Consider the following 115,343-nt stretch of genomic DNA (forward strand, 5'->3'; position numbering starts at 1 on the left):
GGGAGGATCTCGACGGTGGTGTCGGTGCGGTCGGCGGCGATGAGCCGGATGCGTCCGGCGGGGATGTCCAGGACGGCGGTGATCGGGGTGGGGGTGTCGAACTTCTGCATGGTGTGCTCCTCGGTCCGTTGTTTCTGACATCGCAAACGCTACGTTGCGTTCGAGGATTCATCAAGGCACTTGTTGCGCTAAACCGTTGTCATTGCAGCTCAAGGCCGCATAATCGTTGCAATGGAAACGCATCTAATGCAACGTCAGCCACTCGCTCGTTGCAATGGATGAAAAGTGAACGCTATGCCGGACAGCACGGCCGGACAGCACGGCCTGGCAGCACGGCCGAGCGGCGCGGCGGGGCAGCAGGGCAGCGCGGCCCGGCCGGAGACCGCGCGGCCACGCGGTGCCGTGCGCGTCCGCGCCGTTGACGTCGGAGGGCTCCCGCGCAGGCCGCAGGGGTGACGGCGTTCCTGTCGCGGGATCGTCAACTCCATCTCCGGGGGCCGTCCGAGGTGGGGTAGCCTCGCCAACGGCTCACTCCGGGTGCACGTGCGGAGCTGGGTCCGGACAGGCGGGTGCCGACGACGGTGCCCGGACGGGGTCGGCGACGGCGTCGACGAAGTGGATGTGGGTCGGTTATGGCGGACATCTCCGTGGGCGGATCGTTGCCGAACGCGCGTCGCGGTCGATCGGTGGCCGGCGGGGCGGCCGGCGGGGCGGTCGGGGAGCCGGAACTCCGGCAGTTGCTCGCCGGCCTGACGGCGGTGCGGGACGGCGATTTCGGCACCCGGCTCCCGGACGACGCCGACGGTCTGCTGGGCGAGATCGCCACCGTCTTCAACGGCATGGTCGACCAGCTGTCGCTGTTCACCTCCGAGGTCACCCGGGTGGCGCGCGAGGTGGGCACGGACGGGCGGCTGGGCGGTCAGGCCGAGGTGCCCGGGGTGTCGGGCACGTGGAAGGACCTCACCGACTCCGTCAACGCGATGGCGGGGAACCTCACCAGCCAGGTGCGCGACATCGCGCAGGTCGCGACGGCCGTCGCGAAGGGCGACCTGTCGCAGAAGATCGACGTGGCTGCCCGCGGCGAGATCCTGGAGCTGAAGAACACCGTCAACACGATGGTCGACCAGCTCTCCTCCTTCGCCGCGGAGGTGACCCGGGTGGCGCGCGAGGTCGGCAGCGAGGGCCGCCTCGGCGGCCAGGCGCAGGTGCCCGGAGTCGCCGGCACCTGGCGCGACCTGACCGACTCGGTCAACTTCATGGCGGGCAACCTGACCGACCAGGTGCGCAACATCGCGCAGGTCACCACGGCCGTCGCGAAGGGCGACCTGTCGCAGAAGATCACCGTGGACGCGCGCGGCGAGATCCTGGAGCTGAAGAACACCGTCAACACGATGGTCGACCAGCTGTCGGCGTTCGCGGGCGAGGTGACGCGGGTGGCGCGCGAGGTCGGTACGGAGGGGCGTCTCGGGGGTCAGGCCGACGTCAAGGGCGTCTCCGGCACGTGGCGGGACCTGACGGACTCGGTCAACTTCATGGCGGGGAACCTGACGGCGCAGGTGCGGTCGATCGCGCAGGTGGCGACCGCCGTTGCCGAGGGCGACCTGTCGCAGAAGATCACGGTCACGGCCCGTGGCGAGATCCTGGAACTGAAGGAGACCATCAACACGATGGTCGACCAGCTCTCCTCCTTCGCGGGCGAGGTGACGCGGGTGGCGCGCGAGGTCGGCACGGAGGGGCGCCTCGGCGGTCAGGCCGACGTCCGTGACGTGTCGGGCACCTGGCGCGACCTCACGGAGTCCGTGAACGTGATGGCGGACAACCTGACGGCGCAGGTGCGGTCGATCGCGCAGGTGACCACGGCGGTCGCGAAGGGCGACCTGTCGCAGAAGATCCGGGTGGATGCGCGCGGGGAGATCCTGGAGCTGAAGGAGACCATCAACACGATGGTCGACCAGCTGTCGGCGTTCGCCGACGAGGTGACGCGGGTGGCGCGCGAGGTCGGTACCGAGGGCAACCTCGGCGGCCAGGCCACGGTGCGCGGGGTGTCGGGGACGTGGAAGGACCTGACGGACAACGTCAACGTGATGGCGTCCAACCTGACCGGGCAGGTGCGGTCGATCGCGCAGGTGGCGACGGCGGTGGCGCGCGGCGACCTGTCGCAGAAGATCACCGTGGAGGCGAAGGGCGAGGTCGCGGCGCTCGCCGGGGTGATCAACACGATGGTCGACACCCTGTCGGCGTTCGCGGACGAGGTGACGCGGGTGGCGCGTGAGGTCGGCACGGAGGGCACCCTCGGGGGTCAGGCCCGGGTGCCGAACGTCGCGGGCACGTGGAAGGACCTCACGGACAACGTCAACTTCATGGCGCACAACCTGACGAGTCAGGTGCGCAACATCGCGCAGGTCACGACGGCGGTCGCGCAGGGCGACCTGACCCGCAAGATCGACGTCGACGCGCGCGGGGAGATCCTGGAGCTGAAGACCACCATCAACACGATGGTCGACCAGCTCTCCTCCTTCGCCGCGGAGGTGACCCGGGTGGCGCGCGAGGTCGGCAGCGAGGGCCGGCTCGGCGGGCAGGCGGAGGTCGAGGGTGTCTCCGGCACGTGGAAGCGTCTGACCGAGAACGTCAACGAGCTTGCGGGGAACCTCACCCGGCAGGTCCGGGCGATCGCGGAGGTGACCGGTGCCGTCGCGGAGGGCGACCTGACCCGCTCGATCACCGTGGACGCCTCCGGCGAGGTCGCCGACCTCAAGGACAACATCAACTTCATGGTGGAGTCGCTGCGCGAGACCACCCGGGCCAACGAGGACCAGGACTGGCTGAAGTCCAACCTCGCGCGGATCTCCAGCCTCATGCAGGGCCGCCGCGACCTCGGCGTCGTCGCCGAACTCGTCATGGACGAACTGACCCCGCTGGTGTCGGCCCAGTACGGCGCCTTCTACCTCGCCGAGGACACCCCCGGCGGCACCGAACTCCAGCTCATCGGCTCCTACGCCTACCCCGCCGGTGACGGGCTGCCCACCCGCTTCGCGCTCGGCAGCTCCATCGTCGGCCAGGCCGCCCGCTCCAAGCGCATGATCCTCGTCGAGGACCTGCCCGCGGGCTACGTCACCGTCTCGTCCGGGCTCGGCTCCACCGCCCCCGTCCACCTCGTCGTCCTGCCGATCGTGGTCGAGGAACAGGTGCTCGGCGTCATCGAGCTGGCCACCGTGCACCGGTTCACCGACGTCCACCGGGCCTTCCTGGAACAGCTGATGGAGACCATCGGTGTCAACGTCAACTCCATCGTCGCCAACGCCCGCACCGACGAGCTCCTCGGGGAGTCGCAGCGACTCGCCGCCGAACTGCGCGTCAGGTCCGAGGAGTTGCAGGCACGGCAGGAGGAACTGCAGTCCTCCAACGCCGAACTGGAGGAGAAGGCCGCCCTGCTGGCCGCGCAGAACCGCGACATCGAGACCAAGAACCTGGAGATCGAGCAGGCCCGCCAGGAGCTGGAGGACCGCGCCCACCAGCTCGCGCTGGCCTCGAAGTACAAGTCGGAGTTCCTGGCCAACATGAGCCACGAACTGCGTACGCCCCTCAACAGCCTGCTGATCCTGGCCCAGTTGCTCGCGCAGAACCCCACCCGCAACCTCACCGCCAAGCAGGTCGAGTACGCCGGGATCATCCACTCCGCAGGCTCCGACCTGCTCCAGCTGATCAACGACATCCTCGACCTGTCCAAGGTCGAGGCCGGCAAGATGGACGTGACGCCGGAACGGATCCCGCTGCGCCAGCTGCTGGACTACGTCGAGGCCACCTTCCGGCCGCTGACCGGCCAGAAGAGCCTCGACTTCGACGTCACCACCGCCGCGGGCGTACCGGTCGACGTGCTGACCGACGACTACCGGCTGCGGCAGGTGCTGCGCAACCTGCTCTCCAACGCGGTCAAGTTCACCGAACGCGGCCGGGTCGCGCTGCGGATCGAGCCCGCCGACGAGTCACGGATCCCCGAGGTCGCGCGCCGCGGCGGCCCTGTCGTGGCGTTCCACGTCGTCGACACCGGCATCGGCATCGCCCCGCAGCACCTGGAGAGCGTCTTCGGCGCCTTCCAGCAGGCCGACGGCACCACCAGCCGCAAGTACGGCGGCACCGGCCTCGGACTCTCCATCAGCCGCGAGATCGCCTACCTGCTCGGCGGCGCCATCACCGCCGAGAGCGAGCCCGGCCGGGGCAGCACCTTCACGCTCTACCTGCCCGCCACCCACCCCGACGTGGAGTCCGCGGCCCTCGCCGCCGACCGGCCCGTCCGGGAGATCGGCCCGGCCGGCGGCGCCGAACCGCAGGAGGCGGCCCGCATCCCCGCGGCGGCCGCCCCGGCCCCCGTGCCCCGCCGCAAGCACCTCCTCGTCGTCGAGGAACGCCCCCGGGGCCTGCTGTCCCTCGTCGCCGAGAGCGCCGTCGCCGACCTCGCCGACCACGCGGACTCCCTCCCGGTGGAACTCGTCACCGCCGTGGGCGCGCAGGAGGCCGCCGCCGCCCTCGCGGGGCGGGCCTTCCACTGCGTCGTCCTGGAGCTCGACCTCGCGGACGGCGCCGCGCTGCGCTTCCTCGACCAGATGGAACGCGACCCGGCGCTGCACGGCGTGCCCGTGCTCGCACACAACAACCGCCGGCTCGGCAGCGCCCAGGAACGTGCCCTCCAGGGGCGCTCCGCCGTACCGCCGCTCGAACTCCTCTCCAGTCTGGACGAGTTGCGCGAGCGTATCGCCCTGCACCTGAGTGCGGAGCAGCCCGGCGACGTGCTCCCGCTGGTCCGCGCCGACGAGCCCGCCCGCCATGTCGCCCACGACGTGGACGGCTCCCTCGCGGGCCGCACCGTGCTGGTCGTGGACGACGACGACCGCAACCTGTACGCCATCACCGGGATCCTCGAACTCCACGGAATCCGCGTCCTGCAGGCCGAGCACGGGCGGGCCGGGATCGACGTCCTCACCTCGCACCCGGGGATCGACCTCATCCTGATGGACGTGATGATGCCGGAGATGGACGGTTACACCGCCACCGCCGCGATCCGGGCGATGCCCGGCCACGCGGACCTGCCGATCATCGCGGTCACCGCCAAGGCGATGCCCGGTGACCGGGAGAAGAGCCTCGGTTCGGGGGCCAGCGACTACGTCACCAAGCCGGTGGACGCCCGCGACCTGATCGCCTGCATCCAGCGGTGGCTGCATCCCTAGCGCCGACGCAGTGCCGACGGCGGCCCCGCCCGGTCCGCCCACCCCGCACCCGCCCATCGAGGAGCAGTCGGTGACCACACCCCCCGCACCGCACGGAGGCGCCGTCGGCCTGCCGCCGGTCGTGGCCGTCCCGCAGCAGCACACCCGCCCCACCGGCGGGACCGGCGACGGCACCGCCGTCGACGCCTCCGGAGCAGCGGGCACCGTGAGGCCCCCCGGGGGCGGCGGGGTCGTGGGCAGGCTCGCGTCGACCGTCGAACGGCTGCGCGCGGAGGTCGCCGACGCGCACGCCGCCGCCGACGGTCGCGCCCTCGTCGAGCTCGCCACCGGGATCCTGGTCGAACGGCTCGGCTGCGGGCCCGCCCTCGCCGGGCGCCAGCTCGCGGACCTCGCCCGGAAGGCCGGGGTGCCGCCCCTCGAACTCGCGGCGGACCTCATCGACCAGGCCTCCCGCGACCGCTTCACGGAGGTGGCCCGCGAATTCGTCGCCACAGCCACAGCCACAGCCACAGCCACGGCCACAGCCACCGCCACCGCCACGACCGCCGCCGCCGCGCCGCCCGAGAGCCTCTCGGTACGGCTCCGCGCCGCCGGGACGAGCCTGCGGACCGGCGACGTCCAGGCCGTGGCGGACTCCCTCATGGCCCACGCGCTGGCACCGCTCGGCGCCACCGCAGTGGCCGTCTGGGCGGCGCAGGCCGACGGCTCGCTCGCCCTGGCCGGGAGCGCGGGGTTCTCCCCGGAGGAGGCCCGCCGCTGGCACCACGTGCCGCCCGGTGTCCACACCCCCGCCACCCGGGCCCTCGCCGACCGGGGCCCGGCCGTGCACGGAACCCTCGCCCTGCCGTCCGTCGGCCAGTACCAGTTCTCCGGCGGGCGCATCGCCGTCCCCGCGGGCGTCAACGGGCGCATCTCCGGCGTCCTGGAGCTCTGCTGGGCCGAGGCGATCGAGCCGCCCGCACCCCGCATCCTGCGCCAGATCGAGGCGCTCGCCGAACTCTGCGCGCACGCCATGGAGGACCGGCCCGCCGCCGCCGACCGCCGCTACGGTCCCGGGGCCGACGCCCAGCTCTGGGAGCTCCGCGAGCTCACCGACGGCCTGCAGGACGCGGCGCTGATCCTGCGGCCGGTCCTCGACGGCGACGGGCAGCCGTCCGACTTCGCGGTCGAGCACGTCAACCCGAACTTCCTCGACTTCGCCGGCCGCCCCCGCAGCGCCGTCGCCGGCGCCACCCTGCTGGAGGCCTACCCGATGGCCGCCGAACCCGGCGGCCTCTTCGAGAAGGTCGAGAGCGTCCACGCCACCGGCGAGCCGTTCCGGGAGGCGAGGATGCAGCTCGCCGCCCTGGTGGACGACGTGCCGCTGCGGTCGACCGCCGCCGTGGCCATCAGCCGGCACGCCGACCGTGTCATCGTGGTGTGGCGTCCGGAGGACGACGCCCGACGTGTCGCCAGCCTCCTCCAGCACGCTCAACGCCTGGGCCGGATCGGCGGGTTCGAGGAGGACCTGCGGACCGGGGAGATCACCTGGAACGACACCCTCTTCGACCTGTACGGGCTGCCCGCCACCGCGGTGCCCGTCGCGCTCGAACAGCTCGCGGCGAGCGCCCACACCGATGACGCGCACGCCATCGGCAGGTTCCTGCGGTCCGTGCTCCACCACCGGCAGCCCGCCTCCACGGCCTTCCGCCTGCAGCGCGCCGACGGGGTCAACCGCCACATCCGGGTGGTGGCCGAGCCCGTCCTGGACGCCGTGGGCCGGCTCGTGGCCGTGCGCGGCGCCTACCAGGACGTCTCCGCCCAGCACTGGACGGAGGTCGCCCTCGCCGCGACCCGTGACCGGCTGGCGGACACCGAGGCGCGGTCCGCGGAGCGCGACCGGCTCGCGCTTCAGCTGCAGCACGCCATCATGCCGCCCAACCGGGGACCGCTCCGGCTGGGCGGCCTCAACGTGGCCGTGCGCTACCGTCCCGCGGAGGAGGAGCACGCGGTGGGCGGCGACTGGTACGACGCCGTCACCCTGCCCACCGGTCAGGTGATGCTCTGCGTCGGTGACGTCGCCGGCCACGGCATCGACGCCGCCACCGGCATGGTCGCGCTGCGCAACGCGCTCCGGGGGCTCGCCGCCACCGGCGCCGGACCGGCCCAACTGCTCTCCTGGCTCAACGTGGTGGCGTTCCACCTCACCGAGAGCGCCACCGCGACCGCGGTCTGCGCGCTGTTCGACCCGCGGACCAGGTCGATGCGGTGGGCCCGTGCCGGTCACCTTCCCCCGGTGCTCCTGCGGCGCGACGGCGCCGACACCCTGCCGAGGCTCGGCGGCATCCTGCTGGGGGCGATCGGCGACGCGGAGTACGAGGAGGGGCACGTCCAACTGGAGCCCGGCGACACCCTGCTGATGTACACGGACGGTCTGGTCGAACGCAAGGACCGTTCGCTGGAGGAGTCGCTCGGCCAGCTCCTGGAGACCGCCCTCCGCCTCCGGCAGACGGAGGACCGGTCGCTGCTGGAGAGCAGGCTCGACCACCTGCTCACCTACAGCAGTGCGGACACCGACGACGACACCTGCATCATCGGGATCGAGGTCGGGTGAACTCCCGCACGCGCCCGGACGGCAAGGACATCCACGCCACGCTGCCCCGGTAGGCGGAGCGGGACGGCGCCGTACGGTCCGCCTCAGGTGGTGGGCGGGGCGAACTCCGGCTGGTCGAGCAGGCGCAGCCAGCTCCCGTCGGGCTGGCGCCGGACGACCTGGGCCCGGGCGCCGCTCCCGTCCTTCGGCGGGGTCGAGGTGAGGGCGATGTCGCCGCTGACCAGTGTCGGCAACGGCTCCTCCGGGGCGAAGCGGGGACGGCCGGCCAGCACCTTCTCCCACAGCGCGCGGATCGCCTCCCGGCCCACGGTCAGCCGGCCGGGCGGGTAGGCCATCACCGCGTCCTCCTCGTAGAGGGCGGCGACCCCGGCCGCGTCACCGGCGTTGGACCGCTCGACGAACAGGCGGGTGATGTCCTCGGGCCGCAGGGCCTTCTCGTACTCCGGCTCGTACTCCGGCATGGGTTCCTCCTGGTGTGCGGTTCCGTCGGTTCCCAGCCTGGTCGGCCGCCTGCCGGAAGTCCAACAGATGGATCTGCTGGAAGCTAGAATCCACAGTCATGGAACTGCGCCAGCTGGAGTACTTCGTCGCCGTCGCCGAGGAGCGGAACTTCACCCGCGCGGCCGAGCGGGTGCACATCAGCCAGTCCGGGGTCAGCGCCCAGATCCGCCGGCTGGAACGCGAGCTCGGCGCCGAGCTGTTCGACCGGTCGGCCCGCACCGCCACCCTGACCGTCGCCGGGAAGGCCGCGCTCGAACCCGCCCGCGCCGCGCTCGCCGCGGCCCGGGCCGTCGGCCAGGCCGTGGGGGAGGTGACCGACCTGATCCGGGGCAGGCTCACGGTCGGGATGGTCACGGGCTGCACCGTCACCCCGCTGTTCGACGCCCTCGCCGCGTTCCACCGGGCGCACCCCGGGGTCGAGATCGCGCTGCTGGAGGACACCTCGGACCGGCTCGTCGAGGGGGTCCGCGCCGGTGCTCCCGACCTCGCTCTCGTCGGCACCGCGGCCGCCGCCCCCGACGGGCTGGAGGCGCTGACCATCGTCAGCGAGCGGCTCGTCGCCGCAGTGCCGGCCGGGCACCCCCTGGCGGACCGGCCGCGGGTCACGCTGGGCGACCTCGCCGCCCACCCGATCGTCTGCATGCCGCCCGGCACCGGTCTGCGCACGGTGTTCGACCGGGCCTGCGCCGCGCAGGGCCTGCGGCCCGTGATCGCGCTGCAGGCCGGTGCCGCGGACGCCGTCGTCGACCTCGCCGCCCGCGGGCTCGGCGTCGCCGTCCTCAGCGCCTCGATGGCCGCGGACCACCGGGACCGGCTGACCGCCCGCACCATCGACGACGTCGACACGCCGGCGGTGCTCGCCCTGGTCTGGAGGAGCACCCACAACCCCGCGGTGCGTGAGCTGCTGGTGCACGGCAGGAAGGCGTTCGCCGTCCCCGAGCCGGTGTGACGGGCCGCCCGCCCGTGCGGTGGTGCGCCGGGCCGGCGAACGGGTCGCCGAACGGGGCGCCGGGAACCCGGCGGAGCACGGACGCGACTGTCTGACGAGCGGCCAGGGCGGGCGCCGGCGCGGGAAGGCGGTTGCGGGGATGACGGTGCGTGGTGGCGGGGAGCCCCGGTCGGGACCGGGAGTGACGGCGCTGCTGACGTGCGCCATGGCCTTCTCGATGATGCAGCTGTTCCTGCTGGGCGCACTCGGACCGCGCCTGGTGGGCGGGTCGGTCCTGTCGCGGACGGAGCTCGGCCTCACCACCACCGTCGGGTTCGGCACGGCCGCGCTCCTCTCGCCGGTCGCGGGGCGGCTGGTCGACAGGGCCGGGCCGCGCCGGTGCGTGGTGGCGCTGCTGCTGCTGGCGGCCGTCTCGCTCGGGCTGATCGCCGCGGCACCGGGGGCCGGCCTGCTGCTGGGCGCGGTGGCGCTCGGCGGACTTCCGCAGGCGCTGGCCAACCCGGCGACGAACAAGGTGATCCTCGCCGCGTTCGCACCGCGGCGGCGCGGGGCGGTGACGGGGTGGAAGCAGTCGGGGGTGCAGGCGGGTGCGTTCGCGGCGGGCCTCCCGCTGTCGCTGCTGGCCGCCGGCGTCGGCTGGCGCGGCGCCGTGTGGACGGCGGCCGGTGCGGCGGCCCTCGCCGCCCGATGGGCGGCACGCGCCCTGCCCGCGGACCCCGAACCGGCCCCGGGCGCCGTGCCGTCCGGTACGGCGGGCGCCGTGGCGGGCCGGCTGGCGGTGTTCTCGCTGCTGCTCGGCTGCGGCGTGGCGTCGGTCAACACGTACCTGGCGCTGTTCGGCACCCAGCGGCTCGGCCTCCCGGCGACGGTGGCGGCCCTGCCGGTGGCGGTGCTGGGCCTGGCCGGGATGGCCGGACGGGTCGGCTGGTCGCGGATGGCGGACCGGGAGGGCCGGGCGGCGGCGCTGCCGTCGGTGCTCTCGCTGGGCGCGGTCGGTGCGGCCCTGCTGCTGGCCGCCGCGGTGCTGCTGCCGGCGCTGGTGTGGCCGGGCGCGGCGGCGGTGGGGGTGTTCGCGGTGTCGGCGAACGCGGTGTCGATGGTGCTGGTGATGCGGAGCTCGGCGCCGGGGCGCGCCGGGCAGGACTCGGCGATCGTGTCGGCGGGCTTCTTCGCCGGGTTCGCGATCGGCCCGCCGGTGTTCGCCCGGGCCGTGTCGGCGGCCGGGTACGGGCCGGGCTGGCTGCTGGTCGCCGCCGAGTTCGCGGCCGCCGCGGCCGTCACCGCCCCGCTCGCCGTGCGCAGGCCCCGCCCGGTGACGGCGTGAACCGCGCCGGGCCGCACTGGGCGCAGCCGGCGCTGGCCGCCGTGCTCGGCCGGGTCGCGGCGACCGCCGCGGAGGTCGGGCCGCGCTTCCCGCTGTACGCCGACCCGCACACCGGGCGGTGGACGACGACCGGCCGCGGGTCATGGACCGGCGGGTTCTGGGCGGGGCTGCTCCGGCTGCGCGCCCTGGCCTCCGGCGACCGTGCCGATGCGGAGGCCGCCCGGGCCTGCACCGGGCGCCTGGCGGACTGGGCGGGGGAGGACACGGCGACACGGGGAATGATCCTCTGGTACGGCACCGCGGCGGCCGGCGGCACGGCGGACGGGCTGCGTGAGCGGGCCGCGCACGCCTGCCTGGCCGCGTTCGACCGCGAGCTGGGCGTCGTGCCGTGGGGGAGCGCCTTCGGCGGGCCCCGGCTGCTGGCCCGCGCCGACGGCGTACCGGGCACCGTGCCGCTGCTGGCCCGGGCCGGGGCCGCCGGCGCGGAGGCCGCCCGCTCGCACCTGATGCGGCATCTGGAGCTGTGCCTCGGCGAGGATCCGCCGCGCCCGGCCTGGGCGGCGCTGCCCGGCGGCTGGCAGGGATGCGCGGAACCGGCGCCGGGCTGGAGCCGGACGGCGGCGTGGCTGCTGCTCGGGGCGGCCGACGGGGCGGCCGTGCCCGGCGCCGGCACCGGCGGAGGGCTGCGGGAGGCCGTGGACCGCCTGGTCGCGCTGCGGCTCGTGGCCGGGGCGCCGCCGGTGCCCCGGGCCGGCGCGGGCGGCGGACCGCCCGACACGTCGGCGGCGGCCGTCGAGGCGGTCGCCGCCCTGAAGCTGGCCGCGCTGGCCCGGGCGGCCTCGGACGGGCGCACCGCGGACCTGCTGGCAGCCCGCGCCGAGCTGGTCCTGCACCGGCTCTGCACCCGCCACCTGTCGCCCGCCGGAGCGCTGCTCGACGGGTGCTACGACGCGGAGCGCGGCCTGGCCGTCCGCCACGAACTGGTGTGGGGCGACTTCTTCCTGGCCCTGGGGCTGGCGGTGCTCACCGGACTGGTCGGGCCCTTCGCGTTCTGATCCGGGCCGGGCCGGTCGGGTTCTTCGCGATCCGGTCCCGCCGGGCCGGACGGGACGACGGCGGCGTCAGCGCAGCACCCGGCGGGCGACGGCCGCGATGTGCAGCTCGTCGGGGCCGTCCAGCAGCCTGGCCGCGCGGCCGGCCCGGAAGAGGGCCGGCAGCGGGGTGTCCGGGCCGAGGCCGGCCGCGCCGTGGACCTGGACGGCGGCGTCGGTGACCTGCTGGAGCATGCGGGCCGCGGCGACCTTGGCGAGTCCGGTCTCGATCCGCGCGTCCTGCCCGGCGTCCAGGCGGGCCACCGCCTCGTGGACGAGCGGGCGGGTGGTGCGGATGGCGAGCAGGGAGTCGAAGACGAGCTGCTGGACGAGCTGGCGGTCGGCGAGCGGGCCCGCCGCCTGGGTGCGGGAGCGGGCCCGCCCGCACATCAGCTCGTAGGCCCGGGCCGCCTGGCCGAGCCAGCGCAGGCAGCGCAGGAGGCGGCCCAGGCACAGCCGTTCGCCGGCGATCCGCAGGGCCTGGCCGGGTGCGCCGACCAGGTGGTCGGCGGGCACCGTGACCCCGTCGAGCTCGATCTCCCACTGCCCGCCCGCGCCGAGGACCGGCAGCTCGCGGACCACCCGGAAGCCGGGCGCCGACGTGGGCACGAGCAGCAGCGACAGGCCGTCGGCGTCCGGTGCGCGGCCGCTCGTGCGGGCCATGACGGTGACCAGGTCGGCGTCGCCGGCCCCGGTCGTGAACCACTTGCGGCCGTGCAGGGTCCACCGGCCGTCCTCGCCCCGGACGGCACGGGTCGAGGTCGTCACCGGGTCGGTGCCGGGGGAGTCGGGGTCGGTCATCGCGTAGCACGTCCGCAGCTCGCCTGCGGTGATGCGCCGGAGGTGGCGTTCGCGCACGGCCGGTGAGGCGTGGCGCCGCAGCATCAGCACGTCGAGCAGCGGGGCCGAGCCGAGGGCGGCCGGGCCGTGGTCGCTGGCGCCCTCGGCCTCGGCGAGGTGCGCGTGGACGGACAACGGCACGCCCTGGCCGCCGAGTTCGCGGGGCAGCGGCAGCGCCCAGAGCCCCGCCGCCCGGGCCTCGTCCTGGAGCCGGGCCAGTGCCGTACGGGCGGCGGGGCCGCCGGCGTCGAGGACGGTCTCGCACGGCATCACCCGCGCCCGGACGAACTCCGCGACCCTGCCGCGCAGTTCGACCGCCGCGTCCGGACAGGCGGGAAGGCCGTACCCGGATTCCGCTGCTTCGTGATCTTTCATGACGATTCCTCCGGATCCATTGGGAACCCGATGACACGACCGTCCGACGTTCTGGTCGTGGAACTGGTCGGCCCCGGACGCCGCCGAGTTCCCGCACCGCCCCGCACACCTGCCGGCGGGCACCAGGAGCCCGCACCCGAGACCCGTGCAGCCGGACCGCGGCCGCCCGGACAAGGAGAGCCATGGTCCACCTCGCCCCCGCCCCGCCGGCCCGGCCGCTCGACGCACTGGGCCTGCGCGTCTCCGGGCCGCCCGCGCTGACGGCCCCGGCCGTCGCCCACCTGCGGGCCCTCGGGGCGACGGTCGCCGAGGAACGCCGCGCCGACGGCCCGGCCCGGTTCGAGGCGCCGGACGGCCCGAGCGCCGAACTCGCCTGGGCCGACCTGTGGCGGCCCGAGGACGCCGCGGACGAGGCGACCGTCCAGGCCGTCACCGGCATCATGCACGTCCACGGCAGACGCGACGGCGCACCGCGGGGCCTCGCCCGGGACTACGCCGCGACCTGCGCCTCCGTCCTCACCGTGCAGGGCCTGCTCGCCACCCTCCTCGGCCGGGCCCGCTCCGGTGCCGCCGCCGCACACGTCGCCACCGGCGCCGACCGCGCCGCACTGCTGACGGTCTCCCAGTACCTCGCCGCCGCGGGCGCCGACGAGGACGAGGCGGTGCCGATCGGCCCCGGCGGGCCGCCGTTCACCGCCGCCGACGGCACCCGCTTCGAACTGGAGGCGCTGGAACCGGACGTCTGGGCGGCGTTCTGGCACCGCCTCGGCGCACCCCCGGCCGCGATCCGGGCCGGCTGGCAACCCTTCCAGTTCCGCTACGCCACCGCCTGCGCCCCCCTGCCCGCCGCCCTGCACCGCACGGCCCGGGCCGCCTCCTGGACACGGATCCGGCAGGCCGCGGCCGGCTCCCGCGCCGACGTGTGCCGCCTGCACTCCCTCGCGGACCGGGCCGCCGACCCGGCCCCCGGCGCCCCGTGGTCCTTCCACCCCGGCCGCCCCGCCGGCACCCCGGCCCCGGCCCGCCCCGCCGCGACCGATCCGGCGCTGCCGCTCGCCGGACTGACGGTGCTGGAGGCCGGACGGCGTGTCCAGGCACCGCTCGCCGCCCACCTGCTGGGCCTGCTCGGCGCCGACGTGGTGCGCATCGAACCGCCGGGCGGCGACCCGCTGCGCGGCATGCCGCCCTGCTGCGACGGCGTGTCGGCACGCTGGCTCGCCCTCAACCGGGGCAAGCAGGTCACGGAGATCGACATCAAAGCCCCGGCCGGACGGGCCGAACTGCGCGAACTCACCGCGACCGCCGACGTGTTCCTCCACAACTGGGCACCGGGCAGGGCCGAGCGGCTCGGCCTGGACGCCGACACCCTCTCCCTCGCCAACCCCGGCCTGGTGTACGCCTACACCGGCGACTGGGCCGGGCGGCTGCCCGGAGCCCCGACCGGCACGGACTTCATGGTGCAGGCCCGCACCGGCGTCGCCGAGGCCGTCCGCACGGCGGACGAGCCGCCCGGGCCGTCCCTCATGACGCTCATCGACGTCCTCGGCGGCCTGCACGGCGCCGAGGCCGTCCTCGCCGCCCTGCTGCTGCGCGAACGCACCGGCCGCGGCGTACGCGCCGAGTCCTCGCTGCTCGGCGCGGCCGAGACGCTCACCGCCCGGTCGGCCGGGCTCGCCCCGACCGGCTTCCGCCGACCACTGGCCACCGCCGACGGCTGGATCGCCCCGGCCGACCGGTCCGCCGCACAGGCCCTCCGCCGCGCCGCCGCGCTGAGGACGCTCCCCACCACCGACGCCCTGACCGCCCTGCGCGCCCGCGGCCTCGCCGCGACCGCCGTCACCACCGACCTGCGCACCCTGCCCGCCGACCCGCGCCTGCCCGCCGCCCTCACCCGCGACGCTCACGGCGCCCTCGCCGTCCCCACGCCCTGGAGGTTCTCGTGACACCCGCGATACCCGACCTCGTCCCCTCCGCCCTCCGCCGGAGCTGGGCCGCCGACGGCCACTACCCCGATCTCGACCTGTACGCGCTCTTCCGCGCCCGCCGCATCGCCGACCCGCACCGCACCGCCGTCGTCGACCCCCGCGGACCGCTCAGCTACACCGCACTCGACCGCCAGGCCCGCTCGCTGGGCGCAGGACTCCGGGCCGCCGGGGTCTCCACGGGCGACGTGGTGGGCGTCCAACTCCCCAACGGCCGCGACGCGGTGATCGCCGACCTCGCGATCGCCGCCCTCGGCGCGGTCGCCCTGCCCTTCCCGGCCGGGCGCGGCGCCCGCGAGGCCGCCGCGCTCCTCCGCCGCTCCGGCGCCCGCGCGGTGATCGCCCCCACCGCCCACCGCGACACCCGGCCCGCCCGCGACATCGCCGGCCTGCGCGGCGAACTCCCCGCCCTCGGACCGGTGGTGGCCGCGGGACAGGGACCGGCTCCGGACGGCTGCCTGTCGTTCGCCGCACTGCTGCGCACCGACGCCACCGCCTTCACCCCCGCCCGTCCCGACCCGGACGCCGCCGCCCGCATCCTCGTCTCCTCGGGCACCGAGGCGGAGCCGAAGATGGTCGCGTACTCCCACAACGCGCTCGCCGGAGGACGCGGCAACTTCCTGGCGGCGCTGCGCCCTTCGGGCAGTGAGCTGCGCTGTCTCTTCCTGGTGCCGCTGGCGTCGGCGTTCGGCAGCAGCGGCACGGCCGTCACGCTCGCCCGGCACGGCGGCACCCTGGTGCTGATGGACCGCTTCACCCCGGCCGACGCCCTGGAGGCGATCCGCCGTCACCGGCCCACCCACGTGCTGGGCGTGCCGACCATGGTGCGGATGATGCTCGACCGACCGGCCGACGGGGCGCTGCCGCCGCCCGCGGCCCTGATCCTGGGCGGGTCACCGCTCGACGACGCGACCCGCACGGAGGCCGAACTCGCCTTCGGCTGCCCGGTGGTGAACCTCTACGGCTCGGCGGACGGGGTCAACTGCCACAGCGGGCTCGACGGCAGGCCCACCCGGGAGGACGGCCCGGGCGTCGCGGTCGGCCGCCCCGACCCCGCGGTGACCGACATCCGCATCACCGCCTCCGACGGGGCGTCGCGCGGCACCCCGGGGGAGATCGGCGAGATCGTGGCGCGGGGCCCGATGACACCGCTGTGCTACGTCGGCGCGCCCGAGCTGAACGACCGCTACCGCACCTCCGACGGCTGGGTGCGCACCGGCGACCTGGGCGTGTTCGACGCCGACGGCATGCTGCGGGTCGTCGGCCGGCTGAAGGACATCGTGATCCGCGGCGGGGTGAACATCAGCCCGGCCGAGGTCGAGCGCGCGCTCTCGGCGCACCCCGACGTGCGGGACGTCGTGTGCACCGGCGTCCCGTGCCCGCTCATGGGCGAGCGGCTGGCGGCCTGCGTCGTGCCGAGGGCCGGCCGTACGGTCACCCTCGACGACCTGCGCGCCCACCTGGGGGCCCGCGGCCTCGACCGGTGCAAACACCCGGAACGGCTGCTGCTGCTGGACACCCTGCCGCTGACCCCGGCCGGCAAGCCGGACCGGACGGCCCTGCGCAGGGCGGCCGCCGAGGCGCGGTGAGACCGACGCACGAGGGGGCCGCCCGGCACACCGGGCGGCCCCCCGTACGCGACTGCCTCCGCGGATCAGGGCGGGGAGACGGCCCCGGACGGGGTCAGACCCGTCCGACCAGCGTGAAGCCGGCCCCGTCCACGGCACTGCGGACCACCGTGTCGTCGAGCGCCCGCTCGGAGACGACGGTGACCCGGCCGGCCTTCGCCCGGGCCGCCACCTCGGTGACGCCGTCGATGGCCGCCAGCTCGGTGCTGACGGTCTTCTCGCAGTGGCCGCAGCTCATGCCTTCGACGGTGAAGACGGCGGTGACGGACATGGGATACCTCCGGGGACGGGACTGGACTGGACTGGACTGGACCGGATGCGACAGGACGGCACGGCACGGCGTGCGCGGACCGCTGCCGACAACGACAACGACAACGACAGCGCACCGCCCCGACGCGGCCGCGCGGACACGCCGTCCTGTGCCCCCATCGGGTGGACCGGGGAACCGATCAGGCCGCGCAGCCGACCAGCGGCACCACCGGTACTGCCACCACCGGCACCACGACGGGCTGCGCCGCTGCCGGTGCCGCTGCCGGTGCCGGGTGCCGTTCGGCGTCCGCGAGCAGCCGGACCAGCGTGGTGCGGGCCCGCGACACCCGTGAGCGCACCGTGCCGATCGGGCACCCGGCAGCCTCCGCGGCCTGCTCGTACGGCAGGCCGAGGACGGCCGTCAGCACGAACGCGTCACGCCGCTCGGCGGGCAGCGCCGCCAGCAGCTCGGCCAGTGCCACACCCTCCTCGAAACCGGGTGCCCCGCAGTACTGCGCCCGCTCCGCGGCCGCCTGCCAGTCGTCGGTGTCCAGCAGCCGCGGCCGGGCCGCCGCGAACCGGAAGCGGTCGGCGACCGTGCGGCGCGCGATCGACAGCAGCCAGGTCCGGGCGGAGGAACGGCCCTCGAAGCGCGGCAGGCTGCGCAGGGCTCGCAGGTAGGTGTCCTGGGTGAGGTCGTCGGCGGCCTGCGGGTCGCCGCTCAGGTAGGCCACGTACCGCCGCACGTCGGGGCGGGTGGCACGGACGAACCGCTCGACCGCGGCCTGGTCGCCGGTGCGGGCGGCCAGCGCCCACTCGGTGACGGCCGCGTCCTCGTGCGGGGAGCGACATCGCGGGGCGCGCGGGTGCGGCAGGGCAGGAGTCATCGCCATGGGTCCTTCTCGGAGAGCGGGGAGGCGGCCTACGGGCCGCAGGACAGGGCCGGGGCACGCGCCGGTGCCGCCGCACCCTGCGCGGGCACGGCGTCGACACGGCGCGGACCTGTGGGTGGCACGCCGTCCTCAGACGGCGGCGGCCCCGGCCGGTGGACCCCGGGAGGTGATGGCGTGGACGAGCAGCAGCCGCCGCGGCGACCGGGCGCGGACGGCACGGGCGGGCCGCGGCGGCGGTCGGTGCGGCGGGCGGACGAGCCCCACGAGGAGCAGCAGCGGGGCGAACAGCAGGGCGGCCGCGGTGCGGCCGAGCCGGAACACCGCCCGCTCACCGGCCGCCAGCCACAGGCCGACCAGCAGCGCGGCCAGCAGGTGCGCGGCGAGCATGCCGGCGGTCCCGCCGGGGAGGTGCGCGGGCATGGCGGCCGCGGCGGCCGCCTGGTGCGCGGCGTGGGCGCCCATGTCCATCCCCGGCATGTCGGCGGCCGTGCCCGTCACGCCTGCCATGCCTGCCATGCCCGCCATGTCCGGCAGGTCGACCGCCACGACGGACAGGCCGTCGCCGGAGGACCCGCCCCCGAGCCCTGCCGCCTCGGTGAGCCGGGCCGCCTCCGCCGGGGTCACCTCGCCGGGCCCGCAGAGCAGCGCCGCCCACTGTGCCGCGGTGCCGCCGTCCGCGGGCCGTGCGGCGGCCTGGCCGAGGCTGAACACGAGGTGCAGCACGGCCTGGACGCCCACGGTGAGGCCGGTCACCAGCACGGGGCCGCGCTCGCGGTCCGCCGGTACCCAGCCGGTGCCCCAGGCGGCGGCGAAGGCGGCCGCCAGGGCCCACCAGGGCACGTGCGTACCGGACATCAGGACGTGCCCGAGGGATGCGAGCAGCACGCAGACGGCCGCGAACACCGCGGCCCGTCCCGTACGCACTCCCCGTCCTACTCGCATGGCGGCCCCATCGTCGCACCTGCTGACGGTCCGCCACAGACCGAGGCCCGCGCCGATCACGGGCATCGACAGGTCCGATCATCAGGTGGCGCACGCCGGCGGTGGGGCGCGGGCCGGGCGGTCCGCGGGATCCGGGCGGGGGCCGGCGCCCGGCGAGCGGGCCCTGAGCGATCCCTGAGCGGGCTCCGAGCGCTCTCCGAGCCTCTTCTGAGCGTCTTCTGAGCGGTCGGTGGTCCTCTGGGGTCCTGCCGGAGAAAGCGTCTCCCCGGCGGGCGCGGCCCGGCCCCGTCGGGCCGGCGCCTGTCGCCGGGCTCCGCGCGCACCCCCTCGACCGCACGTCATCGGAGAGACCGTTGAAGCTCAGGAAAGCAGTGGTCGCCGTCGCCCTCGGCGCCGCCGTCCTCACCGCCGTCCCCGCCCTGACCGTTCCGGCGGTCGCGTTCGCCGCCGACTGCTACACGAACTGCGACCCGTGGGACGACAACGACGACGACACCTTCGACATGGGGGACAGCGAGATCGGCGACGTGCCGTGGGACGACATGACCATCGTCGTCACCGGTGTCCAGCAGGCGGTCCCCGGGCCGCCGCCCGCCCCGACCGTGTTCCCGACCGGAGGCGGTGGCGGCGGGGGCAACGGCTCCTACGAGTACCACCGGGACAAAGGAGTTCGAGAAGCGCGAGACCTGCATCAAGAACACCGGTTCCCTGCCGCTGCAGTTTCACCGGGAAGCCACCTACACGGTGACGTACTCGATCAACGCCGGCGCCTCCGCCGGGGCGTCGGACGCGCTGGAGGTCAAGCTCGGCGTCGAGTTCGGCACCACCATCACCCGCACCACAGGGATCGACGCCAGCATCAACCCCGGCCAGCAGCTGGGCATCTGGGTGCAGTACCAGACCGTCTACTACACGGTCGTCTGGACGGACTGGATGGGGCTCGGCCACAACGACGACGTGGCCGTCACCCAGCCGACCGGTGTGCTCACCGTGCACGACTGCTGATGGCCGGACCGACCGGTGCGGCGGTGCGACGGGTCCTCCCCGTCGTGCCGCCGCTCGGCGCCGAGGCGGTGCCGGCCGCGCGGCGCCGGGAGGCGCTCGACGCGCTGGCCGAGCTGCGGGCGGCCGCCGCGTACCTCGGCGACCCCGACCTCTTCCACCGCCCCCGGGTCCGTACGAGGGTGCACCGCAACGCGGCCGGCGCCACCGACCCGCGGCGCCTCGCGGAACAGGCGTTCGCCGCCGCCGGGCACCGGGCGGCAGCCGGTCTGGCGGCGGTCGGGTCCGTCCGTGCCGAGCTGCTCGAACGGCCCGGCCGCCGTCCGTGCTTCACCCCCGCCGCGCTGGCCGAACTGCACGGCCTGCTCGTCACCGGAGACCCCGGTGTGCCCGGCGGGGGCGGCTACCGGCGTGCCCCCGCCACCGTCACGTGGCCCGACGGCAGCCGTTTCGGCATCGACGTCGCACCGGGCCGGGCCCTGAACGGGCACGTCGACCGCTGGTACCGGTGGGCGATCCGGACGACCTCGCCCGCGCTGGACGCCGCGGCGCTCGGCATGGTGCGGCTGCTGACGATCCATCCGTTCCCGGACGCCAACGGCAGGCTCGCCCGGCTCGTCGCCCAGTGCGACCTCGTCGGTGCCGGCCTGCTGCCCGGCCTGCTCCTCGACCTCGACGGCTGGTTCGAGGCCCACCGCGAGGCGTACGACCGGGCCGTGGTGGCCGCCGCGGACGGCGACCTGCCGTGCTGGGGCGGGCTGTTCGCCCGGGCGGTCACCGGGGCGGCCCGGCACCGCACCGGCACCCTCGGCGCCTACCGGCAGCTGGTCGAGGCCGCCACCGTGCAGGTCGACGGCGAGCCGGTCGCCGCGGCGGTGCTGGCGCAGCTCCGGTCGAGTCCGGCGGTCTCCGTGAGCCGGCTCCGCGGACGGGTGCCGGGAGACCCGCGGCCGGCGCTGCGGCGGCTGGAGGACGCGGGGATCCTCGTCGCCCACCCGCGGCTGCCCGGGGCGCTGGTCCACCCGGGGCTGCTCGCCCTCCTCGACGCGCCGTTCGGGAGTACGGAGGCCGGGCCCGGTGCGCCGCCGCCCGGCAGCCCGCCCGGGGCCGGCGGCCCGGCGCGCGGTGGTCCCCGATGACCCCGGTGCCTGCGCGGCGCCCTCAGCGCGGGCCGGCCGCGGCCGTGGCCGCGTGCAGTGCCCGGCCGTCGCCGGCGAGGATCTGCGCGGTGAGCCGGGCGAGTTCGGGGCCCGGGCCGACCCCGAGCTCCTCGCGCAGCACCCGCCGCGCCGCGCCCAGCACGGCCACCGCCTCCGCCGACCGCCCGGCGCGGTGCAGCGCCAGCGCGCGGAGCGCCCAGGCGGACTCGCGCAGCGGGTTGTCGGCGGTCAGCTCCTCGCCCGCAGCCGCGGTGAGGTGGTGCTCGCCCCGCGCGAGCCGGGCGGCGAGGACGATCTCGCGTGCCGTCGTGCGCAGTTCGGTGAGCCGCCCGACCTCGCTCTGCACGAATCGGGCGGTCCCGACGTCGGCGAACGCCGGTCCGCACCACAGCGCCAGCGCCCGCTCGGCGCACTCCAGCGCCTCGTCCGGGCACCCACGGGCCGCGGCCGTCCCGGCGGTGCGGACCAGCGAGGCGAGCCGGCCGCTGTCCACGGCGTCCGGGGCGAGATCGAGGCGGTATCCGGCAGCGACCCGGCGCAGCACGGCCGGCGGCTGCCCGGCGCCGCGCCGGGGTTCCAGCACCGCGCGCAGGCCGGAGACGTACGTGTGCAGCGCCTGCCGGGGTTTGGCGGGCGGTCGCTCCTCCCACACCGCGTCGATGAGTTGCTCGCGATGCTGGAGCGCCGCCACGGCTTCGCCCGGGCCGACGCCTGCCTGCGGCAGCTCCTGGAGGTGGCCACCCGGAACGGCCTGCCCACCTGGGAGATCGGGGCGCTGGCCCGGCTGGGTGTGAACGAGTACATGCGCAGCGGCTCGTCCGAGCTGCTCGAACGCGCCCGGCAGGCCGCCCTGGGCCTCGGCGCGGTCGGGCTGATGCACACGGCGGAGGCGACGATGGCGATGCAGTGCGTGCAGCGCGCCGAGTTCGCCACCGCACGGGAGCTGACGGACCGCTGCGTGGACGCCACCGCGCGGCTCGGCAACCTCGACACGCACCAGCTGGTGCTGCTCACCCGCGCCAGCGCCGCCGCCCACCAGGGCCGCCGTGCCGTCATGGAGCACGAACTCGCCGAGTTCCACCGCTGGGACGGCGAGGCCTCCCTGCAGCGCCCGCTGGCGTACGCGGCCCGCGCGATGTGCGCCCTGCTGGAGGAGGACCGGCCGCAGGCGCTCGACGAACTCGACGCCGCGCGCGCATGGGAGGAGCGCAACCCCAGCGTCTTCTACCTCAACGGCCGGTACGGGCTGCGCCCGCTGCTGCGGGCCCTGGCCGGCCGGGCCGACCTGGCCGAGCACGCGCTCGTGGCCGCCGACCACGGGGCGGGGCTGCGCTGGAACCACCAGTTCGAGCGTCTCGCGTACGCCGTCCTGGCGGGCCGGGCGGGCCTGCACGCGGAGGCCGTCGCGGCGGTCGGCGAGGCCGTGGAGGCGTCGGAGCCGTTCCCGACCGCCCGTCATCTCGGGCTGCGCCTGGTCGCGGAGGCGGCCCTCGCGGACGGCTGGGGGCAGCCGGTCGAGTGGCTCCGCTCGGCGGAGGACCACTTCCACGCGGCGGGTGTGCCGACCGTCGCCAACGCCTGCCGCCACCTGCTGCGCCGGGCGGGCGCGTCCGTGCCGCAGCGCCGTTCGGGCGTGGAGCGGGTGCCGGCCTCCCTGCGCCGGGCGGGTCTCACCGTCCGCGAGTACGAGGTCTTCGTGCTGCTCGCGGCGCGTCCGGGGAATCAGGCGATAGGCGCCCGGCTGCACATCTCGCCGCGCACGGTGGAGAAGCACGTCGCGAGTCTGCTCGCGAAGACCCGCAGTCCGAACCGTACGGCACTGGCCGACCTGGCGGCCGGGCATGCGGCGGGTCCGGCGGTCGACCGCGCGCGCCCGGCCTGACCGCCTCGCCCGCCCGGCCTGACCCGCCCGCCGGGCTGACCCGCCCGCCGGGCTGACCGCCTCGCCCGCCCGCCCGGCCGCCGCCGTCGGTCAGTGCTCGGTCGGGCCGACCCACACGGTGGTGATGCCGCTGATGCAGCGGGCGCCGCAGCGGTCGGCGGGCACCACGAGCTGCGGGCCGGGGGCGTCGAGCGGTGTGCCGTCGATGCTGGTCGCGAGGAGGATCTGCTGGCCGCCGAAGTCCGGGTCGATCTCGGCCCAGGACAGCACCGCCCGGTGGCCGTCGGCCGCGGCGACGGTCACCAGGAAGCGCAGGCGCTGCTTGCGGCCGCGGAGGTCGACCCGCGGGCGGGCGGCGAGCAGCACGTCCCACAGTTTCGGGCCCTCGAAGGTGTGGTGCTGCACGCCCTCGGTCAGGCAGTCGAAGCTCACCTCGACCCGGTGGGCCGGCAGGGTGCGCAGCCGGGCGACGGTCAGCTCGACGGGCTCGTCGAGGCTGCCGTGCAGCCGGACGACGGCGGGCGCGGCGGTCCTGCTCACGATGCTCCTTCCGGGCCGGGTTCGGCGGCCCCGCGGAGTGATACCCCGGGGCGTCGCAGATACCTGCAAAAAGTCGATATACAGCAGCAGATGAGAGGAAGATGTCGATCTGGTGCTCGCAGATGCCAGACCGTCGCCCGCCCGGGCCGAGGGGCCCACCGGCCGCCGCCCGGCGGCCGGATGCGTGAGCCGGGGGCCGCGCGCAGCATGGGGGGATGAGCGAGTTCGCACCCGTGCCGCCGTCGGTGGCGACGGCCGACGTGGTGGCCACCCGGATCGGCGTGCTGAGGTTCGCCGACGGCGTCCCGGACGCGGACACCGCCGAGAAGGTGTACGACCACCTGGATCTGGTGCACGGGGTGAACGCCTACCTGGCCGGGCTGCCGGGCGTGTCGGCCCGGTCGATCCGCCGGGGCCTCCAGCAGGCCGGGGTCGCGGACGACCAGGTGCTGCTGTTCTCGGGGCTGATGGACAGCGCGTCGCTGTTCCTCACCGGCAGCGCCGACACCGTGGACTTCCTGAGCGTCCTCGACCTGACCGCGGGGCCCGTCGCGCTGCAGGTCCCGCCGGGGTGCCTGGGCACGGTCGACGACATGTGGTTCCGGTGGATCACCGACTTCGGCCTGCCCGGCCCCGACCGCGGCCTCGGCGGCACGTACGTGTTCCTGCCGCCCGGCCACGACGGCCCGGAGCCGGAGGGCGGCCTGTTCGTGCACCGCTGCCGCACCTGGCAGGCGGTCGTGCTGGGCCGGGCGTTCCCGGAGGACGGCGACCCCGCTCCGGCGGCCGCCCGCATCGAGGAGTCGCTGCGCATCCACCCGTGGACGCCGGGCGGTCACGGCAGCGGCACCGGCGCCTTCCTGCCGGGCCGGGAGCCGCCCGCCCCATCGGACCCGCCGGTCTTCACCGAGGGCACCGGGCTGGCGGTGAACACCCTGCCCCCGAACGACCGCTCCTTCTACGAGCTGCTCGACACCCTGGTGCAGGAGCAGCCGGCCGGGTCCGGCGATCCGGAGGCCGGCGGGGCCCTGCGCGCCATCGGCATCGCCAAGGGGCGGGAGTTCAGGCCCGGTTCACGGCTGCGGGCGGTCCTGGACGAAGCCGTCGCGCTGGGCGACGCGACTGCCCGCACGCTGGGTCTGCGCGCCCGCGGCCAGGACGGCTTCGCCTGCTACGGCAGCGGTTCGGCCTGGTCCGACCCGCTGTCCGTCGGCGGCCACGACTGGACGGTGCCCCCGCGCGGACCCACCGCCGGGGGCGGCCCCGAACCGCACCCGCCGGCCTCCGGCCGTGCGCTGAACTCCCGGACGGCCTTCCACTACGTCGCCACCGGCGGTTCGCCGGCGATGTGCACGCGCGTGACCGGTGCCGGGCACCGGTACCTCATGGTCGCCGCCGACGAGAACGGCCGGCCGTTCGACGGCGCGCGCCCCTACACGCTGACCCTGCCCGCGGGCATCCCGGCCGCCCGCTCCTGGTCCGTCACCGTGTACGACAGCCAGACCCGGTCCATGCTCCGGACCCCGCAGCGTTATCCCCGGGCGGGCAGCCAGGCCTGTCCCGGTCCGGCCGCCACGCCCGGCCCCGACGGTGCCGTCACGCTCCACCTCGCGCCCGAACGCCCCGGCGCCGCCGCCGAGGGCACCTGGATCCGGACCGTGCCGGGCAAGGGCTGGTTCGCGGTGCTGCGCCTGTACGACCCGCTGCAGCCGTTCTTCGACCGGGCCTGGCGGCCCGGGGAGGTCCGGCCCGCCGGCTGAGCCCGCCCGCTGAGCCCGCCCGTCCTCCTGTCCCTTCCGGCCCCCGCCGCCCCGGCCTCCCGCCTCGGGGACGCCGGGAGACGAGGGCCGGGGGCCGGGGGCCGGAGCGGCGTCAGTACACGTACAGGTGCGTGGTGAGGTTGGCGAAGGAGACGGCGGAGCCGCTCTTCCACGCCTTGTAGCCGGTGCCCTTGGTGAGGTCGGCCTCGAAGGTCGGGCCGCTCTCGTAGCTGATGCCGTACTGGGTCGTGCTGCGGCCGGCGCTGACGAGTTCGGTGGCCATTGTGACCATCTGGTAGGCGTGGTCGGTGGGGGAGTCGGGGGAGGAGAAGACGTCGCTCCAGCGGCTGCCGACGGTGCCGCCGGACGGGGCGTACGCGGGCTTGGTGCTGGAGGCGGTCCAGGTGCCGGGGTTGTAGCTGTCGCCGCTGGTCAGGTACGTCCACTTGACGTTGTCGGCCGACCAGTAGCCGCTGTGCGTGCCGACGGTGGCCGACCGCAGGTCGAAGACCGAGACGCCGTGGGTGCCGACCACGGTGTCGGTCTCGTCGGCCGAGCCGGGGCGGGTGACGACGAGGGCGGTGTCCTCGTCGATGCCGAAGGCCCGGGTGTGTGCGGTGTCGGCGGCGAGGCGGGTGATGCGGCCCTCGCGGCCGCGGGCGGCGAAGTGGGTGTCGAGCAGGCCCGAGGTGAAGAAGTTGAAGCCGCCTGCGGGGCGGTAGCTGAGGTCGTCCGGGTAGGTGCTGCTGATCGAGGTGTGCGAGCCGTAGCGCAGGCCGTCCCAGCTCTCGCCGCCGGTGACCATGTCGCGGCCGTTGGCGATGGCGGTGCCCGCGCTGGTGCCCATGACGACGGCGCCCGCGGTGAACTTCGCCCGGATCGCGGCGAGTGCGGGGGAGTCGCTGTTGTCGCTCCTGAGGAGGGTGGTGACCAGGCGGCTCTGGTCGCCGCCGCCGAAGAAGAAGCCGTTCATCGAGTTGATCCGGTCGACGACGGCCTGGCTGGAGTTGTTGGCGATGTGGTCGAGGTCGATCGGGATCCACTCCGCTGCGGCCGCGTGGTGGGTCGTCTTCAGCAGGTCGACGTAGTAGGCGCCGTTGCAGACGGAGTTGCTGCAGAGCGCGGGGTCGTTCGCGTCGGGGTCGTTGGCCGGCACGTCGGAGGCGGCCGTGATCACGCCGATCCTCGCGTTGGCGGCGCCGCCGGCCTTGTCGAGGAAGGCGCCGTAGACCGCGGAGTTGGTGGCGGCGACGGCTCCGCCGGCCAGGACGAGGCTGCCGCTGACCGGGGTGGCGGCCCGTGCGGTGCCGGCGGGGGTGACGAGCGCCAGGCAGAGAGCGCCGGCGAGGGCCGTCGCCGCGGTGGCGGTGCGGCGGCGTGCGGTTGCGGTCATGCGTGCTCCTGTGGGGGAGGCCGGGCGGCCCGCGGGGCCGCTGCCGGGAGGGTGTGCCGGCCCGGCGCAGGGGTGCGGGGGCACGGCGGGGCCGCCGTGCGGGGGCCGGCGGTGCACCGTTCGGTGCATGGAAACGGAAGATACAGATCTATCGCACTCGGCGGTAGATGTAAGGAAGGCTCCGGCGGTCGACCGCCCTTGGCTTGGGGCGCAGGGCTGCAGGTGCGGGCCTGGTCCGGCGTTACCTAGCTGTATCCCTCGTTACATCTAGAGATTGATTGCCTTTTTCTGTAACATCTTCCTCGCGGCGCAGCCCTCCGACGCCGCCCATGTCCTCGAAAGGTGCGACGTGTCCCCCTCGCTCTCCCGCAGACCCGCCCTGCTCGCCGCCCTCGCCCTGTGCGGCTCGCTCTCGCTGACCGCGTGCGGCAGCAGCGGCGGTGACGGCCCGGCCGCCACCGCCACGGCGACCCCCGTGACCGTCGCCGGCGTGACCGTCACCCGCGACGCCGCCCTGTACGCCGCCCTCCCGGCCGCGATCAGGAAGGCCGGCCGGGTCCGGGTCGCCACCGACGTCCCGTACCCCCCGTTCGAGATGTACACCGCCGAGGGCAGCACCACGATGACCGGGCTCGACCACGACCTCGGGCAGGCGCTCGGCGCCAGGCTCGGCGTGACGTTCGTGTTCCAGGCGCAGAAGTTCGACGGCATCGTGCCCGCCCTGCAGGCCGGCAAGTACGACGCGGCGATCTCCGCCATCACCGACAACAAGGAGCGTGAGCAGGTCGTCGACTTCGTCGACTACTCCGTCTCCGGCAGCGGCATCCTGGTCGCCGAGGGCAACCCGCAGAAGATCACCACCCTGGACGACCTGTGCGGGCACTCCGTCGGCGTCCAGACCGCCACCAACCAGCAGAAGCTCCTGGAGAAGCACCAGGACGCCTGCCGCACCGCAGGCCGTGAACCGATCCACCTGCAGGCCTTCCCGAAGGACTCCGACGCGCAGCTCGCCCTGCGCTCCGGCAAGGTCGTCGCCGACGTCCTCACCAAGCCCGCCGCGGGCTGGACCGCGAAGACCGCCGACGGCGGCGCCGCGTTCGACCTCGTCGACGACCCCGCCGCCCTGGGCGGCTACAACGCCTCCCCCAACGGCATCGCGATCCCCAAGAACCTGCCGGAGCTGACCGGGGCCGTCCAGAAGGCCCTCCAGTCGCTCATCGACGACGGCACGGTGGCGAAGATCTACGGCACGTACGGCGTCGCCTCGATCGCCGTGAAGTCGGCCACCAGGAACGGTGCGGTGGACTGACATGGCAGCCACACCCCACCCTGTGGCCGGCACCACCACCGCGGACGCCCGGACCGCTCCGCCGGTTCGGGCGGACGAACTCACCGTCGTTCCCGTCCGGCACTGGGGCCGCTGGGTCGCCGCCGCAGCCGCCCTGACCTCCCTGGTCGGGCTGGTCGGCTCGCTCGCGAAGAACCCCAACCTGCACTGGGACGTGGTCGGCCACTACCTCGCCGCCGACCTCATCTTCGACGGCCTGACCACCACCCTGTGGCTGACCGTCGCCGCCATGGCGATCGGCCTCGCACTCGGCACCCTCGTAGCCGTCCTGCGGCTGTCGTCCAACCCCGTGCTGTACGGGCTGTCGACGCTGTTCGTCTGGCTGTTCCGCGGCACCCCGCTGCTCGTGCAGATCATCTTCTGGGGCTACGCCGCCGCGCTGTACAAGCACCTGATGATCGGCATCCCGTTCACGACGGTCACCTTCGTCGAGTTCGACACCAACCAGCTCATCAGCCCCCTGACCGCGGCCGTCCTCGCGCTCGGCCTCAACGAGGCCGCCTACGCCTCCGAGATCGTCCGCGCGGGCATCCAGTCCGTCGACCCCGGCCAGACCGAGGCCGCCCACTCCCTCGGCATGAAGCCCGCCCTGACGATGCGCCGCATCGTCCTCCCGCAGGCCATGCGGGTCATCATCCCGCCCATGGGCAACGAGACGATCAACATGCTCAAGACCACCGCCTACGTCTCGGTGATCGCCGCGCACGACCTGATGTCCAACATCCAGGACGTCTACGCCCAGAACTACCAGGTCATCCCGATGCTCGTGGTCGCCGCCCTCTGGTACCTCGCCCTGACCACCGTGCTGTCCGTCCCGCAGGCCCGGCTGGAGCGCCGCTACGGCCGCGGCACCACGCAGGCCGCCCAGGCCTCCCCGCTGCGCCGGATGTTCGTCGGAGTCGGCGGCCTGCTCACCTCCACCCGCGACCGGAAGGGCTGAACCGATGGCCCCGCCCATGGTGCACGCCGAGGGCGTGCGCAAGCACTACGGCAGACTCGACGTCCTCAAGGGCGTCGACATCACCGTCGAACGCGGCCAGGTCTGCTGCCTGCTCGGCCCGTCCGGCTCCGGCAAGTCGACCTTCCTGCGCTGCATCAACCACCTGGAGCGGGTGGACGGCGGCCGGCTCCGCGTGGACGGAGAACCGGTCGGCCACCGCCGGTCCGGCAACCGCCTGCACGAGCTGCGGGAGGCCGAGGTCGCCGACCGCCGCCGCGAGATCGGCATGGTCTTCCAGCGCTTCAACCTCTTCCCGCACATGACCGCGCTGGAGAACATCGCCGAGGCACCGATCCGGGTGTCCGGCGTCAACCGGACCGACGCCCGCGCCGACGCACGGCGGCTCCTCGACCGGGTCGGCCTCGGCGACCGCGCCGGCCACTACCCGGCGCAGCTCTCCGGCGGTCAGCAGCAGCGCGTCGCCATCGCCCGCGCACTGGCGATGAAACCCAAGCTGATGCTCTTCGACGAGCCCACCTCGGCCCTCGACCCCGAGCTCGTGGGCGACGTCCTCGACGTCATGCGCGACCTCGCCGCGGACGGCATGACCATGGTGGTCGTCACCCACGAGATCGGCTTCGCCCGCGAGGTCGGCGACACCGCGGTCTTCATGGACGAGGGCGTCGTCGTCGAGGCCGGCGACCCCCGGCAGGTCCTGGTGGACCCGGAGCAGGAACGTACCAAGGCGTTCCTGTCCAAGGTCCTGTGAGCGCCGCCGACCGGGCCCACTCCGCGACCCGTCCGGCAGGGACCGCGGACGACCTGCTGGCCGCCGCCGTCGCCGCGCTGCCGCGCTACCTCGACGACCTGGCCGAGCTGGTCGCCCTCGACTCCGGCTCCTACAACGCCGAGGGCGTGAACCGGGTCGCCGACCGGGTGCAGCGGCGCCTGGACGGAATCGGCTTCACCACCGAACGCATCCCCGTCGGCCCGCTCGACGGCCGGGCCTGCGGCGACGTCCTCGTGGGCCGGCTCGCCGGCACCCTCCCGGCCGAGGAGGGCGGCGCCCGGATCGTCCTCGTCGGACACATGGACACCGTCTTCGAGGACGGCACCGCCGCGGCCCGCCCGTTCCGCACCGACGGCCCCCTCGCGCACGGCCCCGGCGTGAGCGACGACAAGGGCGGCCTGCTGGCCGGTGTCACCGCCGCCGGCCTGCTGGCCGCCCACGGCCGCACCTCCTTCGCCGAACTCGTGCTGCTCGCCACCCCGGACGAGGAGATCGGCTCACCGGCCAGCCGGCCGGTCACCGAACGGATCGCCGCCGGTGCGGACTTCGCCCTCGGGCTGGAGTGCGCCCGGGAGAACGGCGACCTGGTCGTCGAACGCAAGGGCGTCGCCGACCTGCTGGTCACCGTCACCGGCCGGGCCGCACACGCCGGCATCGAACCCGAGCGCGGGGCCAACGCCGCCCTCGCCGCTGCCCACCTCGTGGTCGCCCTGCAGGCGCTGAACGGCCGCTGGCCCGGGGTCACCCTCAACGTGGGCGTCGTCCGCGCCGGCACCCGTACCAACATCGTCTGCCCGGAAGCGGAGCTGCAGGTGGAGGTCCGCGCGGCGACCACCGCCGCGCTGCGCACCGCCATCGCGGCGGTCCACGGGACCGCCGCCCACCTCGTGGTGCCGGGCACCACCGCCCGGGTCGCCGAGCTCGACCTGTGCCCGCCGATGGAGCACACCCGCTCGGCGCAGGCCGTCCTGGCGGTCGCCCGCGAGGCGGCCGCCGACCTCGGCCTGACGGTCCACGGAGCCTCCACCGGCGGCGTCGGCGACGCCAACCTCACCTCCGGCCTCGGCATCCCCACCCTCGACGGGCTGGGCCCCGTCGGCGGCGCCGACCACACGCCGCAGGAGTGGCTGGACACGGCCGGCGTGCCCGTCCGGGTCGCCCTGCTGGCCACGCTGATCGAACGCCTGCGGGCCGGCTGACGCGCACCGCCCCCCCGGCTCGTACCCCGGCTCGGCCCGTACTCCCGGGCCGTGTTCCCGCCCGGGGCGCGCCGTCGGCGGACGGCGCGCCCCGGGTGCGCAACGCTCCACCCCCTCACCCCTCCGATGGGAGCCACGGATGAACCGACCCCGTACCGCCCGTACCGCCCGTCCCGCCCGTACTGCCCGTACCGCCCGTCCCGCCCGTACTGCCCGTACTTCCCGTACTTCCCGCACCGGCCGCGCGGTGCTCGCCGCGGCCGCGGCCCTCGCCGTGGTGGCCGCGGCAGCCCCGGCGGAGGCAGCGGCGCCGGCGCACCGGCACGGCGGCACACTGATCCTCGTCGGCGGCGGCCTCCGGGACGACAACGCCGAGATCTACGGCGAGATCGTCAGGAAGGCCGGCGGCGCCGGGCGCGCCCGGATCGGCGTGCTGACCGCCGCGTCCGTCCCGGAGAGCCAGGACCCCGACGCGGCCGACCCGGAGCGGTGCTCCAACTCGGCCTGCAACGGCGCCTACTACGCCGCACTGTTCGCGCGGCACGGCGCGGCGGACGCGCAGTGGATACCCGTCGACGTCGAGCACGTGGCGGCCGCCGACTCGGACGCGGTCGTGGCCCGGGTCGAGTCGATGACCGGCTTCTTCTTCGGCGGCGGTGACCAGTACCGGTACATCACCAGCCTGCTGCACGGGGACGCGCACACCGACTCGCGGGTGCTGGCCGCGATCCGGGCGAAGCTGGCGGCCGGTGCGGTGGTCGCCGGGTCCAGCGCGGGCGCGCAGATCGCCTCGGGGCCGCACATGGTCAGCGGGGGCGACAGCTACCAGGCGCTGCGCGACGGCAGCGCCCCCGGCTACTTCGACGACCCCGCCAGGCTCGGCCAGATCCCCGAGGGCGGCTTCGGCTTCTTCGGTCCCGGACTGCTCGACACCCACACCGGCACCTACGGCCGCGAGGGCCGCGCGATCCGCCTGGCCTCCGACACCGGCCACGACCGGGTGTTCGCCCTCGACGAGGACACCGCCGTCGAGGTCGAGGACGTCGGCAGCCGCCGTGAGTCGCTGCGCGTGCTCGGCACGCACGGCGTCTCGGTGTTCGACCTGCGGCACGCCCGCAGCCGTACCGTGGGAGGGCGGTGGAGCATCGCCGGGGTGGGCTACAGCTACCTGACCGACGGCGACGCCTACGACACCCGGACCTGGCGGACCCGGCCGGGCGGCGGCAGGACACGGCTGGTGCCCGCCTCCTCCTCCGCCGTCCCCGCCAACCACGACGTCTTCTTCTCGGTCGACAACCCCGACGGCGTCCCGTACTCCTTCTCCGGGACGGCCCGGGCGCTCGTCGCGACCACCTCCCGGCGCACCGCGACGGCCACCACCTACGAGACCGGCCCGGCCTTCGCGGTGCGGTTCGAGAAGACCGGCGACACCCGCGCCTGGACGGCCGACGGCACGACCGCGGCCTCGTTCGCCGACCTGCAGGTCCGCATCGGCCCGGCCGGGAACCGACCGGCGCCGCGCCGCCGCAGCACCGCCTGAACCACCGCGGGACGGTCTCCGCAGCCCGGCCCTTCGCTAGGCTGCGGAGATCACGTCCTCGTACCAACGGGCCCGTTCCGTCCGTCCCGACCGCCCACCGCCGGGACGCGCGCCGGGGCCCGAGCCGCAGACCGGGAAAGGAACCCCGCCATGCCCCCCGTCACGCTCGCCGAGGACATCCGGCAGAGGCTCGGCGAGTGCAGCCCCGCCGAGCGCAAGGTCGGCCGGGTCCTGCTCGCCGGCTGGCCGGCGGCCGGCTTCGAGACCATCGCCACCCTCGCCGAGCGTGCCGACGTCAGCGCCCCGACCGTCATCCGGTTCGTCAACCGGCTGGGCTACCGCGGCTTTCCCGACTTCCAGACCGCCCTCCGTGCCGAGCTGGACGAGCGTCAGGCCTCACCGCTGACCCTCTACGCCGCCGGCAACTACCGTGCCCCGGCCGGGGACGGGTCCGAGGAGCCGCCCGGTCCGGCCGGGCTGCTCGCGCACGGGCGGGAGGTCTTCACCGCGGCGGTGGACCGCACGCTGGCCGAGGTCACCCCGCACGACCTCGGGCGGGCCGTGCAGCTGCTGGCCGACCCCAAACGCCGCATCACACTCGTCGGCGGCCGCTTCAGCCAGCTGTTCGCCCAGTACCTCGGGCTGCACCTGATGCAGATGCGCGACGACGTCCGGCTGCTCCCCGACCGGCCGGTCGAACGCACCGCCCACCTCGCCTCGCTGGGCAGGCGCGACGTGCTGGTGGTCTTCGACTACCGCCGCTACGAGGACGACAAGACCACCATGGCCGAACTCGTGCGCGAGGCCGGCGGACGCGTCGTCCTGTTCACCGACACCTGGCTGTCCCCGGTCAGCACCCAGGCCGAGGTCGTGCTCTCCAGCCAGGTCGGCGCACCGTCCCCGTACGACAGCCTGGTGCCGACGCTCGCGGTCGTGGAGACGCTGGTGGCGGGGATCATCGGCGAGCTCGGCGACCGCGCCCACCAGCACATGCAGCACGGTGAGGAGACCGCCCGCCGCGCCGGGTTGACCTGACACCCGGCCGGGCGCCGTGCGAGGGCTGCCCGGCCGGGTGCCGCCCCGGCTACAGGTAGGGGCGGGTGATGAGCTCGATCGCGTGCCCCGAGGGGTCCTTGAAGTACACCCCCCGGCCGCCGTGCTCGGTGTTGGTCTCGCCGGGCCGCCGCATCTGCGGGTCCGCCCAGTGCTCGATCCCGCGCTCGCGCAGGCGGCCGTACGCCCGGTCGAAGAGCTCGTCGTCGACCAGGAACGCGTAGTGCTGCATCTGGATGTCGACCGGCGGCTCGGCGAACTGGAGCAGGACGCCGTCGGCGAGCCGGATGTTGGTGAACGGGCCCCAGGACGGTGCTTCCCGGACCTCCAGCAGCTCCCGGAAGAACCGCGCGGACGCGTCGCGGTCCGTGGAGGCGATGATGGTGTGGTTGAACGTGGCTGTCATGCGGTGACCTCGGTGTTCGGCAGGGGACGGGGACGCGCGGTGCAGGTGCACCAGGAGGTCCGCGTGCCGAATCGAGGGGGTGCCGTCCGCGCACCCGTGGCGCGGTCAGCCGTCTACCGGATTGCCGATCCGTGTGTGGCGTGGTGCCGGTCCGGTGTTCACGTCGGGTGACGCTACCCCCTCGTGCCGGTGGCGACAATGCCCGGGCCCGGCCCGCGGCCCGGCTGCGGCAGATCCGTCGTTCATGTCCATGAACATCAATCAAGTACAAGTCTATTGACGCGTTCACGGTACGCCTCTAGGGTCCGACGGAAGCGCTTTTCCGCCCGGATGTGTCGTCCGGCTGCGCGGCCTGTTCATGTACTCGAACGCTTCCCACCCCCCACCCCGGGCCGCGACTCCCGGCGTCAGCCCCCCGCTGCGCCCCGTGCCCCGCTCCCCGCCGCCCCGTGCGGAACCCTCCCGCGGACGGCGGGGGCGGACCGGACACCCCGCCGCGCAGTTCCTCCATCGCTCGTTCCACCCCACCCCTGGTCAGGCGAACCAACCCCACCTGGAGACGAACGTGCACCTGAGAGCAGCCATCGCATCCGCCGGCCTCCTCGCCGGCGCCCTGGTCGCGGTGTCCGGCACGGCGCAGGCCGCGACCACCACCCGCTACGAGGCCGAGAGCTCCCCGGCCTCCTGCACCGGCACCATCGACTCCGACTGGGCCGGTTACTCCGGAAGCGGCTTCTGCAACGGCACCAACGCGACCGGCGGCGTCCTGCAGTTCACCGTCAACGCCCCCGCCGCGGGCACCGCGACGCTGACGGTCCGCTTCGCCAACGGCACCACCACCGCCCGGCCCGCGAGCCTCGCGGTGAACGGCGCGGCAGCCTCGACGGTGTCGTTCGAGAGCACCGCCGCATGGGGCACCTGGGTCACCAAGACCCTCACGGTGCCGGTGGTCCAGGGCAGCAACACCGTCCGGTTCACCCCGACCACGTCCGCCGGCCTGCCCAACGTCGACTACCTCGACGCCGCGGTGCCGGACGCCACCACCACCCCGCCGTCCGGCACCGCGCTGTACGTGGCGCCCAACGGCAGCGACGGCGCGGCCGGCACGCAGGCCGCCCCGACGACGCTCACCTCGGCGATCGGCCGCATCGCGTCCGGCGGCACGATCTACCTGCGCGGCGGCACCTACAACTACGCCCAGACGGTCACCATCCCGGTCGGCAGCAACGGCACGGCGAGTGCCCGCACGAAGCTCTCCGCGTACCCGGGCGAGACCCCGGTGCTCAACTTCTCCGCCATGGCGGAGGACCCGGCCAACCGCGGGCTCGCCCTGAACGGCTCGTACTGGCACGTCAACGGCATCGTCGTCGAACGCGCCGGTGACAACGGGATCTTCGTCGGCGGCAGCAACAACATCATCGAACGCACCGTGACCCGCTTCAACCGCGACTCCGGGCTGCAGATCTCGCGGATCGCCTCCACCACGCCCACCGGCCAGTGGCCGTCCAACAACCTCGTCCTGAGCTCGGAGTCGCACGACAACGCCGACTCCGACGGGGAGGACGCCGACGGCTTCGCGGCGAAGCTCACCGTCGGCACCGGCAACGTCTTCCGCTACACCGTCTCTCACCACAACATCGACGACGGCTGGGACCTCTACACCAAGACCGACACCGGGCCCATCGGCCCGGTGACCATCGAGGACTCCCTGTCGTACAGCAACGGCACGCTCAGCAACGGCACCGTGAACGCCAACGGCGACCGCAACGGCTACAAGCTCGGCGGCGACGACATCGCGGTCGACCACGTCGTCCGGCGCAGCATCGCCTACCGCAACGGCCACCACGGGTTCACCTACAACAGCAACCCGGGCACGATCGCGATGTCGAACAACGTCGGCATCGACAACGCCGAGCGCAACTTCTCGTTCGACAAGGGCACGTCGGTGTACCGCAGCAACACCTCGTGCCGCAGCGGCAGCGGGTCGAACGACAAGACCATCGGTGACGCCGACGGCTCGAACCAGTTCTGGACCGGCACCAACGGTTCGCGCTGCTCCGCCTACACCGGCGCCATGGCGTGGTCGTTCGCCTCGGACGGCCGCCTCGTCGTGACCTTCGGCGGCAGCCCGGTCACGCCGTAACGGGTTCCGTCCACCAGCAGGTCGCCCCGGGAGCCTTCCTGGGGCGCCAGGCCTCCGGGCCCGGCGCGACCGCTGTCCTCGCCGGTCCGACGGGATCGGGCGGCGAGGCCGGCGGCGCCGGGCCCGGAGTGCTGTCCGGCCGCCGCCGAGGAGGCCCCCGGTGGGCCCCGCAGGCTTCAGGCGATGCCGAGGCCGCGCAGCACGGCCTCCGCACCGGCGAGGAACTCGCCGCCGGGATCGGCCTGTTGCTGCTCGGCGAGCGAGGACGTCAGCAACGGGAAGGCGTCGGGCGCGGCGAGGGCGGCGTGACTGGCGGCCCCGCCGGGCGCGAGGCCCTGGTGTTCGAGTTCCAGCGCGCCGATCACGTAGGAGGTCAGCGCCTGGAGCGCGCGGCGGCGGCCGGGGCCGTCGAGGCCCGCCCGGCCGAGGGCCTCCAGCACGTGCTCGGCCCAGCGGAGGGCCGGCAGACAGCCCGTGTGGTGCCGGACGGCCAGTGGAAGGACCCCGGGATGGGCGCCCACGGCCTCGCGCATCAGCTCCATGAGCGCGATCAGCCGCTCGCGCGGCGCGGTGGGGACGGGTGCCGTGCGGGGGCGGTCGAGGACGGTGCCGAGCGCGAGTTCCACCACGAGGCATTCGAGTTCCTCGCGGTCCTCCACGTAGCGGTAGAGCGCCATGGTGCGGCGGTCGAGTTCGGCGGCGACGGTGCGCATGGAGAGGGCCGCCAGGCCGTCACGGTCGATCACCGTGATCGCGGCGGTGGCGATCTGCTGGGCCGTCAGGGAGCGGGGTCGTGGCACGACTTGACAGCGTACGGGATACGCCTACAGTTTTAAGCGTACGGTCTACACCTAAGGAGTCCCGTGCCCCGCCTTCAGATCGGCACCACCGCCCCCGCCCTCACGCTGACCGACGTGACCGGCGCGCCCGTACCGGGTCCGCACGCCGACGGGCTCGTCCACCTGCAGTTCCGCAGGTTCGCCGGCTGCCCCGTCTGCAACCTCCACCTCCGCGGCTTCGCGCTGCGCCACGACGAGCTGCGCGCAGCCGGGGTGCTGGAGGCGGCCGTCTTCCACTCGCCCGCCGCCGAGCTGAGCCCGTACGCGGGCGGCCTGCCGTTCCCGCTGGTCGCCGACCCCGGCAAGGACCTCTACCGCGCCTACGGCGTCGAACACGGCGTCCGGGCCCTCCTCGACCCGCGGGTCTGGCCCACGATCGTCCGGAGCCTGGTCAGGAGCTCCGGCCTCGTCCTCCGCGGACGCGAGCGGCTCCCGGCGGCCCGCCCCCTCGGCGGCCGGTTCGGCCTCCCCGCCGACTTCCTCGTCGGACCCGGCGGCCGGATCCTGGCCGCCCACTACGGCGCACACGCCTCCGACCACTGGACCGTCGACCAGGTCCTCGCACTGGCCGCGGCGCACCGCACCGCGCCCGTCGCCCGCCCGGCCTGAGCGCGCCGCTCCCGCGGGGACCGGAACCCCGGGGCCGACCCGCCGCACCGGGGTCCTGCGCGCTGCCTCCACGGAGGCCCGAACGGCGCCCCCGGGCCCGGCCCGCCCGCACCGGGGGCGTCCGGGTCCGGGGGCGCCGTCCCCGCCGTCCAGGCCCCCTGCCGCAGGCCACGGCTCCGACGGGCGCGCCCGTGCGGCCTGTCGGATAGTGGACGGCGTCGGAACCCTCGTGGGATTGGACGCTCATGGACCGCTATCCCCCCATCGCCGACCACGGCCTGGTGGGCGACCTGCAGACCGCCGCCCTGGTGTCCTCCCAGGGCGTGGTGAACTGGTTCTGCTCGCCGAGGTTCGACTCGCCGAGCGTGTTCGCCTCGCTGCTCGACCACGACCGGGGCGGGTACTTCAGGCTGGCGCCGGAGCACTCGGACGTGTCGTGCAAGCAGCTCTACTACCCGGACACCGGCGTGCTGGTGACCCGGTTCATGTCGCCGGACGGGGTCGGCGAGGTCGTCGACTGGATGCCCGCGAACACGAGCCGCACCCCGACAGACCGCCACAGCCTGATGCGGGTGATCCGGGCGGTGCGCGGCACCGTGCGATTCGTGCTGGAGTGCAGGCCCCGCTTCGACTACGGGCGGGCCGGCCACGACCTGGAACTGCACCCCCAGGGCGCCGTCTTCCGCGCTCCCGGCATCACCGGGCACCTGCAGGCCAGTTTCCCGCTGGAGCGCGACGGGGACGACGTCCGCGGCGCGGTCACCCTCAACATCGGGGAGTCCGCCGCCGCCGTCTTCACCACGTGTGCCGCCGACGGAGGAGCACCGCCTCCGCTCACCGTCGAGGGCATCACCGACGGGCTGTGGGCGGAGGTCGACTTCTGGCAGAAGTGGCTGCACACCTCCCGCTACCGGGGCCGCTGGGGCGAGATGGTGAACCGCTCGGCCATCACGCTCAAGCTGCTGACCTACCACCCCTCCGGCGCCCCGGTCGCCGCCGCCACCATGGGTCTGCCCGAGCAGGTCGGCGGCGAACGCAACTGGGACTACCGGTACTCGTGGGTCCGGGACGGCTCGCTCTCGGTGCGCGCCCTGCTCGACCTCGGGTTCGTCGAGGAGGCGACCTCGTTCACGAAGTGGCTGGGCGACCGGATGCACGACCGGGCCGACCTGCCCGGCGAGCGGCTGCAGATCATGTACCGGGTCGACGGCGACCCGCACCTCACCGAGGAGATCCTGGAGCACTGGGAGGGCTACCGGGGGTCGCGCCCGGTGCGGGCCGGCAACGCCGCCGCCGACCAGTTGCAGCTCGACATCTACGGCGAGGCCCTGTACGCGATGGCCGAGGGCCTGGAGGTCGGCACGGAGCTGGGCTACCACGGCTGGAAGGGCCTCGCGCGGACCCTGGACTGGCTGTCCGACAACTGGGACCGCCCGGACGAGGGAATCTGGGAGACGCGCGGCGGGCGCAACGACTTCACCTACAGCCGGGTGATGTGCTGGGTGGCGTTCGACCGGGGCATGCGCCTGGCGACCGAGCTCAGCCGGCCCGCCGACATCCCGCGCTGGCGCAACGCCCGGGACGCCATCCTCGAACAGGTGATGGACAAGGGCTGGAGCAAGTCCGAGCAGGCCCTGGTGCAGCACTACGGCGGTGACGTCCTGGACGCCTCCCTGCTGGTTATCCCGCGCGTGGGGTTCCTCGCCGCGAGGAGCCCGGGCTGGCTCTCCACGCTGGACGCGATGGAGCGCAAGCTCGTCTCGGACAGCCTCGTCTACCGCTACGACCCGGCCGCGTCGCCGGACGGCCTGCGCGGCTCGGAGGGCACGTTCAGCCTCTGCACGTACCTCTACGTCGACGCGCTGGCCCGGGCCGGGCGGGTCCGTCCGGCGCGCTACACCTTCGAGAAGATGCACACCTACGCCAACCACGTCGGTCTCTTCGCCGAGGAGATCGGCCCCAGCGGCGAGCAACTCGGCAACTTCCCTCAGGCGTTCACCCACATGTCGCTCATCATGGCGGCATCGACCCTGGACGAGGCCCTTGACCGGCAGCGGCAGCGCGACTGAGCCGGGACCGCACGCGCCGCGCCCCGGTGGCCACCCCCAGAGCCGGGCCGCGTTCGACGAACTGTACGCGCGCCTCAGGGCGTCGGCGGTCGGTGCACAGCCCGGCGGACGCGGAGCACTGGCCGCCGTCACGCCCGCGACGGTCCGCGCCGCGGCGGCGGAGGTCCGCTCCGGCCGGACCGTCACCCTCGCCGCACCGGTCGAGACCCGCGCGGCCCCCGACAACCCGCACCCGGCCGGCCACCGGCTCACGAGTCCCCCGGAGGCCGGGGCGCCGTCCACCGGACTCCACTTCGCCACCGACCACTTCTCGATGCACGTCCACGGCGACGCGGACAGCCATCTCGACGCCCTCTGCCACGTCGTCTACGACGGCACCCTGCACGGCGGCGTCCCGGCGGACACCGTGACCGCGGAGGGCGCCACCGCCCTGTCCGTCGAGCTCGTGCGGAACGGCATCGTCGGCCGCGGCGTCCTGCTCGACATCCCGCGGCTGCGCGGTGTGCCGTGGCTGGAGCCGGGCGACCACGTGACCGCCGACGACCTCCGGGCCGCCGAGGCCGCGCAGCACGTGCGGGTCGGAGCGGGGGACATCCTCCTCGTCCGGGTCGGCCACCGCCGCAGGCGCATCGAGGCGGGGCCCTGGGACGCCGCGCACAGCCGGGCCGGCCTGCACCCCGCCGCGGCGGAGTTCCTGGCCGAGCGCCGGGTCTCCGTGCTGGGCAGCGACGGCAACAACGACACCGCCCCCAGCCCCACCGAGGGCGTGGACTTCCCCGTGCACGTCCTGGGCATCCACGCCCTCGGGCTCCACTTCATGGACTACCTGCAGTTCGAGGACCTGGTGCCGCTCTGCGAGGAGGAGGACCGCTGGTCGTTCCTCTGCGTGGTCGCGCCCCTGCGGCTGCCCGCGGCCACCGGTTCCCCCGTCAACCCCATCGCCGTCCTCTGACCGGCGGGCCGCCCGCCGGCCGCACCCCGCCGCCCACCGCACCGACCCACGATCCGAGGCGAACCCATGGCAGGCACCGAGCACTACGACGTCATCGTCATCGGCACCGGAGCAGGCGGCGGCACCCTCGCCCACCGCCTCGCCCCCACCGGCAAGCGCGTCCTCATCCTGGAACGCGGCGGCTACCTGCCCCGCGAGCGGGACAACTGGGAGTCGACCGCGGTCTTCGTCAAGGGCAAGTACCGTGCCCCCGAGTTCTGGTACGACAAGCACGGCGAGCAGTTCCCGCCCGAGGTCAACTACTACGTCGGCGGCAACACGAAGTTCTACGGCGCCGCGCTGTTCCGCCTGCGCCCCGAGGACTTCGGCGAGTTGCACCACCACGGCGGCATCTCCCCGGCCTGGCCCATCCGTTACGAGGACCTGGAGCCCTACTACACCCAGGCCGAGCACCTGTACCTGGTGCACGGCCACCACGGGGAGGACCCGGGGGAGGGCCCGGTGAGCGCCCAGTACGCCCACCCGCCGGTGCAGCACGAACCACGCATCCAGCAGCTCAGCGACGACCTGGAGAAGCAGGGCCTGCACCCCTTCCACCTGCCGATCGGCGTGAACCTCACCCAGGACGCCGACGGCCGGGCGACCCACACCAGCGTCTGCATCCGCTGCAACCGGGTCGACGGATTCCCGTGCCTGGTGCAGGGCAAGGCCGACGCCCAGGTCATCTGTGTCGACCCGGCCCTGGAGCACGACAACGTCACGATGGTCACCGGGGCGAACGTCCGCAGGCTCGAAACCGGGCCGACCGGCCGCAGCGTTGACAAGGTGGTCGCCGAACTCGCCGACGGGACGGTCGCGAAGTACTCCGCCGACATCGTGGTGGTGGCCTGCGGAGCCGTCAACTCCGCAGCGCTACTGCTGCGTTCGGCGAACGACCGGCACCCGGACGGGCTGGCCAACAGCTCCGGCGTGGTCGGCCGCCACTACATGCGGCACAACAACCTCGCCCTGATGGCGGTCTCCAAGGAGCCCAACGACACGCAGTTCCAGAAGACCCTCGCGCTCAACGACTGGTACCTGGGCGCGGACGACTGGGACTACCCCCTCGGCGGCATCCAGATGCTCGGCAAGTCCGACTCCGACCAGATCCGCGGCGAGGCGCCCCGGTGGGCGGGCATGGCCTCCCCCGACATGCCCTTCGAGGTGCTGGCCCACCACGCCGTGGACTTCTGGCTGTGCGGCGAGGACCTCCCGCAGCCCGACAACCGCGTCACCCTCGACGGCGACGGCGCCATCCACCTCACCCTGGACGAGAAGAACAACACCGAAGGGCTGAAGCGCCTCCAGCACAAGCTCCAGAAGATGCTGGGCCACCTGGGCATGCACCCGCACCACCTGCTGCCGCACAGCCTCTACCTGCACAAGGGCATGCCGATCGGCGCCACCGCCCACCAGGCCGGCACCGTGCGCTTCGGCACCGACCCTCGGACCTCGGCCCTCGACACCGACTGCAGGGCCCATGACCTGGACAACCTCTACGTCGTCGACACCAGCTTCTTCCCGAGCATCGGTGCGGTGAACCCGTCGCTGACGGCCATCGCCAACGCCCTGCGGGTCGGCGACCGCATCGCGGAGCGCCTCGGCTGAGCCCGGGCCGGGCCGGGTGGGTCGGTGCCGTGCCACCGCCGTGCCACCGACAACGACCCGGCGGCACGGCGGTGGCGTCACCGCGTGACGTCCTCGTCCGTCAGCGGCTCCAGCACGCCGCGCGTGTCGAGCCGGTAGAGCAGCACCACGGCAGGGCCGATCAGGACGAGCGCGACCACCGCCACGACGAGCATCCACTGCAGGGTGGCGCTCGCCCCCGCGGCCTCGCGGACGGTCAGCGAGGTGGGCACCAGGTAGGGCCGCTGGGCGACGCCCCAGGCGGCGACCGCCAGGGCGACGGCGGCCACCGCGCTGTACCGGGCCCATCCGAGCGCGGACCCGCCGACCAGGACGGCGGTGACCGCCCCGGCCGCCACCGACAGCAGGACGAGCAGCAGCCCCCAGCCGTGGGTGAGCCCGTGGTGCACGTACGAGGCGTCGTCGGCGGTCACGGCGAGGCCGACCGCGCCGACGGCCACCAGCGCCGCGACGGAGATCCGGGCGCGCAGCCGGAAGTAGCCGACGAGCCCGGTCTCGCCGAAACGGCGGGCGTCCGCGGTGAGGAAGACCGCGCCGAGGACGGCGGTCGCGCAGACGGCGAGCAGCCCGGCGATCACCGAGGTCGTGTTGGCCCAGGCCTCGGTGGAGGCGGTTGCGCCGGGGACGACCCGGCCGGAGGCGACGCTGCCGATCACCGCTCCGAAGAAGAACGGGGTGAGCAGGGAGGAGACGGCGAAAGCCGCGCCGTAGACCCGGCGGGCGGCCAGGCGGCGGGTGGGCTTGCGCAGCGCGAAGCCGGCGCCGCGCAGGACCATGCCGACGGCGGCGAGCGCGAGGGGCAGCCACAGGGCGGTGAAGACGGTCTGGAAGAACGCGGGGAAGCCCGTCCACATGAGGACCAGGACGAAGATCAGCCAGACGTTGTTCACCTCCCAGACGGGGGCCATGGCGTGGTCGATCAGCCACCTCGGGCGCCTGCCGCGTTCGGTGCCGCCGGCCAGGAGATCCCAGAATCCGGCGCCGTAGTCGACGCCGCCGCCGCAGGCGTACGCGGCGATCGCCAGCAGCAGGACCCAGGACAGGATGTCGGCGGTCACTCGGGGCCTCCCGGTGCCCGGCCCGGGCCGTCGGCGGGCGGTGGCGGCTGCGCGGCGGTGGCGGCGAGTTCGGGGCGCGGGCCGTACGGGGTGTCGGTCTCCGGGCTCTCCGCGGCGGCCGCGCCGTCCTCGGCCAGGCGCCAGCGGGTGCGCATCTTGAGCAGCACGGTGAGGAACGCCCCGAAGATGAGGACGTAGACCACCGCCACGACGCCGAACATCGTCCACAGGGAGGCGGCGCGGGTCGGCGTTACCGCGTCCGAGACGCGCATGTTCTGGTAGACGATCCAGGGCTGGCGGCCGACCTCGGTGGTGATCCAGCCGCACTCGACGGTGATCACGCTGGCGACACCTGCGACGGCCGCGCAGCGGAAGAACCACTTCGACCGGGGCAGGTCGCGGTGGCGCCACCAGCACCAGGCGTACCAGAGGGCGAGCAGGATGAGCACGCTGCCGATGGTCGCCATGATGTCGAAGGCCCAGTGCACGATGGTCGCCTGGAGCGCGGTCGGCCGGTCGGAGGCGGGCACCGAGCTGAGGCCGGTGACCTGGGTGTCCGGTGTGAACCCGGCCAGGATGGAGTCGAGTTGGGGGATCTTGATGCCGCCCTTGACGGTGCCGTCCTCCTGCAGGCGGCCGAAGAGGTACTCGGGGACGTGGGTGTCGGTGTCCCAGACGAGTTCGGCGGTGGCGAACTTGATCGGCTGCTTGTGGAAGATCTGCCGCGCGATGTTGTCACCGAGGAAGAACTGGATCGGGGTGAGGATCGCGGCGACGGTGAACGGCACGGTGAAGCCGAGGCGGTGGTAGTGGTCGCGGCGGCCGCGCAGCCAGCCGACCGCGTAGACCCCGGCGACGACGTAGCCCGCGGTGAGGAACATCGCGACGACGAAGTGCCAGTACTCCGGCCCGAACATCGGGGTGAAGATCGCCTGGCGGACGTCGACGTCGACGGGGTTGCCGTCCGGGTCGAGCTGGAAGCCCTGCGGGGTGTTCATCCACGAGTTCGCGGCGATGATGCCGAACGCGCCCATGAGGGCGGCGAGGGGCAGCGGCACGGCGAGCCAGAAGTGCGTCCACGGCTTCAGTCGGCGCCAGCCGTAGAGGTAGATCGCGACGAGGACGGCCTCCAGGAAGAACGCCCAGGCCTCGACGCCGAATCCGAGGCCGAAGACGTCGCCCCAGCGGCCCATCATGCCGGGCCACAGCAGGCCGAACTCGAAGGACAGCACGGTGCCGGTGACGATGCCGACGGCGAACTGCACGGCCATCACGGCGGACCACCGCCGGGCCAGCAGCATCGCGGTGGCGTCCTTCCGGCGCAGTCCGCGGTGGTGCATCACCAGGGTGATGAACGGCAGGGCCACACCGAACGGCACCAGCATGATGTGGGTGGCCAGGGTGAAGGCCATCATCTCGCGGGCGGGCAGGAGTTGCGACGGTGTGCCGGCGAGGAGCTGTGTCGCGGTGTCCACCTGCGGGTCAGCCTCCGGTCGCGAAGCCGGGGAAGAGCGTCATGCCGCCGTCGACGTAGATCGTGGTGCCGACCACGTAGTCCATCAGGTCGGAGGCGAGGAGGGTCACCGCGTGGGCGATGTCCTCCGGGTCGCCGACCCGGCGGTACGGGATCAGTTCGAGCAGGGCGGTCTCGGCCTCGGGGGTCTCCCAGGCGCTGCGGTTGATGGGGGTGCGGATGGCACCGGGTGCGACCGCGTTGACCCGGATGCCCTTCGGGGCGAACTCCTGCGCCAGGGTCTGCATCATCATCAGGATGCCGCCCTTGGAGGCCGCGTAGTTGACGTGGCCCGACCAGGGGATGATCTGGTGGACGGAGCTCATGCAGACGATCTTCCCGGCCGCGCGGGACACCTCGGGGACGACGCCCCGGCGCACGAACTCCTTCGCGGCCTCGCGCGCGCACAGGAACTGCCCGGTGAGGTTGACGCCGATGACCTTGTTCCACTGGTCGAGCGTCATCTCGGTGCTGGCGGCGTCGCGTTGCAGGCCGGCGTTGGCGACCAGGACGTCGACCGTGCCGAACTCCTCGACCGTGCGCGCGAACATCGCGACGACCTGGCCCTCGTCGGAGACGTCCGCCTCGTGCGCGAACGCCTGCACGCCGAAGGACCTGATCTCCTCGACGACCTCGTCCGCCGCCTCGCGGCCGGAGACGTAGTTCACGACGACGTCGGCGCCGGCCCGGCCCAGGGCGATCGCGGTGGCCTTGCCGATGCCCGAGTTCGCACCGGTGACCAGCGCCTTCTGCCCGCGCAGCAGGGGTGGCAGGGCAAGCCGTCCGTCCGCAGCCGTGGCCATGGTCGTCTCCCGTCGTAGGTTCCTGTTCGCTACCGCAGGTACCCTGCCCGCACGCGCCGTGTGCCCCGGTGAGGCACGCGGTGCGCTCGGCCATCGGGCGCAGCGATGTCCCCCGGACGGGGTGCAGCGGTGCGGTCGGCGTCGGCCGTGCGGCCGTCCGGGTACACCGTGCCGGGTGCGGCGGTGGCGGTCGGGCCGGTCGGGCAGCCCGTGCGGGAAGCTCTCCCGAAGGGATCCGTTCCGGGATCGACGCGAGGAGCAGCATGGGGAGACCGGCAACGGCGCCGACGGTCGTCGTGGTGATGGGCGTCTCCGGTTCTGGCAAGACGACCCTGGGCCGGCTGCTCGCCCGTCGGCGCGGGGTGCCGTTCGTGGAGGGCGACGACCTCCACCCGGCGGAGAACATCGCGCGGATGTCGGCCGGCGAGCCGCTCGACGACGAGGCCCGCAGGCCCTGGCTTCACACCCTCGCCGACCGGATCCGCACGGCCACGGTGAGCGGGGAGGGTGCCGTGATCTCGTGTTCCGCGCTCAAGTACGAGTACCGGCAGGCCTTCCGCGCGGCCGGGCCCGGCGTGTGGTTCCTCCACCTGGACCTGGACCCCGAGGTCGCGCGGGCCCGGATCACGCACCGGTTCGGGCACTTCATGCCGGCCGCCCTCCTCGACTCCCAGTACGACACGCTGGAACCGCTGCGGCCCGGCGAGGCGGGGCTCACCGTGGACGGCGCCTGGGGTCGTGAGGCGGTCCTGGAGGCGGCCGAGGCAGCCCTCGCGGACTTCGAGGGCGGGGCGCCGCGCTGAGCGGCGCCCCGGCTGGTCCGGGGCCCGGGGCTCAGCCGGGTGAGCCCCGGTCAGGGGCGGGGCCCGGTCCGCGGCGGCCGGTGGTGGTGGCGCATGTGAGACCTGGCTCTTTTGTGCCAGGTCAGGACGTTCCGGAGCTCCGGCGCGCACCTGTAAGACCGTCACATGACTCCCCCCATACCCCGCTACCGCCCCGGTCGGAGGATCCTGACCGCAGCGGTGGCCTGCACCTCGGCGGTCGTCCTCGTGGCCGGGCCGGTCGGCAGTGCGACGGCGCGCGGCGCGCTTCCGACGGCGTCCCCGGCCCGGCCGGGCAGCGTCACCCACAGCGTGACCCTCATCACCGGTGACGTGGTCCGCGTCATGGACCTCGGACAGGGCCGGCAGGCCGTCGACGTGAGCCGGCCGGCCGGTGCCCCCGGCGGTGTGCGGACCGAGAGTGTCGGCAAGGACCTGTACGTCCTTCCCGACGAGGTCATGCCCTACCTCGCCGCGGGCGCGCTGGACCGGCGGCTGTTCGACGTCACGTCACTGATCGCCCAGGGGTACGACGACGCGCACAGCGACGGCATCCCGCTGATCGTCGGCTACGACGTGGCGGCCCCCGGCACGGACGCCGCTCCCGGTGCCGCCCCCGCCGCTGGCCGGGCGCCGAAGGGCTCGGCCACGGTGCGGACGCTGCCCAGCATCGACGGCGCCGCCCTCAGGGTCGCCAAGAAGCACACCCGGGACACCTGGAACACGGTGGCCGCGCCCGCCCCCACGGCCGTGACGGCCTCGGCGGAGCCGGCTACCGCCCGGCTGTCGGGCGGTGTGAACCGGATCTGGCTGGACGGGAAGGTGCACGCCTCGCTGGCGACGAGCACCGCCCGCATCGGCGCCCCGGGCGCCTGGGCCGCGGGCCTCGACGGCAAGGGCGTCAAGGTCGCCGTGCTCGACACCGGTGTCGACCGCAACCACCCGGACCTGAACGGCCGGGTCTCGCAGGCCAAGAGCTTCGTGCCGGGGGAGAGCGCCGACGACGGCCACGGCCACGGCACCCACACCGCGTCCACCGTGGGCGGCAGCGGCGCCGCCTCCGGGGGGCGGGAGAAGGGCGTCGCGCCCGGTGCCGACCTGCTGATCGGCAAGGTGCTCGCCGACGACGGCTCGGGCGACGACTCGTGGGTCATTGCGGGCATGGAGTGGGCCGTCGCCCAGCACGCCAGGGTGGTCAGCATGAGCCTCGGCGGCTCCGACCCCAGCGACGGCACCGACCCGATGAGCCAGGCGGTCGACCGGCTCAGCGCGGAGAGCGGCGCCCTGTTCGTGATCGCCGCCGGCAATGCCGGGCAGGAGGCCGTGATGGGCGCGCCGGGCGTCGCCGACGCGGCCCTGACCGTGGCCGCCGTCGACGACGAGGACCGGCTCGCCTCCTTCTCCACCACGGGCCCGCGCTACGGCGACTACGCCCTCAAGCCGGACATCGCAGCCCCCGGCGTCGACGTGCTGGCGGCGAAGGCCGGCGGCACCGCGGAGAGCGGCTACTACCAGGCGATGAGCGGCACGTCGATGGCGACCCCGCACGTCGCCGGCGCGGCGGCGATCCTGGCGCAGGAGCACCCGGACTGGACCGGTACCCGCCTCAAGGACGCGTTGACGAGCACGTCCGCCCCGCTGGCCGGGACGACCGCGTACCAGGTCGGTGCGGGCCGGGTCGACCTCACCTCCTCGGTCGCGGCCACGGTGACCGGCACCGGTTCGGTCTGGTTCGGCTTCGACGCGTGGCCGCACACCGGTGAGCCGCCCGTCGCCCGCACCGTCGTCTACCGGAACGACGGCGACACGGACCTCGTGCTGCGGCTCGCCGAGAGAGTCGAGGTGGCCGGCGGCGCGTACGACGTCGACCCGGGCGCCGACGCCGGCGCTGCCGCGCCCGCCGGGATGTTCACACTCTCCGCCGACACGGTCACCGTGCCCGCGCACGGCAGTGCGGGCGTCACCGCGACCGCCGAGCCGCGCATGGGCGCGAACGGCCGCCGCTACCTCGGACAGGTCACCGCCACCGACACCACCGGTGCCGTGCGGGTCCGGACGCAACTGGGCCTGTACAAGGAGGACCAGCGGTACACCCTGCACATCGCGCTCAAGGACCGCGCCGGCAAGCCCGCCGCCGGCACCGTCGAGCTGCAGACGTTCGGCGTTCCCGACCCGTCGTTCATCCCGGTCGACGCCACAGGCCGTGCCGACGTGCGGCTGCCCGCGGGCACCTACAGCGCGGTGAGCTACCTCCAGGTGGCCGGAAGCCACGGCCCCGACTCGGTCGGCCTGGCACTGCTGGGCGACCCGGAGATCATCCTCGACCGGGACCGCAGCATCGACCTGGACGCCTCCCGGGCGGTCGAGGCGACCGCGCAGGTGCCGCAGGAGAGCGAGGACCGCATGGTCTACGCCGACTGGTACCGCTCCGACGGCGCCGACAGCACCATCGCCGGGCAGTACATCCTCTCCCCGACCGACGACAGCCTGTTCGTGCTCCCCACCCGCCCGGTGACCCGCGGCGCGTTCGAGTACGAGACCCGCTGGCGCAAGGCCGTGCCGCAGCTGACCGTCGGCCGGGACGGCCGGCCCGTCACGGTCCAGAGCCAGGCCGGGTCGTCGGTGTACGACGGCACGGCCCGCCTGAAGGCCGTCCACGCCGGCACGGGTACGCCCGCCGACTACGCGCGCCATCACGTCAAGGGCAGGATCGCGGTCGTCACGGCCTCCGACGCGCTGACCGGCAGTCAGCGGGCCCAGGCCGCCGCGGACGCGGACGCCGCCCTGCTGATCGTGGTCAACGACGGCCCCGGCAAGCTCTACGAGTGGGTGGGCACGGACGCCGGCACCGAGAGCGGCGTGCCCGTCGTCTCCGTCACCGCGCGGGAGGGTGCGACGCTGCTGGCCGCCGCCGACCGCGGTGCCGAGCTGGCGCTCAGAGGCGTGCGCAACTCGCCGTACGTCTACGATCTGGTGGACCCGAAGCCCGACCGGATCCCGGAGGACCTGGCGTACCGGCCGAAGGCGGCGGACCTCGCGACCGTCCGGATGCGCTTCCACGGCGACACCACCTACGCCGGCGGCGAGTACCGCTGGGACTACCGCCCCTACCGCGCCTACTCGGTGGGCTTCCACCAGCGGGTCGACATGCCCGGAACCCGCACCGACTTCGTCTCCGCCCAGCCTGGTACCACATGGGCGGAGGACACCCTCACCGGGCCCGGCATGGCCGTCGAGTCCCGGTCGGGCATGGTGACCTACCGGCCGCACACCGAGGCGACCCGGGACTGGTACGCGCCGGTCGCGCACCCCCGCAACGGCAGCGGCTTCTGGTGGTCGAGCCGCCAGCTGGGCTATGCGGAGGTCAACATCCAGGCCTGGACGGACAGCGGCACCGACCACGGCGGCTACATGCTCGACGACCACAACACGGTCGAGCTGAAGGCCTACGAGGACGGCCGGCTCGTGAAGACCTCGGCCTGGCCCTCTCTCTACCTCGACTCGGTGCCGGACCGGCCGGTGACCTACACCTTCGACATGAAGGCCGAGCGCGACCCGGCACTCTACCGGCTCACGCCCCGCACCCACTCGGTGTGGACGGTCAGGTCGGCCCCGGTAACCGATCCCTACGCGGTCGACCTGATGGCGCTCCTGCAGCTGGACTACCAGGTCTCCACCGACCTCGCGGGCAACCGGCCGGGCGGCCGGCAGACGGTCGGCCTGTCCGCGAGCCACCTGCCCGGCGCCGCGGGCACCGGCAAGGTCACCGACGGCACCCTCGCGGTCTCCTACGACGACGGCGCCACCTGGCGCCCCGTCGGCCTGGAGCGCACCGCCGCCGGGAGCTGGACGGCCCGGTTCGACGCACCCTCCCACGGCTTCGTCTCCCTCCGGGCGACGGCCCGGGACAGTGCCGGCAACCGCGTCACCCAGGACGTGATCAGAGCGTACGGGTTGTCCGGCCCGCCCCGCCACGGCCACGCCGAGCCATAACCCTCCGCCGTCGGGACGGCCCCGGGCGTTCCGCCCGGGGCCGTCCCGCGTATCCTCACTCGCCAACACCGGGAAGTGAGGACCGCTCATGTTCGCCGCGCTCGGGCTCGACCCCGCCCAGGAGGAGGTCTACCGGCTCCTGGCGACCCGGGTCGACCGGAGTGTCGCCGGACTCGCCGCCGACACCGGACGGACGACGGACGACATCCGCAGCCTGCTCGCCGCACTCACCGCCCGTGGACTGGCCACGGGCACCCCGGGCACCGGCGGCCCGGACGCCGACACCGTCTACACCGCCGCGCCCCCCGACATCGCCCTCGGCGCGGTGCTCCGCCAGCGGCGCGACGACCTGCACGCCGCCGAGGCCGCCCTCGCCGACCTCGCGGAACAGCACCACCGGGCGGCCCGCGACCGTGCCTCGGGCGTCGTCGAGGTCATCACCGACGTCGCCGCGGTACGCCACCGCTTCGCCCAGATCCAGCAGTCCGCCCACCACCACGTGCGGTCGATGATGGTGCCGAACCTCACCGTCGTCCCCCACGCGCAGAACGAGGCCGGGCAGGCCGGTGTGCGTCGCGGCGTGCTCTACCGCGCGATCCTCCAGCGCTCGGCGCTCACCGAACCGGGCATGGTAGCGGGCGTCCTCGCGAGCCTCGCCGAGGGCCAGCAGCTCCACGTCGCCGACCACGTACCGGTCAAGCTGGTGATCGCCGACAGCAGGGTCGCCATGGTGCCGCTCCGCTCGGCCCAGAACACGGCCGCCGCGTCCGTCCTCGTGCACGCGGGCGGCCTGCTCGACGCGCTGATCGCGTACTTCGAGACGTCCTGGCAGGCGTCCTTCCCCATCTCGGTGAACACCGTCGGCGACGGCCTGACGGAGACCCGGCCCGGCGAGATCGACGAACTCGACTCCCGCATCCTCGCCCTGGTCCTGGCCGGGCTGACCGACCAGGCGGCCGCCGGCCAGCTCGGCATCTCCCGCCGCACCGTCCAGCGCCGGCTCACCGACCTCATGGCGCGGGCCGGCGTCGAGACCCGCATCCAGCTCGGCTGGCAAGCGGCCCGCCGCGGCTGGGCGTGACCCGCCCTTCCGCCTGCCGGGCGGTCAGGGGACCGCTGTGCCGCCCCCGTCCGGGTGCCGTCCGCCACCGATGCCCTGCGGGTCCGCCGTCCGCGCCGCGGTGTGGCGCGGAGCATCGGCGAACTCCCGCCCGACCGCGTCGGCGAGCAGGGCGAGCTCCGCGAGGAGGGCCGGCCGGCATGCGGCGGGCAGGGACTCCAGGAGCCCCTCCAGCATCGCCCGGAGCCGCCGGCAGACCTGGACGGAGCCCGCGCCGTAGTCGCGGATCTCCGTGACGGCGAGCTGGAGGTAGTCCTCCCAGGCCCGGCCCGGCACCACGAGCCGGGGCCGGCCGCCGCCGTCGCCGAGCACGTAACGACCGCGGAGCCCGACCCGGCCGACGGCGTGCAGGAACGCCTCGACGTGGTTGAGCACCTGCACCGCGGTGGTGGGGTCGTTGACCGCGGGGGAGAGCGCCCGGATCGCGATGTCGACGAGGATGCGCAGCGCGAAGGCCGGGTCCTGCTCGATGGTCCGCTCCGCACCGAGGGCCAGGAGCCCGGCCACCTCCCGCCGGTCGGGCACCGAGGCGCCGCCGCGGACCTCGACGACGGTGCCGCCGGGCGACACGAAGTCACCCACCACGCAGGCCATGGCGAGGACGCAGTCGTGCCGGGCTGCCAGCCGCACCATCCCGGCCGCGTCGAACGCCTGGACCACCCCGCCGCGCTCGGCACGGACACGGGTCACCGGCCCGGCCGACAGGGCGGGGCCGGCCTCGCGTACGGCCGCGTCCCGGACCTGCGCCGCGGTGCTGTGCAGCACCTTCTCGCCCATGCGGGCCACCAGGTCGGCGATCGCCACCGGCCGCAGGTTGTGGGTGAAGCGGTTGAGGTAGATCAGCAGGAGCAGCAGGCTCACGGAGACGGCGATGCCGGCCAGCGTGACCCCGAGGTTCGGGACGGAGTCCGACTCGATGCTCCGCAGCAGGGTGTAGGCGAACGAGAACGTGCCGGTGAACGTGGCCAGCACGGCCTTCTGCAGCCGGTCGCGGTACCAGAGCCGCATGTAGCGCGGCGACAGCGTGCCGGTGGCCTGCTGGATCACGAGGACGCCGATCGTCACGACGAATCCGAGCAGCGCGATCATCGAGCCGACCACGGAGCTGAGGACACTGCTCGCGGTCGACGCGGAGTAGTCCCAGGTCTTCGGCAGCCAGGAGGCCCCGTCCACGGCTGCCGCGCACTCGGCCATGACGACCCCGAGCAGGAGCCCGAACAGCGGCACGATCCACAGACTGGCCTTCGCGTACTGCCGCAGCCGGAACCGGGCTGCCCACGACATCATCGGGCCCGCCCGAGCGGGGAATGTCCTCGACGGGCCGGTGGGGGAGAGGACCTCACAGGGCACCTTCCGGATTCGGCTTCGGGATGTGGTCGCGGTGCTCGCCGCCGTCCGGTCACCCCGCGCCCGCTGCGGGGCCGAGCAGCACGGCGGTGCCGCCCTCCTGCGGCGCGGCGGGCCGTGACGCGGTGACCGGGTCGAGCTTGCCGTCGGGGCGGAGGGTGAACAGGGTGTCGTGGCCCGGCGGGACCGGTACGCCGCCGGACTGCACCAGGAAGCGCGCGCCCTGCCGGTAGCGTTCCGCCAGGACGTGCCGGACGAGCGCGTGGCCGAAGAGGATGTCGCCCCCGGTGTACGGGGCGACCACCCCGTGGCTGCCCCGCGGGGGCCCCACCCGGTACACGGGCCCCTCCACGTTGTCTTTGACGACGACCGAGGCGAGCGCGTTGAAGTCGTCGTCGTCGGTGAGCAGGAACACCGCCGTGACGCCCTCCAGGCGCGCCCGCGGGTTGGTCGCGGTCGCCAGCATCTCGCCGTGCGCGAGTTCGATGCCGGCCGCCCTGATCCGCTCGCGCTCCTCGTCGAGCCCCGCCCACATCAGCACGTCGAGCCCCGCCGACTCCAGAGCCCTGCCCAGGCCGATCACCCACGGGTCGCCGCCGACGAGCAGCGGCCGGGTCCGGCTCGGCCGCACGACGCCGAGGCGCCGGGCCACGGGGGCGGCGGTCAGCGCGTAGAGCAGGACCGTCCCCACGATCACGAGGAAGGTGATCGGCAGGATCTTGGCGGCACCCGGCAGCCCCTTCTCCACGAGGGTGGCGGCGAAGGCGGACGCGGTGGACGCGGCGACGATGCCGCGCGGCGCCATCCACCCGATGAAGCCCCACTCCCCCCGGGTGAGTCCCGAGCCGCGGGCCGCCGCGTACGCGATGAGCGGACGCAGCACGAGCACCAGGACCGCGATCAGTACCAGCGACGGAACGAGCACGGGCGTCACGGACGCGGGGGTGACGGCGGAGGAGATGGAGATGAACAACAGGCCGATGATCAGCTGGACGAGCGTTTCGAGGAAGGGCCTGCGGGCCGGCATGTCCAGGCCCGGCAGGTTGGTGACGGCGAGTCCGGTGACGATCGCCGCGATGAGGCCGGTGTCGTCGCGGACGATGTCGCAGCCCGCGGACACGAGGATCACCGTCGCCAGCTGTGCCAGCGTGCCGAGCGTCTCGCCGAGCCGCAGTTTGCGCAGCGCCAGCCAGAGGAGGACGGTGCCCACGGCGCCGCCCGTCAGGCCGACGCCCATGCTGATGAGGAACTGGCCGATCTGGTAGCCCCGGCCGATGTCGATCTGGCCGGTCGTCGCGACGGCGTGGAAGACGATGGCTCCGAGGATGCCGCCGATCGGGTCGGTCAGCGTGCCCTCCCAGATCAGGATGCGCCGTACCTTGTCCGTCGGCCGGACGTACTCCAGCAGCGGCCCGACGACGGTCGGGCCCGACACGACGAGGATCACGCCGATCATCGCCGCCACCCGCAACGGGATGCCGAACAGTGCTGGGCCGATACCCGACACGGCGAAGAAGGTGACCAGGACGCCGATGAGCAGGAGCCGCCCGACGATCCCGCGGGTACGGCCGGTGAGGTTGCGCAGGTTCAGCCCGAGGCCGGCGTCGTAGAGGATCACGGCGACGGACAGCGAGACCAGTGCGGGGAAGTCCGGTCCGACGAGCCGCGCGGGATGGATGATGTCGGTCAGCGCGCCCGCCGTGAAGCCGACCGGCAACAGCACGATCAGGGCGGGGACGCGCAGCTTGTTCGCCAGGACCTGCGAACCCGTGGCGAGGGCGACGGTGAGGGCGATACCCAGGAGGATCTCTTCGTCGGTCACAGCCGCCTTCCTTGTCGAGCGCCCGGGGCATTGTGGGATTGAATCGCACTCCCCGCGGCGCCGGGTGCCGCCCGCACCAGAACATGGCACGCGCCACCCGATCGGCCCCGCGGTCCCCGGGCGGCCCGTGCCGGCGGCCCGGACGCGCGCCGGAACGCCCTCACCGGGCGGAGGCTCGCGGCCGGCCGCACCCGTCCCGTCAGGCGCCCGCCGGGCTCAGACCACGGCTTCGTCGACGTAGCACCAGCGCCAGTCCTCGCCCGGCTCGAACGAGCGGACGACCGGGTGGTCCTCGGACGCCGCGTGGGCGCTCGCATGGCGCATCGGGGAGGAGTCGCAGCAGCCGACGTGGCCGCAGGTCAGGCAGAGGCGCAGGTGTACCCAGGAGGACCCGAGGCGCAGGCAGTCCTCGCAGCCCTGCGGGGTGCGCGGCGTGACGTCGCGGACCATGGCCAGGTGCGGGTCGGGCAGGGTCGTCATCGCAGCCTCCGGTCGGTCGTGCGCAGGGGCCGGGCGCCGTCGGCCGGGGCGCGGGGTCCGGGGCGCGCGGCCCGCACGGCCGGCGCATCGCCCGCCGTCCTACGGCGCGTCGGTGCCGAGCTCCTCCGCCGGGACGATGTGCATGGCGGCCTCCTCGGCGCAGGCCGCCCCGCCGTCGATCCCGACGTCGGAGGCGAGCATCTCCCGGTCGACGGTCCCGTGGGCGCCCTCGTCGGGGGCCACCAGCCGTCCCGCCCGGTCGTCGCCGACCTCGCGGTCCACCGGTTCTCCGTCGCCGTCCGCCAGGTCACCGATGCCGTCGCCGTCGTCCGGCGCGATCTCCGGCAGCTCGCGGGCCAGCCGCCGGTCGAGGCTCTCCCCGTCGCGCTGTTCCGCCACGGTGGTGCCGGGCCGGTCGACCCCGTACGGGCGCTCCGGTGGCGAGTAGCCCTCGTCCAGGACGTCGTCGTACCCGCGGTCGTCCAGTGTGTTCTCGGGATCCAGGGGACCGGTGTCCTGCTGGTCGTCGCCGCCCCCGGTGGGCGGGCCGTCGTTCTCCGTGCCGCCGTTGCTCATGATCACCTCCGGGCGCGGTGCGCCGCAGCCGACACGCCCACCGTACGGCGCCTGCCCGGCGGTCGCCCACTCGGCGGCGCTTCCCGGCCCCGGCCCCGGGCCCGGGGGAACATCGGCCCCGCCCCTCCACGCGCCTGCGGGCCGCCACCCCCGGGGTGGCGGCCCGCAGGCACGCGAAGGCCGGTCCGGTCACGCCGGGCCGGTGGGGCCTCCGCGAGCCGTCAGCGCCGGAACCGCGCGGTGAGCGCGCTCCACCAGCGCCGCTGCCGGGGGACGGCGGCCGTCGCAGCGGGGTGGGGGGCCGGCGCGGGAACGTCCGTGGGCGGCGCGGCCGCGGGCGGCGGCGTCGCCGCCCGTGCGGTCGGTGCCGTCGTCGGGGTGGAGGGCATCGCGCCGGCGGCGGCCAGGGGCTCCTCGGTGCTCGCCGTCCGCGGGGTGAAGCGGACCGGGAGTTCGACCAGGTGGCGGGAGATCCAGGCCGATGTCCAGGTCAACTCGCTCTCGTGCACGGCGAGTTCCAGGTCGGGGAGACGGGTCAGCAGGATGTCGATGCCGGTCTCCGCGATGGCCCGGCCGATGTCCTGGCCGGGGCACTCGTGCGGGCCGCCGCCGAACGCGAGGTGCGAACGGTTGCCGTGGAGCGGCTCCGTGAGGTCGGGGCGGATGGCCGGGTCGACGTTGCCCGCGGCGAGACCGAGCAGCAGCATGTCGCCGGCCTTGATCTCCTGGCCGCCGAGTTCGGTGTCGCCGGTGGCCCAGCGCCCCGCGACCAGCGACATCGGGGCGGAGTCCCAGAGCACCTGGTCCAGGGCGTCGGGCAGGGTCATGTGCCCGCCGGAGAGGTGGGCACGGAACCGCCGGTCGGTCAGGACGAGCTTGAGGGTGTCGGCGATCAGGTTGACGGTCGTCTCGTTCGCGGCGAGCAGCACCACCCGCAGGTGCTCCAGCACCTCGTCGTCGGTCAGCCCCGCATCGTGCTGCATGAGCCAGGACACGAGGTCGGAGCCGGGCTCCTCCCGCTTGCGCTCCATCATCCGGCGCAGCGTCGCGACGACGTAGTCGTTGCTCGCGATGGCCGTCTCGGTGCCCTTCATCAGGTCCCGTGCGGCGTCGACCAGCCTGGGGCCGTACTCCTCGGGCATGCCGACGACCTGCGTCATCACGAGCATCGGCAGGTGCTCGGCGAACCGGTCGATCAGGTCGGCCCGGCCGTCGGGTCCGAACTCCCCGATCAGCTGGTCCGCGAAGCGGGTGACGTAGCGGCGGATGCCGCGGCGGTCGAAGCGGTTCAGACTGTCGGTGACCGCCCCGCGCAGACGCTTGTGCTCCTCGCCGTCGGCGAACACGCACAGCGGCTGCCAGGCGATCACCGGCATCAGCGGGTTGTCCGGGGTCACGCGGCCCTCCTGGAAGGCCGTCCAGCGACGGGAGTCCCGGGAGAACCGGGACGGCGTGCGCATGGCCGTGAGGTTCGCGGCGTGGCCGAGGATCAGCCAGGCCGGGAGGTCGCCGTGCAGCAGGACGGGCGCCACCTCGCCGTGCTCGGCGCGCAGCTTCTCGTAGAGCCCTGCCGGGTCGGCCTCGGCCTCCGGTCCGTAGAGCCGCCGGAGGCCGTCGGCCCCGAGCCCGGCCCCGAGTCCGGCCCCGAGTCCGTGGGCGGGGCAGCCGGGCGGCGGGGTGAGGGAGGCATCGTCAGGGAACGCGGTGGTCACGGCATCTCCGGGGTCAACGTGAGGCGGTCGGCGTGAGGTGGTCTGCGTGAGGCGGTCGGCGTGTGCCGGTCGGCAGGGCAGAGCGTGGCAGGGCAGGGCGAGGCGGGGGCGCGGTCAGTGCACGGCCGGGGCCGAGAGGTGGTACAGGTAGCGCATCAGCGCCATCAGGACGTCGCGGCTGGACTCCCGGGTCCGGGCGTCGCACGCGACGATCGGCACCTCGGGGGGCAGGTCGAGCGCGGCGCGGAGCTCCTCGGTCGGATAGGCCGGCGACTCGGGGAAGGTGTTGGCCGCGACCACGAAGGGCACGCCGCGGTCCTCCAGCCGTCCGATCACGTCGAAGCTGACTTCGAGGCGGCGGGTGTCGACGAGGACGACCGCACCGAGGGCCCCCTCGAACAGGCCGTTCCAGAGGAACCAGAACCGTTCCTGCCCGGGCGTGCCGAACACGTACAGCACCAGTTCGTCGCTGATGCTGATGCGGCCGAAGTCCATCGCGACGGTGGTGGAGGTCTTGCGCTCGACCCCGGCGGTGTCGTCGATACCCGCCCCGGCCTGGGTCATCGTCTCCTCGGTGGTGAGCGGACGGATCTCGCTCACGGAGCCGACCAGGGTCGTCTTGCCGACGCCGAAACCGCCCACGATCACCACCTTGACCGCCGTGGCGGCCGTGGCCGGGAGAAGGTCCGCGTGGTGCGGCCCCACCACCGTGTCAGAGCTTCTGAAGTCCATGGATCACCGCCTCCAGCAGGGCACGGTCGGGAAGGGCCGCGGGCGGGACGGAGGCACGGGCCTCGATCCGCTCCTCGGCGAGGAGGTCCGTCAGGAGCACGGTGATCACGCTCACGGGCAGCCGCAGGTGGGCGGAGATCTCCGCCACGGAGAGCGGCGAGCCGCAGATCCGCAGGATCGCCGCGTGCTCCGGCGGCAGGGTGGGCGTCGGCTCCGAACGGGAGACGACCAGGGTGACCAGGTCGAACGTGGTCCGTGCGGCCAGACCGCTGCGGCCGCGCGTGATCACGTAGAGACGCTCGGGGTGGCCCTCGTCCCAGTCCTGGTCGGCTGCACTCACGCGACCTGCTCGCCGCTGCGGGGAGGCGTGCTGAGGTGTTCGCCGATCCGGGCGACGAGGTCGCGCATCCGCTGGCCCATCAGCCCGGCGTCGACGCCCGCGTCGGCCAGCACCGCGAGGTACGCCCGCGCGCCGGCGGCCATCAGGTAGAAGAAGCCGCCGCCCATCTCGATCACGACCAGCCGCATCCGCCCGTCGCCGTGCGGGAATTCGTGCCCCACGGCGGCGGCCAGGCTCTGCAGGCCGGCGCAGGCCGCGGCCAGGCGGTCCGCGGTGTCCGCGTCGGTGCCGTACTGCGCCATCCGCAGGCCGTCGGCGGAGAGCACGACGACGTGCCGGGCGTGCGGCACGCCGTCCGCCAGTTCCTTGAGCATCCAGTCCATGTTGGTCCGCTGCTGAATCACTGCTCGCCCTTCCCTGCAGACTCGTCACTGGTGCGGCCGCCACCCTCCGCCGACGGTGCGTGGCCGTTCACCCCCTCGTTGAACGCCGCCAGCCACATGCCCGGCTGCGCCGGCGCCTGGGCCTCGGGAACCGCGGACGCCACCGGGGCGCCCGGGGAACGGGAGGGTGCGGCGTGGCGGCGGCGCTGCGGCAGGCCGTTCGCGGTCCGGCGGCTCACCACGGCGATGTCGCCGTCGGCCGTGACCGGACCGGGGAAGGCCCCCTGGGCGGACCCGAAGGACTGCTCCCTGGACGGTGCGGGCACCGTCCACGTGCCGCGCGCGGTGCCCGACGGGGTGAGGCCGGGGCCGGCGCCGATGCCGTGGGCCCGGCCGGGGGCGGGCGCCGTGGTCAGGAGGTCCTGCGGCACGATCAGCACGGCGCGGACGCCGCCGTACGCGGAGGGGCGCAGCGACACCTGGAAGCCGTACGCCTGCGCGAGCCGGCCGACGACGGCCAGGCCGAGCCGGGGGGTCTCGCCGAGGTCGTTGAGGTCGATGCCGGCCTGGGCCTCCTTGAGCATCCGCTCGGCGCGGGCCCGGCCCTCCTCGCTCAGGCTGAGGCCGCCGTCCTCGATCTCGATCGCTATGCCGGTCTGCACCTCGACGGCGGTCAGATGGACGTGCGTGTGCGGCGGCGAGTAGCGGGTGGCGTTGTCGAGGAGTTCGGCGAGCGCGTGGATGAGCGGTTCGACGGCAGGGCCGATCACGGCGACCTCGGACACCGGGTGGAGCTCGACCCGCTGGTAGTCGAGGATCCGGGAGATGCCGCCGCGCAGCACGCTGTAGAGCGGTACGGCCTTGCTCCACTGCCGGCCGGGCCGGGCACCGCCGAGCACGGCGATGCTGTCCGCGAGGCGCCCGACCAGCGCGTTGCCGTGGTCGAGGCGCAGCAGGTCGTCGAAGACGGCGGGGTTGTTGCCGTGCCGGTCCTCCATCTCGCGGAGGTCCTGCGCCTGCCGGTGGACGATCGCCTGGACCCGGCGGGCGATGTTGACGAAGGCCCGCTGCGCGGATTCGCGCATGCCCTCCTCGTTGTCGACGGCCTCCAGCACGGTGCGCAGCACGGCCTGCCGCGCGGCCTGGAACTCCGGTCCGGTGACGGTCTCGTGGGACTCGTACGCCTTCAGCACGTCCTCGGTGAACTCGCCGCGCTGGAGGCGCGACACGGCCTCGGGCAGCGCGACCGTGGCCAGCAGGACCGTTTCGGTCTCCTGCCGGGCCAGTCGGCGGCGCAACTCGGCGTCGTGCCGGGCGTACTGCACGCGCAGGGCCTCCAGCACGCGCCCGCGCCGCGCCGCCTCGGCGGCCACCGCGGCGACGGCCGCCGTGCCGACGATGCCGCACCAGACGACACCCGCACGGGCGCCGGTGGAGGACACCGCGACGGCGACCACGGCGGCGGCGGCCGTCAGGGCCGTGGGCAGCAGCCACACGAGGGTGTGAGCGCGGCCCTGACCTCCGGGTGACGATCCAGCACGAAGCATCAGCATCCTCAAACGATCGGGAGAACAGGGGTGGACGGGCGGGGGGTGGCGGCGCCATGGGCTGCGCGCCACCCGTGGCCGGGGGCGCACGCCACCCCTCGCCACCCGGGTACGGCGGGGGATCGGTGCGCCGGGCGGGAAGCAGCATAGCCGGTTGGGACGGGTATCTGACGAAACCTCAACAATGCTTCTGTATAGATGATTTCGTTCCTTTCGAGTGGATGTCCACGTGACTCGCACACCAGTGGGAAGGGGGCGCGTGCCGGTCCGGTGGTGCACCAGGCTTGCCCCGGAGCGGGGTTGACGTACCGGCGTCAGCCCGGGGTTCGCCCATGAGGACGGACTCTCCCGGAATGTGCCGCGCGGCCCGCCCGGATCGTGGTACCGGGCTCGCCGCGCGGGGCGTTCCGGCCGCAGCCGGGCCCCGTCCGCAGTCGGCCGCAGTCGGGACGCCCGCACCGTGCGGGGTGCGGGAGTGCCGGCGGCGCCTTGCGCTTCGCGCCGTCGAATCCACCATCTTCTTGCGTCATCGGCAAGCACGCATGCTTCTGGTGCAAGGTTCTGTAGGGTCGGCCGCATGGCACACCCCGCACCGCACGACCCGCACGCGTCCGACCCGCACAAGCTCGATGCGCACGCGCACGACCCGCACCGCCCCGGCGCGCCCACGCACGCCGACGGCCACCACCACGGCCACGTGCACGGCAACGGCAACAGCCACGACCATGACCACGGCCCCGGTCATGAGGACGGCCTCGCCGAGATGCTCGACCTCGACGCCGTGGTGTTCGCCCCGTACCTCGCCGCCGTGACCGGTCGGCTCGCGGACCTGGCCGGCGACGCCGTCACCCACGTCGTCGACCTCGGCGCGGGCACCGGCACCGGCACGTTCGCGCTGCTCGAACGCTTCCCCGCCGCCCGGGTGACGGCGGTCGACACCTCGCCCGCGATGCTCGACCGCCTCACCGCGGCCGCCCGCGCGCGGGGCCTCGGCGACCGCGTCCGCACCCTGGAGGCCGACGCCGGGGCCGGCCTGCCCGGCATCACCGGCGCCGACCTCGTCTGGGCGTCGGCCTCCCTGCACCACCTGGACGACCCCGCCGCGGGACTCGGCCGGATCCGGGCGGCGCTGCGCCCCGGTGGCCTGCTGGCCGTCGTCGAGATGGACGGGCTGCCGCACTTCCTGCCCGACGGCGGGCCCGCGGCGGGCGGCCCGGGCCTGGAGGCCCGCTGCCGCGAGGCGCTGTCCGTGGTCCACGCCGAGCAGGTGCCGCACCTGGGTGCCGACTGGGGTGCACTGCTGGCGGCGGCCGGTCTCCCGGTCGAGGCCGAGCGCGCCGAGCACCTGGAGGTGCGCGCCCCGCTGCCCGCCGGTGCCGGCCTCTACGCGTACCGGGTGCTCGACCGGATCCGCGGCGCGGTCCGCGACCGGGTCGGTCCGGCCGACCTGGACGCCCTCGGCGCCCTCCTCGACGGCGGCCCGCAGGACGTCCGCCACCGCGACGACCTCGTGGTGCGGTCCACGCGCACGCTGTGGGCGGCCCGCCGCCCCGCGGACGGATCCTGAGCCGACGAGGGCCGGCCGCCGCGGCGCTCCCGCCCGCGGCCGGCCCTCCGGCCCGTCGACTTCCGGTCCCCGGGTTGTCGGTCCGCAGCCTGCCGGTCCACAGGCTGTCGGTCGCCAGGCTGTCGGTCGCCGGCGGCCGGGCCGGCACGGCCTAGGATCGCGGCATGGCGCTCCTGAGGATCACCCGCCGTTCCGCGCTGTCCAGCACCGAGGCGTGGCGCCGGATGACGGACTGGGAGCGCCATGCCGCTCCTGTGCCGTTCACGGTGATCCGGCTGACCGGCGCGTCCCCGCAGGGCGGGGGAGCCGGTTTCACGGCGCGGACCGCTCTCGGGCCGTTCGGCTTCGACGACCCGATGGCCGTGACGGCCTGGCAGCCGCCGGAGGCCGACCGGCCGGGGCTGTGCCGGCTGGAGAAGCGCGGGCGCGTGGTGACCGGCTGGGCCGAGATCGAGGTGCGCCCGTACCGGGGCGGGTCGGTCGTGCAGTGGCGCGAGGACCTCCGGCTGGCGGTGCTGCCGCGCCTCCTCGACCGCCCGACCGCCTGGTGCGGGCGCCTGGTCTTCCGGCGCGTCATGCGGCAGCTGCTCGACCGCGGCTGACGCCGCGGCGCCCGGGCGTGCGGCGCGGCCCGTCCATGAGAAAACCCTCAACTTCCATGATCAGGATCTTGTCGGGGCCGTCTCCGCTGGTTACGGTCGCGGAGAAGAAGCCGGACGGTCCACCTTCCCCGCCTGCGCCGTGTCAGGGCGGGGCGGCCGGGGTACCGCCGGCGAGCCGCGCTGCGGCGGTCCGGGAGCGGGCGCTGTGCCCACCGGGGCAGGCGTCCCTCGGTGCGGGCCGCCGTCCCGACCGGGAAGCAGGACATGGCCGATCCGCAGCCCCACCCCGCGCCCCGGCGTCCGTGCCCGGTCCCGCGAGGGCCCGGCAGCCGGGCCCGCTCGTCCCGTTCCTCCCGTTCGTCCAGCTCGCCCCGCCGTCGTGCGGGGTGCGGCCGTGCCCCGGCAGGTGCCGGGACGGCGGCCTTCCGGCCCGCGGGCGCGCAGGCCCGTACCGCGCAGGCCCGTACCGCGCAGGGCTTACCCGCCCGCGGCGGCCGGCGCTGACCCCCGGTCCGGTCCGGCAGGTTCGGCAGGTCCGGCTGCGCGCCGCCCCCACACCTGCCGCTCACGCCCGCCGCGGTCTCACGCCATCTGGTCCTGCGCCGACAGGTGCTCGACGGTCACGCCGGTGTCGCTGAACGTCCGGGTCACGGTGCCCGAGGTGTACACCCAGAGGATCCGCAGCGGGGTGGTGCCGACGTTGCGGAAGAGGTGCGGGACCGGCGAGGGGATGTAGGTGGTGTCGAACTGTTCCAGGCGGGTCACCTGCCCCTCCACCAGCACTTCCGCCTCGCCCTCCAGGATCGTCACGTGCTCGTCGCAGTTGTGCGAGTGCATGGGGGCGCCCGATCCCACCGGGTACACGCTCATGCCGCTGGTGATGAGGTTCTCGCCGTTCGCGGACGTGGTGGTGACCAGCGGGGTCGTGACGATCGCCCCGCCGCGGTCGAGCCGGCGGACGGCGGCGGCCTTGATGATGACGCTCATGGTGAATGCCTCTCGACGTCTGTGTGTCGTCCGACGGTAGGTGCCGTCCGCGTGAACGAGGGGCCCCTGGCGTGCAGTTTTACCTTGCATTCCTGGAGGGGTGGATCGCTCCCGGTCCGGAGGTACGGTCAGCAGCCAGCAGACAGATGTTCCACCCGTGTTAACGGATGAGAGACAGGACCCGACCATGAGGCTTCCCGTTCTGGCAGACGAAGAGATGAGCGATCACCAGAAGGAGCTCGCCGCGCGGATCGTCGCGCGGCGGGGTGGCGTCCGTGGCCCGTTCCGGGTCTGGCTCCAGAGCCCCGCCCTGTGCGAGCGGGTCGAGTCGCTCGGTGCGTTCGCCCGCTTCGACTGCAGCCTCCCCGAGCACCTGCGCGAACTCACGCTCCTGATGGCGGCCCGCAACTGGGACGCCCAGTACTCGTGGAACGCCCACGTGGCCTCGGCCGTCAAGGCGGGCGTCCCGGAGGCCGTGGTCGAGGCCATCGCGGAGCGCCGCGAGGCGGTCTTCGAGGCCGACGAGGACCAGGCGTTCTACCAGTTCTGCCAGGAGGTGCTCGTCGACCACTTCGTGTCGGACGAGACCTTCGCCCGGGCCCACGGCTACTTCGGCTCGCAGGGCCTGGTCGACGCGATCGGCGCCCTCGGCAACTTCACCATGCTCGGGATGTGTCTGAACACGTTCCAGGTGGACCTCCAGGCCGACCGCAGGCCCCCGTTCCCCGACATCCGCGGGTTCGAGCGCGTCTCCGACGGCGGGGACAGGTCGAAGCCGTGACGGCCCGCACCCACCGGCCCTCGGGCGGCGGGGCCCCGGTGCACCCGGGGCCCGCGACGACCCGGGCGGCGACCGCGGCGGCGCCCGTGGTCCGGATCCGCGACCTCGGCAAGAGCTTCGGCGGCGCCGCGGCCCTCAAGGGGGTCTCCCTCGACATCCGCCCCGGCGAGGTCCACGCCCTGATGGGCATGAACGGCGCCGGCAAGTCCACCCTCGTGCAGGTGCTGGCCGGGGTGTACCAGGGCGACAGCGGCACGATCGAGATCGACGGGCGGCCCCAGCCGGGACTCTCCGTCCGCCGGGCCCGCCGGCTCGGCATCTCGACGGTGCCCCAGCGCCGCGAACTCGTGAAGGAGCTGACGGTCGCGGAGAACATCCTCCTCGGCGACCTGCCCGCCCGCCGCGCGTTCGTGTCCTGGAAGTCCGTGGAGGAGAAGGCCCGCCAGGCCCTCACCGACCTGGGCCTCGACATCGACGTACGCCGCCCCGCGGGCGAGCTCACCGTCGCCGAGCAGACGATGGTCGAGGTCGCCCGGGAGGTCCGGCGCGGCGGCAGGGTGCTCATCCTGGACGAGCCGACCGCGTGCCTGGGGGCGGAGGCGGCCGAGCAGATCCGGCGCCTCGTCCGCACCCTGCGCGACGAGGGCATGGCCGTCGTCTACATCTCGCACTACATCGACGAGGTGCTGTCGATCGCCGACCACGTCACCGTCATGCGTGACGGCGCCGTGGTCGACAGCGGCCCCGCCTCGGAGACGGACCCGGCGAAGCTGGTGCGCACCATGGTCGGCCGCGACGTCGTGTCGCACCGCCCGGAGCGCCCGCGGCCCGGGGACGAGGTCGCCCTGGCCGTGCTCGGCCTGCGGCAGGGCCGGGCCGTCGCGGACTTCTCCGTCGAGGTCCGCAGGGGCGAGATCGTGGGGGTGCTCGGCCCCGCCGGCGACGCGCAGTCGAGGCTGTTCGACGTGCTCTCCGGCCGCCGCCGCCCCGACACCGGGATGATGCTGGTCGACGGCGCCGCGGTGCCGTTCGGCCGGATCTCCCGCTCGCTCGCCAGCGGCCTGCGCTGCGTGACGGGCGACCGCCGGGCCCTCGGCCTCGTCCCGGACCTCTCCGTGGACGAGAACCTCATGCTGGCCACCGACCGGCTGTCGCGGCGCCGCCTGCAGCGCTGGTCGGACCTGGCGAGGCGGGCGACCCCGCTCCGCGAGGCGTACCGGGTGAGGACGCTGACCCGCGACCCCGCGGTCGGCGGACTGTCGGGCGGCAACCAGCAGAAGGTGCTGCTCGCCAAGTGGCTGGAGACCTCACCGGTCGCCGTCTTCCTCGAAGACCCCACCAACGGTGTGGACGTGGCGGCCATGGCCGACATCCACACCCTGGTCGACGACCTCGCCTCCCGCGGCGTGGCCGTCCTGCTCGCGTCGTCCTCCGCCGAGGAGGTCATGCGGCTGGCCGACCGGGTGATCGTCGTCAGCGCCGGCCGCGTGGTCGCCGAGCACGACGTCACCGCCATCACGCGCGACGAACTCGTCGCCGCCGCCCTCAAAGGACAACCCCGATGAGCATCACCGCGCCCCCGGAGAAGCCCGCCGCCAAGGGCTCCGCGCACGACACCCCGTCGCACGGCCCGCTGCGGGTGCTGCGCGGCATCCCGCACACCGGCCTGTTCGCCGTGCTGATCGTCGTCGTCACGGTCGCCACCCTGGAGACCGACTCGTTCGCGAGCTCCACCAACCTGGTCAACATCCTCCGGCAGGTCAGCGTGGTCGCGGTCATCGCCGCCGGCCTCACGCTGCTCATGACCGCGGGCGGGATGGACTTCTCGATGGGCGGCACCGCGGCCGTGGTGACGGCCGTCGCGGCGCAGCTCCTCGCGAGCGGCACGTCCCCGACGGTCACCGTCGTGCTGTCGATGCTCCTGGCGACCGCCATCGGCCTGGTCAACGGCGCCGTGGTGACCTTCACCAACGTGGCACCCTTCGTGGCGACCCTCGCATCGGCCACCCTGCTCGACGGCGTCGCCCTCCTGGTGCTGGACGGACACAGCGTCTCCATCGGGACGCACCTTTCGACCCTCGGCAACGAGTCGACCCTCGGACTGCCGAACCTCCTGATCGCCGCCGTCCTCGTGATGGCGGTGACCGCCGTGGCCATGAAGTTCACCGTCTTCGGCCGCGACGCCTTCGCCATCGGCGGCAACGAGCACGTCGCCAGGCTCAGCGGCATCAACGTCGCCTGGCACAAGATGGCGCTCTACGGCCTGACGGGCGCGCTCGCCGGCCTCGCCGGCCTGATGCTCCTCTCCCGGCTCGGGGCCAGCAGCCCCGGCACGGGCGGCCTCACCCTCCAGCTCACCGCCGTCGCGGCGGTGGTCATCGGCGGCACGTCGCTGGCCGGCGGGCACGGCACCGTGATCGGCACCGTGCTCGGGGTCGTCCTGCTCGGCGTCGTCGCCAACGCGCTCAACCTCCTCCAGGTGTCGAGCTACTTCCAGCAGATCTCGGTCGGCGGTGTCCTCCTCGTGGCGGCCGTCGCCAACCAGCTCCACCGCTCCTCCCGACGCTGACCCCTCCCTCACACGCTCGGAAAGGCAACTCACCCATGCCTCAGTTCCCCCACCTCCGCAGAGTCGCGGCGGCGGCCTCGATCACCGGCCTCGCGCTCTCCCTCACCGCCTGCACCTCCGGGTCGGGCGGCGGAAGCTCCGCCGAGGGCACCGTCACGATCGGGTTCGTCAACGGCGGCGACACCGAGTTCCACACGTGCCTCCAGAAGTCCGTCGAGGCCACGGCGAACGGCAGCAAGGTCAAGCTCTACACGGCGAACTCCCACCAGAACCCCGGCACCGAGCTGTCCAACATCGAGGACATGATCTCGCGGAACGTCGACGCCCTCATCGTCCAGACGGTGAACGTCGACGCGCTGAAGGGCGACATAGCCAAGGCCAGGTCGGCGAAGATCCCGATCTTCCTGACCTCGGTCGTCACCGACGACCCCACGGAGATCCTCGGCGCGGTCGTCGTCGATCTCACCAAGGTGGGACAATTGGATGCCGACTGGGTGGCCGAGGACGCCGCCGGGAAGGCGGCCGAGGTCGGCATCATCGCCGGCGCACCGGGTGCCGCATCCGACCTCCTCACGTCGGGCTTCAGCAAGCAGCTCCCGTCGAACACCAAGGTCGTGGCCAGCCAGCCCGGCATGTTCAACGCCGCAAAGGCCCAGGACGTCGCCGAGAACATGATCCAGGCGCACCCGAACCTGGCGTACGCGTTCGTGGCGAACGAGGAGATGGCCTTCGGCGCCCGCAAGGCCTTCGCCGCCGCCGGCAAGAACGTCAAGATCGTGACGGTCAACGGCACCGAGCAGGGCCTCGCCGCAGTCAAGGACGGGCGGTTCTCGGCGACCGTCGCCAACTCCGCCATGACCACCGGGCAGCTGGCGGTCGACAACAGCCTGAGCCTGCTCCGCAAGGGCGGCACCGAAAAGATCGCGAAGACCCCGATCGCGCTCATCACCAAGGAGAACCTGGCCGAAGCCCCCCGCTACTGCCCGTAACACCCACCTGCTCCCGGATACGCGCCGCCCGGTCCACCGGTGCGGCGCGCACCGCGTGCACCCGGCGCGACCGGCCCGCCCGTGCCGTCCGGAACCCCACCCCACCGCCCGGCCGTCACCCCGATCCGCACCCCTGCGCGCACCGCGCACCCGTGCACCCGCACCAGCCACGCCCGCCGCGGCCCGGACACCCTCCGGCGCCCCGGAGGGCCAGGAGGAACCATGGACCGTCTGCTCCTCATGCGCAGCTTCGTCACCGTCGCCGACATCGGCAGTTTCAGCGGGGCGGCCAAGCTCCTGAGTTCCTCCGGGTCGCTCGTGTCACGCCACGTGGCCGAGCTGGAGCGGCAGATCGGGGTACGGCTGGTCAACCGCACCGCCCGCTCGGTGAGCCTCACCGGGCCCGGCCTGCGGTACGCGGAGTTCGCCGCCCGCATCCTCCAGGAGATCGAGTCGGAGGACTCCGAGATCGCCCACCTCCACGACCGGGCCGAGGGGTCGCTCAACATCATCTGTCCGAAATGGATCGGCAGTCTCGATCTCGGGGAGGCCATTGCGGCGTTTTCCGTGGCCCATCCGAAAATCCTCATCAGATTCGAGCTGGGAGGAATGTCCGACCGCACCTACGACTTCCTCGACAGCGGATTCGACGTGGCATTCCACACCCGCGACCTCCGGGATTCCAGTGTCCGGCTGAAGAAGATCGCCTCCCTGCCGTTCGTGCTCTGCGCGTCGTCCGGCTACCTGGAGGAGCACGGCACCCTGGAGCACCCCAACGACCTGGCGTCCCACGACTGCCTGATCCACGTCAACGACCCGGTCTGGCGCATCGGCCACGGCCACGCGAGCACCCTGCACAAGATCCGCAACGTGGCGTTCTCGTCCAACTCGTACCTCGCCCTGCAGAAGGCGGCCGTCCACGGCCGCGGCATCGCGCTGCTGCCGCAGCGGCCGGCCTACGACGACCTCGTCTCCGGCGCCCTCCAGGTGCTGCTGCCCGGGCTCGCGGTGCCCGACCGGCCGCTCTACGCGATCTACGGGCCGGGCCAGGAGACCCCCCGCAAGATCACCGTCTTCCTGGACTTCCTGACCCGCTGGTTCTCCGAGAACCCGATCCCGGCGATCTCCCGCTGACCCGCGGGCGGCCGCTGCCGGGCGGCCGCCGCCGGATGCGGAACGCGACCCGCCCTGCAACTGATGCTTGCGGAACGCGTGCCGCGCAGCCCCCGAAAACCGGGAGGCCGAAGATTACGATCACATCAGCCGTCGGGCCGCACGCACACGGCGGAGCGGCCCGCGAAATGAGGAGTGCATGGGAATCCAGAGAATCGAATCGGTCACCTACGGCGTCGACGACCTCGATCAGTGCATCCGATTCTTCGAGGACTTCGGCCTGGCGCTCGTCGACCGGGACGACCGGCGCGCCACCTTCGAGACCCTCGCCGGGCAGACCCTCCACCTCGACACCGCGCCGGACCCGTCGCTGCCGCCGGCCCTGGAGACGGGACCGACCCTGCGCGAGGTCGTCTGGGGCGTCGACACCCAGGAGGAACTGGAGACGCTGACCGCCCTCGTGGCCGCCGACCGCGAGGTCACCGTCGACGCCGACGGCACCCGGCACACCGCGGACGGGACCGGCTTCGGCCTCGGCCTCGCCCTGGCGAAGCCCCGCCCGCTGCCCGACCCCGCGGTCCGCACCCCGAACACCTCGGGCCGCGTGGGCCGCTGGAACGAATCCCTGAGCTCCGTCGGCCGCGTCCGGCCGCTGCGCATGTGCCACGTCGCCCTGAACATCCCCAAGGCCGGCCGGGAGGAGGCGGTGGCGTTCTACCTCGACCGCCTCGGCTTCCGGGCCACCGACGTCGTCAAGCCGATGGGCACCTTCATGCAGTGCGAGGGCGACGACGACCAGCACAACCTCCTGCTGTGCCACCGGCCCGACCGCGCCGGGCACAACCACGTGTCGTTCGAGGTCCCCGGGTTCGACGACGTCGTCGAGGGCGGCAACCACATGATCGCCCAGGGCTGGAACGAGGCCCGCCGGCTCGGCCGCCACACCGTCGGCTCCAACGTCTTCCGCTTCCTCCACGCGCCGTGCGGCGGCCGCGTCGAGTACGCGGCCGACATGGACCGCGTCGACGACTCGTACGAGACCCGGGTGCACGAGACGACGCCCCCGCACCACATCTGGACCCTGCGCAGCTCCCGCGACACGCCGGACGACTCCCACTCCTGACACCCACCCGCCGAGCGTGAGAGGGCACACACCCCCATGACGACCGACCACGGCTACCCCGCACCCCGCCTGTACATCGACGGCGCCTGGTGCGAGGGAGAGACCGGACGCACCACCGAGGTGGTCAACCCGGCCACCGGACAGGTGATCGGCCACGTGCCGCTGGCCACCACCGCCGACCTCGACCGGGCCGCCGCCGCGGCCGCCGCCGGGTTCGTGACCTGGCGCGGCACCCCGATCGCGCAGCGCACCGCTATCCTGCACCGCGCCGCCGACCTGCTGGTCTCCCGCGCCGACGAGGTCGGCCGGATCATGACCCTGGAGCAGGGCAAGCCGCTCGCCGAGGCCGCCAACGAGGCCCGGCGCGTCGCCGGTGCGCTGCGCTGGGACGCCGACGACGCCCGCCGCGCCTACGGCCGGGTGATCCCCTCCGAGGACGGCACCCTGCTCTCCGTGCGCCGCCACCCGATCGGGCCGGTCGCCGCCTTCACCCCGTGGAACTTCCCGGCCGGCTCGCCGATGCGCAAGATCGCCGCCGCGCTCTCCGCGGGCTGCTCCATCATCGTCAAGGCCTCCGAGGAGACCCCGGGCACCGCCTGCGAGCTCGTCCGCTGCTTCGAGGACGCGGGCCTGCCCGCCGGGGTGCTCAACCTGGTCTTCGGCGAGCCCGCCGAGGTCTCCGCCCACCTCATCGCCCACCCGGCGACCCGCCTCGTCGCGTTCACCGGATCCGTCCCGGTGGGCAAGCTCCTCGCCTCGGCGGCCGGCGCCGCGATGAAGCCCTCCGTCATGGAGCTCGGCGGCCACGCCCCGGTCATCGTCTGCGCCGACGCCGACCCGGTGACCGCGGCCCGCCGGGCCGCCGCCGCGAAGTTCGCCAACGCCGGCCAGGTCTGCACCTCGCCGAGCCGCTTCCTCGTCCACGAGAGCCTCGTCGGGGCCTTCACCGAGGAGTTCGTCCGCGCCGCCGAGGCGGTCGTCGTCGGCGACGGCCTCGACGAGGGCGTCACCATGGGCCCGCTCGCCAACGAGCGGCGCCTCACCGCGATCGAGGGCCTGGTCGCCGACGCCGTCGCCCGCGGCGCCAAGGTCCTCACCGGTGGCAGCCGGCTCGACCGGCCCGGCTACTACTACCCGCCGACCGTCCTCACCGACGTGCCCGACGACGCCGCGCTGATGACGGACGAGCCGTTCGGCCCGATCGCCCCGATCGTGCCGTTCGCCGACCTCGACGAGGCGCTGCGCATCGCCAACGCGCTGCCCTACGGCCTGGCCGCGTACGGCTTCACCCGCTCCACGGCCACGGCCGAGCGCCTCACCCGCGAGTTCGAGGCGGGCATCCTCTCCATCAACCACTGCGGCGGATCGGTGCACGAGGCCCCGTCCGGCGGCGTGAAGTCCAGCGGCTACGGCCGCGAGGGCGGGCCGGAGGGGCTGGACGCCTACCTGGTCACCAAGCGCGTCTCCCACCTGCTGACGGACTGAGCCGATGCGATACACCCGGGTCTCGGTCGACGGGGCGCCCGTCTGGGGCCGTGTCGAGGGCGACGACGTGCACCTGCTCTCCGGCTCGCCGGTCGACGGCGACCCGTCCGTCACCGGCAGCGTGCCGGCCGCCACGGCGGTCTGGCTGCCGGTCGTCGTGCCGCCGGTGTTCTACGCCGTCGGGATGAACTACCGGCGGCACATCGAGCACGCGCGCGCCCTCGGCGACCCCAACGGCGTGGTGCCCGTCCGCCCCGAGGTCGGTTACCGCGCCAACAACGCGCTCACCGGCCACAACGCGCCCATCGTGAAGCCGGACGGCGTCGAGGGACGGTTCGAGGCCGAGCCCGAGCTCGTCGCCGTCATCGGCCGCACCCTGCGGAACGCCACGTACGAGGAGGCCCGCGAGGCCGTCCTCGGCTGGACGATCGGCAACGACGTCAGCGCGCGGACCTGGCAGCACCAGGACCGCACGTTCTGGCGGAGCAAGAACAGCGACACGTTCAAGCCCATGGGCCCGTGGATCGAGACCGACGTCGACGCGCTGGCCCAGACGACCACCCTGCGGGTCAACGGCGAGCTCCGGGCGGAGTTCGCCACCGGCGACATGGTCTTCGACCCGTACGACTACATCGTCGAGATCACCCGCCACAACACGATGCACCCCGGTGACGTGCTGTGGATGGGGGCCGAGTCGACCTGCCAGGTCGAGCCGGGCGACACCGTCGAGGTCGGGATCAGCGGCATCGGCGTCCTCTCCAACCCGGTGCTGGCCGAGACCGGCCGGCCCTGAACCACCCCCGACGAAGCGAAAGGCGACAGCCGTGAGCAAGGAACCCCGCTACATCCACCACGTCAACTTCCCCACCACCGACCCCGAGCGGACCAAGGAGTGGTACACCAAGGTCTTCGGGATGCGGCACATCCAGGCGAAGAGCAACACCCGCGTCCTGCTGATGACCCGCGGCAACTTCGACCTGCACTTCACGCCGGTCGAGGAGATGGACCGCATGGCGCCCTACCACTTCGCCGTCGAGGTCGACGACTGGGACGACTTCCTCGCGCACCTCAAGGAGCTGGGGATCCGGCACACCCGCCCGATCGAGCGGCCCGAGAACCAGTCGAAGTTCTGCTACATCCACGACCCGGACCACACCATGATCGAGCTGGTGTTCCACGGCAAGCGCCCCTCCTGACCCCCACCCGCACCACACAGGGAGCACCCATGGCTTTCGCCGACTCCGGCGGTACCAAGATCTACTACGAGCGTCACGGCAGCGGCCCGGCCATCATGCTCGTGCACGGCTCGGGCGGTCACCACGCCGCCTGGTGGCACCAGGTCGCCAACCTCAGCCGGGACTTCACCGTCGTCACCGTCGACCTCCGGGGCTTCGGCAACTCCGACTCCTCGATGCCCGAGTTCGACGGCCAGGACTTCCCCGGCGACCTCATCGCCGTCCTCGACCAGGAGGACCTGACCGACGTCATGGTCGTCGGCCAGTCCATCGGCGCCGTCGCCGCCCTGCGGGCCGGCCTCAGCCGCCCGGACCGCATCGGCATGGCCGTCCTCGCGCACTCCCTCGGCGGCCTCTCCGACCCGGAGCTGACCCCGCTCGTGGACGCCGACCGCGCCGAGGCCGTCAAGCTGCCGGTGATCGACCGCCTGCTGAGCAGGAAGTTCCAGCAGGAGCAGCCGGAGAAGACCTTCCTGTTCCAGCAGATGGGCACCTTCAACGTCGCCACCATGCAGGACCTGCGCAACCTCAACACCAACGGCCCGACGATCGCCGAGATCGAGGCCTCCCCGCTGCAGGTCGCGTTCCTCGCGGGCGAGAAGGACGCCGTCATCGGCGTCAGGACGGTCGAGCGCGCCCACGAGATGGTCGGGGGCTCCTTCCTGAAGGTCGTCCCGAACGCCCCGCACTCGATGTACTGGGAGACCCCGGCGCTCTTCAACGCGGCTCTCACCGTGCTGCGCAACGAACTCACCGCACGGAAGGCGGCAGCCGCATGACGACCCTCACCTCCGCAGCGGCCGAAGAGATCATCGAGGCCTGTCTCGCGCGCGGCCAGGAGATCGGCAAGGCGTTCAGCATCGCCGTCGTCGACGCCGGCGGCTTCGTGCTGAGCGTCCGCCGCTCCGACGGCGCCCGCCCGCTCACCCCGGACATCGCCCGCGCCAAGGCGTTCAGCGCCGCGGTCATGCAGCGCCCCACGAAGATGCTCCACCCGTGGGCCGAGAGCAACCCGGTGTTCTTCTCGCAGCTCTCCCAGATGACGACGTACCCGATCGTCGCCACCGAGGGCGGCGTCACCGTCAAGCGCGACGGCGAGATCCTCGGCGGCCTGGGCGTCTCCGGCGGCACCGGCGACGAGGACCAGCAGGTCTGCGACGACGTGCTGGCGGCGCTCGGCTACGAGCTGGAGTTCGACAACTGGGCCGGCGCGAAGAAGGCGGACACGAAGAAGGCGGAGAAGTAATGGCCGACACGTACAAGTTCCGCATCGACCACCACGGCGGACTCGTCCGCCCGCCGGAGGTGCTGGCGGCCCGCGAGAAGCACGCCGCGGGCGAGCTCGGCGCCGCGGAACTCCGCGAGGTCGAACGCCTGGCCGTGGTGGACGCGGTGGCGCTGCAGCGCAAGCTGCGGCTGTCCGTCGTCACCGACGGCGAGTACCGCCGGGCGGACTTCCGCAGCGCCGTCCTCGACGCCGTGTCGGGCTTCCGCCGCACCGGGGGGACGGTCGACGGGATGGAACGCTGGGTCGCCGACGGCGACCCCGAGGCGCTGCGGCCGCTGGTGGCCGACGACACCGTGGAGCTCGCCGGGCTGACCGTCATCGCCGCGAAGGCGACCCTGCCGGCGCCGTCCTACCTCGCCGCGCAGTGCTTCGAGGCGGGCACCGGCCCCGCGAGCGCCCGCGAGCTCGGCGAGGCCCTCGCCGCGATCGTCCGCGAGGAGATCGAGCAGCTCGTCGCGCGGGGCATCCGCTACGTCCAGCTCACCAACCCGGACTACGCCCGGGACCTCGACGCCGCTGCCGACGCGGGCCGCACCGCGCTGTCCTTCGAGGACGCGCTCGCCGTCGACGCGCTGGCCGTCGGCCTGGCCTCGAAGCCGGACGACGTCCGCATCGGCCTCTGCCCGGCCTGGACGGCCCCGGCCGAGGTCGACCGCACGGCCGCCGAGCGGCTGTACGCCGCCGTGCCGGTCGACCGGTGGATCCTGCCGTACACCACCGGATCGGCCGGCGAGACGGCGCTGCTGGCCGGCGTGCCCGTCGAGCGGGACGTCTGCCTCGGCATCGTGGACGCGACCGTCCCCGGGCTGGAGGACATCGACGCGATCATGGCGCGGATGGACGTCGTCGCCGACCTCAAGGACATCGAGGACGTCGCGGTGAGCCCGGACCGCAGCTTCTCGTCCGTCGCCGGGGCGGCGGCCCTCACCGCCGACCAGCAGCGGCGCAAGCTCATCCACGTGGAGACCGTCGCCCGCATGTGCTGGGGCAACGAGCTGTGACGGAGCACCGGGAAGGGCACGAGGCCCTTCCCGGTGCCGCCGGACGGTCCTGAGGCCGGGTCAGAGCACCTCGGCGAAGGTGACGGTGCGCTCCACGAGCACCGGCCGCACCCGGCCCAGGATCAGCTCGGCGAAGTGGTCGGACGCCGCGTGCGCGTCGAACGCCGCACGGTCGGCGTACTGCTCGTACAGCACGAACACGCCGGGCTGCCCGGTGTCCGCGTGCACCACGTACGCGAGGTTGCCGGGCTCCGTGAGCGTGTGCTTCCGCATGTCCAGCAGGGCCGAGCGGACGGCCGGTCCGTCCGCGGGCTCGCAGCGGTAACGGGCGATGACGGCGAACGCCATGGCGTTCCTCCTCCTTGGTCGGTGACGGCTCGGGGCGGTGCCGATTCCAGCACGGATCGGGCACGTCCGGCCGTGCGCGGTGCGCAAGCTATGTCTGCCGCCGCAGGTCTGGCCCGCCCGCCGCGGATGCTGTGTTGTCGTCACGACCGCACACACCACCGACGGGAGAAACGATTCTGATGCGCAGCTTGGAGACGCTGTCCGGCGGACAGTGGGTGACGACCGGCGAGTGGCTGCCGGTCCACGACCCGGCCGACCTCCGCACCCCCGTCGCCCAGGTCCCGGCGCTGGGCGCCGCGGACGTCACCCGGATCTACGACCACGCGGCGGCCGGCTTCGACGTCTGGCGGCGCACCAGCCCCTTCGACCGGGCCCGCGTCCTCTTCGAGACCGCGCGGCTGCTGCGGGAGCGGGCCGACGGCATCGCCGCCGACGTCGTCGCCGAGAACGGCAAGACCTTCAAGGAGGCGAGCGGCGAGGTCCAGAAGGCCGCCGACTTCTTCGAGTACTACGCCGGGATCGCCCGCGACGGCTACGGCACCCTCGTCCACGACGCCCGGCCCGACACCCGGACGAGCTTCCACGGCGAGCCGATCGGCGTCGTGCTCGCCATCACCCCGTGGAACGACCCGCTGCTCACGCCGGCCCGCAAGCTGGCCCCCGCCCTGGCGGCCGGCAACGCGGTCGTCCTGAAGCCGGCCTCCGAGACCCCGCTGTCGGGCCTCCTGCTGGCCCGGGCCCTGCACGACGCGGGCCTGCCCGCCGGTGTGCTCGGCGTGGTGACCGGCCGGGTCGGCCGGATCTCGGACGCCCTGACCGGCGACCCCCGGATCGCCGCCGTCACCTTCACCGGCAGCAACGCGGTGGGGGAGGGGCTGCGCCGCTCGCTCGCCGACCGCAACGTCCGCTTCCAGGGCGAGCTGGGCGGCAAGAACGCCACCGTCGTGCTCGCCGACGCCGACCTCGGCAAGGCCGTCGGCGCGCTCCTCGTGGCGTCGTTCGGCCAGACCGGCCAGCGCTGCACCGCCACCAGCCGGGTCCTCGTCGAGCGGTCGGTGTACCGGGAGTTCACCGACCTGCTGCTCGCCGCCGTCGCCGCGCTGCGGATCGGCCCGGGCGGCGAGGACACCACCGCCGTCGGCCCGCTGTCGAGCAGCGGCCACCGCGACGGCGTCCTCGCGGACATCGCCCGTGCGGTGAAGGAGGGGGCGACCGTGCTGGCCGGCGGCGGCGTCCCCGAGGGCGAGGCGCACGCGCACGGCTGCTACGTCGTCCCCACCGTCCTGGGCGACGTGACCCGCGAGATGGCGATCTGGCGGGAGGAGGTCTTCGGCCCGGTCGTCGTCGTGCGGCCGGTCGACGGCCTCGACGAGGCCGTCGAGGAGGTCAACGACTCCGACTACGGACTCGCCGCCGCGCTCTTCACCCGCGACCTGGCGGCCGCGCACCGGTTCGCCGAGGCGGCCGACTGCGGCCAGATCGCGGTGAACACCACCACCTCCGGCTGGGACGTCCACCACCCCTTCGGCGGCTTCCGCGACTCCGGATCCGCCTTCAAGGAGCAGGGCGGCGAGGCCCTGCGCTTCTACACCCGCGTCAAGACCGTCGCCTTCCACTTCGGTCCGTGACCGGCCGCACCACCCACCCCACCCCAGGAACGGAGCACCACCATGGCTGACGAGACGATCGGCATCATCGGTGCCGGTATCGTCGGCCTCGCCGTCGGCCGCGAACTCGCGCACCGGCGACCGGGCACCCGCATCGTGGTCCTGGAGAAGGAGCCCGACGTGGCCCTCCACCAGACCAGCCACAACTCCGGCGTCGTGCACGCCGGCATCTACTACAAGCCCGGCAGCCTCAAGGCGCAGCTGTGCACCCGCGGCCGGGACCTCCTGCGCGCGTACTGCGCGGACCGCACGCTGCCGTACGAGGAGAGCGGGAAGCTCGTCGTGGCGGTCAGCCCCGACGACGTGGCCCGGCTCGACAGGCTGGAGGTCACGGCCACCGAGAACGCCGTGCCCGGCCTGCGGCGGGTCTCCGCCGCGGAGATCCGCGAGATCGAGCCGTTCGCGACCGGACTCGCCGCCCTGCACTCCCCGCGCACGGCGATCACCGACTACGGGCGGATCGCCAGGGCCTTCGCGCAGGACATCGCCGACTCCGGCGGCGAGGTGCGGCCGGGCTTCCCGGTGACCCGGGTCAGCCGGGTCACGGGCGGCCTGGAGGTCGCCTCGGGGGAGCGGACCGTCCGCGTCGACCGGCTGGTCGTCTGCGCCGGCCTGCACGCCGACACGGTGTCGCAGCTCGCGGAGGACCGTGCGGAGCCGCGCATCATCCCGTTCCGCGGCGAGTACATGCGCGTGTCGGACGAGAAGGCGCACATGGTGCGGAGCCTCATCTACCCGGTGCCCGACCCGCGGTACCCCTTCCTCGGCGTGCACTTCACCCGGCGCGTCACCGGGGAGGTGGAAGTGGGGCCCAACGCCGTCCTGGCGTACGCCAAGGAGGGCTACGCGCGCTCCCGCATCGACCCGCGCGAACTCCTGCGGATGGCCGCCTGGCCGGGCAGCTGGCACATGGCGAAGCAGCACTGGCGCACCGGTGTCCGGGAGATGCGCGGCTCGTTCTTCACGTCCGTCTACATGAGGGCCGCGGCCGACTACGTGCCGGACATCGGCCCGAAGGACGTCGCGCGGACGAAGAACGGGGTCCGTGCGCAGGCACTGGACCGCGACGGCACCCTCGTCGACGACTTCCGCATCCACCGGCTGGGCGCCGTCACGACCGTCCGCAACGCGCCCTCACCTGCGGCGACGTCCAGCATGGCGATCGCCGAGCACGTCTCCGACGTCGTGCTCGGCGAGCGCGACGCGTCCTGACGCCGGCCGGGCGCAAGACGCCCTGACGTGCAACAGATGCTTGCACGCCGGGATCTCCGCAAGACCGCTCACCAGCCCTAACGTCTATTCCACACCCCACCACCGCACCACCCGAACGAAAGAGGCCCACCATGTTCGTGGTCGACACCCAGATCCACATCTGGAAGGAAGAGTCCGCCGACCGCCCCTGGGTTCCCGGCGCACGTGAGCGGATCCGCCTCAACGGCCACCGCGAGGACCCCTTCTCCTACGAGGAGGCCCTGGAGCTGATGGACGAGGCCGGCGTCAACCGGGCGCTGATCCTCCCGCCGTCCTGGGAGGGCGACCGCATCGACTACGCCCTGGAGGCGTGCGAGGCCCACCCGGACCGCTTCGGCATCATGGCGCGCATCCCGCAGAACAAGCCCGAAGAGGGCACGGCCATGCTGAAGGACTTCGCCCAGAACCCGCACGTCAAGGGCACCCGGCTGACCTTCCACCGCCCGCAGGACCGCAACTGGATGATCGACGGCACCAACGACTGGTACTGGCCGATCGCCGAGGAGCTGCGCGTGCCCACCATGGTGCACGCCCCGGTGTGGAAGGCCGAGCTCGGGCAGATCGCCGCCAGGCACCCCGACCTGAAGATCATCATCGACCACATGGGCATCATGGCCCGCTGCGTCGACGACGCGATCGGCTACTGGGCGGAGGAGACCGCCGACCTGCACAAGCACCCGAACATCTACGTGAAGGTGTCGGCGCTGCCCGGCTACTCCACCGAGCCCTTCCCGAACAAGAACATCGAGAAGTACGTGCGGGCGATGGTCGACAGGATGGGCCCGGAGCGCTGCTTCTACGGCACCGACATCACCCGCCTGCTCGGCCACGGCATCACCTACACCGACACGATCGAGCAGTTCACCAAGCACTGGGACTTCACCCCCGAAGAGCTCGAGTGGATGATGGGCCGCGGCATCTGCGAGGTCCTCGACTGGCCGGCCCAGGGCTGAGGCAGCAGCGAGATGACGGACACCAACAACACGCCAGGCGCCGACGGCGGTGACGCCGTCGTCTCCGCCTTCAACGCCGTCGGCGCCGACTACCTCTTCTGTTCCTCGGGGTCCGAATGGGCCCCGGTGTGGGAGTCCCTGGCCCGGCGTCACCGCGACGGTGACCCGGCGCCGGACTACCTCGACCTCACCCACGAGACCGTGGCGGTCGGCATGGCCACCGGGTACGGCCTCGTCACCCGGCGCCCGCAGGGCGTGCTCCTGCACGCCGCCCCCGGGCTGCTGCAGGGCTCGATGGCCGTGCACGGCGCCCTGCTCGCCGGCGTCCCGATGGTGGTCACCTCCTCGGAGTCGAGCACCTACGGCGACGGCCCCGGGCAGGACCCGGGCGGCCAGTGGTACCGGAACCTGTCGATCGTGGGCGGGCCGCAGGGCATCGCCCAGCCGTTCACCAAGTGGGCCACCGAGGCCGCCAGCGTCCACACCCTGCCGACCATGATCACCCGGGCGGCGGAGCTGGCCTGGCGGGCACCCGCGGGGCCCGCGTACCTGAACGTCCCGCTGGAGATCCTCCTGGAGGACTGGGACGGGCGCGAGGCCAAGAAGATCGTCCGGCCGGGCTCCACGCACAGCTCGCCCGAGGAGGTCGACCCCGTCGCGGAGATGATCCGCGAGGCGAGGAACCCCGTGATCGTCACGGAGACGGCCGGCCGCGAGGCCGGCGGCTTCGAGGCGCTCGTGGCCTTCGCCGAGGCGTGGAACATCCCGGTCGTCGAGCCCGACTCGGCGGTGTGCGGAAACTTCCCGCGGAACCACCCGCTGCACGCCGGCAGCGACATCGGGCCCTGGATGGACGAGGCCGACCTCATCCTGCTGGTCAACTGCCGCGTCCCGTTCTACCCGCCGAGCCGCAAGCCCTCGAAGGCCCGGATCGTCGTCATCGACGAGGTGCCGCAGCGCCCGCACGTCGTCTACCAGGTGCTGTTCGCGGACAGGTACCTGGAGGGGAACGTCACCAACACGCTGCGCCAGCTCGCCCGGCGGGCGACGAACCTCGACCCGGACGCCGTCGCCGCGCGCCGCACGGCGCAGGACGAGCGGTACGTGGCGGAGCAGGCCGCCGTCGTCCGCGCCGAGGCGAAGGCCGCGGAGAGCGAGGGCGTCGACCCGGTGCTCGTCGCCGCGACGCTGCGCCGGCTGCTCGACGGCAGGGACGGCATCGTCGTCGACGAGACGATCACGCACAGCCGGGTCGTCAAGCGCCACGTGCAGACGTCCACCCCCGACTCGTACTTCTACGTGCAGGGCGGACTCGGCCAGGGCATCGCCGTCGCGCTCGGCGTCAAGCTCGCCTCGGGGGAGCGCCCGGTGGTGCTCACCATCGGCGACGGCGCGTTCGCCTACAACCCGGTCATCCAGTCGTACGACGCCGCCAAGGCGTACGGACTGCCGGTGCTGATCGTGGTCTTCAACAACCGTGTCTACAAGTCGATGAACCTCAACCACCGCAGGTTCTACCCCGACGGCGCGGCGGCCGAGACCGGCGAGTGGCTCGGCACCGACCTGCACCGCCTGCCCCGGCTCGCGGCGTTCGCCGAGCCGTTCGGCATGCACACCGAGACCGTCGACACGACCGATGCGCTCGTGCCCGCCCTGGAGCGCGCGCTCAAGGCGGTCACCGAGGGCACCACCGCCGTCGTCGACGTCCTCGTCACCCGCTGACCCAGGAGGCTTCCGCCACCATGTCCGACACCCCCACCCCCAAGCCGGGGAAGGTCGTCGTCCCCGCCGAGGACCTCCGCACCTTCTCCGCCGCCCTCCTGGAGAAGGGAGGGCTGAGCGCGGACGACGCCCGCACCACCGCCGACGTGTTCGTCTGGGCCGCCCGGCGCGGCGTCGAGTCGCACGGCATCGCCCGCGTGCCGGCCTACCTCGACCTCCTCGCCAAGGGCGTCGCCAACGCCGCCGCGCAGATCACGGTCGAGTCCTCCACGCCCGCCGCCGCCGTGCTGGACGCGGACCGCGCACCCGGCCCGGTGGCGCTGACCGCCGCCGCCGACGAGGCCGTGGCCCGCGCCCGGACGAACGGCATCGCCGCCGTCGGCGTGCGCCGCACGGTGCACACCGGCGCCATCGGCTACTACGTGTCCCGGATCGCCGAGCAGGGCCTGGTCGGCATCGGCTACGTCGCCGGCATGCCGAACATGGGCTACACCGGCGCCAAGGGCGCGGCCGTGGCCACCAGCCCGCTCGCCATCGCCGTGCCGGCCGCCGACCACGCCCCGCTGCTGCTGGACATGGCCACCGCGACCGTCGCGCTCGGCAGGATCCGGCAGGCCAGGGCCAGCGGCACGCCGCTGCCCGAGGGCGCCGCGGCCACCGAGGACGGCACCCCCACCACCGACCCGGAGCTGGCGGTCATGCCGCTGCCGCTGGGCGGCGCCAAGGGGTCGGGCATGTCGCTCGCCTTCGAGCTGCTGACCAGTGTGCTCGTCGGTGCGCCGATCTTCTCGTCCTTCCACTCGGACGACCCGCAGGGCCGCAAGCACCGGCAGAACGCCCTGCTGATCGCGCTGGACCCGGCGGCGTTCGGCGAGGCGGGCATCTTCACGGCGGACGTCGACGCGACGCTCGCCGCGGTGAAGAACCTGACCCCGGCGGACGGTGCGGCGGGCGTCTTCTACCCCGGCGAGCGCAGCGCCGCGGTGGCCGCGGAGCGCGACAGCACCGGGGTGCCGGTGGCACCGAAGGTGTGGAGCGAACTCCTGGCGAGAGCCGAGGAGTTCGGCGTCACCCCGCCCGCGGCCGGTACCCCCGCCGTCCGTTAGCGGGGGAGCGGTCGGCGCCGCTCACGCTCCCCGGCCCGGGGTCCGGTCCGGTCCGGATCGGATCGGCCCGCGCCGGCCGGCAGGTGCTCCCCTGCCGGCCGGCGCGGCCCGGGCCACCCGCCCCGGCGGCCCGACGCATCGACGGCCGCAAGTGGTAAGTTAGTGAGCCTAAGTAATTGATGCGAGGGAGAGCCATGGCAGAGCGACCGGCCCGCAGGCCCCGCAAGCCGCACACCGCACAGGTCATCCGCACCGAACGACTGACCCCGCACATGCAGCGCGTGGTCCTCGGCGGCGAAGGGCTCGCCGCGTTCACGGCGGGCACCTCGACCGACCACTACATCAAACTGCTCTTCCCGGCCGAAGGGGTGACCTACCCCGAGCCCTTCGACATGGAGCAGATCCGCGCCGACTTCCCGCGCGAGCAGTGGCCCACCACCCGCACCTACACGGTGCGCGCCTGGGACGCCGAACAGCGCGAACTCGTCGTCGACTTCGTCCTCCACGGCGACGAGGGCCTCGCCGGCCCCTGGGCCCTGCGCGCCCGCCCCGGCGACACCATCCGCTTCAACGGACCCGGCGGCGGATACACCCCCGACCCCACCGCCGACTGGCACCTGCTGGCCGGCGACGAGAGCGCCCTGCCCGCCGTCGCCGCAGCCCTCGAAGCACTGCCCGACGGCGCAACCGTCCACGCCTTCGTCGAGGTCGACGGGCCCGAGGAGGAGCAGAAGACCGACTCCCGGGTCCACGTCGTCTGGCTCCACCGCGGGAACCGGCCGGTCGGCGAGGCCCTCGTCGAAGCCGTCCGCGGCCTCGACTTCCCCCAGGGCCGGGTGCACGCGTTCGTCCACGGCGAGGCCGGCTTCGTGAAGGAGCTGCGCCGCCACCTGCGGACCGAACGGCAGATCCCGCTGGAAGACCTGTCCATCTCCGGATACTGGCGCCTCGGCCACGACGAGGACGGCTGGCAGGCCTCCAAGCGGCAGTGGAACGCTCAGGTCGAGGCGGAGCAGGAGACCGCCACGTCCTGAGGGGCGGCCACCGGGACGCACCCCCGCAGCCGCCCGACCGCCCGCACCGCCGGCCCCCGCGGCACCGGCGGTGCGGGACCGGCCCCCGTACCGGGCCCGCACACCCCCGATCACCTGCCGCACCCTCAGACCACCTGCCGCACACCCCCGACCACCTGTCACACCCCCGGACCACCTGCCGCACCCTCACCGCCCGCCGGTCCCGCGCCCGGACAGCCACGGGACCGGCGGGCAACACCCCGCCGCGCAGGCGCCGCACACCGCCCTGGTGCCCGTTCCGATCCCGCCGGGCACCAGGGCGCCCCACCCGGCCTCCCCCTCCCCCCTCGCCGCCGCACCGCCGGACGGCACCCGGCAGCAGCAGAACGGAAGGAACGGGGCCATGAGCGCCACCGACGACGACCCGACGGACGACCTGACGGTCACCCCGCCGAAGACCTGGGCCACCGGCCTGCCCGCCGTCACCCACGCCCTCGGCTACGCCCTCGGACAGACCACCGTCCGCCGCACCGCCCTCACGCTGCTGACCGTCAACCAGGCCGGCGGCACCGACTGCCCCGGCTGCGCCTGGCCGGACCCCGGACCCGCCGACCGCCACCGCAACGAGTACTGCGAGAACGGCGCCAAGCACATCGCCGACGAGGCCACCTCCCGCCGGGTCACCCGCGACTTCTTCCGCCGGCACTCCGTCGCCGGCCTCGGCGCGAAGTCCGACCTCTGGCTCAACCAGCAGGGCCGGCTCACCGAGCCCATGGTCAAGCGGCCCGGCGCCGGGCACTACGAGCCGATCGGCTGGGACGAGGCCATCGGGCTCCTCGCCACCGAGCTCAACGCCCTCGACTCGCCCGACCAGGCCCTCTTCTACACCTCCGGGCGCCTCAACAACGAGGCCGCGTTCCTCCTCCAGCTCCTCGCCCGCGCCTACGGCACCAACAACCTGCCCGACTGCTCCAACCTGTGCCACGAGTCGAGCGGCTCCGCCCTCAACGAGACCCTGGGCATCGGCAAGGGCAGCGTCACCCTCGACGACATCCACCACAGCGACCTCGTCCTCGTCGTCGGACAGAACCCCGGCACCAACCACCCGCGGATGCTCTCCGCCCTGGAGGAGACCAAGCGCAACGGCGGCCGGGTCATCGCGGTGAACCCGCTCCCCGAAGCCGGCCTCATGCGGTTCAAGCACCCGCAGAAGGCCCGCGGCATCCTCGGCCGCGGCACCGCCATCGCCGACCGGTTCCTCCAGATCCGGCCCGGCGGCGACCTCGCCCTCTTCCAGGCCCTCAACCGCCTCCTCCTGGAGGCCGAGGACGCCGCCCCCGGCACCGTGCTCGACCGAGCGTTCGTCGAGGAGCACACCACCGGATTCGACGACTTCGCGGCCCACGCCCGCACCATCGGCTGGGACGACGTCCTCGCCGCCACCGGGCTCCGCCGCGAGGAGATCGAGGACGTGCACCGGGAGGTCCTCGCCAGCCGCAGCGTCATCGTCTGCTGGGCGATGGGGCTGACCCAGCACAAGCACGGCGTGCCGACGATCCGCGAGGTCGTCAACTTCCTCCTGCTGCGCGGCAACATCGGCCGCCCCGGCGCGGGCGTCTGCCCGGTGCGCGGCCACAGCAACGTCCAGGGCGACCGGACGATGGGCATCTGGGAACGCATGCCGCAGCCGTTCCTCGACGCGCTGGGCCGCGAGTTCGGCTTCACCCCGCCGACCGCCCACGGCCTCGACTCGGTCGACGGCATCAGGGCCATGCTCGACGGACGCGCCACCGTCTTCCTCGGCGTCGCCGGCAACTTCGTCCGGGCCAGCCCCGACAGCGACGCCACCGAACGCGCGATGCGGCGCTGCCGCCTCACCGCGCACATCTCGACCAAGCTCAACCGCTCGCACACCGTCTGCGGCGACACCGCGCTGATCCTGCCCACCCTCGGCCGCAGCGACCGCGACGTCCAGGCCGCCGGCGAGCAGTTCGTCACCGTCGAGAACTCCATGAGCGAGGTGCACCTCTCCCGCGGCCGCCTCGCACCGGCCTCCGGCCACCTCCTCAGCGAGGTCGCGATCATCGCCCGGCTGGCCCGCCGCACCCTCGGCGACACCCCCCGCATCCCGTGGGAGGAGTTCGAGGCCGACTACGGCACCGTCCGCGACCGGATCGCCCGCGTCGTCCCGGGGTTCGAGGACTTCAACACCCGCGTCGCCGTCCCCGGCGGCTTCCGGCTCCCCAACCCCGCCGGCGCGCGCGTCTTCCGCACCCCGAGCGGCCGGGCCGTCTTCACCCGCAACGCGTTCACCATGCTCCGGGCACCCGCCGGGCACCTCCTGCTGCAGACCCTGCGCTCCCACGACCAGTGGAACACCGTGCCGTACGCCATGGACGACCGCTACCGCGGCATCCACCACGCCCGCCGCGTCGTGCTCGTCAACCCCGCCGACCTGGAGGCCCTGCACCTCGCCGACCGCGCCGAGGTGGACCTCGTCGGCGTCTGGCACGACGGCGTCGAACGGCGGGCCCGGAACTTCCGGGTGGTCGCCTACCCCACGCCGCCCGGCTCCGCCGCCGCCTACTACCCGGAGACCAACGTCCTCGTACCGCTGGACAGCGTCGCCGACATCAGCAACACCCCCACCTCCAAAGGCATCGTCGTCCGGCTGGAGCCGGCGTCCGCCGGAGGCTGACGGCGCCGCGCCCCCGCCCGGGGCCCGGCCGCACAGGAGAGGACGCCCATGGCCCGATCGACCGCGCGACGGAGCGTGCTGCGCATCCGGGACGGCGTACGCACCCTCCGGCCGGACACCCTCGCCGGCGAGGAGCCGATGGAGATCCGGGTGGGCGGCCGCCCGCTCGCGGTGACCATGCGCACCCCCGGCCACGACTTCGACCTCGCGGCCGGCTTCCTCGTCGGCGAGGGCGCGGTGCACCGCACCGACGAGATCGCGGGCATGCGCTACTGCGCCGGGGCCACCGACGGCGACGCCAACACCTACAACGTCGTCGACGTCGTCCTCGCCCCGGGCACGAAGCCCCCGGACGCCTCGCTGGAACGCCGCTTCTACACCACCTCCTCGTGCGGCGTGTGCGGCAAGGCGAGCCTCGACGCCGTACGGACCACCGCGGCCTGGGCCCTCGGACCGGGGCCGCGGCACCTCGCACCGCAGGTGCTGGCCGCACTCCCGGAGCGGCTGCGCGCGGCGCAGCGGGTCTTCGACAGCACCGGCGGCCTGCACGCCGCCGGGCTCTTCACCGCCGACGGCGAACTGCTCTGCCTGCGCGAGGACGTGGGCCGCCACAACGCCGTCGACAAGGTCGTCGGGCACGCCCTGCGCGGCGGACTGCTGCCGCTGCGCGACACCGTGCTCATGGTGAGCGGCCGGGCCTCCTTCGAGCTGGTGCAGAAGGCCGTGACGGCCGGGATCCCGGTGCTGGCGGCGGTCTCCGCGCCGTCCTCGCTGGCGGTCGACCTGGCCGCCGAGTGCGGGCTGACCCTGGTCGGCTTCCTCCGCGGCACGTCGATGAACGTCTACACCGGCGCCCACCGCCTGGAGGCGTGAACCCGGCCGGCCGGTGGCGTCATCGGCCGCCGTGCGCCCGGTCGGCGAGGACCTGCCCGACGACACGGCGCGCGGTGCCCGCCATGCCCGGGTCGGTCTCCGCATAGTACCAGAGCTCGTCGAGCGCGATCGACAGCGCCCAGCCGCGGCCCCGGGCCCAGCTCGCCGCATCGGCCCGCGTACCGGCCCGCAGGACGTCGCGTGCGCCGGCCGGCAGCAGGTACCAGGCCGCGATGAGGTCGACGGCGGGATCGCCCAGCCCCAGGCAGCCGAAGTCGATGACGGCGCCGAGGCGGCCGTGCGCGACCAGCACGTTGCCCGGCTGCAGGTCGGCGTGGATCCAGACGGGCGGGCCGGTCCAGGCGGGCGCCCGCAGCGCCTCCTCCCACGCGGCGGTCACGGCCGCGGTGTCGACCGTCCCGCGGAGGCGCCCGATCGCGGCCCGCGTGCCGGCGTCCCGGGCGGCGAGCGCACCGCCCCGGTACGAGACCGGCGCGCCGTCGGGGTCGATCCGGTGCAGGGCGGCGAGGAAGGCCGCCAGGTCCGCGGCGAGCAGGGCGGGTTCGGCGACCCGGCCGCCCGCCACGGTCTCCCCGTCGAGCCAGCGGTAGACCGACCACGGCAGCGGATAGCCCTCGCCCGGCGCCCCCCGGCCCAGCGGCACCGGGACCGCGGCCGGCAGGTGCGGTGCCAGCAGCGGCAGCCACCGGTGCTCCCGCTCCACGTCGCCGACCGCCCCCGCGGTGCGGGGGAGGCGCACGGCCAGGCCGTCGCCGAGCCGGTACATCGCGTTGGTGGTGCCGCCCGGTTCGACCCGGGCGAGGGGGAGCCCCGCCCACTGCGGGAACTGCGCGGCGACCAGTGCCCGTACCAGGGCGTGGTCGACGGTGATCTCGTCGGCGTGCAGCCGGGGAGCGCTCATGGGGACCTTCCGGGCGGGGGAGCGGCCGGGGTCGATGCAAGCGGCCGGACACCCCGCCCGTCAACCGCTTTGATCCTCCCGGCCGTTCCGCCGCCCTCCGGTGCGCCGCGCCGTGCCCCGGCGCGCGGCCGGCGGGTGGCGGGTGGCGGGTGGTCAGGGCCGCCCGGCGGCGGCCCGCTCCTGCAGCGCGTCCAGGCCGACGAGGTCGTCGGGGCGGGCGTCGGGCACGTCCCGGTCGAAGCGGGCGAGGACGGTGATCCGCCGGGCCAGCAGGCCCACCGCGGCCAGCACCAGCGCGAACAGCACGTAGGTGAGGCCGAGGCCGCGGCCGGGCCCGGTGCCGACCACCAGGCCGACGGTGCCGGCCAGCGCGCCGCCCGGATCCAGGGCGGGCTGGAGCAGGGCGGCCGTGCCCGGCCCCAGCACGACGAAGCCGATCGGCATGGTGCACCACGCGAACACCGTGTTGACGGCGAACGCGCGGCCGTGGAACCGGGCCGGGATCTTCACCTGCACGATCGTCGCGTAGATGGTGTTCATGACGGTGAGCCCGAGGAACATCCCGAACACACCGGCCGCGACCACCGCCGTCGACGGCCGCAGTCCGGTGACCAGGCAGCCCGCGGCGAGGAGCAGGAAGGAGGTCAGCACGCCGTGCATCCTGCGCTGCGACGGGCCGCCCCAGACCGCCATGAGGGTGCCGCCGGCCATGATGCCGAGACCACCTGCCAGCGACACCCGGGCGACGTCCGCCAGGGTGCCGAAGCCCAGGACGAGCGGCTGGAAGAAGATGAAGAGCGGACCGACGAGCAGGTTCGTCCCGGCGAAGAAGAACAGCATCGCGCGGAATCCCGGCGTACCCGTCGCCAGCCGGAACCCGGCCCGGATCTCCTCGCCCATGCTCTCCCTGCGGCGCCATCCCAGGCTCCGCGGGAAGCGCAGCGAGGCGGTCACCGCCACCGCCACCACGTACGTGCAGACGTCGGCGATCAGGATGCCGCGCAGCCCGACCGTGGCCAGGGCCGCGGTGGCCGCCAGCGGCACGGCGAACTGCACGATGCCGCCGGCCGCCTGGACGAGACCGTTGGCGTGGCCCAGGTACCGCTTGGGCACCAGCTGGGGCACGGCGGAGGAGTAGGCGATCCGCTGGAACGTCAGGGCGACGGACAGCACCGTCATCAGGGCGTAGACCGCCGGCCTGGCGAGGGCGTCGGCGAGCAGCAGCACGAGCATCGCGGCCTGGGTGAGTCCGGCGGCCGCGTCGGCCGTGATCATGACGGCCCGCCGGCTGTACCGGTCGGCGACGGTGCCCGCGACGGGGGCCGCCAGCAGGCCGGGCACCAGCGCGAGCGACGAGAGCAGGGCGAGCTGGAGCAGCGAGTTGCTGCTGAGGTAGAGCCAGAGCGGCAGGGCGAACTCGGTGGTCGCGGTACCCGCCATGGAGACCAGCTGGCCCGCCGCCACGGCGAGGAAGCGCGGCATGCCCGGCGCCGGGGGCCTGCGCCGGCCGCCGCGCGGGGACGGGCCGGTCGCCGGGGCGGTGTCCTGCGCGGTGGCGGTGTCCTGTGCGGTGGCGGTGGTGGTGACGGTGCTGCTCGACACGTCGGCGAGGCGCCAGGCCCGCGGGGGTGCGGTGCCGGGCCGTCCGGCGGTCGGCCCGGGTTCGGGTTCGGGCGTGGGCGTGGGTTCGGGTGCGCCGGCCGGTCCGGGTGCCGGTCCGGTGGCCGCAGGGGTGCGGTCGGCAGCCAGGGCGGGGTGGACCCCGGTGACGATCGCGGCGACCTCCTCGGCGCGGTACTTGAGGAAGTAGTGCCCGGCCTCGTCCAGGACCACCAGGGCGGTGGTGCCGGTGACGAAGTGCCACTCCCTGAACCGCTCCTCGTGGTACGAGGTGATGTCGTCCCGCTCGCCGACGACGGAGATCACCGGCGCCGCCAGCGGCGTCACCCGGCGCCGTAGCAGCGCGGTGAAGTACTCCTCGGCCTCGATGTTGTCGGTGCGCAGGTCGTGCACCATGCGGCGGGCCTGCTCGGGGTCGACCTCGTCCAGGCCGAGGCCCAGGGAGGTCAGCCAGTCGCGGTAGCGCCGGTCGCTGCCGAGGCGTTCCAGCCGGGCGAGCAGCCGGACGAGCGGTCCGCGGGGCCGGGCGAAGGGGAAGATGCCGCCGACGTAGACGGCGTCGACCGGCCGCCCGCTCTCCTCCAGGGCCAGCGCGAGGGCGACGGCCAGGGCGCCGCCGACCCCGCAGTGCCCGTACAGCGCGACGGGACCGCGTACCTGCGAACGGATCTCGGCGACGGCCGCGGCGACCAGCTCGGGGAACGCGGCGCGGCGCTCGGCCAGTCCCATCTCCTCGCCGGTGCCGGCCAGCGCCAGCAGGGCGTGGCCCGGCGGCAGGGCCTCGGCGAGCGGCTGGTAGACGGCGGCGCTGCCACCGCCGTACGGGATGCAGACCAGGGTGAGGGCCGGTTCGCAGGCCTGCCGGGGCGTCAGCTCGTGCAGGACGCGGGCGGGGCCGCGGTCGGCGGCGGGCGTGTCGGCCAGCGCCGCCAGGGCGCGGACGGTGGGGTGCTTGAAGAGGTCCATCAGCGAGAGCGCCGCGGCCCCCGGGAGGGCCGCCCGCAGCCTGGCCACGACGCGGATGCCGAGCAGGGAGTGCCCGCCGAGGGTGAAGAAGTCGTCGTCGAGCCCCGGGGAGGGGATGCCGAGGGCCTCGGCCCAGACCGCGGCGACGGCCCGCTCCGCGTCGGTGGCCGGCTCGGCCCGCTCCCCGGTGGCGGGGGCGAGCACCGGGGCGGGCAGTGCGGCGCGGTCGAGTTTGCCGGTCGGGCCGACGGGCAGCGCGTCCAGGGTGACGTGCGCGGAGGGCAGCATGGAGTCGGGCAGCGTACGGCGCAGCCCGGCGCGGAGGGTGGCGGCGCCGGTGTCGGCGCCGGGGCCGTCGGGCACGGTGTACGCGACGAGCCGGCGGTCGCCCGGCCGGTCCTCGCGGACGGTCACGGCGGCGTCCCTGACGCCGGGCAGGGCTCGCAGGGCGGCCTCGATCTCGCCGGGTTCGATGCGCAGGCCGTGCAGTTTGACCTGCTGGTCGGTGCGGCCGAGGTACTCGATGGTGCCGTCGGGCAGGTGGCGGGCGAGGTCGCCGCTGGCGTACATGCGCGCGCCGGGCGGGCCCCACGGGTCGTCGCGGAAGCGCTCGGCGGTGAGTTCGGGCCTGCCGAGGTAGCCGCGGGCCACGCCGGGCCCGGCGATGTGGAGTTCGCCGGGCAGGCCGGTGGGCACCGGGCGGCCGTGCCGGTCGAGGAGGTGGACGCGCATGTTCTGGATCGGCCGGCCGATGGGGGTGCGGCGCAGCCCCTCCAGGGCGTCCGGCGTGCACGTCCAGGCGGTGCAGTCGACGGACGCCTCGGTGGGCCCGTAGAGGTTGTGCAGGGCGCAGCCGGGGAGGCGGCCGAGCGCGCGGCGGGCGAGGTCGACGGGCAGTTCCTCGCCGCTGCAGATCATGGTGCGCAGGGTGGTGCACCGTTCGACGCCGTCCTCGGCGAGGAGGACGGCGAGCATGGACGGCACGAAGTGCACGGTGGTGACGGAGTGGCGGACGACGGCGTCGCGCAGGTAGGCGCCGTCGCGGTGGCCGCCGGGGCGGGCCATCACGAGGCGGGCGCCTTCGCGGAGCGGCCAGAACAGCTCCCAGACGGAGACGTCGAAGGCGGCCGGGGTCTTCTGGAGCACCGTGTCGCCGGGGCCGAGCGGGTAGGCGCGCTGCATCCAGTCGAGCCGGTTGTCGATGCCGCGGTGGGTGCAGACGACGCCCTTGGGCCGGCCGGTGGAGCCGGAGGTGAAGATGACGTAGGCCGCGTCGTCGGGCCCGGCGGGGCGGCCCGCGGACCGGCCGTCGCCGTCGGCCGGGCGTTGCCACAGGGCGGGGTCGTCGAGGCCGATCACGAGTGTGCCGGAGGGCAGTTCGGCGGGGAGGCGGTCGCGGACGGCGTCCTGCACGAGCAGCACCGGGGGCGTGGCGTCGTCGAGCATGCCGGCCAGGCGGTCGGCCGGGTGGTCCGGGTCGAGGGGCAGGTAGGCGCCGCCGGCCTTGAGCACGCCGAGCAGACCGGCGACGAGCTCGGCGGAGCGTTCCGCGCACACGGCGACGATCTTCTCCGGCCCGACGCCGTGGCCGCGCAGCCGGACGGCCAGTGCCTCGGCCATGGAGTCGAGCTGACGGTACGTCAGGGATTCGCCGGTGGCGTCGACGGTGAGGCAGGTGCGGTCCGGCGTGCGGGCCGCCTGCTGCTCGAAGCGCCCGTGCAGGGTGCCGGGGGCGAGGTCGACGACGGTGCCGTTCCACTCCGCCAGCGCGGTGCGGTGTTCGGCCTCGTCCGTCAGGTCGAGCCGGGAGAGCGGGAGTCCGGGGTGGAGCACGACCTGCTGCAGCATCCGCCGGAAGAGCTCGGCCAGCCGGGCGAGGGTGGCCGGGTCGAACAGGTCGGAGCTGTAGGTGAAGAAGCCGTGCAGCCCCTCGTCGGTGTGCCGCAGGTACAGCTCCAGGTCGAACCGGGTGGAACCGGTGGTGAACGGGTGGTGCTCCACCGCCGGGCCGTCGCCGCCGGTGGCGGACGCCTCGGCGCGTTCGTAGTTGAGCAGGGTGAAGGAGGTCTGGAAGACCGGGGGCCGACCGGGGTCGCGGGGCAGCGCGAGCTCCTCGACGAGCTGCTCGAACGGCATGTCCTGGTGGGCCAGGTCGGCCACGAACCGGTCGCGGACCCCGGCCAGCAGCGCGGCGAAGGACGGGTCGCCGGAGAGATCGGCGCGCAGCGCCAGCACGTTGGCGAACAGGCCGACCAGCGGCTCCAGTTCGGGCAGGGTGCGGCCGGCGACGGTGGAGCCCACCGCGAAGTCCTCCTGCCCGCACCAGCGGGCCAGCAGCGCCTGGTACGCGGCGAGGAGGGTCATGTAGGGCGTGGCGCCGTGGGCGGCGCCGAGCGCCAGGACGGCCCGGCTCAGGCCGGGGTCGAGCGCGATGCCGTGCCCGGCGCCGCGCAGGCTGGGCACGGCGGGCCGGGGCCGGTCGGTGGGCAGGTCGAGCGGGGGCACGCCGTCGAGCCGGGTGCGCCAGTGCGCGAGGTCGGCCCGGCGGACGGCGCCCTGGTAGTGCCGGCGCTGCCAGGCCGCGAAGTCGCCGTAGCGGACGGCGGGTTCGGCGATCGGAGCGGCGTCGGCCGGGTGCCCGGCGCGGTAGTCGTCGAGCAGTTCGCGCAGGAACAGCTCGCTCGACCACCCGTCGGAGACGATGTGGTGCTGCACCACGACCAGCCGGTGGTCGTCGGGGGCGGCCTGCAGCAGACAGGCGCGGACGACGGGGCCGTCGGCGAGGTCGAAGGGCCGGCCGGTCTCCTCCTGCACCCAGCGGCTCAGCTGCTCCTCGCGGGCCTCCGGTCCGAGGTCCGGGTCGGCCGTGCGGACGGTCGGCCGGAAACGGCCGGGCGGGTCGACGACGACCCGCGGGGTGCCGTCCTCCGCGGTGGGGAAGCGCATCCGCAGGCTCTCGTGCCGGGCGACGACGCGTTCCACCGCCCGGACCAGCCGTGCGGTGTCGAGCGGACCGCGCAGCCGGACGACCAGGGGCACGGTGTAGGCGGTGCTGTCGGGCACGAACCGGTCCATGAACCAGAGCCGCTCCTGGGCGAAGGACAGCGGCGGCTCGCTGCCCTCCGGCCGTCGGGGCACGGTCGTGACCGGGCCTGCGGTGCGGGCCGTGCGCAGCCGCCGGGCGAGGAGTTCGGCCCGTGCGTCGTGCGGTCGTGCGGTGTCGGCGCCGGTGGTCATCTCGCCGGGCCCCCTTCCTGGATCAGTGCGTGCACCTCGTCGTCGCTGAGGGCGTCGATCTCGGCGAGCAGGAGGTCCTCCACGGCTGCGGCGGTGCCGGCCACGGTCGGTGCGGTGAACAGGGTGCGCACCGGGAGGTCGAGCCCGAGGGCGGCCCGCAGCCGGGCCAGCACCCGGACGGCGAGCAGCGAGTGGCCGCCGAGGGCGAAGAAGTCGTCGTGCACGCCGACCTGTTCGAGGCCGAGCACCTCGGCCCACACCTCGGCGACCAGGTGTTCGGCGTCGGTCCGCGGCGGGGTGCGGACGGCGGCGGGGCCGGTCGCACCGTCCGCGGCGCCACCGGGCGCGGGGAGGGCGGCGCGGTCGACCTTGCCGCGGACGGTCAACGGCAGCCGGTCCAGCACCGCGTAGGCGTCCGGGACGAGGTGGGCGGGCAGGAGCCCGCGCAGGTGCCGCCGCATGGCGTCGGGCTGCGGTGCCCCGGTGCCGGGGGCGGCGACGACCCAGGCGGCCAGTGTCTGCCGGCCCGCATCGTCGTGCAGGTCCACGACGGCCCGGACGACGCCGGGGTGGCGCAGCAGGGCGGCTTCCACCTCGGCCGGTTCGACCCGGTGGCCGCGCACCTTGAGCTGCCGGTCGCGGCGGCCGAGGAACTCCAGCGTGCCGTCGGGCCGCAACCGGGCGAGGTCGCCCGTCCGGTACATCCGCCCGCGGCCCGCCGCCGGGGACGCCCCCGGGTCGGGCGGTCCGGGCGGTCCGGGCGGTCCGTACGGGTCGGGCGGTCCGTACGGGTCGTCGGTGAAGCGGTCCGCGGTGAGGTCGGCACGGCCGAGGTAACCGTCGGCGATTCCGGCCCCGGCCAGCCACAGCTCGCCGGGCACACCGGCCGGCACCGGGCGCCGGCCGTCGTCCAGCACGTACGCGCCGGTGGCGGCGATCGGACGGCCGATGCCCGGACGTCCGTGGGCGTCGTCGGCGCCGAGCCGGGTCGCGGTGGCGATCACGGCGGCCTCGGTGGGGCCGTACGTGTTCCACAGGTCGACCCGGTCGCCGAACCGCTCGCGCCAGGCCGCCACCGACGCCGCCGCCACCTGGTCGCCGCCGAGCACCACGGTGCGCAGCGCGGGCGGCCACGGCACGGACGGACCGGCGGCCACGAGCTCCTGCCAGTAGGCGGTGGGCAGGTCGAGGACGGTCAGGGCGCTGCCGTCGGGGCCGCCCAGCCAGTCGGGGAGTTCGGCGGCGGGCACGGGCAGCAGCACGACCTCCGCACCGTGGGTGAGGGCGGGGAAGATCTCCTCCACGTGGGTGTCGAAGCCCAGCGCGGCGAACTGCAGCACGCGCTCGCCGGGGCCCAGGCCGTAGGCCTCGCCCATCCAGCGCACCCGCGCGGTGAGGGCGCGGTGGGGGACGGCCACCGCCTTGGGTTCGCCGGTGGAGCCGGAGGTGTGCAGGACGTAGGCGAGGTCGCCGGGCGCGGGCCCGGCCGGGTCGGCGGGTGTGGCCGGATCGGCGGGTGTGGTGGGGTCGGCCGGGTCGGCGGTGCGGGGGGAGAGCGTCGCGGTCGGTAGCCCGAGGCCGGCGTCTGCCGTGCCGGGGGCGGTCGTGGCGGTGGTGGTCAGGATGGCGGTGGTCAGGACGGCGGTGGCGCCGGCCCGTTGGAGCATGGCCCGGGCCCGTTCGGGCGGCAGGCCGGGGTCGAGCGGCAGGTAGCCGCAGCCGGCGAGGAGGATGCCCCAGATCCCGGCGACCACCGCGGCCGACCGCTCGCCCAGGAGTCCCACCGGAGTTCCTGGGAGCGCTCCCATTGCGCGGACGGCGGCCGCCGCCCGCCGCGCCTCGACCAGCAACTCCCGGTAGCTGAGCACCTGTTCGCCGTCGCGCACGGCCGGCGCGTCCGGCGTACGGGCGGCCTGCCGCAGCAGCAGCGAGACCACCGTCGCATCCTCGTCACCCGCCGCCGGGGTGCCGGCCGGACCGTGCAGCAGCGCGCCGTGCTCCCCGGGCGCCAGCAGCGACAGCTCGGCCACCGGCACGCCGGGCTGCGCCACGGCGGCCCGGGCCAGCAGCGGCAGCCTGTCCAGCAGGGCCTGCGCGGCTGCGCCGTCCAGCACCGCCGGGTCGTGGCCCAGCACCAGGTGGAGGCCGTCGACGTGCGGCCAGGCGTCCAGCGCGGTGTCGAACGGTGTCGGTGCCGGCTCGCCCGGCAGCGCCTCCACCCGCAGCACCCCGGGCGCCGCGGTGCCGGGTGCGGCGGCAGCCTGCGCGGGCGCCGGTGCCGCCTCCGTGTGCAGGTTGAACCAGTGCCGGAACAGCTGCCGCTGCCCCTCCTCGCGGGCCGTCCCCAGGACGCCGAGCAGCCGCTCGTACGGCACCTGCGGGTGGGAGAGCGCCCCCGTGACGGCCGACCGGGTGCGGTCCAGCAGGCCCTCGAAGGTGACGTCGCCGCCGAGGTCGGCGCGCAGCGGCAGCACCGCGGTGAAACACCCGATCAGGTGCTCGTCGGCGCTGCGCTCGCGTCCGGCCGTCGGCGCGCCCACCACCAGGTCGTCCTGCCCGGTGTGCCGGGCCACCAGCAGCTGGTAGAGCGCCAGCCAGGCCATGAACGGCGTGCACCCGCGGCTGCGGGCGTACCCCTCCACCGCCGCCTCGAGTGTGCCGTCGACCCCGGCCCGCACCCAGGCGGTCGTCCGGCCGCCGTCGGCCGCCGGGCGGGCCGGCGCCGCCGCCGGCGGCAGTCCGCGACCGGGCGGCGCCGCCAGCTCGGCCGACCAGTGGGCCAGCGCCCGGTCCGCGGCCGGTCCCGCCGCCCGGGACCGCTGCCACATCACGTGGTCGCCGAACCCGCCCTCGACGGACGGCAGCCGGGGCACCCGGCCGGCCACCGCCGCGTCGTGCGCGGTGACGAGCTCGTCGAGCAGCAGCCGGATCGACCAGCCGTCGGAGACCAGGTGGTGCGCCGCGACCAGCAGCACGTGCGTCCGCTCCCCGGTGCGGTACAGCTCCACCCGCAGCAGCGGGCCGCGGTCCGGCGCGTACGGCTCCAGGCCGCGCCGCCCGGCCCGGTCGACCGCGGCCGCCTCCGGGTCGGCGGCCCCCCGCAGGTCGTGCACCGCCACCCCGACCCGCGCCCCGCCGTCGACCCGCTGCACCGGCGCACCGTCCACCTCGGTGAACGAGGCGCGCAGCGGCTCGTGCCGGCCGACCACGGTGTCCACCGCCCGCCGGAACGCCGCCGGATCGAGCGGGCCGGTCAGACGGCGCACGGTGACGAGGTTCTCCGACACGTCGGCCGGGTCGACGCGCTGCAGGAACCACATCCGTTCCTGCCCCGGCGTCAGCGGGTACTCGCGGTCAGCCATGCTGGTGCTCCTCGGTGAGACGGGCGAGTACCGCGCCGAATCCGGCAGGGGTGGGGGATTCGAAGAAGGCCGAGGCCGGGACGGCCACGCCGTACCGCTCCTCGATGCGTGCGGCGATCCGCACGACGGCCAGCGAGTCGCCGCCGAGGGCGAAGAGGTCGTCGTGGTCGCCGACCCCGGCCCGGCCCAGGACCTCGCACCAGAGGGCACGCAACTCCCCGACCGGGCCCCCGCCGCCCGCTGCGAGGGCCGTCGCGCCGGTCGTGGCGACGGGCTCTGCGGCGGACCCTGCGGACCCGGCGGACCCGGCGGACCCGGCGGCCCGCCACGGCTCGGCCGTCCGGAGGGTGCTCACCGGGGCGTCCGGCCGCTCCGCCAGCTCCGCCAGCAGCTCGGCGAGCGCCTCGGCCAGGCCCGTGACGGCCTTCCGCGTGTACCGCGCGCACGGATACGTCAGCACCAGCTCCGCGCCGTCCGGTCCGGCGCCCGCCGCCAGGGTGAGGTCGTAGGCGGTGCCGTCGACCTCCTGGCCCCAGGGGTGCGCGTCCACCCCCGGACCCCAGCCCGCGTCCGGCGCCCCGACGACCGTGGTGCCCTCGTCCCGTTCCACGAACAGCACCTGGAACAGCGGGTGCACGCCCGGTGCCCGGCGCGGTGCCGCCGCCGCCACGATCCGGTCGAACGGCGCGGCCTGCGCCAGGCCCGCCGCGAGCGCGTCCCGCACGCGCAGCGCGAGCACCCGGAACGCCGGATCGTCCGCGAGCGAGACCCGCAGCGGCAGGAGGTCGGTGAAACAGCCCACCACGGCGTCGAGGTCACGGTGCGACCGACCGCCCGAGACCACGCCCACCGTGACGTCCCGCCGGTCCGCGCAGCGCGCCACCACCACCAGGAACCCGGCGAGCAGCACCGTGTGCGCGGTCAGCCGGGCGCCCGCCCCGGCCGCGCGCAGCCGCTCCACCGTCCCGGCCGGCAGCCGCACGGTCACCGAGGCCGTACTGCGTCCCGCCGGCGCCCGGCCCTCCCGCGGGGCGGGCAGGCCGAGCTCCAGCACGGGCGCGGCACCCTGCAGCCGGTGCCGCCAGTAGGCCAGCCGCTCGGGCAGCACCTCGTCCAGGCGGCGCCGCGACCACACCGCGTAATCCGCGTAGTCCGGCCCTTCCTGCCCTTCCTGCCCTTCCTGCCCTTCCTGCCCTTCAGGCTCCGCCGGGTCGGCCGGGTCGGCTGCACCGAGCGCCCGGTAGGCGTCGGCCAGCCGGCCCGTCAGCAGGGCCGCCGACCGTGCGTCGGCCGCGATGTGGTGGCAGACCAGCAGCAGCCGGTGACGGTCGGGCGTCAGCCGCAGCACCGTCAGCCGCAGCACCGGCCCGGTGGCCAGGTCGAAGCGGTGGCTCCCCGCCTCCACGGCGACGGCCTGCGCCAGCGCCTCGCGCTCCTCCGCGGGGACGGGTGCCAGATCCACCGTCTCCAGCAGCGCACGGGCCTCGTCGGACGTCAGGGGGTGCCCGGGCAGCAGCTGCACCGGCTCGCCGTCGTGCTCCGCGTAGCGGGTGCGCAGGACGGGGTACCGGTCGACCACGGCGGCCAGCGCCGCGGCCAGCCGGTCGAGGTCGAGCACACCCTCCAGCGCGAGGCCCGCGGTGACCGGCGGCGAGGCGGACGGGCCGCCGATCCGGTCGGCCAGCCAGAGCCGGCGCTGCTCCGCGGAGCAGATCAGCGGGCCGCCGTCGCGCGGTACCCGCGGGATGCCGCGGCTGCCCGAGGCGGCCTGCCGCCGGGCCGCCAGCAGCCGCAGGGCGAGGCCGCGGCGGTCGTCCGGCTGCGCCGGGCCGGTGCCGGTCGGGCCGTGGGCGGACGTGCCGCCGGGGGCCGGGAGGTCCGTGGCGCGGGGCGTGGTCACTCGTCCTCCCCGGCGAGGCGCAGCGGCGCCTCCAGCAGGTCCTTCACGCCGGTGAGCAGGGCCACCACCTGGCGGCCGTTCAGCAGCCGGTGGTCGAAGGCGGCGCCGAGGTGCACCAGGCTGCGGGCCCGGAACCCGCCGTCGGGACCGGGCAGGACGACCGTGCGGGGCGCCGCCAGCGACAGCGCGCACGCCTGCCCGGGGAAGACCACCGGCAGTGCGAAGGCCACCCCGGGGTCGGTGTGCAGGGTCAGCGTGATGTTCGCGCCCTGCAGCTCCCGGTCGCGGAAGGCGCCGCGCAGCGCCGTCATGCGGTACTGCATCAGCGTGCGGGCCAGGTCGCCGAGGGGGGCCCGGTCGGCGTCGTGCACCACGGGCACGAACAGCCCGCCGCCCAGGTCGAAGGTCACCCCGACGTGCGCGCCGGGCACCAGCCGGGTGGCCGTGCCGTCCGCCGTCAGCGCGGCGAAGCAGGCCGGATCGGTGCCGCGGCGCGCGGCGAGCGCGGCGAGCGTCAGCTCGGGGAGTCCGACGAGCGTGCCGGCGGCCGCACGGAGGGCGGGTCCGGCGGCCAGGGCCTCCGTCACGTCGACCTCCACGGCGGTGAACGCCGCGGGGATGTCGCGGTGGGCGGCGGTGACCGTGGCGGCCACCGCCCGCTGGATCCGCGGCAGCGGCGTCACCGTGGTGCCGGGCGGGTCCTGCGCGGCCGGTGCGGCCTGCGCGTCCAGGGCCTGCGCGGCGGCCCGTGCGTCTGCCGTCCGAAGGCCGGTGCCCACGGGCGCGGCCGCCGTACGGGCCGCCGCCAGCCGCTCCACCTCGGCCCGCCGTACCAGCGGCACGCCGAGCGCGAGCGCCTCCGCCTCGGGGATGCCCAGCTCGGCGAGCAGAGCCCGGGCGGGTGCGGTCAGCACCGGGCCGGGACCGCCGGCCGGCGCGTCCCCCGATGCCGCGACCGATGCCGTGACCGGTGCCGCGGCCGGTGCCGCGACCGGTGGTGCCTCCGCCGCGACGGTGGCCGCCGGCCGCCGGACGGCCTCCAGCGACCCGGCGTCCGCGTGCAGCCGGGCGATCAGGTCCCCCGGGGCGTACTCCTGCCCGGGCCGGGCCAGCTGCTCCAGCAGGCCGTCGGCCGGGGCGGCCAGCTCCTCGATCGCCTTCGACGTCTCCACCTCCAGCAGCGGCTCGCCCCCGACGGCCTTCCCGCCGTCCGGCACCAGCCAGGCCAGCAGGGTGTAGGCCGCGTCGTTGTTGTTGACCTTCGGCATCCGGTACTCGGTCACCGCGACCGTTCCTCTCCGTGCTGCGCCGACGTGCGGACCGCCCGCCGGATGTCCTCGGCCTGCAGGAACACCTCGTCCTCCAGGTGCGGTGCGGCCGGCACGACCGCGTCCGCCGCACTCAGCACCCGCACCGGGGCGCGCAGCGCCGACCAGAGCCGGGTGTGCAGCGCGTGCGCCACCTCGGTGCCCCAGCCGGCCCCGGGGGTGCCGTCCTCCACCACGACGACGGTGCCCGCCCCGGCGCACAGCCCGGCGAGCCGGTCGGCGTCGAGCGGGTGGAGCTGCGCGGGCACCAGCAGGCGGCAGCAGAGCTCGTCCTCCAGCAGCAGCAGGCGCGCGGCGGCGACCGCGCGGTGGGCGAGCCCGCCGGGTGCGATCAGCACCGCGTCGACGTCCTCCACGCCGGCCGGGCCGACCACCGCCGTGCCCAGCGGGCCGCCGTCGAGCCGGAAGCGCAGCACGTCGTCGACGACGCCGTCGGTGTACCGCCGCTCGGTGTAGAGCACCTTGTCCTCGAAGAGCACCGACGGGGTGCCCGTGGCCAGGGCGTGCCGTACCAGCGGCACCGCGTCGTGGAACGGGCTCAGCTCGTAGAGGTCGAGGTCCGGCACGCCCAGCAGGTGCTTCTGCGGGCTCTGGCTGTGCGTGGGGCCGTAGCCGCGGCGCCCGCCCACCGGGCAGCGCACCAGCAGCGGCACGGGCACTCTCCGGCCGTACATCGAGACGGACTTGGCGGCGAAGTTGACCAGCTGGTCGAAGGCCAGGGTGACGAAGTCGCCGAACATCATCTCGACCACGGCCCGGTCGCCGGCGAGCGCCAGACCGGCGCCGACGCCCGTGACGGCGCCCTCGCTCAGCGGGGTCGACCGCACCCGGTCGCCGAAGCGGGTCGACAGGCCGCGCGTGATCTTGAAGGCGCCGCCGTACGGGTCCGACACGTCCTCGCCGAGCAGGTGCACGGAGGGGTCGGACTCCATCAGGCTGTGCAGGGCCCGGTTGAGGTTCTCGGCGACCCGCTCGCGCCGGGGCGGCGTGTCGTCGACGGCCGCCGGTCCGGGGACGGCCTCCGCCGTGCGGCCGGTACGCGCGGCCGGGGCCCGCCCGTCCGACGGGGCCCGCCCGTCCGACGGGGGCCGCGCCGACACCTCGGCGACCAGCCGGTCGACCAGCGCGGCCTGCCGCAGGTCCCACGCGGCGAACCGCCCGGGCGACGCGCCCGCGCCGGTGGTGTACCAGTCGCGGTCGTGCAGCGCCGCCAGCTCCTCGGCGTCGCGGGTGTCGTCGCCCTTGCTGTGCGGGCCGAGCCGCGGCACGTCCAGCTCGACGACCAGCGGACCGCCGCCCGCCCGTACCCGTGCGAGCAGCGGCTGCAGTTCGGCGCGCAGCACGCCGGGGCGGGTCTCCGCCGAGTGGTGGTGGGCCGCACCGAACGCCTCCGCGCGGGCCCGCACGGTGCCCGACATCTGCAGCCGGGTCGGCGTCGACTGCGCGATGCCGTTGTGCTCGACCACGACGACCAGGGGCAGGCGCCACAGCGCGGCCATGTTCAGCGCCTCGTAGACCGCGCCCTCGCCCCAGGTGCCGTCGCCGACGAAGGCGAGCGCCAGGGCGCCGTCGCCCGCCCGGCTGCGCCGCAGGGCCGCGCCGACCGCGACGGGCAGGCTCTCGCCCTGCACGCCGGTGGAGAGGAAGCCGCCGGTGTAGAGGTGCTGGCTGCCGCCCACACCGCCGCAGACCGCGCCCTGGCGGCCCATCACCTCGGAGAGCAGGCCGTCGGCGTCGCCCGTCAGGGCGAGGTAGTGGCCGTGGCCGCGGTGGTTGCTGAACACCATGTCGTCGGCGCGGAGCAGGGGGGCCAGGGCCACCGGTACGTACTCCTGGCCGAGGCAGGTGTGGGTGGTGCCGCTGACCCGTCCCTCGCCGAAGAGGCGCAGCAGGGCCAGCTCGACGTGGCGGATCAGGAGCAGCATGGCCAGGTCGTCGTCGGCCGGGCCGTCCGGCGCCGCGTCGGCGGGGGCGGGCCCGGGGCGGGCCAGGGGGTTCAGCACGGCGTCGGCTCCTCGGTGGGCTGGGTGGGGGCGGCGCCGGGTGCCGCGCGTCCGGCGGCGGCCCGGCGGGCGGCGAGCAGCCGGAGCACGGCGGCCCGGTCGGGGCCGGTGCCGCTGCGGGGTGCGGGGGGCGGCTGCCCGGGTCCGGGCGGTGCCGGGGGCGTGACGGGCTCGGCGAGGTAGCGCTCGAAGGCGTCCGGGTCGAGGCCGGTGGCGAACGCGGTCGCGGCGTCCCGCGAGCGCGCCGCGAGGTCCTCGTAGTGGCCGCGGTCGGTGAGCAGCGCGGTGAGCGCCTCCCGCCACGGGCCGAGGTCCTGCGGGGGCACCACGGGCAGCGGACGGGCCGACCCCGCACCGGGGAGGTAGGAGGTGACCGGCCGGACGGGCAGCGAGCCCGGCACCCCGAGCTTGGCCTCGGTGAGGCCGCCGACGGCCGACGCGAGCACCGGGATGCCGCGGAGCATCGCCTCCACGCAGGTGTAGCCGAAGGTCTCGTCCCACAGCGAGGGCATCAGCAGGACACCGGTGCGGCGCAGCACCTCGTCGATGTCGTCCACCGGCGGGGCGACGGTGATGTTGGGGCGGCGTTCGAGCTGCTCCCGCTCCGCACGGTCGGCCCCCCAGGTGGGAACGGCCAGGAACGGTACCGACGGCAGTGCGTCCGCGAGGCCGAGCAGGATCGAGATGCCCTTGTACGCGCAGGGGTTGACCATGGTGACCGCTCCGCCGCCGAACCGGCCGAGGGCCGGGAACGGGCCGTCGCCGTACACCTGCGGGTGGATCACCCGGGCGTCGAGCCCGGCGTGCCGCCGGACGTACTCCCGGGCGGCCCGGCTGACCGCCATGACGGCGGCGGCCCGCCGCACCATCCGGGTGCCTGCCTCGCTGGGATGGAACGCCCCCGGGCCGAAGGGCAGTTGCTGGATGGTGTGCACGAGGTAGACGACCCGGTCCGGGGTGGCCGCCAGGGCCGCGCTGAGCATGACGTGCCCCGGGTCGTCGCCGGGGACGAGCGTGCGGTCGGGGTGCAGCCCGGCCGCGACCGACCGGACCCGTCCGGGCAGCAGGGACGGCGCCCGCACCGCGTGCACGGTGACGCCCCGGTGGGTGTAGACGACGGCGTCCGGCCCGTCGGAGAGCACGGTGGCGCCCCGGTCGGTCAGCGCGCGGACGGCGTCCTCCGCGCCGCCCGGCACGGTGGCGAGCGCGCCGGTGAGCGGCCCGACGACCGTGCAGGTGTGGCCGCGTGCGGCGAGCCGTTCCAGCAGCAGCCGGTTCGACCGGTTGGCGCCGCCGTGCGACGGGAGGTGGATGAGGTTCTGGGCGAGCAGGATCCTCACCGTTCCACTCCCTGCAGCAGGCCGTCCGGTGCGTCGTCGGCGCGGTGTGCCGTCCGCGCGGTGGCCTGCGGGGGGATCACCGCGGCGGGCCGGCCGGCCGGGGCGGACCCGGTGGCCGGCACTGCCGGCGGTGCCGGGGCGACCGGCGCGATCCGGGCGGCCCGGTCGAGCCTCAGGCGCAGGCGCGCCCGGATCCGTTCGAGGTCGCCCGGTGGCAGGTCGCGCAGGCGGTCGCGGACGGAGCCGGCCGGGGCCGTGGTCTCCGTGCGGTCGAGCAGCCGGGCCAGGCGGTCCGCGGCGGCGTCCTGGGCGCCGTGCGGGTCGGGCAGCCCGGCGACGGCCCGGGCCCGTGCCCGGTAGCCGTGGTCGGAGGCCGCGGCGCGCACGGCGGCGGGCAGGTCGGCCGTCCGCCAGCGGGCGGCGGGCACGGTGCGGGCCAGGCCCCAGCGGGCGAGCCGGGCGGCGTTGTCCGGCCGGTCGATGCCGTCGGCCATCAGCACCTGCGGGATGCCGGAGGCGAGCACCCGCGCGGTGGTGCCGATGCCGCCGTGGTGCACCACCGCGGCGGCCTGCGGCACGGCCGCGGCGAAGCTGAGCCCGGGCGACCAGCGGAGGTTGTCGGGCAGCGAGGCCGGCAGCAGGTCGCGGTGCCGGACGACCAGGAGGGTCGGCAGCCCGGTCTCGGCGGCGGCGGCCACCAGGGCCGGGTAGTAGTCGGGGTCCAGCATGCGGCCGGTGCCGCCGGTGGCGAGGACGGGCCGGACACCGGGCGCGAAGGCACCGCCGAACACGTCGGCCGGCCCGTCCGGGGTGCCGCCCCGCAGCGTGCCCGGTGCGTTCGCCGCCTCGGCCCGCCGGGTGCCGAGCGCGTCCGCCGTGCCGTCGGGCAGGGGGAAGCCGGTCAGGGCGGTCCGGGCCGGCGAGCGGGTGCCGGCGGCGTCGAACCAGCTCGGCCACAGGCCGATCTCGGCGTCGCTCGCGGCGAACCAGGCCCGCCAGTCGCGGATCGGCGGCAGCCCGAGACCGGCGCGGACGGCCTGCAGGCCGCCGGCGAGTTCGGTGCCGTAGAGGTGGGCGGCGACGGGCGCGGCCATCAGCTGGGTGGGTGCGAGGGCCACCCAGGCGGCGGGCGCGCCGAGGAGTTCGGCGGTGAAGCGCACGGAGACGGCCGAGGTGTGGCGGCCGACGAGGACGGTCTCGCCGGGGGAGTGCAGGCGCCGCAGGGTGCGGCACTCGGCGGCGATCTGCTCGAACATGCCGTTGCGCCGGTAGAAGGCGTCCCAGCCGAGCCGGGCCTGCGCGCCGCCGAGCAGGTGGGGGGTGTCGGCGAGGACCCGCTCGAAGGCGTCCTCGCCGTCGATCGGTTCGAAGCCGAGGCCCGCGCCGGCCGCGGCCTCCCGGTACGGCGCGTGGGTGAGGAGCACGGCCCGGTGGCCGGCGCGGACGAGCGCCGCGCCCAGGCCCACGAACGGCAGGACGTCGCCGTCGCTGCCGTGTGTCACGAGAAGGAACAGGGCCATGGCGGGGTTACGCCCCCTCGGCCAGCAGGGCGCGGATCTCGTCGTCGCTGAGGCCGTCCAACTCGGCTGCCAGTGAGTCGAGTTCGTCCTGACTGACGCCCTCCACCAGCAGCTGCTCGACCGCTGCCGCAGCCCCGGCGACGGTGAAGCCCTCGGTGAACAGCCGGTCCAGCGGCAGCTCGACGCCGTACGCGTCGTGCACGCCGGCGAGGAAGTGCACCAGCGCCAGCGAGGTGCCGCCCGCGTCGAAGAAGTCGGTGCTCTGGGTGGCCGGCGCCGCTCCGACGGACTCCGCCCAGATGCGGGCGACGCCCTCCTCGGTGGCGCTCACCGTCTCGCTCCCGGCGACGCGTCTCCGGAGGTGGCGGCGCTGCCGCGGGCGGGCAAGGCGTGCATGGCTGTTCTCCCTGTGCAGGTACGGCGGCGCGGCCCCTCCGCGGCGCGGGACGTGCAGGGCAGCGTCGGGCGCCGGCGGGGGCCGGGCGGTGAGGGGTGGGTGCGCCGAGGTCGGCGGACGGCGCGCGGGTGGTGCCCGCCAGCTGTGGGAGCGCTCCCACGTGGTGGTGGACCGCCGCTCCCGTCCCATCGGGCGACGCCATTTCAGCAGTGGGTCCGGGCGGTGTCAATGGATCGGGAGCAGCCCGTCCGGCCGCACCACCTGGGAAGTTCGGCATGCCCATGGCGGGTGGCGGCGGTGCGGTCGCCGCACCGGTGCGCCCGCCGGGCGCAGCAGCGCGGTCCGGCACGGGTTCACGACCACCCGCACGGCCACCGCCCCGCGCGACGACTGCCCGCACGGCCACCGCCCCGCACGGCCGCCGTCCCGCACACCGACCACCCCGCACACCGACCCGGGCCGCACGCCGTTCGAGCACTGCCTGCGGCTCTCCCGGCCGGACCGCATCGCGAGCTCCCCGCGCGCCGCCGCCGAACCCGCCGGGAACCGCGCCGGGCCGCCGTCCGGCCGAAGCCCGTCCGGCCGAAGCCCGTCCGGCCGGGCCCGCCGACGCGGGTCCGGGCACCCCGCAGACCGCCACGGACCGCCACGGACCGCCCCCAGCAGCGGCGTTCGGCACACGAACACCCGGGGGTGCCGAGCGCACCACCCCGCTCCCCGTGATATGTACTGCGTTCGAACGGCCGTCGAAAGGCCGGCTGACGCACCGACATCCTGGGGGCCCGCATGCCGCTCTTCCGCCGCCGCGACGACCGCGAGACCGCGGACGGTCCCGCCGGTCTGCGCGGACTCCTCCGCGGCCGGCCCGCCCACGACACGCTGGTGGCCGACCCGGCGTGCGGCGACGCGGAACTCTCCGCCCTCCGCGCCGCCGCCGCGGCCGGCGACTGGGCGGCCCTGCGGGACGGGCTGACAGGTGTCGAGGACGCCGCCGACCTCACCTGGATGCTCGCCGTCGTCTCCGAGACCCCCGGCATCGAGGCGTGGGCACCCGCCGCCGTCGCCGCCGAGCCGGACTCCGCCCTGCCGCTGCTCCTCTCCGGCGCCCGGCAGATCGCCTGGGCCTGGGAGGCCCGCACCAGCGCCCGGGCCGTGCACGTCTCCGAGGAGCAGTGGAAGACCTTCCACGAGCGGCTGGAGACCGCCGAGGCGCAGCTGTACGAGGTGGCCGAGCGGGAACCGCAGTGGCTCGCCCCCTGGTACTTCCTGCAGATCAGCGCCCGGGGCGCCTCGCTCGGCGCCGACATCGGCCGGTACCGCTTCGAGGCCGCGCTCCGCCGCCGCCCGGACCACCTGGGCTCGCACCGGCAGCGGCTCCAGCAGGTGTGCGCCAAGTGGGGCGGCTCGCACGAGGAGATGCACGACTTCGCCCGGACGGCGATGCTCTCCGCCCCCGAGGGCAGCCCGCTGGGCGAACTCGTCGCGCTCGCACACCTGGAGCACTGGCTCGACCTCGACCCCGGCGACGACCGGGCGTACATCCTCCGTCAGGACGTCCGCGACGAACTGCACGAGGCCGCCGACCGTTCGATCCGCCACCCCGCCTACGCGCGGCCGCGCGGCTGGAAGTCCGCCCTCAACACCTTCGCGATGGTGTTCCACCTCTCCGGGCAGCCGAAGGCCGCCGACCTGCTCTTCCGTGAACTCGACGGCACCGTCACCGAGTCGCCGTGGCACTACCTCGACAACGACCCGGTGAAGGCGTACCGCGCCGCCCGCCGGGCCTGCGCACGCTGACCCGCGCACCCTCCCCGGCGCCGCACCCCCGGCCCCGCACCCCTCCGTCGCGAAAGAACCCACGGTGTCCGAAACCGAGCGCACTCCGAGCGCCCACACCTTCCAGGTCGACCTGCGCGGCCTGGTCGACCTCCTCTCCCACCACCTCTACTCCAGCCCCCGCGTCTACCTGCGCGAACTCCTGCAGAACGCCGTGGACGCGATCTCCGCCCGCCACGCCCTCGACCCCGGCGCGCCCGCCGCCATCACCGTCCACACCGACGACGGGCTCACCGTCACCGACACCGGCGTGGGCCTCACCGAGGCCGACGTCCACACCTTCCTCGCCACCATCGGCCGCAGCTCCAAGCGCGACGCCGACGGCGGCCTCGACGGCACCGGACTCGCCGCCGCCCGCGGCGACTTCATCGGGCAGTTCGGCATCGGCCTGCTCGCCTGCTTCGTCGTCGCCGACGAGATCACCGTCGTCACCCGCTCCGCGGCCGCCGCCGACGCGCCCGTCGTCGAGTGGCGAGGCCGCTCCGACGGCAGCTACACCATCACCACCCTGCCGTCCGCCGCGAAGCCCGAGCCCGGCACCACCGTGCGGCTGACGCCCCGCGCCGACGCCGCCGAGTGGACGGCCCCCGGCCGCGTGCTCGAACTCGCCCGCAACTACGGCAGCATGCTCCGCCACGAGGTCACCGTGGTCGACCCGCGCGGCACCCGCACCCGCATCAACGCCACCCCGCCGTGGGCCGAACGGCACGCCTCCCCGCAGGCCCGCCGCGACGCCTTCACCGCGCACTGCCGCGCGGCCTTCTCCTTCACCCCGCTGGACAGCATCGAGCTCGACCTCCCGCTGGTCGGCCTGCGCGGTGTCGCGTACGTCCTGCCGGACGCCGCCCCGCCGTCCCGCCGCGCCGGGCACCGCGTGCACCTCAAGGGCATGCTGCTCTCCGAGCAGGCCGACGAACTCCTCCCCGACTGGGCGTTCTTCGTGCGCTGCGTCGTCGACACGGACGGCCTGCGGCCCACCGCCTCCCGCGAGGGCCTGTACGCCGACGAGACCCTCGCCGCCGTGCGCGACGCCCTCGGCGCCCGCGTCCGCGACTGGCTCACCGGCCTCTCCGCCAGCGACCCCGCCCTGCTCCACCGCTTCCTCGGCGTGCACCACCTCGCGGTGAAGGCCCTCGCCCGCCACGACGACGAGCTGCTGCGCATGCTGCTCCCGTGGCTGCCGTTCGAGACCACCGACGGCAACGTCACCCTCGACGAGTTCGCCCGCTCCCACCCCGTGATCCTGGTCGCCCGCACGGTGGAGGAGTTCCGCCAGGTCGCCCCGATCGCGGGCGCCGCCGGCCTCGGCGTCGTCAACGGCGGCTACACCTACGACCGCGACCTCGTCCACCGGCTGCCCGAGATCCGTCCTGGCAGCTCCGTCGCCGACCTCGACCCCGGCACCGTCACCGCCCACCTCGACACCGTCGACCCCGCCGCCGAACTCGCCGCCGCCGCCTTCCTCACCGTCGCCCGCGAGGTCGTCGGCCGCTTCGACTGCGACGTGGCCCTCCGCAGCTTCCACCCCACCAGCGCCCCCGCCCTGCTGCTCGACAACCGGGAGGCGCGCCACGAACGCACCCGGGCCCGGCTCGCCGACGAGGCCGACGGCCTCTGGGCCGACATCCTCGGCTCGCTGCGCTCCGAGGTGCCGCGCGCCCAGCTCGTCCTCAACCACCTCAACCCGCTGGTGCGGCGGGCCGCGTCCATCACCCACCGGGAGCTGGTGGTGACCGCCGTCGAGGCGCTCTACGGCCAGGCGGTGCTGCTCACCCGCCGCCCGCTGCGCGCGGCCGAGAGCGCCCTGCTCAACCGGTCGTTCATCAGCCTGCTCGACCACGCCATGCTCGGCCACGAGCCGGACGCCCCGCGGAAGGACGTGTAATGCTCGACACCAAGGAAGCCGTCCAGCAGGCCCTGCGGGACAACGACGCCCGCCCCTACGGCCGGACGCGGACCGTCACCGCCGAGGAACTCGTCGACGCGGCCGAGCAGTTCGACGACCCGGAGCTGTCCGCGTCGGCGCTGCTGGAGCTGATGGAGGCCTACGAGTACGACGGCGAGCCCCGCAAGGCGCCCGTCGTCTTCGCCCGCCTGCTCAGGCTCTGGGACACCCACCCCGAGGCGTTCGGCGACTGGGCACGCCTGCAGGTCCACTGGCGCTTCAAGTGGGTCGCCGCCGCGCTCCGCAGCACCCCCGACGTTCCCCTCGACGCGGTGCGCCGCTGGCACACCGAGATGCGCGACCGCTACCTCGCCGCCGAGTTCGACCTGCAGCCGTACTACGCGCAGCGCCACCACCTCGCCGCGCACACCGGCCTCGGCACCGACGACGCCTTCGACCTGTGGGCGACCCGCCCGCGCAGCCGCCTCAGCGACTGCACGGCCTGCGAGATCCGCGCCACCGCCCTGCACCACGTCCGCGCCGGTGACGACGCCCGGGCCCTGGCCGTCTGGCAGCCCGTCCTCGACGGCCGCAGCCCGTGCAGCGAGGAGCCGTACACCAGCCAGGCCCACGCCCTGCTGCCGCTGCTCCGCCGGGGCCGCACCGACGAGGCGCGCTCCGCCCACCTCACCGGCTACCGCTGGGCCCGCGGCAAGAGCAGCACCGCCACCCAGATCGGCCTCCACCTGGAGTTCTGCGCGCTCTCCGGCAACGAGCCGCGCGGCCTGGAGATCCTCGCCGAGAACCGCGACCTCTTCGACGGGCAGGGCGACCTGCTCGCCCGCCTGCAGTTCCTGACCGGCGTGCAGGTGCTCGCCGCCCGGCTCGGCGAGCTCGGCCACGGCGGCCTCGCCGTCGGCGGCCCGCCCGGCACCACCTGGACGGCCGACACCCTGCTCGCGCACGTCGCCGCCGAGGCCGACGCCCTGGCCGCCCGCTTCGACGTCCGCAACGGCAGCGACGCCGTCGGCGCGCGCCGACGCGAACGCCTCGCCCGGCGGCCGCTGCTCGACGAGCCCCTCGCGCTCGGCGTCCGCGCCACCGCCGTCACGGCCGCGGCCGGCACCGTACCCGCCGAGCCCGGCAGCCCGGCCCCCACGGCCGCGACGGCCCGCCGCACCCCCGCGGAGCCCGTACCGGAGGACTTCACCGCCCTCGTCGGGCGGGCCCGCGAACTCGCCCGGCAGACCCACCCCGACGCCACGGCGCTGTGGCAGCGGATCGCCGAGCGGACGGCCGCCGGCGACCACACCGCCGAGGCGGGCAGCGAACGCCTGCTCCGCGCCGAACTCGCCGAACGCGAAGCCGTGGACGCACCTGACGACGCCGACGTGTCGGCCGTGCAGGCGGCCCTGCGCACCGCCGCCGAACTCTTCGACGCCGAGGGGCTGCCCGGGCGGGCCCTCGGCGCGCGGGCACGCGCCGACGTCTCCGCCCTCGGCCACCGCAGCGCGGAGGGCAGCGGGGTCACGGCGGACTGGACGGTGCTGGACGCGCACCTCCAGCAGGCCGGCGACCTGCTGGCCGCAGGCCTGCTGGAGCCCGACGACCACCTGACCCTCCGGCAGGCCCGCGCCTTCGCCGCCCACCACGACGCGGTGGCGGCCCAGCCCGACACCGACCCCGACTCCCACACCGACTCCGACTCCCACACCGGCCCCGGCACCCCGGCCGAGGGCGACGCGCCCGCCCCGGCGGCCCCGCCCACCCCGCCCGCCGACGGGTCGGCGGCCGCGGCCACGGCCGAGCGGTTCGAGGACGCCGTCCGGCGGTTCGACACCGAGGTCGCCGCCTACCGGGAGGCCGCCGAGGGCTACGGCCACCTCCACCGGGTCGCCGCCGCCCTCCAGTTCAGCGGCGACCTGGCCGCCCGCCACGGCCGGTTCGAGCAGGCCGAGGCCGACCTGCAGCGCGCCCTCGACCTGGTGGACGCCGCCGGCCGCCCCTGGCGCGCCCCGCGCGTCCTCGGACTGCTCGGCCAGGTCAAGGCCGTCCAGGGCAAGAGCGCCGACGCGGTGCCGCTGCTGCACCGCGCCCTGGCCGAGAGCGCCCGGTGGGCCGACGACTCGTTCCCCGTCGCGGCGACGTACGTGATGCTCGGCCACGTGTCCGCCGACACCGGTGACCACGGCGGCGCCGTCCGGGCCCTGTCCGAGGCCGCCGCCCGCTTCGACCGGGCCGGCAGGACCGTGGACGCGGCCGGTGCCCGGCTCGAACTCGCCGACGTGCTCGACCGGACCGGACAGCCGGCGGACGCCGTCGCGGTGCTGGAGTCGGTGCTCGGCTCCGGTGCCGGGGCGGACCTCCCCGTGCGGCTCGCCGCCCAGGCCCGGCTGAACCTCGCCCGCGGCCTCTCCGGCCTGGGCGAACACCGCGAGGCGGCCGAGGAGTTCCTCCGGCTCGCCGACGTCACGGCCGGCTGGGAGGACGACCGGGACACCCACACGATGGTCGCCTGCGAGGCGACCGTCGCCCTCGCCGAGGCCGGCAGCTGGGAGGCCGCCCACGCCGCCCGCCTCCGCACCCTCGCCGCGCACGACCGGGCACCCCGGACCGACCAGGTCGCCGCGATGCTGCGCGAGACCGCCCGGCTCACCATGGAGGCCGAAGGCCCCGCCGGGCTCGACGCGGCCCTGGAACGCCTGGCGGAGGCCGACACCCTCCGCGAGCGCGCAGAGGCCGCAGGCGAGCCCGTCACCTCCTGGTACCTGATCGGCGCCGCCCACTACGAGCGGGCCCGGGCCTACGCCGTCGCCGAGCGGCACGAGGAGTCGCTCGCCCGGGCCGAGCGCGCGATCGCCGCCTACGGGACGGGCGGCCCGGAGGGCGAACGCCCCCGCGCCGAGGCCGTCCGGGTGGCCGCCCTCGTCGAGGGCGGCACGCTCGGCCGCACCGCCGACGCGCGGGCACGGCTCACCGCCGCGATCCGGCGCTGCTCCGGGCGGCCCGACCTCGCCGACGTCGTCGGGATCCTCACCGCCGTGCACGACCGCCTGGCCGCGCAGGCGGACTGACCCGGCGCCCGCCTGCCGTCCGCCCTGCCCCGCCCCGCTCCGCCGCGGGTCGGCGGCGGGCGGCTCGGCGCGGGCGGGCGTTCCCGGCCCCGGGAGCCGAACGGGTGACCCCCGGGGCGGGTCGGGCACCCGCCGCGCAGGGCCGTTGGGACGATGCGGCCATGGCATCCAGAACGGGCACTCCTGCCGGGGCCGCGGCTGCCGGCCTGGTGCTGGCGACCCTCGCTGCCGGGCAGTTCCTGATGGCACTCGACAGCTCGGTCATGAACGTCGCGATCGCGACGGTCGCCGACGACGTCGGCACGACCGTCACCGGCATCCAGGGCGCGATCACCGCGTACACGCTCGTCATGGCGATGTTCATGATCCCCGGCGGCAAGGTCGGCGTGCTGATCGGCCGCCGGCGCGCCTTCATGATCGGCTGCGCCGTGTACGGCTGCGGCTCCCTGACGACGGCCCTCGCACCGAACCTGCCCGTCCTCCTCCTCGGCTGGTCCTTCCTGGAGGGCATCGGGGCGGCGCTCATCCTGCCCGCCATCGTGGCGCTGGTCGCCGGGAACTTCCCCGCGGAGCGCCGCCCCGCCGCGTACGGGCTGGTCGCCGCCGCGGGCGCCGTGGCGATCGCGCTCGGCCCGCTGATCGGCGGCGTCGCGACCACGTACTTCTCCTGGCGCTGGGTGTTCGCCGGCGAGGTCCTGGTGGTCCTCGCCATCCTGCTCGTCGCCCGCCGCATCGCGGACGCCCCCGCCGGCGCCCGCTCCCGGCTCGACCTCACCGGCGCCGCGCTCTCCGCGCTGGGCCTCGGCATCTTCGTCTACGGCGTGCTGCGCTCCGCGGAGTGGGGCTGGTTCATCCCCAAGGCGGACACCCCGTCCTGGCTGGGGATCTCGCTCGTCGTCTGGCTGATGCTGGCCGGTCTGCTGCTCGTCTGGGTCTTCCTCCGCTGGGAGGCACGGCTGGCGCGGAGCGGCCGGGAGCCGTTGGTCGACCCCGCTCTCCTGCACAACCGGCAGCTCACCGGCGGCCTGACGATGTTCTTCTTCCAGTACCTCGTGCAGATGGGCGTGTTCTTCGTCGTCCCGCTCTACCTGTCGGTCGCGCTCGGCCTCTCCGCCCTCGCCACGGGCGTGCGGATCCTGCCGCTCTCGCTGACCCTGCTGGCCGCCGCGGTGCTGATCCCCCGCCTGCTGCCGGACGTCTCGCCGCGGCGGGTGGTGCGGTGCGGCGTCGTCGCGCTGCTCGCGGGCGCCGTCGTGCTGCTCGCGGCGCTCGACGCGGACGCGGGCGCCGAGATCACCACCGTGCCGCTGCTCCTCATCGGGCTCGGCATGGGCGCCCTGGCCTCGCAGCTCGGGGCGGTCACCGTCTCCGCCGTTCCGGACGAGCAGAGCGGGGAGGTCGGCGGGGTGCAGAACGCCGTCACCAACCTCGGTTCCTCCATCGGGACGGCACTCGCCGGGTCGCTCATGATCGCCGCACTGACGACCTCCTTCCTGACCGGCATCGGGAACAACCCGGACGTCCCGCCGGAGGTCACGGACAAGGCGACGGTCCAGCTGGCGAGCGGCGTGCCGTTCCTGTCGGACGCCCAGCTCACCACCGCGCTCGACGACGCCGGAGTCCCGCCGGAGGTCTCCGCGGCCGCGCTCGACGCCAACGCCGCGGCCCGCCTGGACGGCCTGCGGGCCGCGCTGGCGATCCTCGCGCTGGCCGCGACCGTCTCGCTGTTCTTCACCGGACGCATCCCCGCCACCCAGCCCGGCTCCACCACCTCCTGAGGGCGAGGGGGTCCGTCGGAGAAGGCGACGATCCGCGCGATTGTGACCGAGCTGGGCCGTAGTCCTTCGATCAGCTGGGAGATCCGGAGCAACTGTCATCCGGGGGCGCGGCCGTTACCACCCCCACGCTGCACAGGCCCGGGCCGGTGCCCGACGGCCCCGGCCGAAGACAGGGAAGATTGCCGATAGCCTGAAGCTGCGGGACTTCGTCCAAGACCGTCTGGACGTGAAGTGGAGCCCGGAGTGGATCTGCCAGGCTCTGCGCGCACGGTTTCCCAAGCGGCCGGAGACGCCCGTGGTCCACGAGATGGTCTACCAGGCCCTCCACGTCCAAGGACGCGGAGAACTGCGCCGGGAGCTTGCCGCCGTCCTGCGGACGGGTCGGGCCCGCCGCACACCGCGCCGTAAGACCCAGCAACGCCAGCCACGTTTCGCCACTCCGATGCTCATGTTCTCAGCGAATGTTCCGCTGAGGTCGAGGGCCAGGCGGTGCCCGGCTGCTGGGAGGGAGGCCTGATTATCGACAAGGACGGCGCCTCCGCGACCGGCACCCTGGTCGAACGCGCCGCTCGCTACGTGATGCTTCTGCCCATGCCCCACGGCCGCATTGCCGAAAAAGTCCGTGATGCCCTGATGGAAATTGTCCAGGCCCCGCTCGTATGCCTGGTGCGCTGGCTGGCCCTGGGACCAGGGCGCAGAGATGGCCGCACACAGCGCGTTCACCATGGCCACCGACATCCGGGTCTAATTCCGCGACCCAGCCAGCCCCTGGCAATGCGACTCGGACGAGGATACGAACGGCCTGCTGCGGCAGTACTTCCCCAAGGGCATCGATCTGAGAGTCGACGGAGTGGAGCACCCGGCCGCCCTCGCTGCCGAATTCAACGGCCGACCATGCAAGACGCTCGGCTGGGAAAACCCAGCCGAGCGTCTGCATAAACTGTTCGTTGCCTGATCAAACCAGCCACGTGTTGCAGTGACCCCTAGAAAACAATTGCACCTGGCGGGTGGCTTCAACCTTTCTGCTGCTATCCAGCAGAGCCGAATTCGCCAATGTGGAGAACGCTGCCTCCAGTGCCAGGGAGCACCATACGCCTCCATGGCTAGGGTTTCGTGACCTCAGGCGGCTCCGGGCCCGCTGAAGCAAGAGCCATGGGGCCAGACGGAGCGGCCGGATTGAACGACGCGGATAAGCTCACCCTCAAGCTTCCCAATTCGGGTCGATGGCCAGGAATCCCGATTTATTCGTTTCCGTGCCGCACCGCCCGATGATCTATTTCACCTGTGGAATTTCTGCGATGGAATATTGCCGCCCTTCTCAATCGGTGATGAGTTCATCGAGTCTGTCCACAGAATTGGACTCACCGAGCTCTTGAGCGGCAGCTACCAGCCGCTGGTAGTACGCGGACGTAATGGGCAGTTAATCCTCGTAAATCCACGAACACATGGTATGAAAAGCCAGCCCCTCCCCTCCTGTGCTCATCAGGTGATACACGTCGTCGATTACCTCCTGTGAGGTAAGGGGGGAATCTTCGAGGAGTCGTGTGATTGCAGACATCACGCGCTCATATTTCTCCATCGCAAGTGCGCCATACTTTGATGTGGGGAATCCAGTAAGAATCCTGCCGGTAAGAGGCTCGTATCGCACCTCTATTCG

85 protein-coding genes (1 of these 85 running past the window's edge) are annotated in these 115,343 nt (G+C 74.5%); 51 read left to right on the plus strand and 34 right to left on the minus strand.

The window, feature by feature from the left end; all coding sequences use genetic code 11:
• Positions 1-632 precede the first annotated feature (632 nt).
• The gene (locus SNE206_RS20140; protein WP_407914819.1) at positions 633-5,222 is read left to right on the plus strand and encodes a HAMP domain-containing protein; all 4,590 of its coding nucleotides are present in this window, start codon (positions 633-635) and stop codon (positions 5,220-5,222) included.
• 70 nt (positions 5,223-5,292) lie between these two features.
• Positions 5,293-7,815, plus strand: a complete 2,523-nt coding sequence (locus tag SNE206_RS20145; RefSeq protein ID WP_407914820.1) for a SpoIIE family protein phosphatase — start codon at positions 5,293-5,295, stop codon at positions 7,813-7,815.
• Between the two features lie 83 nt (positions 7,816-7,898).
• Here the strand turns inward: SNE206_RS20145 and SNE206_RS20150 are convergent, their stop codons facing one another.
• On the minus strand, positions 7,899-8,276 hold the full coding sequence (locus SNE206_RS20150) for a YybH family protein (RefSeq protein WP_407914821.1): 378 nt from the start codon (positions 8,274-8,276) through the stop codon (positions 7,899-7,901).
• Positions 8,277-8,374: 98 nt separating this feature from the next.
• On the opposite strand from SNE206_RS20150, the gene SNE206_RS20155 reads away from it, so the two are divergent.
• From SNE206_RS20155 to SNE206_RS20165, 3 genes are all read left to right on the plus strand, one after another.
• The gene (locus tag SNE206_RS20155; RefSeq protein WP_407914822.1) at positions 8,375-9,265 is read left to right on the plus strand and encodes a LysR family transcriptional regulator; all 891 of its coding nucleotides are present in this window, start codon (positions 8,375-8,377) and stop codon (positions 9,263-9,265) included.
• Positions 9,266-9,446: 181 nt separating this feature from the next.
• Positions 9,447-10,589, plus strand: a complete 1,143-nt coding sequence (locus SNE206_RS20160) for an MFS transporter (RefSeq protein WP_407914823.1) — start codon at positions 9,447-9,449, stop codon at positions 10,587-10,589.
• On the plus strand, positions 10,586-11,644 hold the full coding sequence (locus tag SNE206_RS20165; protein ID WP_407914824.1) for a sugar ABC transporter permease: 1,059 nt from the start codon (positions 10,586-10,588) through the stop codon (positions 11,642-11,644). The genes SNE206_RS20160 and SNE206_RS20165 overlap by 4 nt, the downstream gene beginning before the upstream one ends.
• 66 nt (positions 11,645-11,710) lie before the next feature.
• On the opposite strand, the gene SNE206_RS20170 is transcribed toward SNE206_RS20165, so the two are convergent.
• Positions 11,711-12,895, minus strand: coding sequence for an acyl-CoA dehydrogenase family protein (locus SNE206_RS20170; protein WP_407914825.1), 1,185 nt, complete (start codon positions 12,893-12,895; stop codon positions 11,711-11,713).
• Positions 12,896-13,077: 182 nt separating this feature from the next.
• Between SNE206_RS20170 and SNE206_RS20175 the strand changes: the two genes are divergently transcribed.
• Entirely contained in the window at positions 13,078-14,838 is a 1,761-nt protein-coding gene (locus SNE206_RS20175) for a CoA transferase (protein WP_407914826.1), read from the plus strand.
• A complete protein-coding gene (locus tag SNE206_RS20180; RefSeq protein ID WP_407914827.1) occupies positions 14,835-16,466 on the plus strand; it encodes an AMP-binding protein in 1,632 nt (543 codons plus the stop codon). Before SNE206_RS20175 ends, SNE206_RS20180 begins: the two co-directional genes overlap by 4 nt.
• A 94-nt stretch (positions 16,467-16,560) precedes the next feature.
• Here the strand turns inward: SNE206_RS20180 and SNE206_RS20185 are convergent, their stop codons facing one another.
• The 3 genes from SNE206_RS20185 to SNE206_RS20195 all read right to left on the minus strand — a co-directional run bounded on the left by SNE206_RS20185 (position 16,561) and on the right by SNE206_RS20195 (position 18,571).
• Entirely contained in the window at positions 16,561-16,776 is a 216-nt protein-coding gene (locus SNE206_RS20185) for a heavy-metal-associated domain-containing protein (protein ID WP_407914828.1), read from the minus strand.
• A 178-nt stretch (positions 16,777-16,954) separates the two neighbouring features.
• Positions 16,955-17,641, minus strand: a complete 687-nt coding sequence (locus SNE206_RS20190) for a sigma-70 family RNA polymerase sigma factor (protein ID WP_407914923.1) — start codon at positions 17,639-17,641, stop codon at positions 16,955-16,957.
• Positions 17,642-17,776: 135 nt separating this feature from the next.
• The gene (locus SNE206_RS20195; RefSeq protein WP_407914829.1) at positions 17,777-18,571 is read right to left on the minus strand and encodes a hypothetical protein; all 795 of its coding nucleotides are present in this window, start codon (positions 18,569-18,571) and stop codon (positions 17,777-17,779) included.
• Between the two features lie 639 nt (positions 18,572-19,210).
• On the opposite strand from SNE206_RS20195, the gene SNE206_RS20200 reads away from it, so the two are divergent.
• Together SNE206_RS20200 and SNE206_RS20205 are read left to right on the plus strand one after the other, a co-directional pair.
• Entirely contained in the window at positions 19,211-19,594 is a 384-nt protein-coding gene (locus SNE206_RS20200) for a DUF6426 family protein (RefSeq protein ID WP_407914830.1), read from the plus strand.
• Positions 19,594-20,730 carry a Fic family protein gene (locus SNE206_RS20205; RefSeq protein WP_407914831.1) on the plus strand — a complete coding sequence of 379 codons (1,137 nt, stop codon included), beginning with the start codon at positions 19,594-19,596 and terminating at the stop codon, positions 20,728-20,730. The genes SNE206_RS20200 and SNE206_RS20205 overlap by 1 nt, the downstream gene beginning before the upstream one ends.
• A 22-nt stretch (positions 20,731-20,752) precedes the next feature.
• On the opposite strand, the gene SNE206_RS20210 is transcribed toward SNE206_RS20205, so the two are convergent.
• Entirely contained in the window at positions 20,753-21,442 is a 690-nt protein-coding gene (locus SNE206_RS20210) for a BTAD domain-containing putative transcriptional regulator (RefSeq protein ID WP_407914832.1), read from the minus strand.
• Between SNE206_RS20210 and SNE206_RS20215 the strand changes: the two genes are divergently transcribed.
• Entirely contained in the window at positions 21,425-22,633 is a 1,209-nt protein-coding gene (locus SNE206_RS20215) for a response regulator transcription factor (RefSeq protein ID WP_407914833.1), read from the plus strand. The two genes, SNE206_RS20210 and SNE206_RS20215, sit on opposite strands and share 18 nt — an antisense overlap.
• Before the next feature lie 90 nt (positions 22,634-22,723).
• Here the strand turns inward: SNE206_RS20215 and SNE206_RS20220 are convergent, their stop codons facing one another.
• Positions 22,724-23,173, minus strand: coding sequence for a molybdopterin-dependent oxidoreductase (locus SNE206_RS20220; RefSeq protein ID WP_407914834.1), 450 nt, complete (start codon positions 23,171-23,173; stop codon positions 22,724-22,726).
• A gap of 215 nt (positions 23,174-23,388) precedes the next feature.
• Between SNE206_RS20220 and SNE206_RS20225 the strand changes: the two genes are divergently transcribed.
• The gene (locus SNE206_RS20225) at positions 23,389-24,933 is read left to right on the plus strand and encodes a DUF1214 domain-containing protein (RefSeq protein WP_407914835.1); all 1,545 of its coding nucleotides are present in this window, start codon (positions 23,389-23,391) and stop codon (positions 24,931-24,933) included.
• 112 nt (positions 24,934-25,045) lie between these two features.
• Here SNE206_RS20225 and SNE206_RS20230 read toward each other — a convergent pair whose 3' ends face one another.
• Entirely contained in the window at positions 25,046-26,326 is a 1,281-nt protein-coding gene (locus tag SNE206_RS20230; RefSeq protein ID WP_407914836.1) for a cyanophycinase, read from the minus strand.
• A gap of 349 nt (positions 26,327-26,675) precedes the next feature.
• Here SNE206_RS20230 and SNE206_RS20235 point away from each other — a divergent pair, with 349 nt between their 5' ends.
• The 6 genes from SNE206_RS20235 to SNE206_RS20260 all read left to right on the plus strand — a co-directional run bounded on the left by SNE206_RS20235 (position 26,676) and on the right by SNE206_RS20260 (position 33,178).
• Positions 26,676-27,635, plus strand: a complete 960-nt coding sequence (locus SNE206_RS20235) for an ABC transporter substrate-binding protein (RefSeq protein ID WP_407914837.1) — start codon at positions 26,676-26,678, stop codon at positions 27,633-27,635.
• A 1-nt stretch (position 27,636) separates the two neighbouring features.
• Entirely contained in the window at positions 27,637-28,614 is a 978-nt protein-coding gene (locus SNE206_RS20240; RefSeq protein WP_407914838.1) for an amino acid ABC transporter permease, read from the plus strand.
• 4 nt (positions 28,615-28,618) lie between these two features.
• A complete protein-coding gene (locus SNE206_RS20245; RefSeq protein WP_407914839.1) occupies positions 28,619-29,383 on the plus strand; it encodes an amino acid ABC transporter ATP-binding protein in 765 nt (254 codons plus the stop codon).
• Complete coding sequence (locus SNE206_RS20250) at positions 29,380-30,603, plus strand: M20/M25/M40 family metallo-hydrolase (protein ID WP_407914840.1); 1,224 nt, start codon at positions 29,380-29,382, stop codon at positions 30,601-30,603. The genes SNE206_RS20245 and SNE206_RS20250 overlap by 4 nt, the downstream gene beginning before the upstream one ends.
• A gap of 139 nt (positions 30,604-30,742) precedes the next feature.
• On the plus strand, positions 30,743-32,143 hold the full coding sequence (locus tag SNE206_RS20255; protein ID WP_407914841.1) for a cyanophycinase: 1,401 nt from the start codon (positions 30,743-30,745) through the stop codon (positions 32,141-32,143).
• A gap of 150 nt (positions 32,144-32,293) precedes the next feature.
• Positions 32,294-33,178, plus strand: coding sequence for a MurR/RpiR family transcriptional regulator (locus tag SNE206_RS20260; protein WP_407914842.1), 885 nt, complete (start codon positions 32,294-32,296; stop codon positions 33,176-33,178).
• A gap of 49 nt (positions 33,179-33,227) precedes the next feature.
• Here SNE206_RS20260 and SNE206_RS20265 read toward each other — a convergent pair whose 3' ends face one another.
• On the minus strand, positions 33,228-33,602 hold the full coding sequence (locus SNE206_RS20265) for a VOC family protein (RefSeq protein ID WP_407914843.1): 375 nt from the start codon (positions 33,600-33,602) through the stop codon (positions 33,228-33,230).
• 565 nt (positions 33,603-34,167) lie between these two features.
• On the opposite strand from SNE206_RS20265, the gene SNE206_RS20270 reads away from it, so the two are divergent.
• Positions 34,168-35,745 carry a carbohydrate-binding protein gene (locus SNE206_RS20270; protein WP_407914844.1) on the plus strand — a complete coding sequence of 526 codons (1,578 nt, stop codon included), beginning with the start codon at positions 34,168-34,170 and terminating at the stop codon, positions 35,743-35,745.
• A gap of 176 nt (positions 35,746-35,921) precedes the next feature.
• Here the strand turns inward: SNE206_RS20270 and SNE206_RS20275 are convergent, their stop codons facing one another.
• Positions 35,922-36,545: a TetR/AcrR family transcriptional regulator gene (locus tag SNE206_RS20275; RefSeq protein ID WP_407914845.1), complete on the minus strand. Its 624-nt coding sequence runs from the start codon at positions 36,543-36,545 to the stop codon at positions 35,922-35,924.
• 63 nt (positions 36,546-36,608) lie between these two features.
• Here SNE206_RS20275 and SNE206_RS20280 point away from each other — a divergent pair, with 63 nt between their 5' ends.
• The 4 genes from SNE206_RS20280 to SNE206_RS20295 all read left to right on the plus strand — a co-directional run bounded on the left by SNE206_RS20280 (position 36,609) and on the right by SNE206_RS20295 (position 41,861).
• Positions 36,609-37,193 (plus strand): peroxiredoxin-like family protein, encoded by a 585-nt coding sequence (locus SNE206_RS20280; RefSeq protein ID WP_407914846.1) that lies wholly within the window; start codon positions 36,609-36,611, stop codon positions 37,191-37,193.
• Between the two features lie 245 nt (positions 37,194-37,438).
• Entirely contained in the window at positions 37,439-39,262 is a 1,824-nt protein-coding gene (locus tag SNE206_RS20285; protein ID WP_407914847.1) for a glycoside hydrolase family 15 protein, read from the plus strand.
• Positions 39,263-39,323: 61 nt separating this feature from the next.
• Positions 39,324-40,214: a cyclase family protein gene (locus SNE206_RS20290; RefSeq protein WP_407914924.1), complete on the plus strand. Its 891-nt coding sequence runs from the start codon at positions 39,324-39,326 to the stop codon at positions 40,212-40,214.
• A gap of 66 nt (positions 40,215-40,280) precedes the next feature.
• Entirely contained in the window at positions 40,281-41,861 is a 1,581-nt protein-coding gene (locus tag SNE206_RS20295; RefSeq protein WP_407914848.1) for a GMC oxidoreductase, read from the plus strand.
• 77 nt (positions 41,862-41,938) lie between these two features.
• Here the strand turns inward: SNE206_RS20295 and SNE206_RS20300 are convergent, their stop codons facing one another.
• The 3 genes from SNE206_RS20300 to SNE206_RS20310 form a co-directional block, all read right to left on the minus strand.
• A complete protein-coding gene (locus tag SNE206_RS20300) occupies positions 41,939-42,958 on the minus strand; it encodes a cytochrome d ubiquinol oxidase subunit II (protein WP_407914849.1) in 1,020 nt (339 codons plus the stop codon).
• Entirely contained in the window at positions 42,955-44,373 is a 1,419-nt protein-coding gene (locus tag SNE206_RS20305) for a cytochrome ubiquinol oxidase subunit I (RefSeq protein WP_407914925.1), read from the minus strand. The genes SNE206_RS20300 and SNE206_RS20305 overlap by 4 nt, the downstream gene beginning before the upstream one ends.
• Positions 44,374-44,440: 67 nt before the next feature.
• Positions 44,441-45,274, minus strand: a complete 834-nt coding sequence (locus SNE206_RS20310) for an SDR family oxidoreductase (RefSeq protein WP_407914850.1) — start codon at positions 45,272-45,274, stop codon at positions 44,441-44,443.
• A gap of 263 nt (positions 45,275-45,537) precedes the next feature.
• On the opposite strand from SNE206_RS20310, the gene SNE206_RS20315 reads away from it, so the two are divergent.
• The 3 genes from SNE206_RS20315 (at position 45,538) to SNE206_RS20325 (ending at position 51,169) form a co-directional block, all read left to right on the plus strand.
• A complete protein-coding gene (locus SNE206_RS20315; protein WP_407914851.1) occupies positions 45,538-46,077 on the plus strand; it encodes a gluconokinase in 540 nt (179 codons plus the stop codon).
• A 165-nt stretch (positions 46,078-46,242) separates the two neighbouring features.
• A complete protein-coding gene (locus SNE206_RS20320; protein ID WP_407914852.1) occupies positions 46,243-50,088 on the plus strand; it encodes a S8 family serine peptidase in 3,846 nt (1,281 codons plus the stop codon).
• Between the two features lie 88 nt (positions 50,089-50,176).
• Positions 50,177-51,169, plus strand: a complete 993-nt coding sequence (locus SNE206_RS20325) for a helix-turn-helix domain-containing protein (protein ID WP_407914853.1) — start codon at positions 50,177-50,179, stop codon at positions 51,167-51,169.
• 24 nt (positions 51,170-51,193) lie between these two features.
• On the opposite strand, the gene SNE206_RS20330 is transcribed toward SNE206_RS20325, so the two are convergent.
• The 9 genes from SNE206_RS20330 to SNE206_RS20370 form a co-directional block, all read right to left on the minus strand.
• Positions 51,194-52,495 carry a DUF2254 domain-containing protein gene (locus SNE206_RS20330; protein ID WP_407914854.1) on the minus strand — a complete coding sequence of 434 codons (1,302 nt, stop codon included), beginning with the start codon at positions 52,493-52,495 and terminating at the stop codon, positions 51,194-51,196.
• Positions 52,496-52,607: 112 nt separating this feature from the next.
• Positions 52,608-54,377, minus strand: a complete 1,770-nt coding sequence (locus SNE206_RS20335) for a cation:proton antiporter (protein ID WP_407914855.1) — start codon at positions 54,375-54,377, stop codon at positions 52,608-52,610.
• Between the two features lie 216 nt (positions 54,378-54,593).
• Positions 54,594-54,857, minus strand: a complete 264-nt coding sequence (locus SNE206_RS20340; RefSeq protein ID WP_407914856.1) for a ubiquitin carboxyl-terminal hydrolase 14 — start codon at positions 54,855-54,857, stop codon at positions 54,594-54,596.
• A 99-nt stretch (positions 54,858-54,956) separates the two neighbouring features.
• Positions 54,957-55,433, minus strand: coding sequence for a DUF5709 domain-containing protein (locus tag SNE206_RS20345; RefSeq protein ID WP_407914857.1), 477 nt, complete (start codon positions 55,431-55,433; stop codon positions 54,957-54,959).
• A 221-nt stretch (positions 55,434-55,654) separates the two neighbouring features.
• Positions 55,655-57,145 (minus strand): cytochrome P450, encoded by a 1,491-nt coding sequence (locus tag SNE206_RS20350; RefSeq protein ID WP_407914858.1) that lies wholly within the window; start codon positions 57,143-57,145, stop codon positions 55,655-55,657.
• A gap of 114 nt (positions 57,146-57,259) precedes the next feature.
• Positions 57,260-57,877 (minus strand): GTP-binding protein, encoded by a 618-nt coding sequence (locus tag SNE206_RS20355; protein WP_407914859.1) that lies wholly within the window; start codon positions 57,875-57,877, stop codon positions 57,260-57,262.
• A complete protein-coding gene (locus SNE206_RS20360; RefSeq protein ID WP_407914860.1) occupies positions 57,858-58,217 on the minus strand; it encodes a DUF742 domain-containing protein in 360 nt (119 codons plus the stop codon). Before SNE206_RS20360 ends, SNE206_RS20355 begins: the two co-directional genes overlap by 20 nt.
• A complete protein-coding gene (locus SNE206_RS20365; protein ID WP_405009116.1) occupies positions 58,214-58,621 on the minus strand; it encodes a roadblock/LC7 domain-containing protein in 408 nt (135 codons plus the stop codon). The genes SNE206_RS20360 and SNE206_RS20365 overlap by 4 nt, the downstream gene beginning before the upstream one ends.
• Entirely contained in the window at positions 58,618-60,147 is a 1,530-nt protein-coding gene (locus tag SNE206_RS20370; RefSeq protein WP_407914926.1) for a sensor histidine kinase, read from the minus strand. Before SNE206_RS20370 ends, SNE206_RS20365 begins: the two co-directional genes overlap by 4 nt.
• Before the next feature lie 577 nt (positions 60,148-60,724).
• On the opposite strand from SNE206_RS20370, the gene SNE206_RS20375 reads away from it, so the two are divergent.
• Together SNE206_RS20375 and SNE206_RS20380 are read left to right on the plus strand one after the other, a co-directional pair.
• A complete protein-coding gene (locus SNE206_RS20375) occupies positions 60,725-61,714 on the plus strand; it encodes a class I SAM-dependent methyltransferase (protein ID WP_407914861.1) in 990 nt (329 codons plus the stop codon).
• Between the two features lie 164 nt (positions 61,715-61,878).
• On the plus strand, positions 61,879-62,316 hold the full coding sequence (locus tag SNE206_RS20380; protein WP_407914862.1) for an SRPBCC family protein: 438 nt from the start codon (positions 61,879-61,881) through the stop codon (positions 62,314-62,316).
• Positions 62,317-62,898: 582 nt separating this feature from the next.
• Here the strand turns inward: SNE206_RS20380 and SNE206_RS20385 are convergent.
• Positions 62,899-63,303 (minus strand): cupin domain-containing protein, encoded by a 405-nt coding sequence (locus tag SNE206_RS20385; protein WP_407914863.1) that lies wholly within the window; start codon positions 63,301-63,303, stop codon positions 62,899-62,901.
• A 187-nt stretch (positions 63,304-63,490) separates the two neighbouring features.
• Here SNE206_RS20385 and SNE206_RS20390 point away from each other — a divergent pair, with 187 nt between their 5' ends.
• From SNE206_RS20390 to SNE206_RS20445, 12 genes are all read left to right on the plus strand, one after another.
• The gene (locus SNE206_RS20390; protein ID WP_407914864.1) at positions 63,491-64,084 is read left to right on the plus strand and encodes a carboxymuconolactone decarboxylase family protein; all 594 of its coding nucleotides are present in this window, start codon (positions 63,491-63,493) and stop codon (positions 64,082-64,084) included.
• Positions 64,081-65,649: a sugar ABC transporter ATP-binding protein gene (locus SNE206_RS20395; RefSeq protein ID WP_407914865.1), complete on the plus strand. Its 1,569-nt coding sequence runs from the start codon at positions 64,081-64,083 to the stop codon at positions 65,647-65,649. The genes SNE206_RS20390 and SNE206_RS20395 overlap by 4 nt, the downstream gene beginning before the upstream one ends.
• Entirely contained in the window at positions 65,646-66,653 is a 1,008-nt protein-coding gene (locus SNE206_RS20400) for an ABC transporter permease (protein ID WP_407914866.1), read from the plus strand. Before SNE206_RS20395 ends, SNE206_RS20400 begins: the two co-directional genes overlap by 4 nt.
• A 35-nt stretch (positions 66,654-66,688) precedes the next feature.
• The gene (locus SNE206_RS20405) at positions 66,689-67,642 is read left to right on the plus strand and encodes a sugar ABC transporter substrate-binding protein (RefSeq protein ID WP_407914867.1); all 954 of its coding nucleotides are present in this window, start codon (positions 66,689-66,691) and stop codon (positions 67,640-67,642) included.
• 222 nt (positions 67,643-67,864) lie between these two features.
• Positions 67,865-68,776: a LysR substrate-binding domain-containing protein gene (locus tag SNE206_RS20410; protein WP_407914868.1), complete on the plus strand. Its 912-nt coding sequence runs from the start codon at positions 67,865-67,867 to the stop codon at positions 68,774-68,776.
• A gap of 178 nt (positions 68,777-68,954) precedes the next feature.
• A complete protein-coding gene (locus SNE206_RS20415; protein ID WP_407914869.1) occupies positions 68,955-69,878 on the plus strand; it encodes a VOC family protein in 924 nt (307 codons plus the stop codon).
• A 36-nt stretch (positions 69,879-69,914) separates the two neighbouring features.
• The gene (locus SNE206_RS20420; protein WP_407914870.1) at positions 69,915-71,363 is read left to right on the plus strand and encodes an NAD-dependent succinate-semialdehyde dehydrogenase; all 1,449 of its coding nucleotides are present in this window, start codon (positions 69,915-69,917) and stop codon (positions 71,361-71,363) included.
• 4 nt (positions 71,364-71,367) lie between these two features.
• Positions 71,368-72,156, plus strand: coding sequence for a fumarylacetoacetate hydrolase family protein (locus SNE206_RS20425; RefSeq protein ID WP_407914871.1), 789 nt, complete (start codon positions 71,368-71,370; stop codon positions 72,154-72,156).
• Positions 72,157-72,187: 31 nt separating this feature from the next.
• Positions 72,188-72,559 (plus strand): VOC family protein, encoded by a 372-nt coding sequence (locus SNE206_RS20430; RefSeq protein WP_407914872.1) that lies wholly within the window; start codon positions 72,188-72,190, stop codon positions 72,557-72,559.
• Between the two features lie 29 nt (positions 72,560-72,588).
• Complete coding sequence (locus tag SNE206_RS20435) at positions 72,589-73,377, plus strand: alpha/beta fold hydrolase (RefSeq protein WP_407914873.1); 789 nt, start codon at positions 72,589-72,591, stop codon at positions 73,375-73,377.
• Positions 73,374-73,844, plus strand: a complete 471-nt coding sequence (locus SNE206_RS20440) for a GlcG/HbpS family heme-binding protein (RefSeq protein ID WP_407914874.1) — start codon at positions 73,374-73,376, stop codon at positions 73,842-73,844. Before SNE206_RS20435 ends, SNE206_RS20440 begins: the two co-directional genes overlap by 4 nt.
• Positions 73,844-74,887: a methionine synthase II (cobalamin-independent)-like protein gene (locus tag SNE206_RS20445; RefSeq protein ID WP_407914875.1), complete on the plus strand. Its 1,044-nt coding sequence runs from the start codon at positions 73,844-73,846 to the stop codon at positions 74,885-74,887. Before SNE206_RS20440 ends, SNE206_RS20445 begins: the two co-directional genes overlap by 1 nt.
• A gap of 60 nt (positions 74,888-74,947) precedes the next feature.
• Here the strand turns inward: SNE206_RS20445 and SNE206_RS20450 are convergent, their stop codons facing one another.
• Entirely contained in the window at positions 74,948-75,235 is a 288-nt protein-coding gene (locus tag SNE206_RS20450) for a putative quinol monooxygenase (RefSeq protein ID WP_407914876.1), read from the minus strand.
• Between the two features lie 179 nt (positions 75,236-75,414).
• Between SNE206_RS20450 and SNE206_RS20455 the strand changes: the two genes are divergently transcribed.
• The 8 genes from SNE206_RS20455 (at position 75,415) to fdhD (ending at position 86,518) form a co-directional block, all read left to right on the plus strand.
• Complete coding sequence (locus SNE206_RS20455) at positions 75,415-76,863, plus strand: aldehyde dehydrogenase family protein (RefSeq protein WP_407914877.1); 1,449 nt, start codon at positions 75,415-75,417, stop codon at positions 76,861-76,863.
• 42 nt (positions 76,864-76,905) lie between these two features.
• Entirely contained in the window at positions 76,906-78,114 is a 1,209-nt protein-coding gene (lhgO, locus tag SNE206_RS20460; RefSeq protein WP_407914878.1) for an L-2-hydroxyglutarate oxidase, read from the plus strand.
• A 131-nt stretch (positions 78,115-78,245) separates the two neighbouring features.
• Complete coding sequence (locus SNE206_RS20465) at positions 78,246-79,106, plus strand: amidohydrolase family protein (RefSeq protein ID WP_407914879.1); 861 nt, start codon at positions 78,246-78,248, stop codon at positions 79,104-79,106.
• 12 nt (positions 79,107-79,118) lie between these two features.
• Positions 79,119-80,828: a thiamine pyrophosphate-dependent enzyme gene (locus SNE206_RS20470; protein WP_407914880.1), complete on the plus strand. Its 1,710-nt coding sequence runs from the start codon at positions 79,119-79,121 to the stop codon at positions 80,826-80,828.
• Positions 80,829-80,848: 20 nt separating this feature from the next.
• The gene (locus SNE206_RS20475) at positions 80,849-81,934 is read left to right on the plus strand and encodes an Ldh family oxidoreductase (RefSeq protein WP_407914881.1); all 1,086 of its coding nucleotides are present in this window, start codon (positions 80,849-80,851) and stop codon (positions 81,932-81,934) included.
• 194 nt (positions 81,935-82,128) lie between these two features.
• Positions 82,129-82,968: a siderophore-interacting protein gene (locus SNE206_RS20480; RefSeq protein ID WP_407914882.1), complete on the plus strand. Its 840-nt coding sequence runs from the start codon at positions 82,129-82,131 to the stop codon at positions 82,966-82,968.
• Positions 82,969-83,350: 382 nt separating this feature from the next.
• Positions 83,351-85,645 carry an FdhF/YdeP family oxidoreductase gene (locus SNE206_RS20485; protein WP_407914883.1) on the plus strand — a complete coding sequence of 765 codons (2,295 nt, stop codon included), beginning with the start codon at positions 83,351-83,353 and terminating at the stop codon, positions 85,643-85,645.
• 48 nt (positions 85,646-85,693) lie between these two features.
• Positions 85,694-86,518 (plus strand): formate dehydrogenase accessory sulfurtransferase FdhD, encoded by an 825-nt coding sequence (gene fdhD, locus SNE206_RS20490; RefSeq protein ID WP_407914884.1) that lies wholly within the window; start codon positions 85,694-85,696, stop codon positions 86,516-86,518.
• A 19-nt stretch (positions 86,519-86,537) separates the two neighbouring features.
• On the opposite strand, the gene SNE206_RS20495 is transcribed toward fdhD, so the two are convergent.
• The 9 genes from SNE206_RS20495 to SNE206_RS20535 all read right to left on the minus strand — a co-directional run bounded on the left by SNE206_RS20495 (position 86,538) and on the right by SNE206_RS20535 (position 105,047).
• Positions 86,538-87,440: an aminoglycoside phosphotransferase family protein gene (locus SNE206_RS20495; RefSeq protein ID WP_407914885.1), complete on the minus strand. Its 903-nt coding sequence runs from the start codon at positions 87,438-87,440 to the stop codon at positions 86,538-86,540.
• Positions 87,441-87,593: 153 nt separating this feature from the next.
• Positions 87,594-93,263, minus strand: coding sequence for an amino acid adenylation domain-containing protein (locus tag SNE206_RS20500; RefSeq protein ID WP_407914886.1), 5,670 nt, complete (start codon positions 93,261-93,263; stop codon positions 87,594-87,596).
• Entirely contained in the window at positions 93,260-96,625 is a 3,366-nt protein-coding gene (locus tag SNE206_RS20505; protein WP_407914887.1) for an amino acid adenylation domain-containing protein, read from the minus strand. The genes SNE206_RS20500 and SNE206_RS20505 overlap by 4 nt, the downstream gene beginning before the upstream one ends.
• Positions 96,618-98,525 (minus strand): condensation domain-containing protein, encoded by a 1,908-nt coding sequence (locus SNE206_RS20510; protein WP_407914888.1) that lies wholly within the window; start codon positions 98,523-98,525, stop codon positions 96,618-96,620. The genes SNE206_RS20505 and SNE206_RS20510 overlap by 8 nt, the downstream gene beginning before the upstream one ends.
• Positions 98,522-99,808 carry a 2-oxo acid dehydrogenase subunit E2 gene (locus SNE206_RS20515; RefSeq protein ID WP_407914889.1) on the minus strand — a complete coding sequence of 429 codons (1,287 nt, stop codon included), beginning with the start codon at positions 99,806-99,808 and terminating at the stop codon, positions 98,522-98,524. Before SNE206_RS20515 ends, SNE206_RS20510 begins: the two co-directional genes overlap by 4 nt.
• Entirely contained in the window at positions 99,805-101,856 is a 2,052-nt protein-coding gene (locus SNE206_RS20520) for a dehydrogenase E1 component subunit alpha/beta (RefSeq protein ID WP_407914890.1), read from the minus strand. Before SNE206_RS20520 ends, SNE206_RS20515 begins: the two co-directional genes overlap by 4 nt.
• A complete protein-coding gene (locus tag SNE206_RS20525; protein ID WP_407914891.1) occupies positions 101,850-103,196 on the minus strand; it encodes a glycosyltransferase family 4 protein in 1,347 nt (448 codons plus the stop codon). Before SNE206_RS20525 ends, SNE206_RS20520 begins: the two co-directional genes overlap by 7 nt.
• Positions 103,193-104,716, minus strand: a complete 1,524-nt coding sequence (locus SNE206_RS20530; protein ID WP_407914892.1) for a glycosyltransferase — start codon at positions 104,714-104,716, stop codon at positions 103,193-103,195. The genes SNE206_RS20525 and SNE206_RS20530 overlap by 4 nt, the downstream gene beginning before the upstream one ends.
• A gap of 7 nt (positions 104,717-104,723) precedes the next feature.
• Positions 104,724-105,047, minus strand: a complete 324-nt coding sequence (locus SNE206_RS20535; protein WP_407914893.1) for a phosphopantetheine-binding protein — start codon at positions 105,045-105,047, stop codon at positions 104,724-104,726.
• 852 nt (positions 105,048-105,899) lie between these two features.
• Here SNE206_RS20535 and SNE206_RS20540 point away from each other — a divergent pair.
• From SNE206_RS20540 to SNE206_RS20555, 4 genes are all read left to right on the plus strand, one after another.
• A complete protein-coding gene (locus SNE206_RS20540; RefSeq protein WP_407914894.1) occupies positions 105,900-106,910 on the plus strand; it encodes a hypothetical protein in 1,011 nt (336 codons plus the stop codon).
• A 64-nt stretch (positions 106,911-106,974) separates the two neighbouring features.
• Complete coding sequence (locus tag SNE206_RS20545; RefSeq protein ID WP_407914895.1) at positions 106,975-108,834, plus strand: HSP90 family protein; 1,860 nt, start codon at positions 106,975-106,977, stop codon at positions 108,832-108,834.
• Positions 108,834-111,908 (plus strand): hypothetical protein, encoded by a 3,075-nt coding sequence (locus SNE206_RS20550; protein WP_407914896.1) that lies wholly within the window; start codon positions 108,834-108,836, stop codon positions 111,906-111,908. The genes SNE206_RS20545 and SNE206_RS20550 overlap by 1 nt, the downstream gene beginning before the upstream one ends.
• Positions 111,909-112,069: 161 nt before the next feature.
• The gene (locus SNE206_RS20555; RefSeq protein WP_407914897.1) at positions 112,070-113,686 is read left to right on the plus strand and encodes an MFS transporter; all 1,617 of its coding nucleotides are present in this window, start codon (positions 112,070-112,072) and stop codon (positions 113,684-113,686) included.
• 1,420 nt (positions 113,687-115,106) lie between these two features.
• Here SNE206_RS20555 and SNE206_RS20560 read toward each other — a convergent pair.
• Positions 115,107-115,343 carry the 3' end of a hypothetical protein gene (locus SNE206_RS20560; protein WP_407914898.1) on the minus strand. It continues 306 nt past the right edge of the window, so only the last 237 of its 543 coding nucleotides appear in the window; its start codon lies beyond the right edge, outside the window; it ends in the stop codon at positions 115,107-115,109.

Source organism: Kitasatospora sp. NE20-6 (assembly GCF_045862635.1).

Excerpts from the sequence above, each read along its gene's own strand:
- SNE206_RS20340 (WP_407914856.1), bottom strand. The coding sequence starts at position 54,857 with ATGACGACCCTGCCCGACCCGCACCTGGCCATGGTCCGCGACGTCACG.
- SNE206_RS20285 (WP_407914847.1), top strand. The coding sequence starts at position 37,439 with ATGGACCGCTATCCCCCCATCGCCGACCACGGCCTGGTGGGCGACCTG.
- SNE206_RS20260 (WP_407914842.1), top strand. The coding sequence starts at position 32,294 with ATGCCCCCCGTCACGCTCGCCGAGGACATCCGGCAGAGGCTCGGCGAG.
- SNE206_RS20555 (WP_407914897.1), top strand. The coding sequence starts at position 112,070 with ATGGCATCCAGAACGGGCACTCCTGCCGGGGCCGCGGCTGCCGGCCTG.
- SNE206_RS20400 (WP_407914866.1), top strand. The coding sequence starts at position 65,646 with ATGAGCATCACCGCGCCCCCGGAGAAGCCCGCCGCCAAGGGCTCCGCG.
- SNE206_RS20185 (WP_407914828.1), bottom strand. The coding sequence starts at position 16,776 with ATGTCCGTCACCGCCGTCTTCACCGTCGAAGGCATGAGCTGCGGCCAC.
- SNE206_RS20255 (WP_407914841.1), top strand. The coding sequence starts at position 30,743 with ATGAACCGACCCCGTACCGCCCGTACCGCCCGTCCCGCCCGTACTGCC.
- lhgO (WP_407914878.1), top strand. The coding sequence starts at position 76,906 with ATGGCTGACGAGACGATCGGCATCATCGGTGCCGGTATCGTCGGCCTC.
- SNE206_RS20295 (WP_407914848.1), top strand. The coding sequence starts at position 40,281 with ATGGCAGGCACCGAGCACTACGACGTCATCGTCATCGGCACCGGAGCA.
- SNE206_RS20495 (WP_407914885.1), bottom strand. The coding sequence starts at position 87,440 with ATGAGCGCTCCCCGGCTGCACGCCGACGAGATCACCGTCGACCACGCC.
- SNE206_RS20445 (WP_407914875.1), top strand. The coding sequence starts at position 73,844 with ATGGCCGACACGTACAAGTTCCGCATCGACCACCACGGCGGACTCGTC.
- SNE206_RS20265 (WP_407914843.1), bottom strand. The coding sequence starts at position 33,602 with ATGACAGCCACGTTCAACCACACCATCATCGCCTCCACGGACCGCGAC.
- SNE206_RS20405 (WP_407914867.1), top strand. The coding sequence starts at position 66,689 with ATGCCTCAGTTCCCCCACCTCCGCAGAGTCGCGGCGGCGGCCTCGATC.
- fdhD (WP_407914884.1), top strand. The coding sequence starts at position 85,694 with ATGGCCCGATCGACCGCGCGACGGAGCGTGCTGCGCATCCGGGACGGC.
- SNE206_RS20420 (WP_407914870.1), top strand. The coding sequence starts at position 69,915 with ATGACGACCGACCACGGCTACCCCGCACCCCGCCTGTACATCGACGGC.
- SNE206_RS20305 (WP_407914925.1), bottom strand. The coding sequence starts at position 44,373 with ATGATGGCCTTCACCCTGGCCACCCACATCATGCTGGTGCCGTTCGGT.
- SNE206_RS20500 (WP_407914886.1), bottom strand. The coding sequence starts at position 93,263 with ATGACCACCGGCGCCGACACCGCACGACCGCACGACGCACGGGCCGAA.
- SNE206_RS20325 (WP_407914853.1), top strand. The coding sequence starts at position 50,177 with ATGTTCGCCGCGCTCGGGCTCGACCCCGCCCAGGAGGAGGTCTACCGG.
- SNE206_RS20175 (WP_407914826.1), top strand. The coding sequence starts at position 13,078 with ATGGTCCACCTCGCCCCCGCCCCGCCGGCCCGGCCGCTCGACGCACTG.
- SNE206_RS20385 (WP_407914863.1), bottom strand. The coding sequence starts at position 63,303 with ATGAGCGTCATCATCAAGGCCGCCGCCGTCCGCCGGCTCGACCGCGGC.
- SNE206_RS20455 (WP_407914877.1), top strand. The coding sequence starts at position 75,415 with ATGCGCAGCTTGGAGACGCTGTCCGGCGGACAGTGGGTGACGACCGGC.
- SNE206_RS20415 (WP_407914869.1), top strand. The coding sequence starts at position 68,955 with ATGGGAATCCAGAGAATCGAATCGGTCACCTACGGCGTCGACGACCTC.
- SNE206_RS20310 (WP_407914850.1), bottom strand. The coding sequence starts at position 45,274 with ATGGCCACGGCTGCGGACGGACGGCTTGCCCTGCCACCCCTGCTGCGC.
- SNE206_RS20320 (WP_407914852.1), top strand. The coding sequence starts at position 46,243 with ATGACTCCCCCCATACCCCGCTACCGCCCCGGTCGGAGGATCCTGACC.
- SNE206_RS20435 (WP_407914873.1), top strand. The coding sequence starts at position 72,589 with ATGGCTTTCGCCGACTCCGGCGGTACCAAGATCTACTACGAGCGTCAC.
- SNE206_RS20330 (WP_407914854.1), bottom strand. The coding sequence starts at position 52,495 with ATGATGTCGTGGGCAGCCCGGTTCCGGCTGCGGCAGTACGCGAAGGCC.
- SNE206_RS20475 (WP_407914881.1), top strand. The coding sequence starts at position 80,849 with ATGTCCGACACCCCCACCCCCAAGCCGGGGAAGGTCGTCGTCCCCGCC.
- SNE206_RS20370 (WP_407914926.1), bottom strand. The coding sequence starts at position 60,147 with ATGCTTCGTGCTGGATCGTCACCCGGAGGTCAGGGCCGCGCTCACACC.
- SNE206_RS20450 (WP_407914876.1), bottom strand. The coding sequence starts at position 75,235 with ATGGCGTTCGCCGTCATCGCCCGTTACCGCTGCGAGCCCGCGGACGGA.
- SNE206_RS20390 (WP_407914864.1), top strand. The coding sequence starts at position 63,491 with ATGAGGCTTCCCGTTCTGGCAGACGAAGAGATGAGCGATCACCAGAAG.
- SNE206_RS20505 (WP_407914887.1), bottom strand. The coding sequence starts at position 96,625 with ATGGCTGACCGCGAGTACCCGCTGACGCCGGGGCAGGAACGGATGTGG.
- SNE206_RS20245 (WP_407914839.1), top strand. The coding sequence starts at position 28,619 with ATGGCCCCGCCCATGGTGCACGCCGAGGGCGTGCGCAAGCACTACGGC.
- SNE206_RS20375 (WP_407914861.1), top strand. The coding sequence starts at position 60,725 with ATGGCACACCCCGCACCGCACGACCCGCACGCGTCCGACCCGCACAAG.
- SNE206_RS20530 (WP_407914892.1), bottom strand. The coding sequence starts at position 104,716 with ATGGCCCTGTTCCTTCTCGTGACACACGGCAGCGACGGCGACGTCCTG.
- SNE206_RS20240 (WP_407914838.1), top strand. The coding sequence starts at position 27,637 with ATGGCAGCCACACCCCACCCTGTGGCCGGCACCACCACCGCGGACGCC.
- SNE206_RS20485 (WP_407914883.1), top strand. The coding sequence starts at position 83,351 with ATGAGCGCCACCGACGACGACCCGACGGACGACCTGACGGTCACCCCG.
- SNE206_RS20155 (WP_407914822.1), top strand. The coding sequence starts at position 8,375 with ATGGAACTGCGCCAGCTGGAGTACTTCGTCGCCGTCGCCGAGGAGCGG.
- SNE206_RS20190 (WP_407914923.1), bottom strand. The coding sequence starts at position 17,641 with ATGACTCCTGCCCTGCCGCACCCGCGCGCCCCGCGATGTCGCTCCCCG.
- SNE206_RS20140 (WP_407914819.1), top strand. The coding sequence starts at position 633 with ATGGCGGACATCTCCGTGGGCGGATCGTTGCCGAACGCGCGTCGCGGT.
- SNE206_RS20425 (WP_407914871.1), top strand. The coding sequence starts at position 71,368 with ATGCGATACACCCGGGTCTCGGTCGACGGGGCGCCCGTCTGGGGCCGT.
- SNE206_RS20225 (WP_407914835.1), top strand. The coding sequence starts at position 23,389 with ATGAGCGAGTTCGCACCCGTGCCGCCGTCGGTGGCGACGGCCGACGTG.
- SNE206_RS20550 (WP_407914896.1), top strand. The coding sequence starts at position 108,834 with ATGCTCGACACCAAGGAAGCCGTCCAGCAGGCCCTGCGGGACAACGAC.
- SNE206_RS20465 (WP_407914879.1), top strand. The coding sequence starts at position 78,246 with ATGTTCGTGGTCGACACCCAGATCCACATCTGGAAGGAAGAGTCCGCC.
- SNE206_RS20355 (WP_407914859.1), bottom strand. The coding sequence starts at position 57,877 with ATGGACTTCAGAAGCTCTGACACGGTGGTGGGGCCGCACCACGCGGAC.
- SNE206_RS20230 (WP_407914836.1), bottom strand. The coding sequence starts at position 26,326 with ATGACCGCAACCGCACGCCGCCGCACCGCCACCGCGGCGACGGCCCTC.
- SNE206_RS20440 (WP_407914874.1), top strand. The coding sequence starts at position 73,374 with ATGACGACCCTCACCTCCGCAGCGGCCGAAGAGATCATCGAGGCCTGT.
- SNE206_RS20205 (WP_407914831.1), top strand. The coding sequence starts at position 19,594 with ATGGCCGGACCGACCGGTGCGGCGGTGCGACGGGTCCTCCCCGTCGTG.
- SNE206_RS20410 (WP_407914868.1), top strand. The coding sequence starts at position 67,865 with ATGGACCGTCTGCTCCTCATGCGCAGCTTCGTCACCGTCGCCGACATC.
- SNE206_RS20215 (WP_407914833.1), top strand. The coding sequence starts at position 21,425 with ATGCTGGAGCGCCGCCACGGCTTCGCCCGGGCCGACGCCTGCCTGCGG.
- SNE206_RS20540 (WP_407914894.1), top strand. The coding sequence starts at position 105,900 with ATGCCGCTCTTCCGCCGCCGCGACGACCGCGAGACCGCGGACGGTCCC.
- SNE206_RS20380 (WP_407914862.1), top strand. The coding sequence starts at position 61,879 with ATGGCGCTCCTGAGGATCACCCGCCGTTCCGCGCTGTCCAGCACCGAG.
- SNE206_RS20315 (WP_407914851.1), top strand. The coding sequence starts at position 45,538 with ATGGGGAGACCGGCAACGGCGCCGACGGTCGTCGTGGTGATGGGCGTC.
- SNE206_RS20345 (WP_407914857.1), bottom strand. The coding sequence starts at position 55,433 with ATGAGCAACGGCGGCACGGAGAACGACGGCCCGCCCACCGGGGGCGGC.
- SNE206_RS20170 (WP_407914825.1), bottom strand. The coding sequence starts at position 12,895 with ATGAAAGATCACGAAGCAGCGGAATCCGGGTACGGCCTTCCCGCCTGT.
- SNE206_RS20150 (WP_407914821.1), bottom strand. The coding sequence starts at position 8,276 with ATGCCGGAGTACGAGCCGGAGTACGAGAAGGCCCTGCGGCCCGAGGAC.
- SNE206_RS20480 (WP_407914882.1), top strand. The coding sequence starts at position 82,129 with ATGGCAGAGCGACCGGCCCGCAGGCCCCGCAAGCCGCACACCGCACAG.
- SNE206_RS20470 (WP_407914880.1), top strand. The coding sequence starts at position 79,119 with ATGACGGACACCAACAACACGCCAGGCGCCGACGGCGGTGACGCCGTC.